General features: G+C 63.7%; 95 protein-coding genes and 5 tRNA genes (2 of these 100 only partly in view). 40 read left to right on the top strand and 60 right to left on the bottom strand.

Features of this window, described 5'->3' with window-relative positions; all coding sequences use genetic code 11:
* Positions 1-3,569 carry the 5' portion of a phosphoribosylformylglycinamidine synthase gene (gene purL / locus LMJ30_RS16375; RefSeq protein ID WP_229433415.1) on the bottom strand. 448 nt of this gene lie to the left of the window's left edge, so the window shows 3,569 of its 4,017 coding nt (coding positions 1-3,569); the start codon lies at positions 3,567-3,569; the stop codon falls past the left edge of the window.
* Between the two features lie 267 nt (positions 3,570-3,836).
* On the opposite strand from purL, the gene LMJ30_RS16370 reads away from it, so the two are divergent.
* Positions 3,837-5,468, top strand: a complete 1,632-nt coding sequence (locus LMJ30_RS16370; RefSeq protein WP_229433413.1) for a tetratricopeptide repeat-containing response regulator — start codon at positions 3,837-3,839, stop codon at positions 5,466-5,468.
* 400 nt (positions 5,469-5,868) lie between these two features.
* Positions 5,869-6,453 (top strand): hypothetical protein, encoded by a 585-nt coding sequence (locus tag LMJ30_RS16365; protein ID WP_229433411.1) that lies wholly within the window; start codon positions 5,869-5,871, stop codon positions 6,451-6,453.
* A gap of 9 nt (positions 6,454-6,462) precedes the next feature.
* Here LMJ30_RS16365 and LMJ30_RS16360 read toward each other — a convergent pair whose 3' ends face one another.
* Together LMJ30_RS16360 and LMJ30_RS16355 are read right to left on the bottom strand one after the other, a co-directional pair.
* Positions 6,463-7,803, bottom strand: coding sequence for a sensor domain-containing protein (locus LMJ30_RS16360; protein WP_229433409.1), 1,341 nt, complete (start codon positions 7,801-7,803; stop codon positions 6,463-6,465).
* A 41-nt stretch (positions 7,804-7,844) separates the two neighbouring features.
* Complete coding sequence (locus LMJ30_RS16355) at positions 7,845-11,453, bottom strand: hydantoinase B/oxoprolinase family protein (protein ID WP_229433401.1); 3,609 nt, start codon at positions 11,451-11,453, stop codon at positions 7,845-7,847.
* A 101-nt stretch (positions 11,454-11,554) separates the two neighbouring features.
* On the opposite strand from LMJ30_RS16355, the gene LMJ30_RS16350 reads away from it, so the two are divergent.
* Positions 11,555-13,069: an NAD(P)H-hydrate dehydratase gene (locus LMJ30_RS16350; RefSeq protein ID WP_229433399.1), complete on the top strand. Its 1,515-nt coding sequence runs from the start codon at positions 11,555-11,557 to the stop codon at positions 13,067-13,069.
* Here LMJ30_RS16350 and LMJ30_RS16345 read toward each other — a convergent pair.
* Entirely contained in the window at positions 13,041-13,757 is a 717-nt protein-coding gene (locus tag LMJ30_RS16345) for an ABC transporter ATP-binding protein (RefSeq protein ID WP_229433398.1), read from the bottom strand. The two genes, LMJ30_RS16350 and LMJ30_RS16345, sit on opposite strands and share 29 nt — an antisense overlap.
* On the opposite strand from LMJ30_RS16345, the gene LMJ30_RS16340 reads away from it, so the two are divergent.
* Together LMJ30_RS16340 and mnmH are read left to right on the top strand one after the other, a co-directional pair.
* Positions 13,756-14,385 (top strand): arylesterase, encoded by a 630-nt coding sequence (locus LMJ30_RS16340; protein ID WP_307729354.1) that lies wholly within the window; start codon positions 13,756-13,758, stop codon positions 14,383-14,385. The genes LMJ30_RS16345 and LMJ30_RS16340 overlap by 2 nt on opposite strands.
* Entirely contained in the window at positions 14,382-15,434 is a 1,053-nt protein-coding gene (mnmH, locus tag LMJ30_RS16335; protein WP_229433396.1) for a tRNA 2-selenouridine(34) synthase MnmH, read from the top strand. The genes LMJ30_RS16340 and mnmH overlap by 4 nt, the downstream gene beginning before the upstream one ends.
* 106 nt (positions 15,435-15,540) lie before the next feature.
* Here mnmH and LMJ30_RS16330 read toward each other — a convergent pair whose 3' ends face one another.
* From LMJ30_RS16330 to LMJ30_RS16275, 12 genes are all read right to left on the bottom strand, one after another.
* A complete protein-coding gene (locus LMJ30_RS16330) occupies positions 15,541-17,454 on the bottom strand; it encodes a SurA N-terminal domain-containing protein (protein WP_229433394.1) in 1,914 nt (637 codons plus the stop codon).
* A gap of 83 nt (positions 17,455-17,537) precedes the next feature.
* Positions 17,538-17,614: transfer RNA gene (locus LMJ30_RS16325), tRNA-Asp, on the bottom strand.
* Between the two features lie 18 nt (positions 17,615-17,632).
* Positions 17,633-17,709, bottom strand: a tRNA-Asp gene (locus LMJ30_RS16320).
* Positions 17,710-17,737: 28 nt separating this feature from the next.
* Positions 17,738-17,813, bottom strand: a tRNA-Val gene (locus LMJ30_RS16315).
* A 46-nt stretch (positions 17,814-17,859) separates the two neighbouring features.
* Positions 17,860-18,132, bottom strand: coding sequence for an HU family DNA-binding protein (locus LMJ30_RS16310; RefSeq protein WP_229433392.1), 273 nt, complete (start codon positions 18,130-18,132; stop codon positions 17,860-17,862).
* A 132-nt stretch (positions 18,133-18,264) separates the two neighbouring features.
* Entirely contained in the window at positions 18,265-20,670 is a 2,406-nt protein-coding gene (gene lon, locus LMJ30_RS16305; protein WP_229433387.1) for an endopeptidase La, read from the bottom strand.
* 289 nt (positions 20,671-20,959) lie between these two features.
* Positions 20,960-22,228, bottom strand: coding sequence for an ATP-dependent Clp protease ATP-binding subunit ClpX (gene clpX, locus LMJ30_RS16300; RefSeq protein WP_229433386.1), 1,269 nt, complete (start codon positions 22,226-22,228; stop codon positions 20,960-20,962).
* Between the two features lie 158 nt (positions 22,229-22,386).
* Positions 22,387-23,004: an ATP-dependent Clp endopeptidase proteolytic subunit ClpP gene (gene clpP, locus LMJ30_RS16295; protein ID WP_229433385.1), complete on the bottom strand. Its 618-nt coding sequence runs from the start codon at positions 23,002-23,004 to the stop codon at positions 22,387-22,389.
* Between the two features lie 41 nt (positions 23,005-23,045).
* A complete protein-coding gene (gene tig, locus LMJ30_RS16290) occupies positions 23,046-24,386 on the bottom strand; it encodes a trigger factor (protein WP_229433384.1) in 1,341 nt (446 codons plus the stop codon).
* 32 nt (positions 24,387-24,418) lie between these two features.
* Positions 24,419-24,505, bottom strand: a tRNA-Leu gene (locus LMJ30_RS16285).
* 220 nt (positions 24,506-24,725) lie between these two features.
* Positions 24,726-27,818 (bottom strand): efflux RND transporter permease subunit, encoded by a 3,093-nt coding sequence (locus LMJ30_RS16280; protein WP_229433383.1) that lies wholly within the window; start codon positions 27,816-27,818, stop codon positions 24,726-24,728.
* Positions 27,815-28,948 carry an efflux RND transporter periplasmic adaptor subunit gene (locus LMJ30_RS16275; protein ID WP_371873026.1) on the bottom strand — a complete coding sequence of 378 codons (1,134 nt, stop codon included), beginning with the start codon at positions 28,946-28,948 and terminating at the stop codon, positions 27,815-27,817. The genes LMJ30_RS16280 and LMJ30_RS16275 overlap by 4 nt, the downstream gene beginning before the upstream one ends.
* A 157-nt stretch (positions 28,949-29,105) precedes the next feature.
* Between LMJ30_RS16275 and hpnC the strand changes: the two genes are divergently transcribed.
* The 6 genes from hpnC (at position 29,106) to LMJ30_RS16245 (ending at position 34,052) form a co-directional block, all read left to right on the top strand.
* Entirely contained in the window at positions 29,106-29,915 is an 810-nt protein-coding gene (hpnC, locus tag LMJ30_RS16270) for a squalene synthase HpnC (protein WP_229433382.1), read from the top strand.
* Positions 29,916-29,999: 84 nt separating this feature from the next.
* Positions 30,000-30,833 carry a presqualene diphosphate synthase HpnD gene (gene hpnD, locus LMJ30_RS16265; protein WP_229433381.1) on the top strand — a complete coding sequence of 278 codons (834 nt, stop codon included), beginning with the start codon at positions 30,000-30,002 and terminating at the stop codon, positions 30,831-30,833.
* Positions 30,820-32,151, top strand: a complete 1,332-nt coding sequence (gene hpnE, locus LMJ30_RS16260) for a hydroxysqualene dehydroxylase HpnE (protein ID WP_229433380.1) — start codon at positions 30,820-30,822, stop codon at positions 32,149-32,151. Before hpnD ends, hpnE begins: the two co-directional genes overlap by 14 nt.
* A gap of 111 nt (positions 32,152-32,262) precedes the next feature.
* Positions 32,263-32,406 carry a hypothetical protein gene (locus LMJ30_RS16255; protein ID WP_229433379.1) on the top strand — a complete coding sequence of 48 codons (144 nt, stop codon included), beginning with the start codon at positions 32,263-32,265 and terminating at the stop codon, positions 32,404-32,406.
* A gap of 22 nt (positions 32,407-32,428) precedes the next feature.
* Positions 32,429-33,229 carry a DUF1700 domain-containing protein gene (locus LMJ30_RS16250; RefSeq protein WP_229433378.1) on the top strand — a complete coding sequence of 267 codons (801 nt, stop codon included), beginning with the start codon at positions 32,429-32,431 and terminating at the stop codon, positions 33,227-33,229.
* A 16-nt stretch (positions 33,230-33,245) separates the two neighbouring features.
* Positions 33,246-34,052 (top strand): GIN domain-containing protein, encoded by an 807-nt coding sequence (locus LMJ30_RS16245; protein ID WP_229433377.1) that lies wholly within the window; start codon positions 33,246-33,248, stop codon positions 34,050-34,052.
* Here LMJ30_RS16245 and LMJ30_RS16240 read toward each other — a convergent pair.
* Positions 34,039-35,289, bottom strand: coding sequence for a TIGR03862 family flavoprotein (locus LMJ30_RS16240; RefSeq protein ID WP_229433376.1), 1,251 nt, complete (start codon positions 35,287-35,289; stop codon positions 34,039-34,041). The genes LMJ30_RS16245 and LMJ30_RS16240 overlap by 14 nt on opposite strands.
* Positions 35,290-35,420: 131 nt before the next feature.
* Here LMJ30_RS16240 and LMJ30_RS16235 point away from each other — a divergent pair, with 131 nt between their 5' ends.
* The 4 genes from LMJ30_RS16235 to LMJ30_RS16220 are packed head-to-tail and all read left to right on the top strand — an operon-like array spanning position 35,421 to position 37,162.
* Complete coding sequence (locus tag LMJ30_RS16235; protein ID WP_229433375.1) at positions 35,421-35,807, top strand: hypothetical protein; 387 nt, start codon at positions 35,421-35,423, stop codon at positions 35,805-35,807.
* Positions 35,804-36,007 carry a helix-turn-helix transcriptional regulator gene (locus tag LMJ30_RS16230; protein WP_229433374.1) on the top strand — a complete coding sequence of 68 codons (204 nt, stop codon included), beginning with the start codon at positions 35,804-35,806 and terminating at the stop codon, positions 36,005-36,007. Before LMJ30_RS16235 ends, LMJ30_RS16230 begins: the two co-directional genes overlap by 4 nt.
* On the top strand, positions 36,004-36,927 hold the full coding sequence (locus LMJ30_RS16225) for an alpha/beta fold hydrolase (protein WP_229433373.1): 924 nt from the start codon (positions 36,004-36,006) through the stop codon (positions 36,925-36,927). The genes LMJ30_RS16230 and LMJ30_RS16225 overlap by 4 nt, the downstream gene beginning before the upstream one ends.
* A gap of 10 nt (positions 36,928-36,937) precedes the next feature.
* The gene (locus LMJ30_RS16220) at positions 36,938-37,162 is read left to right on the top strand and encodes a hypothetical protein (protein WP_229433372.1); all 225 of its coding nucleotides are present in this window, start codon (positions 36,938-36,940) and stop codon (positions 37,160-37,162) included.
* On the opposite strand, the gene moaD is transcribed toward LMJ30_RS16220, so the two are convergent.
* The 6 genes from moaD to kbl all read right to left on the bottom strand — a co-directional run bounded on the left by moaD (position 37,159) and on the right by kbl (position 43,965).
* Positions 37,159-37,416: a molybdopterin converting factor subunit 1 gene (moaD, locus tag LMJ30_RS16215; RefSeq protein ID WP_229433371.1), complete on the bottom strand. Its 258-nt coding sequence runs from the start codon at positions 37,414-37,416 to the stop codon at positions 37,159-37,161. The genes LMJ30_RS16220 and moaD overlap by 4 nt on opposite strands.
* Positions 37,417-37,424: 8 nt before the next feature.
* Complete coding sequence (locus LMJ30_RS16210) at positions 37,425-38,657, bottom strand: molybdopterin molybdotransferase MoeA (RefSeq protein WP_229433370.1); 1,233 nt, start codon at positions 38,655-38,657, stop codon at positions 37,425-37,427.
* A 2-nt stretch (positions 38,658-38,659) separates the two neighbouring features.
* Complete coding sequence (gene thrC, locus LMJ30_RS16205) at positions 38,660-40,135, bottom strand: threonine synthase (RefSeq protein WP_229433369.1); 1,476 nt, start codon at positions 40,133-40,135, stop codon at positions 38,660-38,662.
* 209 nt (positions 40,136-40,344) lie between these two features.
* On the bottom strand, positions 40,345-41,733 hold the full coding sequence (locus tag LMJ30_RS16200) for an L-serine ammonia-lyase (protein WP_229433368.1): 1,389 nt from the start codon (positions 41,731-41,733) through the stop codon (positions 40,345-40,347).
* A 41-nt stretch (positions 41,734-41,774) separates the two neighbouring features.
* The gene (locus LMJ30_RS16195) at positions 41,775-42,737 is read right to left on the bottom strand and encodes an NAD-dependent epimerase/dehydratase family protein (RefSeq protein WP_229433367.1); all 963 of its coding nucleotides are present in this window, start codon (positions 42,735-42,737) and stop codon (positions 41,775-41,777) included.
* 16 nt (positions 42,738-42,753) lie between these two features.
* Complete coding sequence (gene kbl / locus LMJ30_RS16190) at positions 42,754-43,965, bottom strand: glycine C-acetyltransferase (RefSeq protein ID WP_229433366.1); 1,212 nt, start codon at positions 43,963-43,965, stop codon at positions 42,754-42,756.
* A gap of 209 nt (positions 43,966-44,174) precedes the next feature.
* Between kbl and LMJ30_RS16185 the strand changes: the two genes are divergently transcribed.
* A complete protein-coding gene (locus tag LMJ30_RS16185) occupies positions 44,175-44,750 on the top strand; it encodes a helix-turn-helix domain-containing protein (RefSeq protein WP_229433365.1) in 576 nt (191 codons plus the stop codon).
* A 146-nt stretch (positions 44,751-44,896) separates the two neighbouring features.
* On the opposite strand, the gene LMJ30_RS16180 is transcribed toward LMJ30_RS16185, so the two are convergent.
* The 7 genes from LMJ30_RS16180 to LMJ30_RS16150 form a co-directional block, all read right to left on the bottom strand.
* Positions 44,897-46,183 carry a M28 family metallopeptidase gene (locus tag LMJ30_RS16180; protein WP_229433364.1) on the bottom strand — a complete coding sequence of 429 codons (1,287 nt, stop codon included), beginning with the start codon at positions 46,181-46,183 and terminating at the stop codon, positions 44,897-44,899.
* 167 nt (positions 46,184-46,350) lie between these two features.
* Positions 46,351-48,513, bottom strand: a complete 2,163-nt coding sequence (locus tag LMJ30_RS16175) for a prolyl oligopeptidase family serine peptidase (RefSeq protein WP_229433363.1) — start codon at positions 48,511-48,513, stop codon at positions 46,351-46,353.
* 131 nt (positions 48,514-48,644) lie between these two features.
* Entirely contained in the window at positions 48,645-50,039 is a 1,395-nt protein-coding gene (locus LMJ30_RS16170) for a tetratricopeptide repeat protein (protein ID WP_229433362.1), read from the bottom strand.
* Positions 50,040-50,277: 238 nt separating this feature from the next.
* Entirely contained in the window at positions 50,278-52,272 is a 1,995-nt protein-coding gene (locus LMJ30_RS16165) for a TonB-dependent receptor (protein WP_229433361.1), read from the bottom strand.
* Positions 52,273-52,355: 83 nt separating this feature from the next.
* Positions 52,356-52,697 carry a hypothetical protein gene (locus tag LMJ30_RS16160; RefSeq protein ID WP_229433360.1) on the bottom strand — a complete coding sequence of 114 codons (342 nt, stop codon included), beginning with the start codon at positions 52,695-52,697 and terminating at the stop codon, positions 52,356-52,358.
* A gap of 23 nt (positions 52,698-52,720) precedes the next feature.
* Positions 52,721-53,362, bottom strand: a complete 642-nt coding sequence (locus LMJ30_RS16155; protein ID WP_229433359.1) for a 3'-5' exonuclease — start codon at positions 53,360-53,362, stop codon at positions 52,721-52,723.
* A gap of 15 nt (positions 53,363-53,377) precedes the next feature.
* A complete protein-coding gene (locus tag LMJ30_RS16150) occupies positions 53,378-54,652 on the bottom strand; it encodes an Hsp70 family protein (RefSeq protein ID WP_229433358.1) in 1,275 nt (424 codons plus the stop codon).
* Positions 54,653-54,813: 161 nt separating this feature from the next.
* On the opposite strand from LMJ30_RS16150, the gene LMJ30_RS16145 reads away from it, so the two are divergent.
* The 3 genes from LMJ30_RS16145 (at position 54,814) to LMJ30_RS16135 (ending at position 58,506) form a co-directional block, all read left to right on the top strand.
* Positions 54,814-56,775 carry an Ig-like domain-containing protein gene (locus tag LMJ30_RS16145; RefSeq protein ID WP_229433357.1) on the top strand — a complete coding sequence of 654 codons (1,962 nt, stop codon included), beginning with the start codon at positions 54,814-54,816 and terminating at the stop codon, positions 56,773-56,775.
* 103 nt (positions 56,776-56,878) lie between these two features.
* Entirely contained in the window at positions 56,879-57,949 is a 1,071-nt protein-coding gene (locus LMJ30_RS16140) for a LacI family DNA-binding transcriptional regulator (RefSeq protein WP_229433356.1), read from the top strand.
* 116 nt (positions 57,950-58,065) lie between these two features.
* The gene (locus tag LMJ30_RS16135; RefSeq protein ID WP_229433355.1) at positions 58,066-58,506 is read left to right on the top strand and encodes a DUF2244 domain-containing protein; all 441 of its coding nucleotides are present in this window, start codon (positions 58,066-58,068) and stop codon (positions 58,504-58,506) included.
* Here LMJ30_RS16135 and LMJ30_RS16130 read toward each other — a convergent pair.
* From LMJ30_RS16130 to tssE, 12 genes are all read right to left on the bottom strand, one after another.
* Positions 58,503-60,029 (bottom strand): CYTH and CHAD domain-containing protein, encoded by a 1,527-nt coding sequence (locus LMJ30_RS16130; protein ID WP_229433354.1) that lies wholly within the window; start codon positions 60,027-60,029, stop codon positions 58,503-58,505. The genes LMJ30_RS16135 and LMJ30_RS16130 overlap by 4 nt on opposite strands.
* Positions 60,030-60,091: 62 nt before the next feature.
* Entirely contained in the window at positions 60,092-60,538 is a 447-nt protein-coding gene (locus LMJ30_RS16125) for a MarR family winged helix-turn-helix transcriptional regulator (RefSeq protein ID WP_229433353.1), read from the bottom strand.
* The gene (locus LMJ30_RS16120) at positions 60,535-61,656 is read right to left on the bottom strand and encodes an HPP family protein (RefSeq protein WP_229433352.1); all 1,122 of its coding nucleotides are present in this window, start codon (positions 61,654-61,656) and stop codon (positions 60,535-60,537) included. Before LMJ30_RS16120 ends, LMJ30_RS16125 begins: the two co-directional genes overlap by 4 nt.
* 119 nt (positions 61,657-61,775) lie before the next feature.
* Positions 61,776-62,894, bottom strand: a complete 1,119-nt coding sequence (locus LMJ30_RS16115) for a 6-phosphofructokinase (protein ID WP_229433351.1) — start codon at positions 62,892-62,894, stop codon at positions 61,776-61,778.
* Positions 62,895-62,913: 19 nt separating this feature from the next.
* A complete protein-coding gene (ppsA, locus tag LMJ30_RS16110; protein ID WP_229433350.1) occupies positions 62,914-65,340 on the bottom strand; it encodes a phosphoenolpyruvate synthase in 2,427 nt (808 codons plus the stop codon).
* Positions 65,337-66,302, bottom strand: coding sequence for a DUF5996 family protein (locus tag LMJ30_RS16105; protein ID WP_229433349.1), 966 nt, complete (start codon positions 66,300-66,302; stop codon positions 65,337-65,339). The genes ppsA and LMJ30_RS16105 overlap by 4 nt, the downstream gene beginning before the upstream one ends.
* 104 nt (positions 66,303-66,406) lie before the next feature.
* A complete protein-coding gene (locus tag LMJ30_RS16100) occupies positions 66,407-67,168 on the bottom strand; it encodes a type 1 glutamine amidotransferase domain-containing protein (RefSeq protein ID WP_229433348.1) in 762 nt (253 codons plus the stop codon).
* 78 nt (positions 67,169-67,246) lie between these two features.
* On the bottom strand, positions 67,247-68,644 hold the full coding sequence (bcaP, locus tag LMJ30_RS16095) for a branched-chain amino acid transporter BcaP (RefSeq protein ID WP_371873025.1): 1,398 nt from the start codon (positions 68,642-68,644) through the stop codon (positions 67,247-67,249).
* A gap of 141 nt (positions 68,645-68,785) precedes the next feature.
* A tRNA-Val gene (locus LMJ30_RS16090) sits at positions 68,786-68,860 on the bottom strand.
* Positions 68,861-68,913: 53 nt separating this feature from the next.
* The gene (gene tssG, locus LMJ30_RS16085) at positions 68,914-69,999 is read right to left on the bottom strand and encodes a type VI secretion system baseplate subunit TssG (RefSeq protein ID WP_229433347.1); all 1,086 of its coding nucleotides are present in this window, start codon (positions 69,997-69,999) and stop codon (positions 68,914-68,916) included.
* Positions 69,963-71,807, bottom strand: coding sequence for a type VI secretion system baseplate subunit TssF (gene tssF / locus LMJ30_RS16080; RefSeq protein ID WP_229433346.1), 1,845 nt, complete (start codon positions 71,805-71,807; stop codon positions 69,963-69,965). The genes tssG and tssF overlap by 37 nt, the downstream gene beginning before the upstream one ends.
* A 2-nt stretch (positions 71,808-71,809) precedes the next feature.
* Positions 71,810-72,304 carry a type VI secretion system baseplate subunit TssE gene (gene tssE / locus LMJ30_RS16075; protein ID WP_229433345.1) on the bottom strand — a complete coding sequence of 165 codons (495 nt, stop codon included), beginning with the start codon at positions 72,302-72,304 and terminating at the stop codon, positions 71,810-71,812.
* A gap of 178 nt (positions 72,305-72,482) precedes the next feature.
* On the opposite strand from tssE, the gene tssK reads away from it, so the two are divergent.
* Positions 72,483-73,823 (top strand): type VI secretion system baseplate subunit TssK, encoded by a 1,341-nt coding sequence (gene tssK, locus LMJ30_RS16070; RefSeq protein ID WP_229433344.1) that lies wholly within the window; start codon positions 72,483-72,485, stop codon positions 73,821-73,823.
* An 18-nt stretch (positions 73,824-73,841) separates the two neighbouring features.
* On the opposite strand, the gene dnaQ is transcribed toward tssK, so the two are convergent.
* The 3 genes from dnaQ to LMJ30_RS16055 are packed head-to-tail and all read right to left on the bottom strand — an operon-like array spanning position 73,842 to position 75,816.
* A complete protein-coding gene (gene dnaQ, locus LMJ30_RS16065; RefSeq protein WP_229433343.1) occupies positions 73,842-74,546 on the bottom strand; it encodes a DNA polymerase III subunit epsilon in 705 nt (234 codons plus the stop codon).
* A gap of 50 nt (positions 74,547-74,596) precedes the next feature.
* Positions 74,597-75,034 carry a ribonuclease HI gene (rnhA, locus tag LMJ30_RS16060; RefSeq protein WP_229433342.1) on the bottom strand — a complete coding sequence of 146 codons (438 nt, stop codon included), beginning with the start codon at positions 75,032-75,034 and terminating at the stop codon, positions 74,597-74,599.
* 8 nt (positions 75,035-75,042) lie between these two features.
* Complete coding sequence (locus LMJ30_RS16055; protein ID WP_229433341.1) at positions 75,043-75,816, bottom strand: class I SAM-dependent methyltransferase; 774 nt, start codon at positions 75,814-75,816, stop codon at positions 75,043-75,045.
* Between the two features lie 27 nt (positions 75,817-75,843).
* On the opposite strand from LMJ30_RS16055, the gene gloB reads away from it, so the two are divergent.
* Positions 75,844-76,644: a hydroxyacylglutathione hydrolase gene (gloB, locus tag LMJ30_RS16050; protein WP_229433340.1), complete on the top strand. Its 801-nt coding sequence runs from the start codon at positions 75,844-75,846 to the stop codon at positions 76,642-76,644.
* 9 nt (positions 76,645-76,653) lie between these two features.
* Here gloB and aceB read toward each other — a convergent pair whose 3' ends face one another.
* Entirely contained in the window at positions 76,654-78,243 is a 1,590-nt protein-coding gene (gene aceB, locus LMJ30_RS16045) for a malate synthase A (RefSeq protein ID WP_229433339.1), read from the bottom strand.
* A 137-nt stretch (positions 78,244-78,380) separates the two neighbouring features.
* On the opposite strand from aceB, the gene LMJ30_RS16040 reads away from it, so the two are divergent.
* Positions 78,381-79,286: a LysR family transcriptional regulator gene (locus tag LMJ30_RS16040; protein ID WP_229433338.1), complete on the top strand. Its 906-nt coding sequence runs from the start codon at positions 78,381-78,383 to the stop codon at positions 79,284-79,286.
* Between the two features lie 95 nt (positions 79,287-79,381).
* On the opposite strand, the gene LMJ30_RS16035 is transcribed toward LMJ30_RS16040, so the two are convergent.
* The 4 genes from LMJ30_RS16035 to LMJ30_RS16020 all read right to left on the bottom strand — a co-directional run bounded on the left by LMJ30_RS16035 (position 79,382) and on the right by LMJ30_RS16020 (position 82,777).
* Positions 79,382-79,585 carry a cold-shock protein gene (locus tag LMJ30_RS16035; RefSeq protein WP_020703630.1) on the bottom strand — a complete coding sequence of 68 codons (204 nt, stop codon included), beginning with the start codon at positions 79,583-79,585 and terminating at the stop codon, positions 79,382-79,384.
* A 335-nt stretch (positions 79,586-79,920) separates the two neighbouring features.
* Positions 79,921-80,280, bottom strand: coding sequence for an Hpt domain-containing protein (locus LMJ30_RS16030; RefSeq protein ID WP_229433337.1), 360 nt, complete (start codon positions 80,278-80,280; stop codon positions 79,921-79,923).
* Between the two features lie 5 nt (positions 80,281-80,285).
* On the bottom strand, positions 80,286-80,936 hold the full coding sequence (upp, locus tag LMJ30_RS16025) for a uracil phosphoribosyltransferase (RefSeq protein ID WP_229433336.1): 651 nt from the start codon (positions 80,934-80,936) through the stop codon (positions 80,286-80,288).
* Positions 80,937-81,100: 164 nt separating this feature from the next.
* Entirely contained in the window at positions 81,101-82,777 is a 1,677-nt protein-coding gene (locus LMJ30_RS16020) for an isovaleryl-CoA dehydrogenase (protein ID WP_229433335.1), read from the bottom strand.
* A 363-nt stretch (positions 82,778-83,140) separates the two neighbouring features.
* Between LMJ30_RS16020 and LMJ30_RS16015 the strand changes: the two genes are divergently transcribed.
* Together LMJ30_RS16015 and LMJ30_RS16010 are read left to right on the top strand one after the other, a co-directional pair.
* Complete coding sequence (locus LMJ30_RS16015; RefSeq protein ID WP_229433334.1) at positions 83,141-84,901, top strand: putative bifunctional diguanylate cyclase/phosphodiesterase; 1,761 nt, start codon at positions 83,141-83,143, stop codon at positions 84,899-84,901.
* Entirely contained in the window at positions 84,898-86,397 is a 1,500-nt protein-coding gene (locus LMJ30_RS16010; RefSeq protein WP_229433333.1) for an HDOD domain-containing protein, read from the top strand. The genes LMJ30_RS16015 and LMJ30_RS16010 overlap by 4 nt, the downstream gene beginning before the upstream one ends.
* Before the next feature lie 27 nt (positions 86,398-86,424).
* Here LMJ30_RS16010 and aroC read toward each other — a convergent pair whose 3' ends face one another.
* From aroC to LMJ30_RS15995, 3 genes are all read right to left on the bottom strand, one after another.
* On the bottom strand, positions 86,425-87,519 hold the full coding sequence (aroC, locus tag LMJ30_RS16005; RefSeq protein ID WP_229433332.1) for a chorismate synthase: 1,095 nt from the start codon (positions 87,517-87,519) through the stop codon (positions 86,425-86,427).
* Positions 87,520-87,616: 97 nt separating this feature from the next.
* Positions 87,617-88,447: a hypothetical protein gene (locus tag LMJ30_RS16000; protein WP_229433331.1), complete on the bottom strand. Its 831-nt coding sequence runs from the start codon at positions 88,445-88,447 to the stop codon at positions 87,617-87,619.
* Positions 88,448-88,579: 132 nt separating this feature from the next.
* The gene (locus tag LMJ30_RS15995; RefSeq protein ID WP_229433330.1) at positions 88,580-89,032 is read right to left on the bottom strand and encodes a CBS domain-containing protein; all 453 of its coding nucleotides are present in this window, start codon (positions 89,030-89,032) and stop codon (positions 88,580-88,582) included.
* Between the two features lie 165 nt (positions 89,033-89,197).
* On the opposite strand from LMJ30_RS15995, the gene LMJ30_RS15990 reads away from it, so the two are divergent.
* From LMJ30_RS15990 to LMJ30_RS15980, 3 genes are read left to right on the top strand one after another with little or no spacing between them, the layout of a single operon-like run.
* Positions 89,198-90,508, top strand: coding sequence for an O-acetylhomoserine aminocarboxypropyltransferase (locus tag LMJ30_RS15990; RefSeq protein ID WP_229433329.1), 1,311 nt, complete (start codon positions 89,198-89,200; stop codon positions 90,506-90,508).
* A 2-nt stretch (positions 90,509-90,510) separates the two neighbouring features.
* On the top strand, positions 90,511-91,320 hold the full coding sequence (locus tag LMJ30_RS15985; RefSeq protein WP_229433328.1) for an alpha/beta fold hydrolase: 810 nt from the start codon (positions 90,511-90,513) through the stop codon (positions 91,318-91,320).
* Positions 91,321-91,335: 15 nt separating this feature from the next.
* Positions 91,336-91,641, top strand: a complete 306-nt coding sequence (locus tag LMJ30_RS15980; RefSeq protein ID WP_229433327.1) for an Mpo1-like protein — start codon at positions 91,336-91,338, stop codon at positions 91,639-91,641.
* On the opposite strand, the gene LMJ30_RS15975 is transcribed toward LMJ30_RS15980, so the two are convergent.
* Positions 91,631-93,016: a YihY family inner membrane protein gene (locus tag LMJ30_RS15975; RefSeq protein WP_229433326.1), complete on the bottom strand. Its 1,386-nt coding sequence runs from the start codon at positions 93,014-93,016 to the stop codon at positions 91,631-91,633. The two genes, LMJ30_RS15980 and LMJ30_RS15975, sit on opposite strands and share 11 nt — an antisense overlap.
* A 64-nt stretch (positions 93,017-93,080) precedes the next feature.
* Here LMJ30_RS15975 and wrbA point away from each other — a divergent pair, with 64 nt between their 5' ends.
* From wrbA to LMJ30_RS15920, 11 genes are all read left to right on the top strand, one after another.
* Positions 93,081-93,692, top strand: coding sequence for an NAD(P)H:quinone oxidoreductase (gene wrbA / locus LMJ30_RS15970; RefSeq protein ID WP_229433325.1), 612 nt, complete (start codon positions 93,081-93,083; stop codon positions 93,690-93,692).
* A complete protein-coding gene (locus tag LMJ30_RS15965) occupies positions 93,692-94,093 on the top strand; it encodes a DUF2069 domain-containing protein (protein ID WP_229433324.1) in 402 nt (133 codons plus the stop codon). Before wrbA ends, LMJ30_RS15965 begins: the two co-directional genes overlap by 1 nt.
* A complete protein-coding gene (locus tag LMJ30_RS15960) occupies positions 94,086-95,495 on the top strand; it encodes an FAD-binding oxidoreductase (protein ID WP_229433323.1) in 1,410 nt (469 codons plus the stop codon). Before LMJ30_RS15965 ends, LMJ30_RS15960 begins: the two co-directional genes overlap by 8 nt.
* Positions 95,496-95,509: 14 nt before the next feature.
* Positions 95,510-95,944 (top strand): DUF4124 domain-containing protein, encoded by a 435-nt coding sequence (locus LMJ30_RS15955; RefSeq protein ID WP_229433322.1) that lies wholly within the window; start codon positions 95,510-95,512, stop codon positions 95,942-95,944.
* The gene (locus LMJ30_RS15950; RefSeq protein WP_229433321.1) at positions 95,932-98,481 is read left to right on the top strand and encodes an FtsX-like permease family protein; all 2,550 of its coding nucleotides are present in this window, start codon (positions 95,932-95,934) and stop codon (positions 98,479-98,481) included. The genes LMJ30_RS15955 and LMJ30_RS15950 overlap by 13 nt, the downstream gene beginning before the upstream one ends.
* Positions 98,481-99,548 (top strand): lipocalin-like domain-containing protein, encoded by a 1,068-nt coding sequence (locus LMJ30_RS15945; protein ID WP_229433320.1) that lies wholly within the window; start codon positions 98,481-98,483, stop codon positions 99,546-99,548. The genes LMJ30_RS15950 and LMJ30_RS15945 overlap by 1 nt, the downstream gene beginning before the upstream one ends.
* A 29-nt stretch (positions 99,549-99,577) precedes the next feature.
* A complete protein-coding gene (locus tag LMJ30_RS15940; protein WP_229433319.1) occupies positions 99,578-101,398 on the top strand; it encodes an ABC transporter transmembrane domain-containing protein in 1,821 nt (606 codons plus the stop codon).
* A 375-nt stretch (positions 101,399-101,773) separates the two neighbouring features.
* Positions 101,774-102,865, top strand: coding sequence for a threonine aldolase family protein (locus LMJ30_RS15935; RefSeq protein WP_229433318.1), 1,092 nt, complete (start codon positions 101,774-101,776; stop codon positions 102,863-102,865).
* A gap of 34 nt (positions 102,866-102,899) precedes the next feature.
* Positions 102,900-103,694 carry a thymidylate synthase gene (locus LMJ30_RS15930; RefSeq protein WP_229433317.1) on the top strand — a complete coding sequence of 265 codons (795 nt, stop codon included), beginning with the start codon at positions 102,900-102,902 and terminating at the stop codon, positions 103,692-103,694.
* A 1-nt stretch (position 103,695) separates the two neighbouring features.
* Complete coding sequence (locus tag LMJ30_RS15925) at positions 103,696-104,178, top strand: dihydrofolate reductase (RefSeq protein ID WP_229433316.1); 483 nt, start codon at positions 103,696-103,698, stop codon at positions 104,176-104,178.
* Between the two features lie 185 nt (positions 104,179-104,363).
* Positions 104,364-106,622 (top strand): arginine/lysine/ornithine decarboxylase, encoded by a 2,259-nt coding sequence (locus LMJ30_RS15920; protein ID WP_229433315.1) that lies wholly within the window; start codon positions 104,364-104,366, stop codon positions 106,620-106,622.
* A 107-nt stretch (positions 106,623-106,729) separates the two neighbouring features.
* Here LMJ30_RS15920 and dcd read toward each other — a convergent pair whose 3' ends face one another.
* From dcd to LMJ30_RS15890, 6 genes are all read right to left on the bottom strand, one after another.
* Positions 106,730-107,296: a dCTP deaminase gene (dcd, locus tag LMJ30_RS15915; protein WP_229433314.1), complete on the bottom strand. Its 567-nt coding sequence runs from the start codon at positions 107,294-107,296 to the stop codon at positions 106,730-106,732.
* Positions 107,297-107,348: 52 nt separating this feature from the next.
* Positions 107,349-108,161: an alpha/beta fold hydrolase gene (locus LMJ30_RS15910; protein WP_229433313.1), complete on the bottom strand. Its 813-nt coding sequence runs from the start codon at positions 108,159-108,161 to the stop codon at positions 107,349-107,351.
* Between the two features lie 61 nt (positions 108,162-108,222).
* Positions 108,223-110,580 (bottom strand): DNA internalization-related competence protein ComEC/Rec2, encoded by a 2,358-nt coding sequence (locus LMJ30_RS15905; RefSeq protein ID WP_229433312.1) that lies wholly within the window; start codon positions 110,578-110,580, stop codon positions 108,223-108,225.
* A gap of 290 nt (positions 110,581-110,870) precedes the next feature.
* Complete coding sequence (locus LMJ30_RS15900) at positions 110,871-111,659, bottom strand: TatD family hydrolase (RefSeq protein WP_229433311.1); 789 nt, start codon at positions 111,657-111,659, stop codon at positions 110,871-110,873.
* A 1-nt stretch (position 111,660) separates the two neighbouring features.
* A complete protein-coding gene (gene lolD / locus LMJ30_RS15895) occupies positions 111,661-112,353 on the bottom strand; it encodes a lipoprotein-releasing ABC transporter ATP-binding protein LolD (protein ID WP_229433310.1) in 693 nt (230 codons plus the stop codon).
* Complete coding sequence (locus LMJ30_RS15890; protein ID WP_229433309.1) at positions 112,346-113,611, bottom strand: lipoprotein-releasing ABC transporter permease subunit; 1,266 nt, start codon at positions 113,609-113,611, stop codon at positions 112,346-112,348. The genes lolD and LMJ30_RS15890 overlap by 8 nt, the downstream gene beginning before the upstream one ends.
* A gap of 163 nt (positions 113,612-113,774) precedes the next feature.
* On the opposite strand from LMJ30_RS15890, the gene LMJ30_RS15885 reads away from it, so the two are divergent.
* Positions 113,775-114,962, top strand: a complete 1,188-nt coding sequence (locus LMJ30_RS15885) for a hypothetical protein (protein ID WP_229433308.1) — start codon at positions 113,775-113,777, stop codon at positions 114,960-114,962.
* 53 nt (positions 114,963-115,015) lie between these two features.
* A protein-coding gene (locus LMJ30_RS15880; protein ID WP_229433307.1) for a ferritin-like domain-containing protein crosses the window boundary here: on the top strand, positions 115,016-115,343 show its 5' end (the start). Its footprint extends 410 nt past the window's final position; only the first 328 of its 738 coding nucleotides appear in the window; its start codon is at positions 115,016-115,018; its stop codon lies beyond the right edge, outside the window.

The raw sequence follows: 115,343 nt of genomic DNA, 5'->3' as shown, positions 1-115,343 counted from the left end.
TTGCTCATCATCTGGCAGCCATTGCACACGCCCAGGCCGAAGCTGTCGCCACGCGCGAAGAAGCGCGCGAACTGGTCGGCCAGCTTGTCGTTGAACAGGATGGTCTTGGCCCAGCCTTCGCCGGCGCCCAGCACGTCGCCGTACGAGAAGCCACCCACCGCGATCATGCCCTGGAAGTCATCCAGCTTGACGCGGCCGGCAATCAGGTCGCTCATGTGCACGTCGACGGCGGCAAAGCCTGCCTGGTGCATCACCCACGCGGTTTCAATGTGCGAGTTGACGCCCTGCTCGCGCAGGATTGCCACGCGGGGACGCACGCCGGTCGCCAGGAACGGCGCAGCGACATTCTCCGTTGGGTCGAAGCTCAGGCGCGGCGAGATGCCAGGATCGGTCTCGTCGAGCAGGCGGTCGTACTCGGAGTCCGCGCATACCGGGTTGTCGCGCAGGCGCGCGATGCGCCAGCTGGTGTCGCTCCACATGCGGTGCAGCGTGCTGCGCGCCTGGCTGTAGATGATCTTGGCGTCGCGGGTGAACTCGATCACGCCGCGGTCGTTCGGCTTGCCGATGATATGGCTGCATGCGCCGAGGTTAAACTCGCGCAGTACGTTCATCACATCGCTGCGTTCGTCGGCGCGTACCTGGATCACCGCGCCCAGTTCTTCGCTGAACAATGCGCGCAGGGTCAGTTCATTGCGGCGCTCGGCCACCTGCCCTGCCCAGTTCTTGGCGTCGCCCCAGTCCGACGAGTGCTCGCCTTCGTGCGCAAGGATGTCGAGGTTGATCGACAGGCCGCTACGGCCGGCAAACGCCATCTCGCACAGCGTGGCGAACAGGCCGCCGTCTGAACGGTCGTGGTAAGCCAGCAGCTTGCCGTCGGCGTTCAGCTTCTGGATGGCGTTGAAGAAGCCCTTCAGGTCTTCCGGATTGTCGACGTCCGGCGCGTCGTTGCCGAGCTGCTGGGTTACCTGCGCCAGCGCGGAGGCGCCGAGGCGGTTCTTGCCGCGTCCGAGGTCGACCAGGATCATCGCCGTTTCGCCTGCGTCCATGCGGATCTGCGGGGTCAGCGACTTGCGTACGTCGTACACGGGTGCGAACGAGGAGACGATCAGCGACACAGGTGAGGTCACGGACTTCTGCGCATCTTCGTCGCGCCAGGTGGTGCGCATCGACAGCGAATCCTTGCCAACCGGGATGCTGATGCCAAGCGCCGGGCACAGTTCCATGCCAACCGCCTTGACGGTGTCGAACAACGCTGCGTCCTGGCCCGGCTGGCCGCAGGCCGCCATCCAGTTGGCCGACAGCTTGATGTCCGAGATATCCTTGATCGGCGCCGCGGCGATGTTGGTCACGGCCTCGCCGACAGCCATGCGGCCCGACGCGGCGGCGTCGATGACGGCCAGCGGGGTGCGCTCGCCCATCGCCATCGCTTCGCCAAGGTAGCCTTCGAAGCTCATCGCGGTGACCGCGCAATCGGATACCGGCACCTGCCAAGGGCCGACCATCTGGTCGCGCACGGTGGTGCCGCCAACGGTACGGTCGCCGATGGTGATCAGGAAGGATTTGTCCGCCACCGCAGGCAGCAGCAGCACGCGCTCGGCGACATCAGCCAGGCCAAGACCGGTGACGTCGACCGGCGGGTATTCGGTGCTGACGTGCTTCACGTCGCGCAGCATCTTTGGCGGCTTGCCGAGCAAGACGTCCATCGGCATGTCGACTGGCGAGTTGCCCAGCTCAGGGTCGATCAGCTTGAGCTGGCGTTCTTCAGTAGCGACGCCGACCGCCGCAAACGGGCAGCGCTCGCGTTCGCACATCGCTGCGAACAGCGCAAGGTTGTCCGGCGAGATCGCCAGTACATAGCGCTCCTGCGATTCGTTACTCCAGATTTCCTTCGGCGCCATGCCGCTTTCTTCGAGCGGCACTTTGCGCAGGTCGAAGATCGCGCCACGCCCGGCATCGTTGGTGATTTCAGGGAAAGCGTTTGAGAGGCCGCCCGCGCCAACGTCGTGGATCGAGATGATCGGATTGTCGGCGCCCATCTGCCAGCAGCGGTTGATGACTTCCTGCGCGCGGCGTTCCATTTCCGGGTTGCCGCGCTGGACCGAGTCGAAGTCCAGGTCGGCCGTGTTGGTGCCGGTTGCCATCGACGATGCGGCGCTGCCGCCCATACCGATGCGCATGCCCGGCCCGCCCAGCTGCACCAGCAGGCTGCCCACCGGGATGTCGTTCTTGTGCGTGTGCGCGGCCGAGATATTGCCGATGCCGCCCGCGATCATGATCGGCTTGTGGTAGCCGTACACGGCGTCGCCGACATTCTGCTCGTAGGTGCGGAAATAGCCGCCGAGGACAGGACGGCCAAACTCGTTGCTGAAGGCTGCGCCCCCGATCGGGCCTTCGATCATGATCTGCAGCGGCGATGCGATGCGGTCAGGCTTGCCATACACGCCCGCCTGCACGCGCTGCGCGAACGGCGCGGTGACGCTGGTTGCGTTTTCCCATGGACGCTCGGCGCCAGGGATCGACAGGTTCGACACCGTGAAGCCGGTCAGGCCCGCCTTCGGCTTCGCGCCGCGGCCGGTCGCACCTTCATCGCGGATCTCGCCGCCGGCGCCGGTGGAGGCGCCAGGGAACGGCGAGATCGCGGTCGGGTGGTTGTGCGTTTCGACCTTCATCAGGATGTGGGTCAGCTCAGTCGACGCCGCATATTCGTGGTTCTCGCCGCGCGGATAGAAGCGCGTGACGGTGCCGCCTTCGATGATCGACGAGTTGTCGCTGTAGGCGACGACGGTGCCGCGCGGGTTCAGCTGGTGCGTGTTTTTGATCATCTGGAACAGCGATTTCGGCTGTTTTTCGCCGTCGATGATCCAATCGGCGTTGAAGATCTTGTGGCGGCAATGCTCGCTGTTCGCCTGCGCGAACATCATCAGTTCGACGTCAGTCGGATTGCGCTGCGCCTTGGTGAAGGCATCGTGCAGGTAGTCGATTTCGTCGTCCGACATGGCCAGGCCAAGTTCGGTGTTCGCGTTCTCCAGCGCAGCCTTGCCGGCGCCAAGCACGTCGATCGATTCAAGCGGGCGCGCTTCCAGTTCGCTGAACAGGTTGGACGCCTCGTCCGCGTGACGAAGAACGGTCTCGGTCATGCGGTCGTGCAGCAGGCCGGCGACGGCGATCGCTTCGTCCGCACCCAGCTTCTTCACCGCGCCGATGCCCAGCATTCCCTGCTTCAGGTAGACGGTGTAGGCGATGCCGCGTTCGATGCGGTGCACGTGGGTCATGCCGCAGTTGTGCGCGATGTCGGTCGCTTTCGAGGCCCATGGCGAAATGGTGCCGAGGCGCGGGATCACGAAGAACTCTTCGCTCGCGCCCTCCTGCCCTGCTGCTGCCGGTTCGCCATACGTCAGCATGGCGCCGAGACGCTCAGTATCTTGCGCCGATAGCGGCGCACTGGTGTCGATGAAGTGGTAGAACCTGCCCTGGACCGCCGTGATCGCGGGCGCGACGGCTTGAAGCTGGCTCAGGAGGCGTTGGGTACGGAAGACAGACAGGGCATTGGAACCCGGCAGAATCAACATGTTTGGAAGATGGTTGATGCAGCGTGGCTGCGGGTTAAAGGTAAGTAAGACACTGGTACGTGATGCAGAATTCCTTTAGACCGCTATTATACCGCGTCGCACCATCCCCTGGCACCTTCCCCTCTGGGCGCGATTAGCAACAGTTTGCCTGCCCACGCGCAATCCCTGTTGCCCAGAACATAACAATCGCGTATCTTTCAGTTTCAAGAATTGCCATATGCGATTAACATTAGACGAGACCCTTGTACAAAGGGCGAAAGTGAGACCATGGAAGATAACAGCAACCTGACCGTATTGGTGATCGATCCCAATCCGGGTATGCGCGGCAGCCTGCAGAACATGCTGAACATGTCGAACATCAGCAAGATCGAGTTTGCGGTCAGCTCGGGCACGGCCATCCGCAACCTGTCGCGCAAGGCCTACGACATCATCCTGTGCGAATACGACCTCGATAGCGGCGGCGAACATGGCCAGGATGGCCAGCAGCTGCTCGAAGACCTGCGCCATCACAAGCTGATCGGCATGGGCGCCATTTTCATCATGCTCACTTCCGAAGGCGTCTACAGCAAGGTGGTCAGCGCCGCCGAACTGACCCCCACCGACTACATCCTCAAGCCATTCACGGTCGATGTGCTCATGCAGCGCATCAACCGTGCAGTCGAGCGCCGCAGCGTGTTCCTGCCGACCTACAAGCTGATCGAACAGGGCAACCTGCGCGACGCGATCCGCTCGGCAGCCGCGGCGGAAAGCGCGCACCCGCGCTATGCCGCCGACTTCGTGCGCCTGCGCGCCGAATTGCACGTCAGCCTGGGCGAACATCGCGAGGCCGAGCACCTGTACACCGCCATGCTCGGCGTGAAACACGTCGGCTGGGCCTCGCTTGGCCTGGCGCGCACCCTGTTCGCGCAGGGCCGCATCGACGAAGCGGAGACCGTCCTCACCCAGCTGGTGGTCGTCAATCCAAAGCTGATGGCCGCCTACGACCTGCTGGCCAAGTGCCATGAGGCCAACGGCTCGTCCGCGCGCGCGCAGCAGGTGCTGGAAGAAGCGGTAGCCATTTCGCCGCACATGGTGCGCCGCCTGCGCCACCTGGGCGAAGTTGCGCTCGACGCGGGCGACGTCAGCGCGGCCGAGAAGTCGTTCAAGCAGGTCGTCTCGAAAGCCAAGTACTCCGAATTCCGCGACCCGGAAGACCACGTCAACCTGGTCAAGACCCTGGTGCAGAAAGGCGACGCCACCCAGGCCAGCGGCGTGATCCGCGACCTGGAGCGCTCAATGCGCGGCAATCCTAACGTCGATGCGTGCAAGGCGATTTCGGTCGCGATGCTGCATGAGGCGGCTGGCAACAGCGCCGCAGCCGTCAATGAACTGAACAACGCGGTGGGTGCGGTACGCGCCAGCAGCGGCTTGTCGAGCAAGCTGCGCATCGGGCTTGCCGAAAGCTGCCTCGCACACAAGCTTGACCAGGGCGCGTCGGAAGTGATGCTGTCTGTGATGAACGACGCCAAGAGCGGCGTATCGACCCAGCAGGCGATGAGCGTGTTCGTCAAAGCCGGCCGGCCAGACCTTGCCGACGGCATGGGTGCGCAGCTCAAGGCCCAAGCGCAAATCCTGCTGGGCGTCGCGGCGGAAAAAACCAATATGGGCGACGTCAAGGGCGCGGTGCAGTCGCTGCTCGAAGCGATGCATATGTCGCCAGGGAACCTGCAAGTGATGATCGCCCTCGCCAAGGGCATCCTGCGCCAGCTTGGCGAACTGGGTTGGGACCATCCGCTGGCCGAAGTCTGCCAGGCGCAGATCGAGGCGATCCACAAGATCGACCCTGCGCATCCGCAGTTGGAGCTGCTTAATAATGAGTACAACGCGCTCAAGCGCAAGTACGGTATCGCGGCGGCCTGATCAGCCACACGTATGTCATTCTGACCTATGGCTTCCCTTTAATCCTCGATGTTTTCGAGTGGGGTTTGCGTACACTGATGTTGGTTGACGCTTCAGGATTTATCGGGCCGACGCTCGCGGCCGCCGGCCTCTCTTTTTTAGTTCCACTTGCGCGACCAAAGCGGCTTAACGCGACTGTTCCCGGCTATCCCAAGGCTGTGGTAACTTCCCCAATAGATCAACAGTTTGTCGGGTTGGTTTGGCTAATGGTCCTATCGTCTTTATTCTCGTGGTCAGCAAGTTGTTATTATTCAATCAAAGGACCTGATGCAACTGCGCTCGGATATCCGACCCACGCAGTCATCGGTGGCGTAACATATTTCATTAGCCTGATCATGACGTTCGTGAAGGAGAAGATTTGATGAATAATTTTCTCACGTCTATTGTCGGTGGCTTGGCGATCCCGCTCCTGGCGCTGTTGTTTAAGCTCGCATATGACCGTTGGCTCGTTGGACGAACAAAAGATGTAATCGCCACTCTGGACAATGGGAAAGTTGAGACTTTCACCGTGCATGCTAGCGCAAGTGACGATCAGGTTGCCGATACCGTCCGATATGGAATCACGTTTAAGCGGGATGTGTCCGCAGCATTGGAAAAACTAAGCCGGAGCTTGGACGGCTTTCGGTTGAGGGAGGCTCCGCACGTCGATTTCATTGTGGAAGTGCGCGGCAGGACGATCGCAATTGAGTGCAAAAATGATGTTGAACATATCAGCGAAGCAGCGATAGAAAAATTCCTGAGGGCCAAAGCCGGTTTGAGCAAACTTCTTCTAGTCTCGCGGCAACCCGTTCCCTCAACAGTTCTGGACCGCACCCATCGATTTATCGAGTCAGGGCAGCTTTCATACGTTGCAATCTCGGCCAACGATGACATCGCCGCGGAACTTTCGAAAGCGATGCGTCTCGAGCTGCATCCTATGAAACCGGAGATAACGAGCACCTCTTGACGCACGCGGCTAGTGCGTGCGTTGGCTCTTCTTCATCTGGTACATCGCGTCATCGGCATATCTGAGAAGCTGCTGCGGGGTGTCGCCGTGTTCTGGGTAGACCGCAATCCCGATGCTAGGCGTGATAAAGAGTTGAAGGTCACGTACGCAGATCGCGCTGCATAACTCGGCGCTGATCTTCTCCGCCACCACTTCAGCGTCACCCATCAGGCAGGCGCGGTCGAGCAGCACCACAAACTCATCTCCTCCAAGCCTTGCAACCGTATCGGAATCACGCACGCAGTGGCTGATCCTGCGCGCCACTTCCTGCAGCAGCTTGTCGCCGGTTTCGTGGCCATGCAGGTCGTTGATCGGCTTGAACTTATCGAGGTCGACGTAAAGCAGCGAAAAACCGTGAATGTCCCGCCGCGCGCGGGCGAGTGCGGTGTCAAGCCGGTCAAGCAGAAGCATCCTGTTCGGCAGCCCGGTCAGCGCATCGTGCTGCGCCATGTGGCGCAGTTGCGAGTGAAGGCGCTTGCGCTCGATTGCTGTCGCGATCTGCGTCGATACGAACTGCAGCAGTTCCTGGTCGCGCTCGGTATAGCACGGCGAATCGGACATTTCCATCACCACCAGGGCCCCGATGACGCCATTACCGGAAGCCAGCGGCAGCCCAAGCCAGCACGGGGCGACCTGTTCGGCCGCATCGCGCAGCGAGTCGGGCAGCCCGGCGGGCGATGCGCGCTTGAGCAGCAGCGGCTGGCCGGTTCTGCTGACGTGTTCGCACAAGGCATGGTGCGCCGCTGCGCTGGCGGCCGATGCGTCGTCAAGCCCAGGAACGTGGTACGGGAAGTCGAGGTGCTCGTGCGTCGCGTCGAATAGTGCGATGGTGAAGCCGGGCGCGGGAAGAAGATTGTTGATGATGCAGTGGATCTGCGGGTACAGCGAGCACAGGTCGCCGGCAGTGTGGACGGCTTCGGAAATGGCGTACAGCGCGGCCTGCAGGGCCTCGGCGCGCTTTCGCTCCGTGATGTCATGGGCGACCGCAATGCGCACCTGGTTCGGTTGCGACCAGCGCGCGGACCACAGGATATGCACCCTGCTGCCGTCCTTGCGCAGGTAGCAGTTTTCGAAATTCGGCTTGCAGTCGCCCGCCATGATCTTGCGCGCCGCGTCGAGCGTGCGCTCACGGTCCTCCGGCGCAACCATGTCGATCATCAGCGTACCGACCATCTCCTCGGGGCGGTAGCCGAATATCCTTTCGCACGCTGCGCTGACGAATAGAAACCGCCCTTCCGCGTCGACGACGCAGACCGCGTCGAGGAGAAGGTCAACAAAGCCAGCCGGCGGCGTGAATGCTCTGGTTTCCATATGAAAACTATTCTATCCCTATGCACGCCGCATGGGCTAGCTTATTCGCGGAATTTACCGTAACCTCCGCCGCCTGGGGTTTCCACCACGAACATGTCACCGGCTTGCATGTCTGTTTTACCTATGTGGCCGAGCTGTTCCACGCGGCCGTCGGCTCGCACGACCGTGTTGACGCCCTTGGCGCCCTCGCCGCCCCCAGCCATGCCAAATGGGGCATAAATGCGGTTGTTCGACAGGATGGCCGCCGTCATCGGCTCCAGGAAGCGCACTTTCCGCACGCCGCCGTTACCGCCGTGCCAGCGCCCCGCTCCGCCCGAGCCGTGGCGAATCTCGTAGCTCTCAAGCCGCACCGGGAAGCGGAATTCGAGGATTTCAGGGTCGGTCAGCCTTGAATTGGTCATGTTGGTCTGGACCACGTCCGTCCCGTCGAAGCCCTCTCCAGCCCCCGAACCGCCCGAAATGGTTTCGTAATACTGGTACTTCGCGTTCCCGAAGGTGAAGTTGTTCATGGTGCCCTGCGACGCCGCCAGCACGCCCAGTGCGCCATACAGCGCGTTGGTGATACAGGTCGAGGTTTCCACGTTGCCCGAGACGACCGATGCCGGATAGTGCGGGTTCAGCATCGAGCCTGGCGGGATGATGACGTTGAGCGGCTTGAGGCAGCCGGCGTTGAGCGGGATCTCGTCGTCCACCAGTGTGCGGAATACGTAAAGCACCGCAGCCATGCACACCGCCGACGGCGCGTTGAAGTTATTTTCCAGCTGGCCGGAGGTGCCGGTGAAATCGATTGTCGCGCTTCGGGTCGCATGGTCGACCTTGATCGACACCTGGATCTGGGCGCCGTTATCGAGCTGGTAGGTGTAGTCGCCGTCTTTGAGCGCGGTGATTACGCGCCGCACCGCTTCTTCGGCATTGTCCTGCACGTGGCCCATGTAGGCCTGGACTACATCCAGTCCGAAGTGCGCGACCATCTTGCGCAGTTCATCCACGCCCTTCTGGTTTGCTGCTACTTGCGCGCGCAAGTCGGCCATGTTCTGGTCCGGATTGCGCGCCGGGTAGCGCGCGCCAGCCAGCAAGGCGCGCGTCTCGGCGTCGCGCAGCAGTCCGTTGGCGCCGTCGACCAGCTTGAAGTTGTTGATCAAGACGCCTTCCTGGTCGATGGTCACCGAGTCCGGCGGCATCGAGCCTGGCGTGGTACCGCCGATATCGGCATGGTGGCCGCGCGAGCCGACGTAGAACAGGATGGTTTCGCCGGCCTCGTCGAACACCGGCGAGATCACCGTCACGTCAGGCAGGTGGGTGCCGCCGTGGTAAGGATCGTTCAGCATGAAGACGTCGCCGGGTCGCATCATGCCTGCGTTCTCTTGCATCACGGTCTTGATGCTCTCGCCCATCGAGCCAAGGTGCACCGGCATGTGCGGTGCGTTGGCGATCAGGTTGCCGCGTGCATCGAACAGCGCGCAGCTGAAGTCCAGCCGCTCCTTGATGTTGACCGAGTACGCCGTGTTTTGCAGGCGCAGTCCCATCTGCTCGGCAATCGACATGAACAGGTTGTTGAAAATCTCCAGCATCACCGGGTCTGCAGTCGTGCCGATGGCGCGCCGCTCGGGCAGCGCTTCGACTCGCGTCAGCACCAGGTGGTTAAAGCGCGTCACCTGCGCCTGCCAGCCGGGTTCCACAACAGTCGTCGAGTTATCCTCGGCGATGATGGCCGGGCCTCTGATGACATCACCCGGCTGCATGCCGGCCCGTTTGAACAGGCCGGTTTCGTGCCACTCGCCGCCGCCGAACATGCGGACCCGTTCATGCGGCATCAAGGGCGCGGTGCGTTCCGCGGCATCGGAGGCGAAGCTTTCGGCCGGCGCGTCGGACTTGCCGATGGCTTCCACCGATACCGCTTCCACAACCAGCGCTTTCGATGGCATCAGGAACGAGAAGCGCTTTTTGTATGCGGTTTCAAACTGCGCTTTCATACTGGCCGGTTCGTCGGACAGGACGATGATGGCCGAGTCGGTGCCCTCGTAACGCAGGTGGACGCGGTGCACAAGCGCGATGCGCTCCTGTGCCACGCCCTGCTTTACCAGTTCGCCCGTCACGCCCTGGCCAAGCTGCGCCAGCTTGTCCGCAAGGGCTGCCTGTTCGATGTCATCGAGGCGCTGCTCGACGGCCGATTCGCGCATCGAGGTCTGGTCGGCTAGCCCCATGCCATAGGCCGACATCACGCCGGCCAGCGTGTGGATGAACACCGTCTTCATGCCAAGCGCGTCGGCCACCAGGCATGCGTGCTGGCCGCCAGCGCCGCCAAAGCTGGTCAGCGCGTATTCGGTCACGTCGTGGCCGCGCTGCACCGAGATCTGCTTGATCGCGTTGGCCATGTTACCGACGGCGATCTGGATGAATCCTTCGGCCACCTGCTCCGGCGCGGGCGTGGCGCCGGTGGCCTCGCCGATGTCGCGCGCCATCGCCGAAAACGCCGAGCACACCGCCTCGACGTCGAGCGGCTCGTTGGCCTCCTTGCCAAACACGTTGGGGAAATGCCCCGGCTGGATTTTCCCGAGCATGACGTTGCAGTCGGTGACCGCAAGCGGTCCGCCGCGGCGGTAGCTTGCGGGTCCTGGATTCGCCCCCGCACTGTCTGGCCCCACGCGGTAGCGGCTGCCGTCGAAGTGCAGGATGGAGCCGCCGCCCGCGGCGACGGTATGGATACTCATCATCGGCGCGCGCATGCGCACACCCGCCACCTGGGTCTCGAACACGCGTTCGAATTCGCCGGAAAAGTGCGACACGTCCGTTGAGGTGCCGCCCATGTCGAAACCGATGACGCGATCAAAACCGGCAAGCTGGCTCGCGCGCACCATGCCGACGATGCCGCCTGCAGGACCTGACAGGATGCTGTCCTTGCCCTGGAAAGTGCGCGCATCGGTCAGGCCGCCATTGGACTGCATGAACTGCAGGTTCACGTTCGGCAGCTGGCCGGCTACCTGGTCGACGTAGCGGCGCAGGATCGGCGACAAGTAGGCGTCGACGACGGTTGTGTCGCCGCGCGCGACCAGCTTCATCATCGGGCTGACCTCGTGCGAAACGGAAACCTGGGTAAAGCCGATTTCGCGCGCAATGCGGGCCGTGATTGCTTCGTGCTCGGTAAAACGATAACCGTGCATGAAGACGATGGCAAGCGAGCGCAGGCCGCTGTCGAAGGCTGCCTGCAGTCCGGCGCGGGTGGCCTCCTCGTCGATCGGCGTGACCACGTCGCCATGCGCGCCCATGCGCTCGTCGATTTCAATGACGTGGCTGTACAAAAGTTCGGGTAGCACGATATGGCGGTCGAACAGGCGCGGGCGGTTCTGGTACGCGATGCGCAGCGCGTCACGGAAACCGCGGGTGATCGCCAGCGCAGTGCGTTCGCCTTTGCGTTCGAGCAGCGCGTTGGTGGCAACCGTGGTTCCCATCTTGACCGCTTCGATATCGGCGACGGGGACAGCTTCGCCTTCGGCTACGCCCAGCAAGTGGCGTATGCCCGCCACGGCTGCGTCGCGGTATTGTTCGGGATTCTCCGACAGCAGCTTGTGGGTCACGATGCGTCCGTCAGGCTTGCGCGCGACGATGTCCGTGAATGTTCCGCCCCGGTCGATCCAGAATTGCCAATCCATGCGAGTCCCCTGCAAATTCGTCTGAGCGCATATTGTAGTGCGCCGGGACCAAATTTTAGGGAAAATGCAGTTTTAACGCTTCAACAAGCATCGGAGACAGCATGGGAGCACTTTACAGTGTCGCGGAGATTCGCCAGGCCGAGCAGGCAGCCGCAGCGCAGCTGCCACCCGGCGCACTGATGCAGCGCGCGGGGCAAGCCGCTGCACGCATTGCGCTCGATTTGCTGGGCGGCGCGCCCGCACGGCCAGTACTGGTGCTCGCAGGCCCCGGCAACAATGGCGGCGATGCCTTTGAAGTGGCGGCCAACCTCGCGCAGGCTGGCGTCGATGTCGCCATCGTCCACATCGCCTGCGAAGGCGAGCCGTCGGCCGAAACAGCGCATGCGCTGGGCCGGGCGCGCGCCAGCACGGCGACGTTCGCCGATTCGATTCCCGACGATGGCCAGTGGTCGCTCATCGTGGACGGCCTGTTTGGCATCGGCCTGGCGCGCCCCCTTGAAGGCGCCGCGCGCGCGATGGTCGAGGCGGTCAACGCTGTCGACTGCACCGTGCTCGCGCTCGATGTCCCCAGCGGGCTCGATGCTGATTCCGGCGCTGTGCTCGGCCCTGACGGCGTCGCCGTCATCGCCACGCACACAGTCACCTTCATCGGTGACAAGCCCGGCCTGCACACCTATGCCGGCCGCGATTATGCAGGCGAGGTGATGGTCGCCAGGCTCGGCATCGATGAAGCGATGATGCCCGGCGCAAGCATCCACCTGAACGAGCCGCCGATGTTCGAGCTTGCGTTCGTACCGCGCCTGCATGCATCGCACAAGGGCAGCTTTGGTGATGTCGCGGTGGTCGGCGGCGCACATGGAATGGCGGGTGCGCCGATCCTCGCGGCGCGCGCCGCATTGTTCTCTGGTGCTGGACGTGTGTACGTGGCCTCGGTCGATCATGGGCCCGCCTACGACAACGTGCAGCCCGAACTGATGTTCCGCGACGCTGCCACGCACAACTTCGCTGGCAGCACCGTGGTGGCCGGGCCGGGCATGGGCGACTCCGCCACCGCCATCCGTATACTGGCCAAGCTGCTCGACGGCGAAAGCCCGCTGGTGCTCGACGCGGACGCCATCAACCTGGTCGCCGCCAGCCCCGACCTGCAATCACGCCTGTCGGCACGCCACGCGCCGTCGATACTGACGCCGCATCCGCTCGAAGCGGCGCGGCTGCTGGGAGTGACCGCAGGCGTGGTCCAGGGTGACCGGCTCGAAGCCGCGCGTGAGATCGCCGCCCGTTTCGATGCCTTTGTGGTGTTGAAGGGATCCGGCACCGTCATCGCAATGCCGGACGGCGAAGCTGCGATCAACCCGACTGGCAACCCCGGCCTGGCCAGCGCAGGAACTGGCGACGTGCTGGCGGGCCTGTGCGGCAGCCTGCTGGCGCAGGGATGGCCAGCGCGCGATGCGGCGCTGGCGGCAGTCTGGATGCATGGACAAGCGGCCGACCGGCTGGTGGCGCAAGGCGTCGGACCGATAGGGCTGACCGCAGGCGAGCTGCCAGCGGCGATACGAACCGTCTTGAACCGGATGGTGGCGCAGCGGCCTAAACGAGGCGGCCAGCCGCAATCGTGATGGTGCGTCCGCAACGCGCCGCAATCGACGGGTCGTGCGTGACCAGCACAAGCGTGGAGCCGCGCTCGCGGTTCAGCTCAAACATCAGCTGGATTACGGCTTCACCGGTTGCGGCGTCAAGGCTGCCAGTTGGCTCGTCGGCAAACAGCAGCGGCGGCTCGGTGACGAAGGCCCGCGCCAGCGCCACGCGCTGCTGCTCACCGCCGGACAAATACTTCGGATAATGCTTCAGGCGGCTCGACAGCCCTACCCGGCCCAGCATCGCCGTGGCCTTTTCCTTCGCGTCGGCTTCGCCGCGCAATTCCATCGGCAGCATCACGTTCTCCAGCGCATTTAAATGCGCCAGCAACTGGAAAGATTGGAACACGAACCCCAGTTTAGCCTTGCGCAGCGAGGCGCGGCCATCTTCGTCGAGGGCGAAGATGTCGCTGCCGTCGAGGATGACTTTGCCGGTGGACGGCGTATCCAGGCCCGCCAGCAGGCCCAGCAAGGTGGACTTGCCGGAACCGGAGGCGCCGACAATGGCAAGCGTCTCGGCCGGTTGCACTGTAAAATCGACGCTGTGCAAGATGGTGAGCTCGCCACTGGCGTCAGCCACCCGCTTTGATAAATTGATTACTTCAATTGCGGCCGTCGATTTGGCAACATTGTTAACGTAACTATTGGAAGCTTCTGGAATGTCACGCATGCTTGTTAGTCTCAATAAACTGTTGGTCGGCGGCCTGATGTTGCTCGCCGCGTCGGCGAGCGCCTATTCTGCACCAAAAACGGTGCTTGTGCTTGGCGACAGCCTGTCGGCCGAGTACGGACTGAACCGTGGCAGCGGCTGGGTCGCCCTGCTTGAAAAGAAGCTCAAGGCCGAGCGCATCAGCGCGAAAATCGTCAACGCCAGCATCAGCGGCGAGACCACCAGTGGCGGCCGCGCGCGCCTGCCCGCGCTGATCAAGCAGCACAAGCCAGCGGTCGTCGTGATCGAACTGGGCGCCAATGACGGCCTGCGCGGCCTGCCGGTGGCGTCCGCCGAAGACAACCTGCGCGCGATGGTGGACCTGGCCAAGAAGAACGAGGCCGAGGTACTGCTGGTCGGCATGCGCATGCCGCCAAATTACGGCCGTACATACACGGAGCAGTTCTTCAATATGTATAACAAGCTGTCGACCAAATACAAGGCGCCGCTGGTGCCGTTCATGCTCGAAGGCGTGGCGGACCAGCCGAAGCTGTTCCAGGCCGACCGCCTGCACCCGAATGCCGACGCGCACCCGATCATCCTGGCCAACATCTGGCCTAAATTTAAGCCCCTCGTGAAGGCACAATGAAGTATCCCGCCTTACTGAATTTCCGCGACATCCTGCCGCAACTCGGGCAATTCGACACCATCATCGACGCGCGCAGCGAGAGCGAGTTTACGCTCGACCATATCCCGGGCGCGATCAACTGCCCTGTGCTGAACGACGAAGAACGCGTTCGCGTCGGTACGATGTACAAGCAGGTCAACGCGTTCGAGGCAAAGAAAGTCGGTGCGGCGCTGGTCGCGAAGAACATCGCGCGCCACATCGAAGAACGCTTCGCCGACAAGCCGCGCGAATGGAAGCCGCTGGTGTACTGCTGGCGCGGCGGTAACCGCAGCGGTTCGCTGGCGCACGTGCTGGCGCGGATCGGCTGGCCGGTGATCCAGCTTGATGGCGGCTACAAGGCTTACCGCGCGCACGTCAGCGAGAAGCTGTCGGAGACGCCGCCGCACTCGTTCAAGGTGATTTGCGGGACCACGGGCAGCGGCAAAAGCCGGCTGCTGGAGGTCATGGCGGGGATCGGCGCGCAAGTACTCGACCTGGAGCAGCTGGCGGCGCACCGCGGCTCGGTGCTGGGGAACCTGCCGAGCCAGCCGCAGCCGACGCAGAAGATGTTCGAGTCGATGATCTGGAAGACGCTGCGCGACTTCGACCCTGCGCTGCCGGTATTCGTGGAGTCCGAGAGCAAGAAGGTCGGGCAGCTGCGCGTGCCGGACGCGGTGATGGAGAAGATGCGGCAATCGCCCTGCGTGTCGCTGACTTTGTCCCGGCCGAACCGGGTGCGCCTGCTGATGGAAGATTACGAGCACTTCACCCAAAGCCCCGAGACGCTCAATGCGCAGCTTGACTGCCTGGTCCAGCTGCACGGGCGCGAGAAGATCGACAGCTGGCACCAGATGGCCAACAGCGGCCACATGCCGGAGCTGGTGGACGAGCTGCTGGTCGAGCATTACGACCCGGCTTACCTCAGGTCGATTAACCGGAACTTTGTACAGTTCGACGCGGCCGAGGTGGTGCAGTTGGACGATATCTCGAAGGAAGCGTTTTTGGCCGCAGCCACGCATTTGCACGGATAGCTTGCGTAGGGCGGATAAGCCCGGAGGGCGCATCCGCCGAACTACTCCAGAAACAAAAAAGACCCGGCAGCTTTCGCTCACCGGGTCTTTTCATATGCGCAGCTGATTAGTTAGCTGCGTCGGTCTTGGCTGGCTGCTCCACCGTGATCTTCGCCTTGGCCTTTTGCTTCAGCGCTTCGATGAAGCCGTACATCTCCTGCTGGCCAACCACGCCTGCGATCTGTTCGGCTTCCGCCGCACGGCGCGCTGCATCAGGCGCTGCCGGCATCGCCACCTTGCCAATGCGGTACACGCCATAACCCATGCCCGGCACTTCAACGCCAACATAGGCCGGCAGCTTGCTCACATCGGCCTTCAGCACTGCCAGTGCAGCGGTCGGGTTAATGGTCGGCTGCTTGGTGCGCGACACCACAACCGGTGCGGCGAAACCAGCCGCATCGCCCGATGCCTTGGCGGCAGCCAGCTTCACTTCGCCAGCCTTGCGCGCCAGCTTGACTGCTTCTTCGATGGTCACGCGCTGGCGGATCGCCGCGTCGACTTCGGCCAGCGGACGCTTGGTCGCAGGCTTGAATTCAACCACGCGGCCAGCGACCAGGGTGCTCGGCGCAACTTCAATGGCTTCAGTATTGCGCTTGTTCTTCAGCGAGTCATCCGCGAACACCGCCTGCAGGAACTTGGCGTTGTTGTACGGTGCGTCAGCCAGCGCTGGCGACGGGGTGCGCGCCAGGTTGTCGACGGTCTGCACGGTCAGCTTCAGCTTGTCGGCAACCGGCTTCAGGCTGTCCGATTGCTCGTAGACGGTATCGGTGAATACTTCGGCCAGCTCCGAGAACTTCTTCGACATCTTGGCCTTCTTCAGTTCCGCCGTGATTTCGCCTTTGACTTCGTCCAGCGACTTGGTCGCAGCTGGTACAACGCTCGTGACGGTGATGATGTGGTAGCCGAACTCGGATTCCACCAGGCCGCTGATCTCGCCCTGCTTCAGCTTGGCGATCGCGTCTTCAACCGACGGTACGAACGCGCCCTTCTCCACTACGCCCAGGTCGCCGCCCAGTTCGGCCGAGCCGGGGTCCTGCGATTTCGCCTTGGCGATCGCTGCGAAGTTGGCTGGGTTGGCGCGCACTTCCGCCAGGATGGCTTCCGCCTTCTGCTTGGCCGCTGCCTTGTCGGCAGCGCTGGCGCTCTTGTTCGCGTTGATCAGGATGTGGCTTGCGGTGCGGCGCTCGGGCGCGCCAAAGCGCTGCTGGTTCTTGGTGTAGAAGTCGGCCACTTCCGCATCGCTGACGGTCACCTGACTCTCAACTGCGGCCGCGTCGAGCACCACGTATTCGACCTTCGCGCGCTCAGGCACCGCGAACAGCGCTGCGTTCTTGTCGTAGTAAGCCTTGACCATCTCGTCGGTGACTTTGACCTGCGAAACAAAATCCGACACCGGGAAGACCAGTTCCTGCACTTCGCGTTCCTGGTCGTTGACGTCGGACAGGCGCTTCGACACCGTGCGCGGCACGAAGGCGCTGGCCTGGACTGCGTTGTTCAGCTGCTGCATCGCCATGTCGCGGCGCATGCGCGCGTCGAACATCGCGGGCGACATGCCCTGTGCGGCCAGTACGGCTTTGTACTGTTCCATATCGAAGCTGCCGTCCGGCTTTTTGAAGGCGTCGATGCCGGCGATAGTCTGGGCCAGCGTCGCGTCGTTGACGGTCAGGTGGCTGCGCTTGATTTCCGCTTCGAGCGCGCGCTCGGCGACCAGGTTGTCGAGGACTGCCTGGCGTGCTTCAGGCGTGTCGAACATCTTCTGGTCGAACTGGTCGCCCATCTGCTGGCGATAGCGGTCGATCTGCTGGCGCTGCGCCTCTTCCCATTCCTGCTGGGTGATCTTCCTGCCGTCGACCATGGCCACGCCAGTGGCCGCGTCACCGCTTTGATAGCTGCTGACGCCGACCAGGACGAACGAAGGTACGATCAGCAGCATCAGGAAGATCTGCATCAAGCGTTTGTGAGTGCGGATAAATTCAAACATGGATCAGCCACTTCGAAATTAAGTTAAATGCAACGTGCACATAGAAAAAAAGGCGAACTCTCGTTCGCCTTCTTCTTTGTTCTTGGCGGAGCGGACGGGACTCGAACCCGCGACCCCCGGCGTGACAGGCCGGTATTCTAACCAACTGAACTACCGCTCCAAAACTTGAGCATCTTCCTGGCGGAGCGGACGGGACTCGAACCCGCGACCCCCGGCGTGACAGGCCGGTATTCTAACCAACTGAACTACCGCTCCAGGAAAACACGATACAACCTGTACTTGATGGTGGGCGGTGAGAGGCTCGAACTCCCGACCTAAGCCTTGTAAGGGCTCCGCTCTACCAACTGAGCTAACCGCCCGCGCACTACCAAATACATCCGGCGTTTGTCACAACGCCGAAGGCCATTAGTTTACTGCATCTTTCAGCGCTTTGCCAGCTTTAAATTTAGGAACGCGCTGCGCCTCGATTTTGATGGCTTCCTTGGTGCGTGGATTGCGCCCGGTGCGCGCTGCGCGCTCGCCTACCGAGAAGGTGCCGAAGCCAACCAGGGTGACGGTGTCGTTCTTCTGCAGGCTGGTGGTGACTGCTTCAATCATTGCATCGAGTGCACGTGTAGCCGAGGCCTTGGTGATGTCCGCGGACTTGGCGATTTCTTCAATCAGTTCTGTTTTGTTCACATGTGCCTCATTACTTGATAGGTGCGCCAAAAATTGCGCAGCGCGTATTAAACAAGCTGGCCCTTCGCTGTGTCAAGCCAAAATGAAACAAGCGCCACGAGGGCGCTTGCTTTGGCCAGCCTTGCTACCGGCTTAGTGCTTGACCACTTCCGCCTGTCCATCGGCCGTCGGGGTCGCGGTCACCGCGACTGGCGCTACTTCCACGATCGCCTGCGGCTGGCGTTCCAGCGCTACTTCAAGCACCTTGTCGATCCAGCGAACCGGAACGATTTCGAGCTTGTTCTTGACGTTGTCAGGAATCTCGGCCAGGTCCTTCACGTTCTGCTCAGGAATGATCACGGTCTTGATGCCACCGCGATGCGCTGCCAGCAGTTTTTCCTTCAGGCCACCGATTGGCAGCACTTCGCCACGCAGGGTAATCTCGCCGGTCATGGCCACGTCGGCGCGCACTGGAATGCCGGTAAATACCGATACCAGTGCGGTCGTCATCGCGATACCTGCGGAAGGACCGTCCTTCGGCGTCGCGCCTTCCGGCACGTGGATGTGGATGTCGCTCTTTTCAAACACGTCGTTCTTGATGCCCAGACGGTTCGAACGCGAACGCACCACGGTGCGCGCCGCTTCGATCGATTCCTTCATCACGTCGCCCAGGGTGCCGGTGCGGACCACAACGCCCTTGCCCGGCATCGTCACGGCTTCGATGGTCAGCAGGTCGCCGCCCACTTCGGTCCATGCGAGGCCGACCACCTGGCCGATCTGGTTTTCTTTCTCGGCCACGCCGAAGTCGTAGCGGCGCACGCCCAGGAACTTGTCGAGGTTCTTGGAGGTGACCAGCACCTTCTTCTCCGACGCCTTCAGCAGCAGCATCTTGACGACCTTGCGGCAGATCTTCGAGATCTCGCGCTCGAGCGAACGGACACCGGCCTCACGGGTGTAGTAACGGATGATGTCGCGCACCGCCGACTCATCGACCTTGATCTCTTCCTCGCGCAGGCCGTTGGCCTTGATCTGCTTCGGCAGCAGGTAGCGCTGGGCGATGCTGGTCTTCTCGTCCTCGGTATAACCCGACAGGCGGATCACTTCCATACGGTCGAGCAGCGCCGGCGGAATGTTGAACGAGTTCGAGGTCGCCACGAACATCACGTCCGACAGGTCGAAGTCGACTTCGATGTAGTGGTCCGAGAACGTGTGGTTCTGTTCCGGGTCCAGCACCTCGAGCAGCGCCGACGACGGGTCGCCGCGGAAGTCCGCGCCCATCTTGTCGATCTCGTCGAGCAGGAACAGCGGGTTGCGCACACCGACCTTCGACAGCGACTGCAGCACCTTGCCCGGCATCGAGCCGATATAGGTACGGCGGTGGCCGCGGATCTCGGCTTCGTCGCGCACGCCGCCGAGCGCCATGCGCACGAACTTGCGGTTCGTCGCCTTGGCGATCGACTGGCCCAGCGAGGTCTTACCCACGCCCGGAGGACCCACGAAGCACAGGATCGGGGCCTTCAGCTTGTCGACGCGCTGTTGGACCGCGAGATATTCCAGGATGCGTTCTTTAACCTTGTCGAGGCCGTAGTGGTCGCCTTCGAGCACTTTCTCGGCGTTGACCAGGTCGTTGTTGACCTTGGACTTTTTCTTCCACGGCAGGTTGACCAGGGTGTCGATGTAGTTGCGCACGACAGTCGCTTCAGCGGACATCGGCGACATCAGCTTGAGCTTCTTGATCTCGTTGGTGGCCTTGTCCATTGCCTCTTTCGGCATCTTGGCGGCAATCACCTTCTTCTCGAGTTCGTCGATATCGGCGCCGTCTTCGCCCTCGCCCAGTTCTTTCTGGATGGCTTTGACCTGTTCGTTCAGGTAGTACTCGCGCTGCGACTTTTCCATCTGGCGCTTGACGCGGCCACGGATGCGCTTTTCGACCTGGAGGATGTCGAGCTCGCCTTCAAGCTGGCCGAGCAGGTGCTCGAGGCGCTTGGCGACGTTGAAGATCTCGAGGATGACCTGCTTTTGCTCAAGCTTGAGCGGCAGGTGGGCGGCCACGGTGTCGGCCAGGCGGCCGGCGTCGTCGATGCCTGCCAGCGAAGCGAGGATCTCAGGAGGAATCTTTTTGTTCAGTTTGACGTACTGGTCGAACTGCTGGACGATCGCGCGGCGCATCGCTTCGACTTCGGAGTCGTCGCCGACTTCGGAAGAAAGCGGGGTCAGGTCCGCGATAAAGTGCGTCGGCGCATCGCTGACGTGATTGATGCGCGCACGCTGGGAGCCCTCGACCAGGACCTTGACGGTGCCGTCGGGAAGCTTAAGCATTTGCAGAATATTTGCCACGCAACCGATTTCATAGATGTCGGACGCGGATGGCTCATCCTTGGCGGCAGCCTTTTGGGCGGCGAGCATGATGCTCTTGCCCTGCTCCATCGCGGCTTCCAGCGCCTTGATGGACTTCGGCCGGCCGACGAACAGCGGGATCACCATGTGCGGGAACACGACTACATCACGCAACGGCAACAGGGGCAGCGTCGTTTGCTCGGTTAGTTTGGAAGTTGTCATGGCATACCTTATAAAAAGCGTCTAACACAATATTGGCACAGTGTCGCCAAAACACAAGACCGGACGATTAACATTCCCAAAAAATTGATTTGATTAATTCATCAACTTATTTGAATACCGCCAGTAATGCCATAAAAGAATTTATCGGTTCATTAAATAAAAAAGCCACCGCGCAGCGCGTTCGCTGCGAGTGGCTTTTCGATTGAAGCCTGCTTCTTTTATTGAGGTAAATTGTACCGCCAAGAATTAGAAGATCAAACCCTTTTTGTTGCGTGCAGGCCCTGTTTTATCAGTTTTCGCCCGATGCTTTAGGCGTTTCGCTGTAAATCAGTAAAGGTTTCGCGCCGTTCGTGATCGTATTTTCATCAATTACGACCTTCACGACATTTTGCTGATTTGGCAGGTCATACATAACATCCAACAAAGCGTGTTCGAGAATGGAACGCAATCCGCGCGCACCGGTTTTACGCGCCAGTGCCTTACGTGCAATAGCATGCAAAGCAGCCGGGCGGATTTCCAGTTCCGCGCCTTCCATTTCCAGCAACTTGGTGTATTGCTTGATAAGCGCATTCTTTGGCTCGATCAGGATCTGGATCAGCGCCTCTTCGGTCAGCTCGGACAAGGTCGCCACCACCGGCAGGCGACCGACCAGTTCCGGGATCAGGCCGAACTTGATCAGGTCTTCCGGCTCCGCTTCCAGCAGCACTTCGCTGTTGGCGCGCTGGGTCTGACTCTTGACGCTGGCCGAGAAGCCGATGCCGCTCTTTTCCGAACGGTTCTGGATGATCTTGACCAGGCCGTCGAACGCGCCGCCGCAGATGAACATGATGTTGGTCGTGTCGATCTGGACGAAGTCCTGGTTCGGGTGCTTGCGCCCGCCTTGCGGCGGCACCGATGCCATGGTGCCTTCGATCAGCTTGAGCAGCGCCTGCTGCACGCCCTCGCCTGATACGTCGCGGGTGATCGACGGATTGTCCGACTTGCGCGAGATCTTGTCGATTTCATCGATATAGACAATGCCGCGCTGGGCCTTGTCGACTTCGTAGTTGCAGCTCTGCAGCAGCTTCTGGATGATGTTCTCGACGTCTTCGCCCACGTAGCCGGCTTCGGTCAGGGTGGTCGCATCGGCGATCACGAACGGCACATTGAGCATGCGCGCCAGGGTCTGGGCCAGCAGGGTCTTGCCCGAACCGGTAGGACCAACCAGCAAGATGTTGCTCTTGGCCAGTTCGACGTCGTCTTTCTTGCCCAGGTGCTTGAGGCGCTTGTAGTGGTTGTACACCGCCACCGACAGGATGCGCTTGGCCGTTTGCTGGCCAATGACGTACTGGTCCAGCAACTCGGCGATCTCGTGCGGGGTCGGCAGGTCGCTCTTGGCGCCCGCTACCGTCTCCACATTCGACGTCTCGTCGCGGATGATGTCATTGCACAGGTCGATGCACTCGTCGCAGATGAACACGGAGGGACCCGCGATGAGTTTCTTCACCTCGTGCTGGCTCTTGCCACAGAACGAGCAGTAGAGGAGTTTTTCGCCGCTGGAGGATTTTTTGTCTGACATGGGGCAGATTTCTATTCGATTGCTAAAATATAACGCTAATACGAGTGCGCAACAAGTACGCTCATAACTGCCATGCTACCCGAAATAAAAACAAAACGCCCGAACGATGCAGCGCCCGGGCGTTTTTCAGCAACAGCGTGGCTGGATTACTTCCCGCATCACGCTCGGCTGGTCAACACTTTGTCGATCAGGCCATACTCGGCTGCCTCGTCGCCCGACATGAAGCGGTCGCGGTCGGTGTCCTTGTGGATTTGCTCCATGGACTGGCCGGTGCGCTCCGCCAGGATGCGGTTCAGGCGCTCGCGCAGGTACAGGATTTCCTTGGCCTGGATCTCGATGTCCGAAGCCTGCCCTTGCGAGCCGCCCGACGGCTGGTGAATCATGATGCGCGAGTTAGGCAGCGAGAAACGCTTGCCCTTGGTGCCCGCCGCCAGCAGGAAGGCGCCCATCGACGCCGCCAGGCCGGTGCACAGCGTGGAGACGTCCGGCTTGATGAAGTTCATCGTGTCGAAAATCGCCAGGCCGGCCGAGACCGAGCCGCCAGGTGAGTTGATGTAGAGCGAAATATCCTTGTCCGGATTCTCGCTCTCCAGGAACAGCATCTGGGCCACGATCAGGTTGGCCATCTGGTCGTTGACAGGCCCGACCAGGAAGATCACGCGCTCCTTCAGCAGGCGCGAGTAGATATCGTAAGCGCGCTCGCCGCGGCCGCTCTGTTCCACCACCATCGGTACGAGACCGAGTGCTTGTGTGTCCAATGCCGGATTATGGTTCATACCTGTCTTTTCCTCTGTGTAAGGGGAGCTTAAAACGATCTTTAAGCTTGTGCGTTGCTTCCCATCAATTCATCGAAGGCAACATCCTTGGTAACGACTTTTGCCTTGTCGAGCACATAGTTAACGACGTTTTCTTCCAATACAAGAGCTTCGATGTCGGCCAGGCGGCGACGGTCGCTGTAGTAGTACTTCAGCACTTCCTTCGGATCTTCGTAGCTCTGTGCGAAGTCTTCGATCTGCGCCTTGACCTGTTCAGGCTTGGCCTGCAGGTTGTTGTCGCCTACCAGCTGCGACAGGATCAGGCCCAGCTTGACGCGGCGCTCTGCCTTTTCAGCGAACAGCTCGGTCGGGAAAGGCATGTTCTTGACGTCCATGCCGCGCTGCGCCATGTCGTTGCGGGTCATTTCGGCCAAGCGCTCGGAGTCCTGCTGGATCATCACGGTCGGCACGTCCAGTTCGGTCACCTTCAGCAGCGCGTCCATCACGGCTTCCTTGTTGCGCGCCTTGATACGGCCGGCAACTTCACGCTCCAGGTTGACCTTGATGTCCGAACGCATCTTTTCCAGGTCGCCATCTTCCATGCCCAGCGACTTCGCGAATTCCGCGTCAACTGCTGGCAGGTGCGCCCATTCGAGCTTCTTCAGGGTGATCGTGAACTCGGCGGTTTTGCCGGCCACGTCCTTGCCGTGGTAGTCCTCTGGGAAAGCCAGTGGGAAGGTCTTGCTTTCGCCAGCCTTCAGGCCGATCGTCGCCGCTTCGAATTCCGGCAGCATGCGGCCTTCGCCGAGCACGAAGGTGTAGTCGTCAGCTTTGCCGCCTGGGAACTCAACGTCGTCGATCTTGCCGACGAAGTCGACGGTCACGCGGTCGCCGTTTTCAGCAACTGGCGTGCCGCCGTCGCCGTGCGGGCCAGCTTCGCCCTTGGTGTGGTAGTGCACGCGCTGCTTGCGCAGGATGTCGATGGTCTTGTCGATTTCGGCATCGGTCACGTCGGACTTGATGGTTTCGACTTCAACGCCGGCCAGGTCGCCCACGACGACTTCTGGATAGACTTCGAAGGTTGCGTCGAAGGTCAGCACGCCTTCCGGGCTATCTTCTTTTGGTTCGATTTTCGGGAAGCCGGCGACACGCAGCTGGTTCTCGTTGGCAGCTTCGTTGAAAGCGCGGCCGACTTTGTCGTTCAGCACGTCCGACTCGATCTGGTAACCGTACTGGGCGGCGACCATCTTCATCGGAACCTTACCTGGACGGAAGCCAGGGGCTTTGGCCGTCTTGGCCTGCTTCTTCAAGCGCTTTTCAACTTCCGTACGGACGTCAGTCAGCGGAAAAGAGATCGTCATGCGACGTTCGAGTTTACCCAGGGTTTCGACTGCAGTTGCCATTGTTAAAATCGTCCAAAAAATAATTATTCGTGTGGTGCGAGGAGGGGGACTCGAACCCCCACACCATTGCTGGCGTCAGGACCTAAACCTGGTGCGTCTACCAATTTCGCCATCCTCGCGGGATCGTTGGCCGCACCGACAAAAACAAAGGGCGTCCGAAGGTCAAACCGGCCGCCCTGCCCTGCCTTTGTTAGGGGCTACAACATCAACCCGGTATTTTACTGGATTTTCTGACACCACAGGGCGAATTTTCGATTGCGCGAGGAAACACCGAAATGCGCCCTGCCAGATATATGAGAACAGTAGGGCGGAAGAGCGAAGCGTCATCCGCCGCTTCCGCTAGGCACCCACAGGCTTCTTGACACGGAACCAGGCCGCATACAGCGCCGGCAGGAACAGCAATGTCAGCGCCGTGGCCACCACCAGGCCGCCCATGATCGCCACCGCCATCGGGCCCCAGAACACGGAGCGCGACAAAGGAATCATCGCCAGCGCGGCAGCCGCCGCGGTCAGCACGATCGGACGCGCGCGGCGCACCGCCGCATCGATCACGGCATTCCAGGCTTCCGCCCCGTTGGCGATATCACGCTCGATCTGGTCCACCAGGATCACCGAGTTCCGGATGATCATGCCGAACAGCGCGATCACGCCCAGGTTCGCGACGAAGCCGAACGGACGTCCAAGCAGCAGCAGCGCCATCGCCGCGCCAGCCACGCCCAGGGGCCCGGTCAGGAACACCATCACCGAACGCGAGAAGCTATGCAGCTGCAGCATCAGCAAGGTGAACACGATGAAAAGCACCAGCGGCACATTGGCCGCGATAGACGCTTCCGCCGCCGCGCTGTCGGCCGCCGCACCGGCAACCGCAATCGTATAACCCGGCGGCAGCTTGGAGCGGACATCCGCCAGCGACTTGAGCACCTGGTCCGACACAGTCGGCCCCTGGATGCCGTCGACCACATCCGACTGCACGGTAATGGCCCACTCGCGCCCTTCGCGCCAGACCACGCCCGGCTCCCACACAAAGGCGACGCGCGCCACCTGCGAGATCGTCACCGACCGTCCCGACGCCGTCGGCACATTGGTTTCATTGAGCGCCGACAGCGTGGCGCGCTCCTCGACAGGCTGGCGGATCACGATGTCGATCAGCTTGTTATCTTCCCTGAACTGCCCGACCGGCGTGCCGGACAAAATGGTATTCGCCACCCGCATCACCGCTTGCGACGTCACGCCCAGCGCACGCATCTTGGCCTGGTCGAGGTCCAGGCGCAGCACCTTGACCGACTCATTCCAGTTGTCGTTCACGCCCAGCGCGTTCGGGTTGGCGCGCATGACTTCCTTGACCTGGTCGGCCAGCGCGCGGGTCGTGGCGATGTCAGGGCCGCCCACGCGGAACTGCACCGGATACGGCACCGGCGGCCCGTTCGGCAGCAGCCGCACGCGCCCGCGCACTTCCGGGAAGTCGTTTTCGAACACTTCGACGATCTTCAGACGCAGCTCCTCGCGCGCCTTCAGGCTGGTGGGCAGCACCACCAGCTGGGCCACGTTCGACTGCGGGAAGATCTGGTCAAGCGGCAGGTAGAAGCGCGGGCTGCCGGTGCCGACATAGCTGGTCACGCTTTCCACATTCTCCTGCTTGCCGATGAAGGCCTCAAACTTCTTCACCTGCGCCTCGGTGGCGCTGAACGCCGTCCCTTCCGGCATCCACATCTCGACCATCAGCTCCGGCCGGCTCGAATCGGGGAAGAACTGCTTTTCGATGAACTTGAAGCCAAACACGCCAAGCCCGAACACCGCCAGGGTCATCACGATGGTCGCATAGCGCCACTCGACGCACCATGCGACCACCCTGCGGAAGCGCAGGTAGGCAGGCGTGTTGAACACATCATGCTCGCTTTCGCCCGGCGTTGCCGCGTGCGGTTTCACCTTCAGCAGCAGGAAGCCGATGTACGGCGTGAAAACAACCGCCACCAGCCACGACACCAGCAGCGCAATCGCGTTCACCGAGAACATCGAGAACGTGTACTCGCCGGCCGCCGACTTGGCCAGGCCGATCGGCAGGAAGCCCGCCGCGGTGATCAGGGTGCCGGTCAGCATCGGCATCGCGGTCGATGTGTAGGCGAAGGTGGCCGCGTCAAAGCGCGACATGCCCTCCTCCATCTTCCGCACCATCATTTCAACGGCGATGATCGCGTCGTCCACCAGCAGGCCGAGCGCGATGATCAGCGCGCCGAGCGAGATCTTGTGCAGGTCGATCTTGAACACGCTCATCAACAGGAAGGTAATCGCCAGCACCAGCGGAATCGTCAGCGCCACCACCAGGCCCGGGCGCGGGTCGATGCGCAGGGGCTTGGTGTGCAGGCCAAGCGCGATGAAGCTCACGGCGAGCACGATCAGCACCGCCTCGATCAGCACCTTGATGAACTCGCCGACCGACGCAGTCACCGCGCGCGGCTGGTCCGATACGCGCTCAAGCTCGATACCGACCGGCAGCTGCGATTTTATCCGGGCGACAGTCGCTTCCAGCCCCTTGCCCATATTGATGATATTGCCGCCCTTTTCCATCGACACGCCAAGGCCAATGACTTCCTGGCCGTTGAAGCGCATCTTGTCCTGCGGCGGATCCTTGTACTCGCGCCTGATCCTGGCAAAGTCGCCAAGGCGGAAGGTGGCGCCGTTGGCGCGCAGCTGCAGCGCTTCCAGGTCCTTCACGCTTTGCAGCGCACCAGTCACCCGCACCTGCAGGTTGTCGGTCGGCGTCACCATCACGCCGCTTGCCTCGATCGCGTTCTGGGTGGCGATCTGGTTGACGATCACCTCGAACGGCACGCCAAGTTGCGAGAACTTCTTGTGCGAGAACTCGATGGTGATCTTCTCGTCCTGCACGCCGAACTGTTCGACCTTTGCCACCAGCGGCACGCGCAGCAGCTGCTGGCGCACGAAGTCCGCGTAATCCTTCATCTCCGCGTAGCTGAAGCCATCGCCGCTCAATGCAAAGATCGAACCATAGGTATCGCCGAATTCGTCGTTGAAGAACGGGCCGATCACGCCCGCCGGCAAGGTGCCGCGGATGTCGCCGATCTTCTTGCGCACCTGGTACCACGATGCCGACGTCTCCGAAGGCGGCGTCGATTCGCGTAGCTGCACGATGATGAAGGTCTCGCCGGGCTTCGAATAGCTCTTGATCTTGTCGATGTAGGGCGTCTCCTGCAGCTTGCGTTCCAGCTTGTCGGTGACCTGCTCGGCCATCTGGACGGCGGTTGCGCCGGGCCAGATCGCCCGCACCACCATCACGCGGAAGGTAAACGGCGGATCCTCGTCCTGCCCGAGATTGCTGTAGCTGAGGATGCCGCCGATCAGCAGCGCGCCGATCAGGTAGCGGATCAGTGGAATATGTTCCAGCGCCCAGCGTGAAAGATTAAAACCCCTCATTTCGCCGCCCCGGCAGCAGCCACCGGTGCCATCTGCTCGGACAGCAGCTTGACCTTCTGGCCGTTCTTCAGCTTGTTCACGCCGGCGGTGACGACGGTCTGCCCCGGCGTGACGCCGCTGGCGATCACCACGTCATTGCCCGATGTGCCGCCTACCTGAACAGGCACCAGCCTGACTGCGCCCTTTTCGACCACCCACACGGCGGTCGACGACTTTTCATGGAACAGGGCCGTCAACGGCACCCGCATCTGCGGCGTGGCCGATTTCGACGCGAACTGCACGCGCGCAGTCATGCCCAGCTTGACGTCGCTGCCAGCGCCCGGAATCGACACGCGTACAGGATAGGTGCGGGTGGCAGGATCGGCCACCGGCGACACCTCGCGTATCTTCCCGCGCATGGCGACAGCCGGGTTGGCCCACATGCGCACGGTGACGTCCTGCATCTTGCGCATCGCATCGACCTTGTCTTCCGGGAGCGAGATCACGATCTCTTTATCGCTGGTGTTGGCGACGCTGACAACCGGCGTGCCAGGCGATACCACCTGCCCTACTTCGGCGCTGATTGCGGTCACCACGCCGTCGATGTCGGACGCCAGGGTTGAATACTGCGCCTGGTTCGACTGCGCCGAATAACCCGCCCTGGCCGCATCGACGTTCGCCTGCGCCGACGAGAACGCCGACTTGCGCGCATCGAGCACGGCCTGGCTGACGAAGTTCTGCTTGCGCAGCTCTTCATAGCGCTTTAGCTCTGCGCGCGCGAGGTCGCGCTGGGTTTCGGCGGCGCGCAGCGCGGCGCGCGCCTGCGTTTGCGACAGCTGCAGGTCCTGCGGGTCCAGCTGCATCAGCACCTGGCCGCGTTTGACGACGCTCCCCACATCCACCTTGCGCGCAACGATCTTGCCGCCGACGCGAAAGCCCAGGCGCGACTCGACGCGCGGGCGCACTTCGCCGGCAAACTCCGCGTTGACATCGATATCGCTGCTGCCCACCACAATCGCCCTGACCGGACGCACATCCTCTTGTTTCGGCGCGTCCTTCGAACATGCCGCCAGCAGGACCAGCAAAAAGGTGGGGAGCAGGGTCTTGATCGCGGCGGGGGCCGCCGCGCGCAGGTTTTTCAGGGCGAACACGTTGTTTTCCTTTACTATGCGGTGGCGTTCGGCCACCCAATTGCTGAAGCGACAAGATAGTACTACTTTTATACATATTCCACTACTGACTTTCTGGTTAGTAATTATAACTGTGCAAGTATTTATTTCCTAATGACTTTTGCGTCATTTATTTTTCATGCCTGTCGACCACTACGAAAACTTCCCCGTTGCCTCTGTATTGATGCCGAAAAGGCTGGTCCCTGCGGTGGAAGCAATCTACGCTTTCGCGCGCAGCGCCGACGACCTCGCTGACGAGGGCGATGCGGCTCCGGCCAAGCGCCTGGCCGCGCTGGCAGCATATGAAGAGGCGCTCGACAGCATAGAAAGCGGCGAACTGCAAACCGACCCGATGTTCGAGAGGCTCGCCAGGGTGATCGCGCAATACAAGCTGCCGCTGCAGCCCTTCCGCGACTTGCTGTCGGCCTTCCGGCAGGACATCGTCACCACCCGCTATGCCGGCTTCGACGCCCTGCTCGACTACTGCCGTCGCTCGGCCAATCCGGTCGGCCTGCTGATGCTGTCGCTGTACGGCGCGGCCAGCGCGCGCAACGTGCGCGATTCGGACGCCATCTGCTCGGCGCTCCAGCTGATCAACTTCCTGCAGGACGTGGCCATCGACCGCAAAAAAGACCGCATCTATATACCGCTCGATGACCTCGAAGCCCATGGTGTGGCGCCCGCCCAGCTCGACCAGGGGCTGGCCGACCAGCGCTGGCGCGCGCTGATGGCCTTCGAGGTGGCGCGTGCGCGCGCGCTGATGCAGGGCGGCGCCCCGCTGGCGAAGCGCCTGCCCGGCCGCATCGGCTGGGAGCTGCGCCTGGTTGTCCAGGGCGGCCTGCGCATCCTCGACAAGATCGAAGGGGTAGGCTACGACGTGTTCACGCGCCGCCCGCAGTTGAGGCCAGCGGACTGGGCCGTAATGCTGTGGCGCGCCCTCCGTATGTAACGAAATATCAACGCACAGGCGGTTTCGGCAACACCCATCGGCTAGAATAGCGGCTTCCTGTTGTGCACCCTTGCATTTTTAACCATGTCTCCCGACGAATACTGCCACCAGAAAACCGTTCAAAGCGGTTCGAGTTTTTACTACAGCTTCCTGTTCCTGCCGCAGGATCGCCGCCGCGCGATCACTGCGCTGTACGCGTTTTGCCGCGAAGTGGACGACACGGTCGATGAATGCACCGACCAGTCGGTCGCCCGCATCAAGCTGGCCTGGTGGCGCACCGAAGTGTCGAAGATGTACGAGGGGTCGCCGACCCATCCGGTGATGCAGGCGCTGCAGCCGCACCTGGCCGTCTACAACCTCGAGCAAAAGCACCTGCTGGCGATCGTCGACGGCATGGAGATGGACCTCGACCAGAGCCGCTATCTCGACTTCACTGGCCTGCAGCGCTATTGCTGGCACGTGGCGAGCGTGGTGGGCATCCTGTCGGCCAGCATTTTCGGCGTGACCAATCCGCGCACGCTCGAATACGCGGAAAAGCTGGGCCTTGCGTTCCAGCTCACGAACATCATCCGCGACGTCGGCGAAGACGCGCGCAAAGGCCGCATCTACCTGCCCGTCAATGAGCTGCAGCAGTTCGGCGTCACCGCGGCGGATCTGCTTAACGCACGCCACAGCGACAAGTTTGAAGCGCTGATGCGCTTCCAGGTCGCGCGCGCATACAAGGTATACGACGAAGCGATGGCGCTGCTGCCGAAAGAAGACCGCAGGGCGCAGCGCCCCGGCCTGATGATGGCGGCGATCTACCGCACCGTGCTCGATGAGATCGAACGCGACAACTACCACGTGCTGAACCAGCGGATCTCGCTCACGCCCATCCGGAAGCTCTGGCTGGCGTGGAAGACCTATGTCCGCAGCTAGCGTACGCGCCAGTGTCGCCGTCATCGGCGGCGGCTGGGCGGGCTGCACGGCTGCCGTCGAACTGGCGCATGCCGGCTGCAAGGTCACCCTGTACGAAGCCGCTCGCTCGCTGGGCGGACGCGCCCGCAGTGTCGAGGTGCACGGCAAGCTGCTCGACAACGGCCAACACATCATGCTTGGCGCCTACGCCGACACCCTGCGCCTGCTGCGCCGGGTCGGCATCAAGCCCGCCGACGCCCTGCTCCACCTGCCCCTGCAAATGCGCTACCCGCCCGGATCGGGCATGGACTTTGTGGCGCCGCGCCTGCCCGCGCCGCTCCACCTGGCCATCGCGCTGCTGCGGGCCAAGGGCCTCGCGCGCGAAGACAAGATGGCGCTGGCCCGCTTCTCGACCAGCGCGCGCTGGATGGACTGGACCTTGTACAACGACTGCAGCGTCATCGAACTGCTTGAGCGCTTCGACCAGACGCCGCGCCTGACCGCGCTGATGTGGCGGCCCCTGTGCCTGGCGGCGCTGAACACGCCGCCGGAACGGGCCTCGGCGCAGGTTTTCCTGAACGTCCTGCGCGACAGCCTGGGCGCGCACCGGGCGGCGTCGGACATGCTGGTGCCACGCCTCGCGCTCAGCGCGCTGTTCCCGGCTGCGGCGGCGCAGTACATCGAATCGCGCGGCGGGCATGTGCGCATCGGCGCGCGCGTCGAGTCGCTGCAGGCAGTCGGGGGCCAGTGGCAGGTCCGCAGCGGCGCCGGGGCGCAGGACGTCGACGCCGTCATCATCGCCACCCCGCCACCCGCGGCCGCATCGCTGCTCGAAGGGCTGGGGGCACCGCCGATACCGTCGTTTGACTACGAACCGATTACCACCTGCTATCTCCAGTACGACCCGGCGCTACGCCTCGACCTGCCGTTTTACGCCCTGGAAGAACATCCCGAATCGGGCGAATGGGGCCAGTTCGTGTTCGACCGCGGGCAACTGGACGCGCACCAGGCCGGGCTGATGGCAGTTGTCATCAGTGCATCGGGCCAGGCCAACGACCTCGCGCAGGATGCGCTTGGCGCCGCAGTGGCGCAACAGCTGGGGCGGGCGCTGGGCCGGCCGGGGTTTGCCGAGCCATTGTGGACCAAGGTCATCACGGAAAAGCGCGCCACCTTCGCCTGCACGCCGGGCCTGGTACGCCCAGGCATTGACACCGGCTTGCCCGGGCTCTGCCTGGCGGGCGACTACACCGCCGGCGACTACCCGGCGACGCTGGAAGGGGCCGTACGCAGCGGCACGGCGGCCGCGCGCGCCGTGCTGCAGCGCACAGCCATCCCCTGATATGGCCTCCTGCCCCGCGAAATGTGCAGCCTGTCGCACGGCGGTGGCGGGTGATGGCACGTTTGCGTAAAGTCACATCATCGAAACAGGTATCTGATGATGGATTTACAAATGAACATCACCCTTGTCCTTCGCGCACTGGCCTTGCTGGCATTTGTTGCTGCAAGCACAGCCGTGATTGTCAAACCGGAACTAATTGGCGGCGCCCGCGCGTCGCAGATGCACCACGCCGTCGTGGCCCTTGCCCACGGCTGACGGCAACAGATTGGAGCAACACATGGGCAAACTTGAATATCTCGACGCTTTAAAGCGTGCCATGGCGGGCCTGCCGGTCGAGGCGCAAGCCAAGACGCTGGCTTATTACGAACAGCGCTTCGTTGACGGCGTCGCTGCCGGTCTCTCGGAAGAAGAAGTGGCCAAGGGCCTGGACGATCCGAAAAAGATCGCCATGACGCTGCGCGCCAACACGCACATGCGCGCTTTCGAAGAAAAGAAGAACCCGGCCAACTTCGTGCGCCTGATGGTCGCGGTGCTCGGGCTGGCCATCTTCAACCTGTTCATGGTGGTGCCGGCGATCGTGTATGCATCGCTGCTGGCGACGCTGTACGCCTGCGGCCTGGCGCTCTACCTCGGCGGCGTCGCCGTCACGGCCAGCGGCCTGGCCGGCGCGAGTGAGCTGGTTCTCGACGGGCCCCTGAAGCACTTCGTGATCAACGGCCGCGATGACGACGGCGAACCGCGCCAGGCCAAGGTCACCATCGACGCAATGGGCGTCCATGTGGACGAGAACTACAGGGGCGAAGCAGGCGACGTGCCAGCCAGCGTCGATGTCGACGTCTCCGAGGACACCAACCGCTCCGAACGCGTAATCCGCGGCGCCGAATCGGTGGCTGAACGCGGCATCAAGGTGTACACCGACATGGATGCCGACTCGCGCGCAACCCAGACCGCGGTCGGCCTGGCCATGGTGGTCGGCGGGATCGTGCTGTTCCTGCTCAGCCTCGTCGTCACCCGCTACACCATCGTCGGCATCCGGCGCTACATTGACATGAACCTGTCCCTGCTCAAGGGCGCCTGATCGGATCGGAGTCGCAATGCGAACATTATTAAAAGTTGGCTTCGGCATGCTGGTACTGGCGTTCGCGCTGATCGCCGTGTCCTACAGTATGCTGCGCGCCGAAGGCACCGCCGGATCATCGAACCCCGAAGGCCGCATGGTCGACACTGAAACGCGCACCGTGGATGCGCGCATCACCAGCGTCGACCTGACCGGCCCGATCGACCTGACCCTGCGCCAGGGCGCGGTGCCGTCGCTGACGGTACGCGGCGAGAAGCGCCTGCTGGGCAATGTGGAAACCGTGCAGTCGGGCGATACGCTGGAAATCGCGACCAAGGGCATGCTGCTGCATCACCGTAATCCGCTGCAGGTCGTGCTGGTGCTAAATTCGCTAGAGAGCGTCAGCATCAACGGCAGCGGCGCCAGCACCGTCAACGGTTTCATCGGCGACAAGGCCAACGTGGAGCTGCATGGATCGGGCAACCTCAAGTTCAACGGCCGATACCGCGAAGTGGTGGCGGGCGTGCATGGCAGCGGCGAAGTTGAGGTCAATGGCGGCGCCAGCGAAAAGGTCGCCGTCGAAGTGGTTGGCTCCGGGCAGATGACGGTCGTCGGCTCGACCGAGCAATTCAAGGTAGAACAGACCGGGTCGGGCGACCTGAACGCCCGCCACCTGTCGGCACGGGAAGTCGACGTCGAGCTGATGGGTTCCGGCACATCGATCGTCCAGGCGCGCGAGGCAGCGGCAGTAAGCCTGCGCGGCAGCGGCGACGTGACCGTCCACGGCAACCCGAGCCAGCGCAGCGTCAGCCGCACCGGTTCAGGCGACGTCAGTTTCCGCTAGTGCCCAGCCATGCCAGCGCGCCGTTCGCAGCAGCGCGGGCGCTGGCAAAACACGCTGTCAGCAGGTACCCCCCGGTGGGCGCTTCCCAGTCGACCATCTCCCCCGCGACAAACACGCCCGGCATCGCGCGCAGCATGCCAGATTCCTGGTCGATGGCATCCAAACGCACCCCGCCAGCACTGCTGATCGCCTCGTCGATCGGGCGCGGACGGCGTAGCGTGACTGGCAGGTGCTTGAGCGCGGCGGCGAGTCTGGCCGGATCGGCGAATTCCTGCTTCGACAGGCACTCGTGCAGCAAGCCCGATTTGACACCCTTGATACCGAGCCGGCTTTGCAGGTGGCTCGACACCGAGCGCGCGCCACGTGGGCGCGACACTTCATCCAATACCCGTTCTGCGCCCAGGTCGGGCAGCAGGTCGAGCCAGATGGTCGTGCTGCCCTCGGCCTCGATCTGGTCGCGCAGCGGCGCGGACAGCGCGTAGATCAGGCTGCCCTCGACGCCGGTTTGCGTCACGACGAACTGTCCCTGCTTGCGCGTTATCCGGCCAGCCGCGTCGCGCGCGCTGACCGCCACGGTAATCAAGGGCTCGCCCGCGTGGCGGCTGCTGAAATGCTCGCTCCAGTCCACATCGAAGCCGCAGTTGGCTGGCCGCAGCGGCGCCACATCCACCGACCTGGCCTGCAGGATCGGCACCCAGGCGCCGTCGGAGCCAAGCCGCGCCCAGCTGCCGCCCCCCAGCGCGAGGACCACGGCATCCGCCTCGACTTCAAGCTCGCCTGCGGGCGCCGCAAACAGCAGCTTGCTGCCGCGCCAGCCCAGCCAGCGGTGCCGCATGTGGAACTCGACGCCGGACTCGCGCAGCCGATGCAGCCACGCCCGCAGCAGCGGGGCCGCCTTCATATCGGTCGGGAACACGCGCCCCGAGCTGCCGACAAAGGTCTCGACGCCGAGTCCGTGAATCCAGTCGCGCACGGCGGACGCGTCGAAACGCTCCAGCCAGCGCGCCACCTGCTCCTCGCAGCCGCTGTAGCGCGACACGAAGGCGTCAAAGGATTCCGAGTGCGTGATGTTCATGCCGCCCTTCCCCGCCAGCAGGAACTTGCGGCCCACCGACGGCATCGCGTCGTACAGGTCGACCTTTACGCCTCCAGCGCCGAGGACTTCGGCCGCCATCAGGCCGGCAGGTCCGCCACCGATGATGGCAACTGTTCGTGTACGGGTTGGGCTAAATGGCATCGGGATGGCGCGTGCGATTGGAGGAGCGACATTTTAGTCCAGATCGAAGCGGCAAAGTGGATGTAAAGGACGCTTGACAATGGAAAAATCCCGTCCTAATATGTAAAGCATACTTGACAAGGAGCGATGCCATGCACGAGAAGAAGATCAACCGCACCTACCTCCGCGAGTTCTTTGCCGCGATGTTCGTCTATATGATGCTGCTGGTGGCGGCCAACAAACTGGGTCGCCCGATGGCCGATGGCCTGGCGCGTACCGTTACGCTGGCCAGCCCGATGATCGGCGTGCTGCTGGTGATCTGGGCGATCGCCCGCCACTTCCGCCGCGTCGACGAATTCATACGCCTTCACACGCTCGAGAACATGGCTATCGCGGCCGCCGTCACTGGCGGACTGACGTTTACCTACGGCTTCCTCGAGAACGCAGGCTTCCCCCTGCTGTCGATGTTCATCGTCATGCCGATGATGTTCGGCGTATGGGGCATCGTCACCTGCGCGCGGGCGATGGTCAACAAATGAACAACGCAATACGCGCACTGCGCGCCGAGAACGGGTGGAGCCAGGCAGACCTGGCCGACCTGCTGAAGGTGTCGCGCCAGACCATCAACGCCATCGAAACGGGCCGCTACGATCCCAGCCTGCCGCTGGCGTTTGCCATTGCAAAGCTGTTCTCCAAACCGATTGAAGCGATCTTCACCCCAGACCAGGAGCCAACATGAAACAAGCCGCCCTACTTATCGCACTGATGTTCGCAGCTGGCGCGCCGGCGTATGCGCAGGAAGCGCCGCGCAACCGCTTCGCAGCAACCGAAGTCGCGTCCGAACGCTTTGAAGCCGGCGCCCTCGCGGTAGAACGCCACGGCAAGCGCGGCACGCCGCTGATCCTGATCCCTGGCCTGGCGAGTGGAAGCTGGGTGTGGCAGGACGCGATCCGCACCTTCCGCGACGACCATGTACTGTATGTGGTGACGCTGCCCGGCTTCGATGGCCGCGCCCCAATCCCGGGCAACATGCTTGGGGAGGTGCAGCGGTCGCTGCACCAGTTGATCTCGTCACGCAAACTGGTCAAGCCGGTGCTGGTCGGGCATAGCCTGGGGGGCACGCTGTCGCTGGCGCTCGCGCAGCAGCACCCCGACATGATCGGCGGCGTCGTCAGCATCGACGGACTGCCGGTCTTCCCGGGCACCGAGGACATGCAGCCGGAGCAGCGCCCGCAGCTTGCCGAGGGCATCATGCGGCGCATGGCGGGCCTGACGCCAGCAGCATTCGCCAGCCAGCAGCAGCAATACATGCGCAGCATAGGCGTGGTCGACATGGCGCGCGCCGACGAACTGGCGAAGCTGACGGCTCGCAGCGACCCGGCAGCGACGGTCCAGTACATGGCCGCGGTAATGGGGCAAGATCTTCGCCCGGGGCTGCCGCAGGTGAAGGCGCCGGTGCTGGTGCTGGCCCCGTTCCTGCAACTGGACGCCAACGACCCGAACGCGGGCATGGCCAGCAAAGTTGGCTATTACACCGAGCTGATGTCCGGCACGCCGCGGGTGAACGTGGTCGGCATTCCCGGAGCCCGCCACTTCGCCATGATCGACCAGCCGCAGCGAGTCACCGACGCAATCCGCGCCTTTTTAAAGTCACTGTAAGGAGATGGCCATGAAAAGCACAGGGTTTTGGGTGCGGCGTTACTTCGTTGTCGCCGGCGGCGCCCTCGTCCTGTTGGTGGCGGTCGGCTTGCTGAAGGGCCGCGAGCCGGAGCGCGTGCTGGCCGAGTCGTTATTGTGGGCAGTGGTGACGGCGGCGGTGTTCACCGCTTTCCGCTACCGCAGCGCGCGCAAGGGCGAGGCCTGCGCGCTGTGCCGCGACACGGTCGAGGATTAACCCCCGGTCACCGGCGGGAAGAATGCCACTTCGCCGCCTGCCTCGACGGGCGTATCGGCCGGACACATGACATGGTTGAAGGCGGTGCGCAGCGGGCGGTCGGCGGCAAGCGCGGTCTCCCATTCGCCACCGCGCGCCATCAGGTGCTGGCGCACCGCGCCGACGGTCGTGACGCCTGGCGGCAGCGTCAGGGTTTCTTGTGCGGTTCCGAGCGCTTCGCGCACGCTGGCAAAAAATCGCAGCGTAATTTCCATAGTGTTTCCTAGTGCAGTAGTTCGCTGAATGGGATGAAGCGGACCGTGTCGCCGCCTGTGATGGCGTTCGACGGCGGATTGTCGATCAGCCCATCACCCCAGACCGTAGAGGTGAGTACGCCGGAGCCCTGGTTCGGGAACAAGTCAAGTCCGCCGCTGGCATTGACGCGCGCGCGCAGGAACTCGTTGCGGCGGTCGGCCTTCGGCCAGTTGAAATCGGCGCGCATGCTGAACGCACGCGGGCTGACATCGCCCTGCACGCCTTGGAGGCGCAGGATGAAAGGACGCACGAACAGCAGGAAGGTGATGAAGCTAGACACCGGATTGCCTGGCAGGCCAAGGAAGAATGCCGTGCCCTGGTCGCGTCGCACTTCGCCAAACGCCAGCGGCTTGCCGGGTTTGACGGCGATCTGCCACATGTTCAGGCGCCCTTCTGCCTCCACGGCCGGCTTGATATGGTCCTCTTCGCCGACTGACACGCCGCCCGAGGTGATGATCAGGTCGTGTTCACGCGCGGCGCTGCGCAGCGTATCGCGAGTCGCTTCGAGGGTATCGGGCACGATGCCAAAATCGGTAATTGCGCAGCCGAGGTTCTCCAGCAGCGCGCGCAGGGTGAAGCGGTTCGAATTGTAGATCGCGCCTGGCGCAAGCGGCTCGCCCGGCATCGCAAGCTCGTCGCCGGTGAAGAATACGGCCACGCGCAGCTTGCGCAATACCGGAACAGTCGCCAGGCCGACCGAAGCCGCGAGCCCGAGTTCCTGGCTGCGCAGGCGGGTGCCGGCTGGCAGGATCACGGAACCGGCCGTAATGTCTTCACCTGCGCGGCGGATCCATTCGCCGCTTTTTGGCGCGTGGCGGATGATCACCTGGTCGGGCGCCACGGCTTCGCACTGCTCCTGCATTACCACGGCATCGGCGCCGGCCGGAATCATCGCGCCGGTGAAGATGCGCGCTGCCTGCCCGGGGCCGAGATGCTCGCCAACGTGGCCAGCCGGGATTCGCTGGCTGACAGCCAGGGTGGCGCCGCCGCTGGCGCAATCGGCCGCACGCACGGCGTAACCGTCCATCTGCGTGTTGTCCGCCGAGGGTACATTGAGCGTCGATACCTGCGCGGCCGCGAGAACGCGTCCGTTCGCTTCCAGCGTCGGCACCAGCTCGGTATCGGTGACAGGGCGGGCGGCGCCCATCAGGAAGTCGAGCGCCTCGCTTACCGCAAGCATCGGTTTCTGTGCAGGCTTCATGGTCACAGCCCCGTGTGCTCCGCGATGTAGCCTTTCATCTTCGCTACATCTGGCGGCATGACGATGAACTTTTGCGGCAGCGATTCGATGTCCTCGAAACCGGCTGGGCGTTCGACGTCCATGCCAACAGCTTCCAGGATGGTCTCGTTGAACTTGGCCGCCAGCGCGGTCTCCAGCACGATCATCGGCACGCCAGGCGCGATGTGCTCGCGCGCGACCTTGATGCCGTCCGCCGTATGGGTATCGATGGTGATGCCATAGTCGTCGAGCACTTCGCGAATCGTGTCCAGGCGGTTGGCATGATTGGAGCAACCCGACACGAAACCGTAATTGGCCACGAGGCGGAACTCGTCGCCGTCGCTGCCAGGCTTGCCCGACAGGTCGAAGCCGCCGTCGGTTTCCACTTTCTGGAACAGCGCGCGCACCCGGTTGGCGTCGCGGCCGACGAGGTCATAGACAAAGCGTTCGAAGTTCGACGCTTTGGAGATGTCCATCGACGGGCTGCTGGTGTGATAGGTCTCGGAGGCCTTGCGCACGCGGTAGACGCCAGTGCGGAAGAATTCGTCGAGCACGTTGTTTTCGTTGGTGGCCACGACCAGCTTGTCGATCGGCAGTCCCATCATGCGCGCGATGTGGCCGGCGCAGATGTTCCCGAAATTCCCCGACGGGACGGTGAACGACACCTTCTGGTCGTTGCTGGTGGTGGCTGCGAGGTAGCCGCGGAAGTAGTACACAACCTGCGCGACGACGCGCGCCCAGTTGATCGAATTGACGGTGCCGATTTTCTGGCGCGCCTTGAAATCGAGGTCGTTGGAGACTGCCTTGACCATGTCCTGGCAGTCGTCGAACACGCCTTCGACGGCGATGTTAAAGATGTTCGGGTCCTGGAGGCTGAACATCTGCGCGGTCTGGAAGGCGCTCATTTTCTTGTGCGGCGACAGCATGAAGACGCGGATGCCCTTCTTGCCGCGCATGGCGTATTCCGCAGCGCTGCCGGTGTCGCCGGAGGTGGCGCCGAAGATGTTCAGCTCCGCGTTATTTTTGGCCAGCGTGTACTCGAACAGGTTACCGAGCAGCTGCATAGCCATGTCCTTGAAGGCCAAGGTCGGCCCGTTCGACAGGGCCTGCAGGATCAGGGTCTTGTCGCCATCCTGCTCAAGCACGCGCAGTGGCGTGATGTCGCTGGCCGCCTCGCCTTCGCGGGCGTTGCGGTAGACAGCAGCGGTGTAGGTTCTGGCGGTCAGCGCCTTCAGGTCGGCGTCCGGAATGTCGGTCGCGAACTTCCGGAGGATTTCAAAGGCCAGGTCCGCATACGGCAGCTTGCGCCAGGCATCGAGCTCGCTGCCGGTCACCTGCGGGTATTCGGAAGGGAGATACAGGCCACCATCCGGGGCGAGGCCGCCCAACAGGATGTCTGAGAACTGCTGCGGGGCTTGCGATTCGGCCGCTGACGCAGCGCGGGTAGACACGTAATGCATAGGTGGGGACGTCCGTTTGGGCTAACGCTGGAAAACAAAGCAATGAAATTGATTGTTTATTATAGCCCGGACAATCGTGCCTTACCGCAGTGCGTCATTTTTTCGCTTGCCACCACACTTTGCCTGGTCATTCCCGCGGATGCGGGAACCCATACAAAGCATGGATCGACTGGCTCAGTATGGGTTCCCGCTTACGCGGGAACGACCTGTCAGCAGGCCGGGTGGTTGACGGTCACAACGTGGATGGCCAGCCCGCCCAGCGAGGTTTCCTTGTACTTGTCCTGCATGTCCGCGCCGGTCTGGCGCATCGTTTCGATCACCGAGTCGAGGCTCACGAAGTGGGTGCCGTCACCCTTCAATGCGAGCGACGCTGCCGTGATGGCCTTGATGGCTCCCATGCCGTTTCGCTCGATGCACGGGATCTGAACCAGTCCGCCGATCGGGTCGCAGGTCATGCCGAGGTGGTGTTCGATGCCGATTTCGGCAGCGTTCTCGATCTGCTCGTTGGTCCCGCCCAGTGCGGCGACCAGTCCGGCCGCAGCCATCGCGCACGCGACGCCCACTTCGCCCTGGCAGCCCACTTCGGCGCCGGAGATCGATGCGTTTTTCTTGCACAGCATGCCGATTGCGGCCGACGTCAGCATGAAGTCGCGTACGCCCTTGACCGGGTCGCTCGGGCGGCAGTCCTCCGCGTAGTAACGCAGTACGGCCGGGATGATGCCCGCCGCGCCGTTGGTAGGCGCGGTGACTACTCGGCCGCCAGCCGCGTTTTCCTCATTCACCGCCATCGCGTACAAGCTGACGCAGTGCAGCGCATCATGCGGCAGGTCGTTGGTGCGGTCGCCGCCCTTGTCCTCGGACTGCTTCCACAAGGTCGCAGCGCGGCGCTTCACATTCAGGCCGCCAGGCAGCTGGCCGCCGGTGACGAGACCGTGGGCGATACAGTCGCGCATCACGTGCCAGATCTTGTCGATGCCGGCGTTAAGTTCATCTTCGGTCATGCGCACGCGCTCGTTCGCGCGCAGCATCTGCGGAATCGACAGGCCGGAGGTTTTACCCTGCGCCAGCAACTGTTCCATCGTATCGAACGGGAATGGAACCGGGGTCGATGGCGCGGCGTCGGGACGTCCTTCCGCTTCACCGGCGGCATGAATAAAACCGCCGCCGACCGAATAGAACACCTTCTCCATCACGCTGCCATCGGCCATTTTGAGCGTAAAGCGCATGCCGTTTGGATGTTCGGGCAGGCTGGTACGCTTGTGGAACACCAGGTCGGTGCTGCGGTTGAACGGCACTTCATGCGTGCCGAGCAAGCGCAGTTTGCCATCGAGCTCCACTTCGGCCAGCTGGTCTTCGACCGCGTCCGGGTCCACGTCCTGCGGCGTTTCGCCCATCAGGCCAAGGATGACTGCCTTGTCGGTTGCGTGCCCTACCCCGGTCAGGGCCAGCGAGCCATACAGGGCCGCCTCGACGCCAACGGCATTGTCCAGCGAACCGCATTCGACCAGGAAGCGGCGCGCGGCCACCATCGGTCCCACGGTATGGGAACTCGATGGCCCTATGCCGATTTTAAACAGGTCGAATACGCTCATGTCCATTGGTTTGTCTCTTTATGTTTTATCTTTTTGGGTGCTGCAGGTCAGGCGGCTTTGGTCAGGCCGACGTCGATATTCTCGAGCATGTCGGTGACCATCTGATCGAGGCCGATGCGGGCCTTCCAGCCCCAGTCTGCCGTTGCACAGCTGTCGTCCAGGCTCTTTGGCCAGGTATCGGCGATCGCCTGGCGGCTGTCCGGCGCATAGGCGATCTTGAATTCAGGGACCGAGCGCGTGATCGCGGCGGCCAGCTCGGCCGGGTTGAACGACAGGCCGGCCACGTTATACGACGAGCGGATCTGGACCTTCTCCGCGGGCGCGTCCATCAGCTCGATGGTAGCGCGGATCGCATCGGGCATGTAGATCATCGGCAGCGTGGTTTCAGGGCCGAGGAAGCAATCATAACGCTCGCCGCGCAGCGCCGAGTGGAAGATGGCGATCGCGTAATCGGTGGTGCCGCCGCCCGGTGGCGACTTGAAGCTGATGATGCCAGGGTAGCGGATGCTGCGTACATCGACGCCGTACTTGGTGAAGTAGTACTCGCACAGGCGCTCGCCGGCCAGCTTGCTGATGCCGTAGATCGTGGTCGGGTCCATCACGGTGTACTGCGGCGTATTGACCGCTGGCGTGTTCGGGCCGAAGGCCGCGATCGACGAAGGCCAGAAGATCCGCAATGGCTTGCCCGCCGCGCCGCGCTCGCGCGCCACCTCTAGGATGTTGAGCAGGCCGTCCATGTTCAGGGTCCACGCCTTCAGCGGGGCCTGTTCGCCAGTGGCCGACAGCAGCGCGGCCAGCTGGTACACCTGGGTGATCCCCTCGTCGGCGACAAACTTCGCCAGGCCTGCTTTATCGAGCACGTCGAGCTGGGTGTAGCGCGCGGCCTTGTAGACATTGGTAGCGCCGATGTCCGATGCGATGACGTTCTGCGCGCCGTGCTGCAGGGCCAGCGCCTCTACCAGTTCACTGCCGATCTGGCCGTTGGCGCCGATGATGAGAATGCGTTCCATGATGATCCTGTTGTTCTTAGTTCTTGAGAATGCCCAGCTCGCGCCCGGCCTGTTCGAATGCCTTGAGTACCGTTTCCAGCTGCTCGCGGGTATGCGCCGCCGACAGCTGGACGCGCACGCGCGCCTGGCCCATCGGTACTACCGGATAGAAGAAGCCCGACAGCAGCACGCCCAGCTCATACATTCGTGCGGCGAATTTCTGCGCCACCGGCGCCTCGAACAGCATCACCGGCACCACCGGATGGGTACCCGGCTTGATGGTGAAGCCGATGCGCTCGATCTCGGCGCGGAAGAAGGCGGTGTTCTCGTGCAGGCGGTCGCGCAGCTCGGTCGACTTCGACAGGCGCTCCAGCACCGACAGCGAAGCGCCGGCGATCGAAGGCGCAAGGGTATTCGAGAACAGGTAAGGACGCGACTTCTGGCGCAGCGTGTCGACGACTTCCTTGCGCGCCGAGGTAAAGCCGCCCATCGCGCCGCCCAGTGCCTTGCCCAGGGTGCCGGTGATGATGTCGATACGGCCCATGACGTTGTGGTGCTCGTGCGTGCCGCGGCCGGTCTTGCCCATGAAGCCCGAAGCGTGGCACTCGTCGATCATGGTCAGCGCGCCGTACTTGTCGGCCAGGTCGCAGATCTTGTCCAACTGGGCGATGGTGCCGTCCATCGAGAACACGCCATCGGTCACGATGATCTTGTGGCGCTTGCCCGCGGCGGTTGCTGCCTGCAGTTGCGCTTCGAGGTCGGCCATGTCGTTGTGGGCGTAGCGGTAGCGGCCAGCTTTGCACAGGCGGATGCCGTCGATGATGGACGCGTGGTTCAGCGCGTCGGAGATGATCGCATCATTCTCGTCGAACAGCGGCTCGAACACGCCGCCGTTGGCGTCGAAGGCGGCCGCGTACAAGATGGTGTCTTCGGTACCGAGGAACTCGGACAGCGCTTTTTCAAGCTGCTTGTGGACGGTCTGGGTGCCGCAGATGAAGCGCACCGACGACAGCCCGTAGCCGTACTTCTCGGTCGCCTCGATCGACGCCTGCTGCGTCTGCAGGTCGCCCGACAGGCCGAGGTAATTATTGGCGCACATATTAATCAGCTTGCGGCCATCTTCGGCCACCACTTCGGCGCCCTGGCGCGATGCGATCACACGCTCAGGCTTATACAGGCCCTGCTCGCGCAGCGTGTCCAGGTTCTGCTGCAGGCCGCTGAAAAACGCGTTTTTGGCTTGGTCGCTCATCTTTATCCTCGTGGTGGTGGCGCCGGTTGCTTGACCGACTGTTGCACAATGCTGTACCGTAGTTCCAGATTTCGTACCTGTTCGATCATCTCGCGTTAATCCGATATGTCGAACTCGAATTCAATATAATGGATATTACCCAAGGCCAGTGAAGTTGGCAAGCAACAGTTTGGGTAATCCAACAACTTGCAAATTACATAAGCGTGCTGATGAACACACCCCTGTCGACCAATTCCCCACCTGAAGTCGGGGCCACGCTGCAGCGGCTGCGCCTTGCGCGCGGCCTGACGCTGGAGGACCTGTCGCGTATCGCGGGCGTATCGAAGTCGATGTTATCGCAGATTGAACGTGAAAAAGCGAATCCGACCATTGCCATCACGTGGCGGCTGGCCAACGCTTTGGGCGTGCCAATTGGGGATTTATTGGCCTCGGACACGCGCGAGGTCGAAACGATCCGGGTGCTGGACGCCCACGAGACGCCCACCCTGCCCGGCGCGCACGCCGGCTACATCCTACGCATCCTCGGCCCGATGGAAATGGCCGGCAAGTATGAATGGTACGAACTGACGCTGGCGCCCGGTGGCGAGCTGGCCTCGCAGGCGCATGATCCCGGCACCAGCGAGCACCTGACGGTGACGCACGGCTCGGTGGAAGTAGAAGTCGGCGCCAGCAAGCGCAAGCTCAAGCTCGGCGGCACGGCCCGCTATCCAGCGGACCAGGACCACGTTATCCGCAACACCGGCAAATCCGAAGCCAAGGCCCTGCTGGTCGTAGTCCACCGCTAACTATTGCCCAAATCGGGGTCAGACCACACGTTTTCTGGAACATTTCAGACGATATTGCCCAAATCGGGGTCAGACCACACGTTTTTTGGAACATTTCAGGCGATGCCGCCTCTTTCCGCGCGGCATCGGCCGATTCTGCAAGGACCTTACGGAGTGACCGTCGCGCCGCTCAGTTGCGCCACACCGGCCAGCGTGGTTTGGGCGGCATTCAGGCCCAGCATGAAGTCCTTGTCCGAGTATGTGCTGAAGACGTCGCTCGGCTGGTGCCAGTTGGGATTCCATCCCGCGCCGATGTGCATGCCGCGTTCGTTCTCGCGCAGCGAGACCGCCGGTACCAGGTCCATGAACGGCACCGAATCGGTATTGGTCATGTGCGGCCCCACCATGGCCGGATACGCGCTGGCGTACTTGCCGTTGGCCGCGTGCAGTACCCATGCCAGTTTCGAGGACGCCTCGGCCTGTTTCGACGCCGACTGGAATTCGATGTTGACGTCCGCTTCGGCACGCTGCTCCTTGGGCGACACGTAAATCGGCTGGCCCTTGTCGTCCAGCACCGCCTTGCCTTTGGCGTCGAGCTTGGGGATCGGCATGCCGTGATCCCACAGCATCATGTCATGCTGGATCACGCCCAACCAGGTCGGCTCGGGAAACTTGCCCGACCCTTTCGGCGATTCGATCCCCTGCAAGCCTTTGCGCTGCTCGACATAAGCGCGCGCGCCGTTCAGGCCCGTTTCCTCGTTATTCCAGATTGCAAAGCGAATCGAGCGCGCCGTCTGCACGCCCGGGGCGTTGAGGATGCGCGCCAGCTCCATCACCAGCGCCGTGCCCGACCCATCATCATTCGCCGCTTCACCAAAGCCGATGCCATCCATGTGGGCGCTGACGATATACATTTCGTGCGGATGGGTGGTGCCGACCTTGGTGCAGTAGATGTTCTCGCGCCGCGATGTGCCTACAGGCGTCTGCTCGGCATTGAGCGCGCGCAGGCGTGCGTCGGCCTGCAGCATCGGATCGTTGTTCACACCGATCGGAGCGCGATTGCCGAACAGCGTGCTGCCGCCCTGGCCCGGAGGACCGCCACGGCCGCCGCCCGTTTTTGGCACCGGACGCGGCGGCGCCGGCGTGCCTGCCGGCCGCGGCGCCGGTTCGGTGTAGTCGTATTGCAGGCGTTCGGTCTTGCAGCCGTACGCATTGAGCTGCGCCTCGATCCAGTCCAGCGCCTTGCGGTTGCGCTCGGTCCCCTGGCGGCGGTCGCCGAACCGGGTCAGGCCCTTGATCGTGGCCTTGTATTTTTCCAGGTCGAGCTGGCCCACCAGTGCGGCGACCGGATCGGCCGCAGGCGGGGCAACGGTTGCAGGCGCCTGCGCCCACGCCGAGCTTGCAGCCAGCGCGAGCGACAGGCCGAAAACGGCCAGGGATGATGTCGGTGTCATTCAGGTCCTCTAAACGGTAAGCCGGCGCGCCCCGTACGTACAGCCTTCGCCGTACGCGGACAATCGCCGCGGGACCATGAATATACACTGGCCCTGCCCAGAATTTCAGTAAATAAAAAAGCGCACGGGCCGGGCCGCGTGCGCTTTTTCATGTGGTGCGTTGCTAATTACTTCGCAGCGACTTTCGCCGGTTCGCTGATCTTCAGCGCGCGCGACAGGAAGCCCCAGCGGTCCGCGACTTCTTCAATCACTTTCGCCGTCGGCTTGCCTGCGCCGTGGCCGGCTTTGGTGTCGATGCGGATCAGGATCGGTGCGCCGCCAGCTTGCGCAGCCTGGGCGGCAGCAGCAAACTTGAAGCTGTGCGCAGGCACAACGCGGTCGTCGTGGTCAGCGGTGGTGACCATCGTCGCCGGGTAGCAGCTGCCCGCCTTCAGGTTATGCAGCGGCGAGTACTTGACCAGCGCCTTGAACTCGTCCGGGTTTTCCGATGAGCCGTAGTCCGAGGTCCAGGCCCAGCCGATCGTGAACTTGTGGAAGCGCAGCATGTCCATCACGCCGACCTGCGGGATCGCCGCGCCGAACAGTTCGGGACGCTGCGTCATCGCCGCGCCAACCAGCAGGCCGCCGTTGCTGCCGCCGCCAATCGCCAGCTTCGATGGCGAGGTGACTTTGTTGGCGATCAGCCATTCAGCCGCGCCGATGAAGTCGTCAAACACGTTCTGCTTTTGCAGCTTGGTGCCCGCCACGTGCCATTGCTCGCCGTATTCACCACCGCCGCGCAGGTTGGCAACCACATACACGCCGCCCATTTCCATCCAGGCCAGGTTGGCTGGAGAGAAGGTCGGGGTCAGCGAGATGTTGAAGCCGCCGTAGCCGTACAGGTAGGTCGGGTTGCTGCCGTCCATCTTCAGGCCCTTCTTGGACACGATGAACATCGGCACCTTGGTGCCGTCGCGGCTGGTGTAGAACTGCTGGCGCGTTTCGTACTGGCTTGGGTCGAAGTCGACTTTCGGCTGGCGGAATACCGTGCTCTTGCCGTTCTTCAGGTCGAGGCGGTAGATGGTGGTCGGGTTGGTGAAGCCGGTGAACGAGTAGAAGGTCTCGCTGTCCTTGCGCTTGCCGTTGAAGCCCGATACCGAGCCGATGCCTGGCAGCGCGATCTCGCGCACGGCCTTGCCCTTGAGGTCGAAGACCTTGACCATGCTGCGCGCGTCGGCCAGGTATTCGGTCACCAGCTGGTTGTTCAGCAGGCTGGCGCCCATCAAGGTTTCTTTCGATTCCGGAACGATCTGCTTCCAGTTCGCTTCAGCCGGCTTGCGTACATCGATCGCGACGATGCGCTTGCGCGGCGCGTTCTTGTCGGTGGCGAAGTACATCACCGGACCGTCGTTGTCGATGAAGTCGTACGATGCTTCGAACTCATCGACCAGTGCGACCACCTTCGCGTCGGCGCGGCTCAGGTCCTTGTAGAACACGCGGTACTTCGGCGCGGTGCCCTTGGTCGCGGTGATCAAGAGGTATTTGCCGTCATCGGTGACTTCCGCGCGGAAGCCCCATTCCTTCTGGTCAGGGCGGTCGTACACCAGGGTGTCGGCGCTCTGCGGCGTGCCAACCTTGTGGTAGTACAGCTTCTGGAAGTAGTTGACGTCAGCCAGCTTGGTCGCTTCTTTCGGCTCGTCGTAGCGGCTGTAGAAGAAGCCCTTGCCGTCCTTGGTCCATGCGGTGGCAGAGAACTTGACCCACTTGAGGTGGTCCGTCAAATCCTTGCCGGTCTCGATGTCGCGCACTTTCCATTCGTTCCAGTCGGAACCGGACGCGGCGGTGCCATAGGCGAGCAGCTTGCCGTCAGGGCTGACCGCGGCGCCTGCCAGCGCGACGGTGCCGTCGGCCGCGAGGGTGTTCGGGTCGAGCAGCACGCGTGGCGTGTCGCCCAGGGTTTTCATGGTGTAGAGCACCGACTGCGGCTGCAGGCCGTCGTTGCGGGTGTAGAAGTAGCGGCCGCCTTCCTTGTACGGCACGCTGAAGCGTTCGTAATTCCACAGCTTGGTCAGGCGCTGGCGGATGTTTTCGCGCTCGGGGATCTGGCCGAGGTAGGCTTGGGTGACCTTGTTTTGCGCATCGACCCACTCCTTGGTCTCGGCGCTGTTGGCATCTTCCAGCCAGCGGTACGGGTCGGCAATCGTGGTGCCGTGGTAGTTGTCCTGCTGGTCGACCTTTTTGCTGGCCGGGTAGGCGATGGTAGCGCCTGCAGGGGCGCATACTTGCGCCATGGCCGGTGCGCCGAGTGTGGCGAGCAGGCCGACGAGAATGGATGCATGTCTCATTTGCATAGGTATTGGCATCTTTCGGTGAAGAGTCGTGAGGCTGGGAATTGCCGACAAGATGATAACGCGAAATGATGCTGCTGGCGACCTCCGGGCTTGCACCGGCGGCGGATGTGGAAATGATGCGTGCCGCGTACTTACAAGCCCCGTTCGACGTGGGTCAGGCGGCCGTGTTCCATCACCCAACGGCGCGACATGTCGAGGGCGGAGCCGATCTCGGCGGGAGTGAGGCGGCGCGCCACGATGCTTTTGTTGGCGCTGGCGGTCTGGTCGCCGGCGTCCGCGGCAAGCAGCATCCACATGTACTGGCGCACCGCGTCGCGCGCCACCCCGCGGCCGCTGCCGTACATGCCGCCAAGGTTGTACTGGGCCAGCGCATGGCCTTGCTCTGCCGCCTGGCCGTACCAGAACACGGCCATGTGGTCGTCCTGCGGGACGCCCTGGCCGTTGGCGTACATGACGCCGAGATTGTTCTGCGCGCTGGGGTCGCCCTGCTCGGCGGCGATGCGGTACCACTGGGCGGCCTGCACTTCGTCCTTGGGCACGCCCTGCCCGGTCGCGTAAATGACGCCGAGGTTGAACTGCGCGTTGGGCGCCCCCTGCTCGGCGGCGCGGCGGTACCATTCCAGCGCCTTGCTTTCGTCGCGTTCGGTGCCGCGGCCGTTGGCGTACATGCTGCCGAGGTTGTACTGGGCCATCACATGGCCGTGCTCGGCCGCGCGCTGGTACCAGACCAGCGCCCTCGCCTCGTCGCGCTCGACGCCTTGTCCGCTGGCGAGCATCGTGCCCAGCTTGTATTGCGATTCCTTGTCGCCCTGGTCGCCCGCGCGTTGCAGCCAGGCGCAGGCGCGCAGCGGGTCGGCGCGCACGCCCAGGCCGTCGGCGTAGGCGAGGCCCAGTTCGCGCTGGGCGCCGGCGTTGCCTTGGGCGGCGGCCTGGCGGAACCAGCACAGGGCTTGCGCGGCGCTCGCCTCCACCCCCAGCCCGCGCTTGTACATCATGCCCAGGTGAAGCTGGGCAATCGCGTCGCCTTGCACCGCGGCCTTGCGGAACCATGCCATTGCCAGCGGGTAGTTGACGGCGGCGCCGCGCCCGTACAGGTAGCACTCGGCCAGCAGGCTCTGGGCGCTGGCCACGCCCTGCTCGGCGGCGCGGTAGAACCATGCCAGCGCCAGTTCGTGGCTTTGCTCGACGCCGCGCCCTTTTTTATACATTTGCCCCAGGTTCTGCTGGGCCGAGGCGTCGCCTTGTTCGGCGGCATGGCGGAACCAGTAGACTGCCTCGACATCGCTTTTTTGCACCCCGCGCCCGTTGTAGTACAGGGCCCCCAGGTGGTTCTGCGCGAACGCCAGCCCTTGCAGCGCGGCCTGGCGCAGCCAGCGGAAGGCGCGCGCGTAGTCGCGCTCGATGCCGTCGCCTTTTTTGTACATGAGCCCCAGGTTGAACTGCGCATAGGCGTTGCCGGCCTCGGCGGCGTGCCTGAACCACACGTAGGTCTGATAGTTCTCGCGGGAGATATTCTGGCGATTCATTCGCATCCTCCGGCTCGCGGGCCGTGAACTTGCAGGATCGGGCGGCGGCGGGCGCCAGGAAAGACAGATAACTATTGATAAAATCTTAATTCGTGAAGGATGCGCCGGTTTGACTGTGCACAAGCGTGCTATCGGCGTGGCGCGATATGGGGGCGCAAAAAAACCCCGGAATGATCTCTCACAACGGGGTTGATTTCAGCAGGAAACGCTTCGGCGCGTTTCCTGCCATTGCACCGGCTTAGAAGCGGGTGCGTACGCCGAACACGAAATTGCGGCCCGGGAGGGGCGACACGTCCTTCAGCAGCGAGGTCGACATGCGGATGTCTTCGTCCAGCAGGTTCTTCGCCAGCAGGAACCAGGTCAGGTCGTGGTTGCGGTATTTCTGCGTGTACGACAGGTTGGCGCCGACCTGGGTGTAGGCCGGGGTTTCCGTTTCCTCGAAGCTGGCCAGGCGATCCTGTTCCAGCGCGCGCATCACCGACAGGCCGCTGCGGATCGCGCCCTTGCGGTAGCCGATGTCGAAGCCGACCCGCGTTGCAGGCTGCAGCGGCAGGTTGTCGCCACGCTCGAGCTTGCCGCGCGAGGTGTCGGCAAAGGCGCGCGCCGACAGGCCCTGGCCCTGCTGGTTGTAGCCGATTTCCGCTTCGGCGCCGCGGATGCGGGCGTCGGCCTGTTCGAAGATGCGTTCGCGCAGTTCTTCACCTTCTTCCTCGACCAGTACGCCGGTGACGTGGCCGTAGACGAAGTCCTTGACCTTGTTCTCGAACAGGTTGGCCTTCCAGCGCAGCAGGCCGGTGGTCTTCTGCAGGGTCAGCTCGATGTTGTGCGAGGTTTCTTTCTTGAAGTTCGGATTGCCGATGTCGAAAGTTTCGGTAGCGTGGTGCGGGCCTTCCGAATACAGCTCCTCGGTGGCCGGCGCGCGCTGGGCCACCGACAAGGTCAGGCCGGCGCTGTAGCCCGGCATGACCGGATACATGCCGCCGATCGAGTACGAGGTCAGGTCGAACTCGCGCTTTTGCATGCCGTCCGGACGGCGCTTGACGGTTTCCAAACGCACGCCCGCGTTCATGCGCAGCTTGCCGAAGTCACGCTCTTCCACCAAAAAGCCCGCCACCGAGGTCGAATGGGTAGCCGGCACCGTGGTGTGTTCTTCGTGTTCGCTCAGTGCCGCAAAGTGGGTGTTCTCGGTCTGCATGCCCAGCGTACCGTGCCAGCCAGCGACCGGCTTGTGGGCCAGTTCCCAGCGCGATTCGAGCGAGCGGTTGGTGAACCTGGTTTCCGGCTCGTTGTCGGCATCCAGTTCCGTGTGCTCGTAGTCGGTGTAACCGAGCTTGAACTTGAAGCTTTCGAAGCCCTGCAACGGCGTGTTGACCAGGCTGTCGATGTCGTAGCGGGTCTGCGACTGGTCGATGCGCGCGCCCTCGCCGCTTGGAATGCCGTAGAGGCTGTCCAGCAGCGACACCGAAGCGCCCACATGGCCCCACTTGCCGATCAGCGATGCGCCGGCGCCGCCGGTTTCCTGGCGGGTGAACGAATCGCCCAGGCGGGCACGCCCGGAAGCCTCGTCGCCCAGCACGCGCGGGCCAGGAATTTCATAGTCATGCGCGCGGCGGATGTTGCCGTCGACGTGGAAGCCAATCGCCCCAGCCGATCCATCGACCGAGCCGGATGCGTTGCGCGACTCGTCGACCGTGCCGTAGCGAACTTCCGCCTGGCCGACCGGCTTTTCTTCGAGGTGCGTTGGAATGCGTTCGTTGACAACGTTGACCAGGCCGCCGATCGCGCCCGAGCCGTACAGCAGCGCAGCCGGGCCGCGCAGGATTTCAATCTGGCGCGCGACCGCGCCCTCGGCGGCGACCGCGTGGTCGTTCGACAAGCCGGACACGTCGGAAACGGCCATGCCGTTTTCCATCATCTTGACACGCGAACCTTCGAGGCCGCGGATGATCGGCCGCGATGCGCCCGGGCCGAAGCCTGAGGCGGACACGCCAAGCTCCTGCGACAGCGTTTCGCCCAGCGAGCTGCCGACCTTGTCGCGCAACTCGTCGCCGGACAGGATCTTTGCCGGGGTCAGGATCTGGTCGCCTTCGCCGGCACGGAACGGGGTGGCGGTAACGACAACTTTCGGGATCGCCGCCTCCGGGGACTGGCCTTGCGGCGCGGACTGGGCGTGGGACAGCGTGGACAATGCGGACAAGACCGCAGCGGCGGCCAGCTTACGTTGGAATTTCATTGATAACCTCAAGCAAAACAATAGGACAGGCGAACGCCAAGCGGGCCATTACGGCCGCGAGGAGCTTGGAAAAGGCGGTGCTGTCAGGCTTGGGGCGGTGCGCGGGGATTGAACCCGCAGGCGACCCGGGCGCAATGCGTGCCGGTGTCGGTGGAGATGAAGGCGGTGGCGGCGTTATCGCCGGCGCAGAAGGTGCGATGCGTCGAGCCCAGCGGCGCAACCAGCTGGGCCAGGGCCAGGCAGTGGTCGCACGTCTGGTCCTGGGCAACGGCTGACGACAGGCTGCTGTCGTCATAATCGTGTGGCTCGGCACTTGCGCTGTGCAAGGTGCCGGTCCAGTGCGACAAGGCATGCGCGAACGCCATCTGCTGCGACAGCAGCAGTAACAGCGACAGCAGGATGCGATTGACAACTTGACGGCTCATAATTGCCGCCATTGTAATGCGACTCAGGCTACTTGGGGAACCGTATTCTCCTGCGCGTATTTATGCAGGTAGGCTGGGACCTTGGCGGCGGCAAGCTTGTTGACCGACACCAGCAGCTGCGGTTCGACCGACGGCAGGCGGTAAGTGGCGCCGAGATGGCTGCCAATGTGGCTCAGCACTTCGGCCGCCACTTCGGCATCGGACTCGGCGCGGTGGGCGGCGCTGCGGAAGCGGATGCCGAGCTGGCCCGACAGCTGGCCAAGCTTGTAGCTCGGCATGCCGGGGAAGATGCGGCGCGACAGCTTCAGCGAGCAGACCAGCCCGGCGTGCGCGGTGGCCAGCCCCAGCCGTTCACTTTCCGCCTTCAGGAATTTTTCGTCGAAACTGGCGTTATGCGCCGACAGCATGTCGGTGCCGATGAAATCGAGGAGCTCGGGAATGATGCGCGAGACCGGCGGCGCACTGTCCACCATGTCCTGGCTGATCCCGGTGAGCGCGGTGATGAACGATGGAATGCGCGCGCCGCAGTTGATCAGGGACACGTAACGCTCGGTAACCCGGCCGCCGACGATGCGCAGGGCCGCCACTTCGGTCACCCGGTCGCCCATGGCCGGCGACAGCCCGGTGGTCTCGAAGTCGATCATGACGATCGGTTTTTGTATCATCGCGTATCCAAACGTTTAGCCAAACTTGCGTACTGCATCCAGGGCCAGTCCGGCGCCGATGCTGCCGAACAGGTCGCCTTCGACCTTGCGCGCTTTTGGCAGCAACGCGCCAAGCCGCTCGCGCAGCATCGGCACACCGCTCGATCCACCCGTGAAGAAGACGGTGTCGACCGATTCCGGCGCGACGCCCGCGTCGTTCAGCATGCGCGTGACGGCCTGCTCGCAAGACAATACCAGATGTCCGGTGGCGGCTTCAAAACGGTCGCGCTGCAAGGTCAACATGTCCGGGGGAGACAGGCGGTCAAGGTCGAGGGTGGCGGTGGCGGCGTCGGACAGCGCGATCTTGCCCTCCTCCATCTTCATCGCCAGCCAGTGGCCGGAACGGTCTTCGATCAGGTTCTGCAGGCGAGCCAGCCGGGCCGGTTCTTGCGCGTCGCGCACCAGGTCTTCCAGCTGGGCGGCGGCCTTGCGCGTGTAGGCCTGGTTGATCGTGTGCCAGGTTGCCAGGTTGAAGTAGTAGCTGGACGGGATTTCGCTGTTGTTCCTGAGCAGGCTCTTATAGCCCAGCAGCGGCATCGCCGAATCCAGGCTCAGGTACTTGTCGAAGTCGGTGCCGCCGATGTGCACGCCGCCGGTGGCCAGGATGTCGTCGCGGCGGTCGGCCTTGAGCGCGCGCTGCGGCGACAGCCGGACCAGCGAGAAGTCCGAGGTACCGCCGCCAATGTCGGCGATCAGCACCAGTTCTTCCTGGCTGATCTGCGATTCATAATCGAAAGCGGCGGCGATTGGCTCGTACTGGAAAGCAATGTGCTGGAAGCCCACCGAACGCGCCACCTCGGCCAGCGTGTCTTCGGCCAACTGGTCGGCGGCGGTGTTGTCATCGATGAAATACACCGGGCGACCGAACACGGCGCAGGTGAATTCGCGGCCTGCCGCCTGCTCGGCGCGGCGCTTGACCTCGCCGATGAACTGGGCCAGCAGCAAGCGGAACGGCAGCGAGCGCCCCGCCACTTCGGTCTGGCCGTCGATCAGGCTGGTGCCGAGCAGGCTCTTGAGCGAGCGCATCAGGCGGCCTTCATAACCTGCCAGGTAGCCGGCCAGCGCGGCGCGGCCGTAGCTGACCTCTTCGTCCTCGGCGTTAAAAAAGACCACCGACGGCAAGGTTGGCTTGCCGTCTTCCAGGGTCAGCAGCGCCGACGCCAGTCCGGCAGGCTGCGCGCCCGCACGCTCGCCAATCCAGCCGACGGTGGAGTTGGAGGTGCCGAAGTCGACTCCGCAAGCAATTGCCATGTGACCCTTCCTGTTCAAGAGGGGCGGTATGTTACCAGATTTGTTGCGCAGCGGCCCGGTCAATTTGATGCCCGTCGCGAAGATTGCTGCTGATCAAAAAGTTTCCACGTTTAAAAAGATACGCTTCCAGACTGGTAGCCACCATTGAACAGGGGAACATTGTGAGGACACTACATATCAGCGCCTGGATCCTGCTCGCCGGACTCGTGCTCTCCGGCTGCGGCGGCGGCAGCGCCGCCGGCCCGAATACTTGCTCCCTTACCAATCCGGCCGGTTGCGGCGGCACCGCCCAGCCGAACCCGGCGCCAACGCCGCCGCCGCCATCGGACCCGGCCGCCAGCGCCGCCTCGATCAGCCTGGTCTTCAGCAGCAGCGAGCTGGGCTCGGCCGGCTTGCCCGATGACGAGGTCAGGATCACCGCGCTGGTCAAGAGCACCGACAACACGGCCGTGGCCAATGCCCCGATCACGTTCGCGGCCGACTCGGGCTTTTTGGCGGTGGGCGCTACCAGGACCGATGCCAGCGGCAAGGCCACGGCCGTGCTGGGAACCGGCGGTTCGCGCCTGAACCGGCCGATCAAGATCACCGCCAAGGTCGGCGCCAAGGCGGCGTCCGCGGTGGTCGCCGTGGTGGGCACCCGCCTGTCGGTCAGCGGCCCGAGCAACCTGAACCTGGGCGAGTCGGCCGACCTGGTGGCCACCCTGGTCGATTCGGCCGGTCGCCCGATCAGCGGCGAAACGGTGAGCGCCAGCGTCAAGAACGGCAATGTGCTGGCCACGGTCAACACCGTCAGCGACAGCCAGGGGCAGATCAGGATGAAGCTGCAAGGCGCGCAGCGCGGTGACGAACAAGTGACGGTGTCGGCGCTGGGAGCGACCGCCGCCAAGCCGGTGCGCGTGTCGGGCAGCGAACTGGTGCTGTTGCCATCGGTAACGGTTGCCGACGGCGGCGTCGAAACGCTCAAGGAAATCACGGTCGGCGCCTGCTCCCCGGTGGACGGCCGCTACACGACCGCGCAGACCGGCATCGTGACCCTGACCGCCTCGCGCGGCGCCTTGTTCCGCGACGCCGCCTGCACCCAGCCGTTGGTGGGCTCGCTGGCGATTGCCAGCGGCAGCGTGCCACGCACGTATATCCGCTCCGACAATTCCGGCATCAGCACGGTGGACGCCGTCATCTCGGGCGGCCCGGCCGCATCGACCCGGCTGGAGTTCGTCGCTCCCCTGACCGCCTCTGCGAAGATCAACCTGCAGACCGACCTCGCCGTGGTGGGCAGCGGCGAGCGCAGCAACCTGATCGCCGTGGTGCGCGACGGTACCCCCGCCAACAACCTGGTCAAGGGCGCGCTGGTGCAATTTTCGATCCTGGCCGATCCGAGCGGCGGCAACCTGGTCTCGCCGTTCACGGCAGTCACCGGCAGCGATGGCGTCGCCCGCGGCGTGTTCGTGGCGGGCCCGGCGGACGGCGGCAAGGAAGGCACGGTGCTGCAGGCGCGCCTGGCCGCCCTGCCCGCCGCCACCGCGTCGACAGCCGTGACCGTCAACCGGAAAGCCTTGTCGATCCAGTTCGGCACCGGCAACCTGCTGTTTGAATACTCGCCGTCGGTGCTGCAGAAGGATTTCACGGTGTTCGTCGCCGACAGCGCCGGCAGCCCGGTCAAGGATGTGGCGATTTCGGTGGCGGCCTGGCCGACCATGTACCGCAAAGGCAGCTACGACTGGCAATCGTTCTCCCCGCCGTTGCTGGAACCTGGCATGTACGTCCAGGCCACCCCGATCACCACCTGCGACAACGAGGACGTTGCGCGGCGCGGGCTGTATGACCGGGCCCTCGACCGCAACGGCAACGGCACCCTGGAGCCCGGCCTGCCGATGTCCGTCGTCAGCGGCGGCAAGACCGACGCCTTCGGCATGACCACGGTGTCGCTGCGCTATCCGCGCGACCGCGCCGGATGGGTACGGGTCGAATTGACCGTGTCCGGCACGGTGGCGGGCACCGAATCGCGCGCACGCAACGCGTTCTGGCTGCCGGCCCTTGCCGATGACCTGACCAAGTACACGGTCAAGCCGCCCGGTTTCGAGAGCCCGTATGGCGTGTCTACCTCCTGCAGCAACAGCCAGTGAACATGGATTGTCACGTCATTACGGGAAGGTGTTGCCATACGGCAATGTGATGCGCTACACTGGGCCACCCGGTCCTCCGGGTTGTCCCCGAAGCCAGCCCGTAATGACGAATCCGACCCCAACGCTCAGCCACACCATTGCCGACATCAAGGCCATCATCCACCGCGAAGCGCGGCGGGTGACGTCCTATGACGTCGCCAGCCTGGCCGGGGTGTCGCAGTCGGCAGTGTCGCGCTGCTTCAAACCGGGCGCCAGCGTGTCGAAAGCCACCTACGCGCGGGTGATGCAGGCGGCCCAGGATCTCGACTACATCCCCAACGCGGCGGCGCGCAGCCTGATCACCCGGCGCAGCAACCTGGTGGCGGTCATCGTCGCCGGCGCCGTCTCGCAGCACTATTCCGACGTGCTGTCCGAGCTTAGCTGCCAATTCAGCCGGCGCGGCATGCATATCATCCTGTTCAACCTGCCTTCAGAGAGCGCGATGGACCGCACCCTGGCCGAAGTGTGGCAGCACCAGGTGGACGGGGCTGTCGTCGCGGCGCGCCTGTCGGGCGACCAGGTGGCGGAGTTCGAACGCCGCCAGGTGCCTCTCGTGCTGTTTAACCGCAATGTTGCCGGAAGGGCCGTCAGCGCGGTCGTCTGCAACCAGGAAGAAGCGGCGCGGGCGATGGTGACCCGGCTCGCCGCAGGCGGGCACAAGCGCTTCGCGATGATCGACGGGCCAGCGCAGTCCCCGATCGCGCAGCAGCGCAAGCGCGGCATGGCCGGGCGGCTGGCCGAACTTGGCCTTCCGGCGCCGCTGGCGGTGGCCGGCGGCTTCGACTACGCCAGCGGCGCCCGTGGCCTGCGCGAAATTATCGACCGCTTCGGCGGGGTACCGGACGTGATCGTCTGCGGCAATGACCTGATGGCCATCGGCTGCCTCGACACCGCGCGCCACGATTTCAACATCGACGTGCCGGACCGCCTGTCGGTGACCGGCTTCGACGGCATCGCCGCGTCAAGCTGGATCAGCTACAACCTGACCACGATGCGCCAGCCGCTGCTCAGCATGGCGCAGGCGGCGGCCGAGATGCTGGTGGGACTGGTCGGCGGGACCGGCAGCGGCCACGAGCAGCGCAGCTACTCGGCCACCTTCGTCGACGGCGCCACTGCCCGGCTCGGCCCGGCCTGATCCTCGGGCACCGAACACCGGTGTGCGCCGGGTTCCGGCCCGCGCGTCTATACTGGTTCCAGGTCATCATCTGCGCGGCACGACGTCCCATGGCTTGCTCCCAGCACGAGTGGTTCTTGAAGCGAAACTGTTCGATGTCGCCGCGCCAGGTGGCCATCGCCTACGGTGTGCTGTGCCTGTTCACCTTTTCCATCGCCAGCGTGTTCGCCCTGCGCGGCATGTGGCTGGTGCTTGCCTATGCATTGCTTGAGACGGGCGGCCTGGCCCTCGCCCTGCTCCACTACGCGCGCCACGCCACCGACCAGGAGCATATCGCGCTCAGCGAAGGCTGCCTGCTGGTCGAGCGCATCGAGGCCGGCGAACGCGCGCAGGTGCGGCTCGATCCCTACTGGACACGGGTCGGCCCGCCGACGCGGCGCCACCGGCTGATCCAGATCGAATCGCGCGGGCTCAAGCTGGAGGTTGGCGGCTTTGTGTCGGAAGAAATGCGCAAGCAGGTGGCGGACGAATTACGCGCCGAGCTGCGGGCCGCGTCATACGAGACGCACTGGCGCTAGCGCGGCGGCTTGACGGCGCTGTAGCGCTTCCAGAGCTTGCGCGCCCTGCCGCCGCTGCCCGCGGCGCGTTCGGCCAGCGCCGCGCGCACCGGGGCGATTGCGCCAGCCAGGTCATGGCGAACGTTTTCCAGCTGCCCCAGCAGGCGCCCAGCCACTGCCGCATCGTTGGCCCGGCCCAGTTCGTCCTGCAAGGCAGCGAGCGCCTTGACGACAGGCCGCACCTGCTTGCCGCGGTATAGCGAGGCGAAGAATTCGGTGGCGTAACGCGCCTTCTTGGCTGCGATGCGGGCCCGGTGCAAGGTGTCGGGACTGGCGCCAGGCAAGGCGCGGCCGCGCTTCTTCATCCGCTTGTGGGCGCGCCGCAGCACTTTGCCGGCAAATGCGGGGAGCGGCGCATCGAGGCGGCTCTTGCCGTTGCCCTGTTCACGCCAGCCGTTCCCGAACATCCAGCGCCCCAGCGACAGCATCAGGCGCGTGTAGCGCGGCGAGTTGATGGCGGCCGCGGCGGCAAGGTGGGCGTCGCGGCCGCTGTCGAGCGCGGCGTGGTTCACATCCAGCAAGGGACCGCCCGCAGGCATGTCGCTGGCCAGCAGCGGCAAGGTTGAACCGGCCAGCACGTCCCAGTCGCGCGCGTTGCCCAGCTCATTGGCGAGCCAGTCGACGTCCTGCTGCAGGTCCGCCGGCAACTGGACGACATCCTTGAACACGTCCAGCGCCGAGCGCAGACGCCGCAGCCCGACCCGCATCTGGTGCAGGCTTTCGCTGTCGTAATCGTGGACCACGCCCGCCGCGTTTGCCTGCACCTGGGCCAGGCAACTGGCCGCGATCGTCTTGAACGCCTGCTCGACATTGCCGCGCTTTGCCAGCTGCACCGGCGCGCTGCCGGTCGCCGCCCGCGGGCGCGGCCGGCACAACGAATAACCGCGTTCGGCCTTGCTCATCGTGCCGATCTGCATCGGCACTTTTTCATGCAGGGCGAGCGCCAGGTCGAACAGGTGGATGGCGTTGCCCGACTTGAGTTCCAGCTCGATCTCGCTGACCGGCACCGCTTCATCGCCGCATTCCAGCTTGCCGATGTCGAGCGCAAACTCGATGCGGTCCCCATCTGGCAGGCGCAGGTCCCACAGCGTGCGGGTGACCTTGCTCTGGAAGATCGGGGCCAGCGTGTTCTCGATTGCTGGGGCGCGCAGCAGCTTGCTCCACGGCGCCTTGCGGTCGACCAGGGTGCGCAGGGCCGGAAGGTCAGGCTGCGGACCCGGTACCTTCGACTCCCACTCGTAACGGCGATGAAGGCCGGCATTGGCGTCCCCGCCGGCCTTGAGGGTCTGGATGTAGTCGTCGCCGACACGGCGCACGCGCAGCCCGGCGCCAGCCTCCTTGAGCTGGTGGCGCGCCGTGTCGAAATACGTATCGGCCATCTGCAACTCGCGTGCCGGCGCCGCCGCGTATTGCTGCAGCAAAGGGAGCTCGCGCAAGGTGGCCGCATCTTGCGGCCTGACCAGCAACTTCAGTTCGATTTCCATAAAGGGCCCTGGTGGAGGTGCCCAGCCATTTTATAGCGGCGCGACGAACCCATGCGCCACGCTTAATCCTTGCCGTCTTCCATGAAGATGGCTGCGTTCGGCACCAGCAGTTCATCGCCCAGGTTCAGCAGCTGTTCGCGGTGCAGCAGTGCGAGGCGCGCCACCAGTTGCTCGCCTTTGGGCAGCAAGACCACCTCGACCACGCGCTTGTCCCCCTGCCCCTTGCGCCGCTCGACCAGGCCGGCTTCCTCGCAGCGTGTCACCAGTGTGACGACGCCGTGGTGATGCGACTGCAGCCGTTCGGCCAGTTCAGCGATCGTGGCCCACTCGCGGCCCGGATAGCCTTTCAGCTGCAACAACAGCAGGTACTGCAGCACGGTAATGCCGTGTTCCTGGCTGATGGTTTCGGAAAAGCGCAGGTAGCGCCGGATCTGGTAGCGGAAATCGGCCAGGGCTTCAAAGTCGCCTTTGCGCAGGGAATCAGGCAGCGTTGGCTTCTGGTCGCTCATGCCGGACGAACTCCTTCATCAAGCTTGTTATGGAACAGTGCGGCGACCAGGTCGGTCTGGGTGACCATCCCGACCACGCGCCTGAGGTCGTCGACGACCGGCAGGTGGTGGAATCCTTCATCCGAAAACATCGGTATCAGGTCGGCGATGGTCTGTTCCGGGTGCGCAACCTTGACGTCGCGGCTCATCAGGTCGGAGACGAACTGCTGCGCATGCAGGCGCGGCGCCTTGTCGTCCGGCTGGGCAATCAGGTCGCGCAAGGTGATAAAGCCCACCAGCACCTTCAGGTCGTTCACCACCGGCAGCGCGCGCAGCTCATGCTCGTTAAGCAGCTGCCATGCCTCCCCCGGGGCCATTTCCGGATGCGCCAGCACCAGGTCGCGCGACATGATGTCGGCGCAACGCACACCGCCGGTGCGCCGGCGGAAGGCGCGCAGCTCCACGTCATGGAAAAGTTCTTCGAGGTCGCCCTCGCTGACGTCGAGCAGCTCATCGTAGGCCTTGATGGCGCCTTCCAGGTCGGCGCGGGTGAAGCCAAGCCGGTCGGTCGGGCTGGGGTCGCGCGTGCCGTGACGATTTCCCTGTGGCTGGGCATGATGGGGATAGCGGTGATGGCGCAACAGGTTGTTGAACACCAGGGCCGCCAGCACAAGGAACAGGGAATTGACCGCAACCGGGGAAAGCGCGAAGCCGTAGCCCAGCGCAGTGACGGCCGGGCCGCCGAGCACGGCGGTAAAAGCCACTGCCCCGCCGGGAGGATGCAGGCAACGCAGCAAAAACATCGCGCCGATTGCCAGCGCAACGGCCAGCGCCGCGGCGGCCGCAGGATCGGGAATGAGCATGGCGCAGGTGACGCCGACCAGCGCCGACACAAGATTACCCCCAAAGATGGACCAGGGCTGCGCCAGCGGACTGGCCGGGACGGCGAACAGCAGCACCGCGGACGCCCCCATGGGCGCGATAAACCAGGGATTCACATCGCCGAACGCGAGTCGGCTGAACCAGGCGGTCACCAGCAATCCTATTGCCGCACCCGCGCAGGCGACCAGGCGTTCACGCCACGGCGCGAGGATGGGCTGCGGTATAAACCCCCGCAACCAGGGCAATAACTCGTTCATTATCCGGTTCTTACATTAAAGCAACCCGAGAATATATCACGGCATGATGCTTTATGCAGCACTGGGATGGTGCACATGCGCCGGCGCGGTGCGCCAGGCACCACGATGATGCGCTGGATTCAGGCGTCCTTATCGCCAAAGCAAATGCCCAGCTCGCGGGCGGTGGCAACGGTGTCGCCGTCCACCGGCACCCGTTTGCTGCGGCCGACAACATCGGCCAGGGCCACCAGGTTGATGGCCGGGTAGCCGAGCGACACCATCACGCCGTGGCGCCCATCGGCAATGGCGCGCACCGCGGCGGCGCCGAAGCGCGAGGCGCACACGCGGTCGAAGGCCGACGGGCTGCCTCCGCGCAGCAAGTGCCCAAGCACGAGCGAACGGCATTCCTTGCCGGTGCGCTGCTCAAGCAGGGCAGCCACCTGCGCGCCGATACCGCCCAGCCGCTCGGCATGGCCGTCCGCCGCCGGGGCAAGCAGCGCGCGCCCGCCGCCAAGCTGTTGCGCGCCTTCGGCCACCACGACAATCGAATGGCGCCTCCCCGCGCCGTCGCGCACCAGGATGGCGTCCGCCACCGCATCGATCTCGAAGGGAATTTCAGGGATCAGGATCGCGTGCGCGCCCGCCGCCATGCCGGCGTGCAGGGCAATCCAGCCGGCGTAGCGCCCCATCACTTCCACCACCATCACGCGGTGATGGCTTTGCGCGGTGCTGTGGAGCCGGTCGATGCATTCGGTGGCAAAGGCGACCGCGGTGTCGAAGCCGAAGGTCGAGAAGGTGCGGTCGAGGTCATTGTCGATGGTCTTCGGCACGCCGACCACGCGCAAGCCCTTTTGGTGGAGCTGGTTGGCGATGCCCATCGACCCATCCCCGCCGACGATCACGAGGGCGTCCAGCTGATGCTGTTTGCACAGGTCCACAACCTCGCTTGAACGGTCGCGCTCGGTCATGACGCCATCTTCGCCCCGTACCGGGAAACGCAGCGGGTTGCCGCGGTTGGTGCTGCCCAGGATGGTGCCGCCGAGGTGGGCGATGCCGTGCACGTCGTCCGCCGTCAGCCGCCGTATCGGCTGCCCGCTGCAATGCGCAGGCTCCAGCAGGCCATTGAAACCATCGCGGATGCCATGGCATTCCCAGCCACGCCGCTCCGCCGACAAGACCACCGCCCTGATGACCGCATTCAGGCCGGGTGCGTCTCCGCCGCCCGTCAATAGTCCGATACGCTTTACCACGTTCTCCATGCGCCCCCCTTTGCCGGCATTATGCCCCACGCGCAGGGATGCCCAGCCTGGCCTCGACCGCGAGTACTTCGCGGATCGTCCTGATCATCGAATCTGGATTCAGGCTGATCGAGTCTATGCCCTGCTCTACCAGGAAGCGCGCCACCTCGGGATAATCGGAAGGCGCCTGGCCGCATATGCCCACGTGCCTGCCATTTCGCTTGCCGCCTTCGATCGTCATGCGGATCATATCGAGCACGCCCTGGTCGCGCTCATCGAAATCGAAGGCGACGATGTCGGAATCGCGGTCGACGCCGAGCACCAGCTGGGTCAGGTCGTTCGAGCCAATCGAAAAGCCGTCGAACAGCTTGGCGAACGCATCGATCTGGATGACGTTATTCGGTATCTCGCACATCACGTACACCTCCAGCCCGGCGTCGCCGCGCGCCAGGCCATGCGCGGCCATCGCGCGAAGCACATCTTCCGCTTCGCTGGTACGGCGGCAGAACGGGATCATCAGCCTGACGTTGGTGAGGCCCATCTGCTCGCGCACGCGCTTCATCGCGCGGCATTCAAGTGCAAAGCCCTCGGCGTACGCCGGATGCGAATAGCGCGCGGCGCCGCGAAAGCCGAGCATGGGGTTCTCCTCTTTTGGTTCGAACCAGGCGCCGCCGACCAGGCTCGCATATTCATTGGTTTTAAAGTCGGACATGCGCACGATTACCGGCTTGGGAAAGAACGCCGCGGCGATCGTGCCTACGCCTTCCGACAACTGCTGCACGAAATAGTCGCCGGCGGCGGCGAAGCCGCGGCCGTACGCTTCGACCTCGCTACGCACCGCGGGGTCGTCGATTTTCTCGGGATGGACCAGCGCCATCGGGTGGACCTTGATATATTCGGCGACGATAAACTCCATCCGCGCCAGCCCGACACCGTCGTTGGGAAGAAACCGGGTCTGGAATGCGGTTTCGGGATTGCCGATATTGATCATCATGTGCGTCGCGGGCATGGGCAGCGCAGACAGGTCGACCGAGGTTGTCGTGAACGGAATTCGGCCGCCATAGACCCGGCCGACATCGCCCTCCGCACATGAAACGGTGATCTCGTCGCCGGTGCGGATCCGCTCCGTGGCGGTGCCGCTGCCGACGATGGCCGGCACGCCGATCTCGCGCGCCACGATGGCGGCATGGCAGGTGCGTCCGCCGCGATTGGTCACCACCGCGGCGGCGGTTTTCATCACCGTTCCCCAATCCGGCATGGTGGTATCGGCCACGAGTATTTCGCCGGGCCGGAACTGGTTAAGCTGGCTCACGTCGGTGATTACGCGCGCTATGCCCGCAGCCACCTTGCCCCCCACGGCGCGGCCCGACACCAGGGTCGTTGGCGGCCGCTCCAGATGGTATTCATCGAGCATGGCCGCCGATTTCTGCGACGCCACGGTTTCCGGGCGCGCCTGCACGATATACAGCTGCCCATCGAGGCCGTCCTTGGCCCATTCCACATCCATCGGCACCGGATGGCCCGCCTTTTCGCTGTAATGTTCTTCGATACGCATCGCCGCATCGGCCAGTTGCAGGACCTCGCCGTCATCCAGGCAAAAGCGCTTGCGCTCGTCCAGCAAGGTGGGCTCGTTACGCGTGGTGTCGCCGGTGGCGTCGCCCGAATACACCATCCTGATTTCCTTGGCGCCCAATGTGCGCCGCAAGACGGTGCGGAAACCGCTGCGGCAGGTCGGCTTGAAGACATAGAACTCGTCCGGGTCCACCGTCCCCTGGACCACGTTTTCGCCAAGCCCGTAAGCGCCGGTAATGAAAACGACATCGCGAAAGCCCGTCTCGGTATCGAGCGAAAAGGTGACGCCGCTGCACGCGAGGTCGGAACGCACCATTTTCATGATGCCGACCGAAAGGAAGACCTTGAAGTGATCGAAACCGTTTTCAATGCGATAGATGATCGCCCGGTCCTTGAACAGGCTGGCGAAGCAGCGGCGTACGCTGTCCAGCAGGCGCTCCTCGCCTGAGATGTTCAGGTAGGTTTCATGCTGCCCGGCAAAGCTGGCAGTGGGCAGGTCTTCGGCGGTGGCCGAGCTGCGCACGGCGACGGTCAGGTCGTCGCCATATTCGCGCACCAGTCCGCGGTAAGCATGAAGGACCTGGTCGGCTATGTCTGGCGGCAACGGCGCGTTGTAGACCAGCTCGCGCGCGATGCGTGCGCGGCGCGCCAGGTCATCGACGTCGGCCGGGTTGAGGCCTTCCAGCGCGTAGTGCAGCCGCGACCATGCACTGGCGCGGTCCAGCGTGGCGCGGTAAGCCTCGGCGGTGACCGCGAATCCATTCGGCACCCGCACGCCCTGCGACGTGAGCTGGCGGTACATTTCGCCAAGCGAGGCGTTCTTTCCACCGACCAAGGGCACGTCGGCAATGCCAAGTTCGGAAAACTTGCGAATGTAGCTGGGGTCGCCGTTCATAGGGCCGCCGGCTTCGCTTGTGGACCGCGGTATTCGAGTTCCTCGCGCCGCCAATGCCCCAGCCCGGCGGCGGCCTCATAGGTGCTCTGGAAGAAGTCGAGTAATACGGTATCTGGCTGCGCCGCGGTACGCACCGCGTCATATGGCAGCGTGAACTCGCCGAAAGCGCTGGCATAGGATGCCATGCCAGGACGCACCGGCGCCGTTTTAAAGCCCTCGGGTTCGGGATACGCGTAGGCGTAGAACACTGGTGTGGGCAGCGCGTCGCCGCCGGGCCAGAAGCCGCAGCTGTACACCTCATGCGAGTAAGCGTCGCGGGTTACCCAGTCGGGACAGTTGGGCACGCCGCCTGGATGGGCAGGTGCAGGCGCGCCGGAAAAGCGGCTGACGGCCAGGTCAAAGCTGCCCCAGAAGAAATGAACCGGGCTGCATTTGCCGAGGAAACGGGCCCGGAACTGCTTCATCACCCGGTCCGCTTGCAGCAGGGCGAGCCAGAACCGGTTTGCCGCCGGCGCATCATAGGATGCGTGCCGCTCGTCCTGGTCGAAGGGAATGGCGCCGTCGATTTCGTTCGGCACCAGGTGAATGCGGGTGTCCAGCCCCAGCGCGGCGAGGCAGGCGAAGAATTCGCGGTAGAAGCGCGCAACCGACATGGGCTGGAGGCCGATGGCTTTGGCCAACCCGTCGCTGGTGCTGATGCGCAGCAGATGGTCGATGAAATCGAACTCTACCTCGAAGGTGCGCTCGCCGTCGGGTATTGGCGAGGTCGTCAGGCCGCGCGAGGTGAGGTAGAACGGCACGTGCCACGAATGGTTGAGCCACGGCGTGCGAACGAGCCGGACCTTGCCCACGACCTGGCTCCATAGGTGAAGCGTGGCGCAGGTTTCCTTCCACTTATCAAATGGCAAGGCCGGCCATGATTGCTTGCCGGGCTGTACGCTTGCTGATGTCGAGAGAAGCATCGATCCTCCTGCCCGCTGGTCCGCCATTCATTATGCGACAGGCGCAACGGATTGGACAGCGCGCGCCGCGAATAATTGCGCGGCGTGCAAATGCACCACAGCCGCTATGTCTCGGGGCGGTCCGGCCCGGCTATCTGCTCCTGCTTCTTGCGGCGCCCCCGGTTGGCGGCCACGACGCCCACCCCCAGCAAGGCCAGCCCGAGCATCGCTCCGACGGAAGGCGTCGACAACCAGTGAAGCGATTGCCCAGGCGTGCCGGACGGTTCCTCCAGCTGGGGATCGGACAAGGCTTTATCGGGTGCGGCGCCGTGCGCCTGTTCACCGGCAAAAAATGGAATCAGGTCGCGGATGAACGGCGCCAGGTCCTGGGCGCCGCGGCTCGACAGCCAGTTGCCGTCACGGACGACTTCTTGGTTGAGCCAGATCGCGCCGGCGTTGACCAGGTCGTCCCTTGTGCCGGGCCACGATGTCAGCCTGCGGCTGGCGGCAAGGCCCGCCGACGTCAGTATCGCGGCGGCCTGCGACATCAACGCAACCGGCTTGCCCAGTTCGTTCATTGCTCGGACGAAAGCACGGGCCAGCGCCGACTGGCGCAGCAAGTCAGGACTGATGTAGCCGCCGGGAATAAGGAGACCGTCGAAGTCAGCCGCGCTGACTTCGTTGACGGTCTTGTCCACCGGGACCAGGTCCGATGGCTGGTGGACGTTCATGCCGCGGATGCGGCCAGGATGCAGCGCGACAACAGCGACCTTGGCGCCGGCATCCCGCAGCGCCGCGACGGGTGCGGTGAGTTCAACCTTTTCGAACCCGTCCGCTGCCAGCACAGCTATCCGCTTGCCATCGAGTGTGCGGGGGCCGTTCATCATCAACTCCGGTAGATACGCATTACCTGACAGAGTTGGACGGCCTGCTTATAGTTCCGCACCGGCCCTCTTGCGCTGTGCTTACTCGCTACCGTGCAGCAAGGAACGCTTGCGCGCGTAGCCGAAGTAAATGACCAGGCCGATCAGCAGCCAGATGCCAAACGCGATCCAGGTCGTCACGCTGAGGAAAGCCATCAACACGATGCAGAACGCAATGGCCAGCAGCGGGATCGTCGGCACCCAAGGGCAGCGGAAGGAGCGGTGCAGCTCCGGGCGCTTTACGCGCAGTACGATCACGGCGATCGACACCAGGCTGAACGCTGCCAGCGTGCCGATATTGATCAGCTCTGCGAGCACGCCGAGCGGCACCAGCGCCGCAATCAGGCCGAACACGATGCCCACCACCCAGGTGGCGAAGAACGGCGTACCGTATTTCGGGTGCAAGGTCGACAGCTTCTTTGGCAGCAGGCCATCGCGCGACATGGCAAACAGCACGCGGGTCTGGCCGTAGGCCATCACCAGGATCACCGTGGTCATGCCCAGGATGGCGCCCATGTCGACGAAGCCGGCAACCCAGTTTTCGCCGGCGTATTGCAGCGCGAGCGACACAGGATGGTCAATGCCGAGGAACTTCTGGTAAGGAACGATGCCCGTCATGATGGCGGAGACAACCACGTACAGGATCGCGCAGGTAGCGAGGGAGCCGATAATGCCGATCGGCAGGTCGCGTTCCGGACGCTTGACTTCTTCCGCAGCGGACGTCACCGCGTCGAAACCGATAAACGCGAAGAACACCAGTGCGGCCGCGCTCATCACGCCATTCATACCAAAGGGCATGAACGGCTGCCAGTTGGCCGGCTGCACGTGGCGCGCGCCGACGAGGATAAACAGGAGCACGACGCCAACCTTGATCAGCACCATGATGTTGTTCAGGCGCGCCGACTCGCGCACGCCCCACGACAGCATGGTCGTCAGCACCAGCATGATCAAGAGCGCAGGCAGGTTGAACCAGGTTTCCACGCCTGGCAGCGCGCCAGGCGCCGCGGTCAGCACGGTCGGCAGGCCGATCCCGAAGCCCGACAACAGCGACTGGAAATAGCCGGACCAGCCGACCGATACCGCCGAAGTGGCCAGGCCGTATTCCAGCAGCAGGTCCCAGCCGATCATCCAGGCGACGATCTCGCCCATGGTGGCGTAGCTGTAGGTGTAAATCGAGCCGGCCACCGGGACCGTCGATGCGAATTCGGCATAGCAGAGCGCGGCGAAGGTGCAAGCGAGGGCCGCAATGACAAACGATACGGTCAGGGCCGGGCCGGCAGTCACGGCGCCGGTGCCGGTCAGCACGAAAATGCCGGTGCCCACAATGGCGCCAATGCCCATCAGCACCAGGTCGAAGGGACCGAGCACTTTTTTGAGGCCGCCGGGCACGCGGCTTGCCGCGACCATCTTGTCAAGATTCTTTGTTCTGAAAATACTCACTACGTTGTCTCCAAATTTAAATCGTTTGTTTCTGCGTGCTGCCTATGCTGGCAACTTCGTATTGTCCCACGGAGGGCCAAATGCTTGCCGAAAATAAAAAAGGCCTGCGATCCGGAGATGGCAAGCCTTTCATCAAAAACCTGGTGGGAAGTACAAGTTTCGAACTTGTGACCCCTGCAGTGTGAATGCAGTGCTCTACCCCTGAGCTAACCTCCCGAAGTGGCCCGTATTATGGCACATCCTTAACGAATCGTCACGCATGAGCTCAATCACAGCGCGTCGATTTCATAACGGACGTCGCGGCGGTCGGTGGTTTGCGGCCCCGCGACCAGATACGTGTCCCATCCCAGGCGGCGCGCTGCCTGGCCGCCGCCTAACGTGACGCCCTGCACATGCGAAGCGAGCAGGACCAGTTCCACCTCATATTCAAGCGAGATGCCGGTAAACATGTTGACCATGCTTTTCAAGGCCCGCGCCGCCATTCCGCCGGGCAGGAAGTCGCTGAATCTGGCGCCGTCCAGCGGCCCGACGACCAGCCGCAGCCGCAGGTCGCGCTGCCAGACGCGCGCGCCCGCCATCGCGCCAGCGCCCAACCCGGCGTTGGCGCCGCCCAGCACCGTTTGCTGCGCGGCCGGCACGTCGTACCAGCAACCGATGTACTGCTCTGCCTTGACCTGCTGGCCAAAATAGGCCGACAACACCCGCGCAATCTGGACTGCCGACGCGGGCCGGTGCCGCATCGCGGCGGCAAAGTAGCCGATCGACTCATCCAGCACGGCGCCGCCCATCTCATTGGCGAAACGCTGGCGCAGGGAGCTGCTGCCCAGCCCGGCCAGCGAAAGCAGCAGCGGCAGGAAGCCGTCGCTGCCGTCGAGCTGGTATTTCAGTTCCAGCCGGTACTTGCGCCACGCTTCGTAAAACAAGGCCAACGACCGGTTCGAGAAGGTATCGAGGAAGGCGCGCGGGCCGTCGTCTTTCTGGTAGAGCAGATGGGCGGCGATCTGTTCGGTGTAGTGGGCAGGGAGCACGCCGCCACTACCTGCCAGCCCCATGAAGGCTGGCGTGATACGGACATATTTCAGCGTGCCAGATGCCAGCGCGGCGCCAAGCGCGCTGGCATCGCTGGCGAGGCCGCGCGGTTCGGTATCGACGGCTTCGAGCTGGCTGGCCGGGAATGCGAGCGAGGTCGAGTTCTGGAAGCGCAGGAAGTGGGCAACGGCGCCCTGCGCAGGTTCGCCGCGCCGCTTGAGCCAGAGTTCGAGCAGGCGCACCGCCTGGAAGTATTCGAAGCGGTACGGTTCCTGGAACAGGCGCTCGATTACAGCAGGCTCAAATCGCCGCTTCGGGGTGGACATCTCAATAGCTCTTCTCCGGTTTTATTCGACGCCACGATCAGTTGGGTGAAGCTGTTGGCGTGCACATACAGGCCAAGGAAGCGTTCAATGATGTGGGCGAATGCGTGGATGCCGCTGCCCACGAAAGCCTCCTCGTGGATGGACAGGCGCACTTCGACCCCGCGTACAAGGCAGGCAAAGGGATTCCCTGGCAGCCAGGTGTTGGCCGCCTTGTAGGCGACGGCAGCGATGCCGCCGATCTGCCGCTGCGAGGACGGTGAACGCTGCAGGTCGTAGAGCGTCAGCATCTCGCGGAAGGCCTCGAGGCCGCCGCCAGCCAGCGACAGGTGGTTCAGCGACAGGTGCGAAATCAGCCGCCAGTGGGCGCCCTGCCCGCGCTCGAACCGGGTCGATGGCGTCGGCTTGCGCAGGAAGCAGAGCGCGCTCACGCCAGCGCCGCCATCGAGGAACAGGTCGCCGCCGCGCTGTCCGTACGCGAGCAAGGACGGCAGGTCGCGGTTGGTGCAGGTCAGTTCAACACTGAGCGTGTCGCTTTCGACCGCGGACGGATCGAAGTCGATATCGACGATGGATATCTGCGTTTCATGGCCGGGGCTATTGTCGGCCAGCGTATCGTCGCGCCGCATCACATAGTAATGCCCGCGCTCCCCGGGCGTCTGGCCGTGCTGCAGCGAATAGAAAGGCCTGAACTGCACGACTGATTCGCCCTGCGGCGTCTGCCGCACCAGGCTGACCGCGTCGATCGAGTGGACGTCGAAGGCAAAGGCGCGGCGCGCATCGGCCAGCACCGGATAGCTTGCCGAGGCATGGGTAAGGCGGATCGGTTCGCCGTGCTGGCGAAACAGGTTGACCACCGGCGTGCAGCCAAGCAGCACGTTATTGGTCGTCAAAATGCCAAGCATGCGCGCAATGTTCGAATCGGCCCGCATTCCCGACAGCGCGAGGTGCAGGGAGACCGACCGGGCGCCGGCCGGCGCCGCGCCGCATAACGCCGCCAAGTCGATATCGAAGAAATTGAATTTTTCCGGGAAACTGAAGTATTCGGTGAGCAGACGGTAGGCATCGTGCGAGCGCGCAGGGAACTCGATCAGCGATTCGTCTTCATTGAAGCCGGCAGCCGTGATGGGGCTCTCCGCCAGCGCAAGCCATCGCCCGCTGCCCTCCGCCTCCACGTAGGCGGCGACGGTGCGCATGAACAAGGCGTCGCGCAGCGCGGCGCAGAACGAGGACTCGCCATCAATGAACACGCGCAGCTTGCCAAGGCCGAGCTGCCCGATCGGGACTTGTTCGGCCGTGCTGGAAATCGTCAGGCTCACGCTCGATGTGGCGCCAGCCGGAGGCCGGGACGCTTCGGGCGCCTTGATGATCGCCGCGAACGAGGCGGCGGTAAGCGCAACCGGGGCCACCGTCAGCGGATACACGGTGCGGAAGATGCACGCCGCGCCGCGCACCGGCCGGGTTTTGAGCTCAGTGCCGCGCGCGATCACGCTGGCGCTGGTCATCTGCGCGGCCGCTGCGACGACGTCCAGGCGCGCGATGGAGCATGAGGGGAATGGCCGCAGGTAATGCGGGTACAGCACCTCGAACAGGGCCTCGGTGAATTCCGGGTAGTCATCGTCAAGCCGCTTGGCGATACGCGAATTGAGCAGCGCGAACGATTCGATCATCCGTTCGATGTGCGGGTCTTCGCACACCGCGCCGCCGATCAGCAGGCGGCCGGCGATCTTCGGATAGCGTTCGGCAAACTCGCGCGAATAGCGGCGCAGGAAACCGAGCTCCCGCTCGTAGTAAGGCAGCAGTTGTTCCACCGTCAGGCTCCTGCCGGCGCGGCCGCGCGGCGCGCTTTGCTGATGCTGTAATGGAGTGTCGATGGCTGCAGCTGCGCGTCGAAGTTGACCGGTTCCTGGGACGTGCTGACGACCATCAGCGCGCTGATCGAGAAGTTAAGGCTGTTGATGGCGCCCTCGCGCGCTTCCAGCGAGGCTTTCACATTGCGCAGGCGCGGCTCATGGCGGGCGATCGTCATTTCGAGGCAAGTGCAGATGTGGGCCCGGTCGTCGGGGCTCGACAGCGAACGGCCTGCGAAGTCCGCCAGGCCGTAAGTGACGACCGAGCGCGCGCATTCCGGGAAGCCTTTCACCAGCTCTTCGGAGATGGCGGTGCGGGTGTTGAGCAGCGCCTCCAGGTCGCGCGCGACCGAATCCTTGAGGTCCTCGACGGACATGCGCGACACGGTCGCGCTGGTGGCGCCGCGGACCGGCACATCCATCAAGCGGTCGAACAGGCCAGGCGTAAAACCCTTCATGGTCACCCCCATCGAGCAGAGTGGAATATTTGCACAGAACGAAAGCAAAAAACAGTGCCAATGGGCAGGACCTTCGCTGACTTTGAGCAAGCGCAAGCGAGCACATCATTAGGCTACAAATGCCTGGAGGAAGGGTTATGTTTGCCAACTTAACGGCTGGCAAACGAGGGGCAGCGAGATGACCGGTAAAGTTCTCTGGGGCGAGGGCCTGTTCCTGCGCCCCCAGCATTTCCAGCAGCAAGACCAGTACCACGAACAGCGGCTGCACGAGAGCGTCAAGGCGCTCCATCCCTACGCATGGGGCGTGAGCCACCTGCAGGTCGACCGCGATGCGCTGGCCAGCAACGGCCTTCGCATCCTTGAACTGTCGCTGCGCTTCCAGGACGGCGAGCTGTACGACGCACCCGGCGCCGACGAGCTTCCCGAGCCGGTGGACCTCGGCCAGCTGCTCCAGTCCCAGCAGGCGGTCACGTACTACGCCGCCCTGCCCTCCTTCAAGCCTTTCGGCGGCAATTTCAGCCAGCCCGGCCAGGCCAGGGAAGCGGCGCGCTTCGTCCAGGTTAACCAGGACACGCCCGACCTCTACACCCAGGCCGCCCAGGCCCAACTGTCGTACCTGAGGAAAAAGCTTCGGCTGGTCTCCGAATTCGAACCGCGCGACTCTTACACCCACTTCCCGCTGCTGCGCCTGCGCCGCGCATCGGCCGGCGGCTTTGAAATCGACCCGGCCCTCGTGCCGCCAAGCCTGTCGGTGGCGGCCGCACCTGTCGTGTTCATGCAACTGCGGCGCCTGCTCGACGCGCTCCAGGCCAAGGTCAGCGCCCTCTACGGCCATCACCGCGAACCCAGCCGCAACGTGGTCGAATTCCGTTCCGGCGACATGTCCTCGTTCTGGCTGCTGCACACCGCCAGCGCGGCGTTCGCGGCGCTGACCCACCACTTCAACCATCCGTCGCTGCATCCGGAACGGCTGTACGAACAACTGCTGGGCATCGCCGGCGGCCTGATGACCTTTTCCAAGAGCTGGACCCTTGCCGACCTTCCCGCCTACCAGCACAACGATCCCGGCCCCGCCTTCGAGAAGCTGTACCAGATCATTCGCGAACTGGTCGACACGGTGATCTCGTCGAAGTATTTTGCGATCGCGCTGAACCAGGTCAGGCCGTCGTACTACAGCGGCATGCTCGACTCGGGCAAGATCGACGACAAGACGGCGTTTTACGTGGCTGTGTCGGCCAACATGCCGCTGGTCGAACTGGTGGATGTGGTGCCGCTGCGGTTCAAGGTGGGCGCGCCGGATGACGTGGAAAAATTCGTGCTGTCGGCCTTGCCCGGCGTGCGGCTGCAGCATGCGCCGCAAGTACCGGCGGCGGTGCCGGTGCGGCCGGACACCTGCTATTTCACGGTGGAAGCGAAAGGCCAGATGTACGAGCGCATGCTGCAGGCGCAGTCGATCTCGATCTACGTGCCGTCCGGCATGCAGGAATTGAAACTGGAACTGGTGGCGGTCACGTCGTGACGCCGCGCGAATGCGCGCTTACGCGTCGGCGTAGATGCGCCAGACGCAGGTGCCCTTGACTTGCTTGTCGAGGCCATCGAGCAGGCTGGTGTGCGCGGCGAGCTCGTCGTCGCTGGCGCGCAGGACAATGATCTCGGCCAGGGCAACCGCCTCGAGCGCAACGCCCGAACCCTGCGTTTCCACCTCGTCGTACATCGACAGCGTGTTCTGACCGCGCGTCATCGACAGGTACACGTCCGCCAGCAACTCGGCATCGAGCAGCGCGCCGTGCAGCTTGCGGTGCGAATTCGACACGCCGTAACGGTCGCACAAGGCATCCAGCGAATTGCGCTTACCCGGATGCATTTCCTTGGCGTTCACCAGCGTGTCGATCACGCCGCTGGCGTGGCTCACGAACGGCGGCAGGCCAAGCAGTTTGAACTCGTGGTTAAGGAACCCAAGGTCAAACGGCGCGTTATGGATGATGAGTTCGGCGCCCGCGATATATTCACGCAACTCAGCCGCAATCTCGGCGAACTTCGGCTTATCGCGTAAAAACTCGGAGGTCAGTCCGTGCACCGCCAGCGCGCCCTCGTCGGAATCGCGTTCCGGATTGATGTAGCGGTGGAAGTTATTCCCGGTCAGCATGCGGTTCTTGATCTCGACACAACCGATTTCAATGACGCGGTCGCCTGTTCGCGGGTTCAGGCCGGTGGTTTCGGTATCGAGGACAATTTGACGCATGGAATTTAGTGATGTGGTGAAACAAGTGCCCGCAGTATAGCAGCCGGCGGTCAGCGGCGGACCGTTTCGACGCCGCGATTGGCCAGCACGTCGGCCCGCTCGTTGCCAGGATGGCCGTTGTGGCCGCGCACCCAGCGCCAGTCGACTTTGTGCTGCTGCTGGGCCAGGTCGAGGGCCTTCCAGAGGTCTTCGTTTTTCACCGGTTCCTTGGCCGAGGTCTTCCAGCCGCGCGCCTTCCAGCCGTGGATCCACTCCGAAATGCCCTTCTGCACGTACTGGCTGTCGGTATGCAGCACCACCTCGCACGGACGGTTCAGCGCGCCCAGCGCTTCGATCACTGCGCGCAATTCCATGCGGTTGTTCGTGGTGTTGAGTTCGCCACCGAAGATTTCCTTCTCGTGGCCGTCTGCGACCAGCAATGCGCCCCAGCCGCCAGTGCCTGGGTTGCCCTTGCAAGCGCCGTCCGTAAAAATTTCTACCTTGCTCATCCAGCTGTCTACTTTCTATTGGTTGCGGGCACGGCCTGTGGCGCCGATGCCGATTTTTTGCTCCATGCCGGCCCGATCAGGGTCATGCCTTTGACCCGCTTGACTGCGTGCACCATGTACACCGCACCCAGGTAAGGCCACCATCGCTTGCCGGCATTCTCCATGAAGGCAAAGCGGTTGAGCCATTGGGTGGTCCGGCAAGGCGGCGCGTAACAGCCAAAATGGCTGCGCGTTACGCCAAGATTCAACAATTTTAACCAGTCTTTCATCCGGGGCATAGAAATGAATTCCCCGGCGACAGGCAGATAAGGGCTGCGCGTGATGCGGCGCACGCTTTGGCGAAGTCCCCACAGGCTGGCCGGGTTGAAGCCGCAGATAATCACCTGCCCTTCAGGGATCAGCACGCGCTCGACCTCGCGCAGCACCTGGTGCGGCTCGGCCGCAAACTCCAGCACGTGGGGCAGCACCACCAGGTCGAGGCTTTGCGAGGCGAACGGCAGCTCGGCGAAATCAAGCGCGACCGCAATCTGCTTGTTGCCAGCCGCCAGCGCAAGTTCATCGATCTTCGACATGCGGGTGGCCGCCTGCCATTTGTTGGGCATGCGGTTCGCGGCCAGCGCATCGATTTGCGGCAAGCCTACCTGCACCGCGTTGTAGCCGAAAATATCGGCGGTCAGCTCGTCCAGGCATGCCTGTTCCCACTGGCGCACGTAAATGCCGGCGGGCGATTTCAGCCAGCCGTCGAGCGCTATAATGGATTTTTCGGATGCCGCGCTATCCATGCCTACCCTTTTGTCAAAACCAACACTATGACGTCTATTCCGCGCAGCGATTTGACCGTGCTTGCCATCCCCGCCTTTAAAGATAACTATCTCTGGCTGATTCATGACGGGGCCAACGCCGCGGTCGTCGATCCAGGCGATGCCAGGCCCGTCCTTGCTGCCCTGGCGGAAAATCAGCTCGCCCTGACTGCCATTTTACTCACCCATCACCATGCTGACCACATTGGTGGAGTGCAACAACTGTTGGAGCATGCGAGCGTGCCCGTTTTCGCCCCCCGCAATGACGGCATTTCCCTCGTGACGCATCCGCTTGCCGAGGGCGACAGCATCCGCCTGCGCGGACTCGAACTGGCATTACGGGTGCTGGAGGTGCCTGGCCACACGCTGGGACATATCGCCTACGTGCGCGAGACGCCAGGCGCGCACTGGCTGTTCTGCGGCGACACCTTGTTCGCCGGCGGCTGCGGCCGCGTGTTCGAGGGTACGCCGGCGCAGATGGCCGATTCGCTCGCCAAACTGGCGGCATTGCCCGATGATACCCAGGTGTTTTGCGCGCATGAATATACGCTCGCCAACCTCCGGTTTGCACAGGCGGTCGAGCCTGGCAATGCCGAGCTGGCGAAACGGGTTGGCGCGGAGACTGCGAAGCGGGAGCGCAACCAGCCGACGGTGCCGTCGACGATTGCGCTGGAGAAGGCAACCAACCCCTTCCTCCGCTATCGCGAGCCGGAAATTATCGGCACGCTGGTGGAGCAAGGCAGGCTGGCTGAAGGCGCGGCGCCTGTACAAGCATTCGCCGCGCTTCGGGAGTGGAAAAATACGTTCTGAACGACGCGGTCAGATCTCTTCGTACAGCGGCAGGGTCAGGAACTCGGCAAACGATTCCGACGTCGACATTTCCTCGAAGATTTCGGCCGCACGCGCATAGCTTGGGTCCGAGCCGTTCGGCGCGACGTCCTTCACTTTGGCCAGCTCTTCCGGGATCATCGCGCGCACCATCTCGGCGGTCACCTTGCGGCCGTCTTCCAGCACGCCCTTCGGCGAACGAATCCACTGCCATACCTGCGAGCGGCTGATCTCAGCAGTCGCCGCATCTTCCATCAGGTTATGGATCGGCACGCAGCCGTTGCCCGTCAGCCAGCTGCCGAGGTAATGGATGCCGACGTTGATGTTGTAACGCAGGCCCGCTTCGGTAATCGGCGCTTCCGGCTTGAAGTCGAGCAGTTCGTTGGCGGTGACTTCGACGTCCGGGCGCTGCTTCTCGATCTGGTTCGGCTTGTCGCCAAGTACCTTCTTAAACTCGGTCATCGCGAGGTCGACCAGGCCCGGGTGGGCGACCCAGCCGCCGTCGTAGCCGTCGGTCGCATCGCGCGCCTTGTCGCTGCGCACGCCGCCCATCGCCACGTCGTTCTTCTCCGGGTCGTTCTTGATCGGGATCAGGGCGGACATGCCGCCAATCGCCGGTGCGCCGCGCTTGTGGCAGGTCTTGAGCAGCAGCAAGGCGTAGGCACGCATGAATGGCGCCGTCATCGTGACCTTCGGACGGTCCGCGAGACAGAAATTTTTATCCAGCTTGAACTTCTTGATGCACGAGAAGATGTAATCCCAGCGGCCGGCATTCAGGCCGGAGCTGTGCTCGCGCAGTTCGTACAGGATTTCGTCCATTTCGAACGCGGCCAGGATGGTTTCGATCAGCACGGTTGCCTTGATCGTCCCTTGCGGCAGGCCCAGCTCGTTTTGCGTCATCACGAAGATGTCGTTCCACAGGCGAGCTTCGAGGTGCGATTCCATTTTCGGCAGGTAAAAATACGGACCCGCGCCGCGCGCCAGCTGTTCCTTGGCGTTGTGGACCATGAACAATGCGAAGTCGAAGATGCCGCCTGACACGCGCTTGCCGTCGACCAGCACGTGCTTCTCGTCCAGGTGCCAGCCGCGCGGGCGCACGACCAGGGTCGCGACCTTCTCGTTCAGCTTGTACGACTTGCCGTTCTGCTCCAGCGAGATGGTGCCGCGCACCGCGTCGCGCATGTTGAGCTGGCCGGTGATCTGGTTATCCCAGTTCGGCGTGTTCGAATCTTCGAAGTCGGTCATGTAGCTGTCGGCGCCGGAGTTCAGCGCGTTGATGACCATCTTGCGTTCGACCGGGCCGGTGATTTCGACGCGGCGGCATTCAAGGGCCTTTGGGATCGGCGCGATCTTCCAGTCGCCGGCGCGGATGTGTGCGGTCTCGGCCAGGAAATCAGGGCGTTCGCCGGCATCCAGGCGCGCGGCGCGCTCGACCCGCGCGGCAAGCAACTGCTGGCGGCGCGGCTCGAACTCGCGCGTCAGCTTCGCCACCAGCGCAAGCGCCTCCGGCGTCAGGATCTGTTCGTAACCGGGCTTGATCTCGGCGGTAATTTCCATGCCGGCGGGGGTCGTGATGCTCATGGGCTGCTGCTCCTGTAGAGTGAAGGTGGGATGCTGGGCGTTTCAGTTAAGTTAAAGTATATTCACTATCTGGTAGCTAAACGAGACAATTAATACATTCATCTGTGCGTTTTTGTCACAGATACGAGGAAACACGCATGGGCCAGTTCCGCCAGATCTCCACCTTCGTCGAAGTTGTCGCCCGCGGCAGCTTGTCCGCCGCCGCGCGCGCGGAAGGCATCGCCCCCGCCATGATCGGGCGCCGCCTCGATGCGCTTGAAACCCGGCTGGGCGTCAAGCTGCTCCAGCGCACCACGCGCAGGCTGGTGCTGACCAACGAAGGCGCGGCCTTCCTGGAAGATTGCCAGCGCATCCTGAGCGAACTGGAGGAAGCCGAGTCGGCCGTCGCCGAACGCAGCGCCAAGGCCAGCGGGCACCTGCTGGTGTCGGCGCCGGCCGGCTTCGGCCGCCAGCACGTGGCGCCCTTGCTGCCCTCCTTCCTGGCCGAGCACCGCGACGTGACCGTCAACCTTAACCTGACCGACCGCATCGTCGATGTCGTCGGCGAAGGGGTTGACGTGGCGATCCGCATTGCCAGCCTGTCCGACTCCAGCCTGGTCGGCGTGAAGCTGGTCGACAACCAGCGCGTGCTGGTCGCCTCGCCCGCCTACCTGCGGCGCAAGGGCACGCCGCGCACCCTGGCCGACCTGGCCAGGCACAACTGCCTGGCGATCAGCAGCGAAGGCAGCCAGCGTGGCTGGGCCTTCAGCGAGAACGGCAAGATCGTGACGATCAAGGTCGCGGGTAACATGGTGTGCAATGACGGCGCCGTGCTGCATGACTGGGCCTTGTCGGGCAAGGGCCTGGCGTGGCGCTCGATGTGGGAAGTGGGCAGCGATATCGAAGCGGGACGGCTGCGCACGGTGCTGGACCAGTTTGCGGCCCCCGGCAACGATATCTACGCGATGTTCGCGCAGCGCCGCCACCTGCCGCTGCGCATCCGCGCCTTCGTCGATTTTCTGCGGCACACGTATTCGGGCAAGGATTACTGGCGCAAACGATAAGGGCCGGAATGATCCGGCCCTTCGTCTACCCCGGCTGAACAGCAGGGGCGAAAAAAAATCCCCGGAAACCGAGGATTTTTATTTGGATTCAGCTATTAGATAGGCTGAATGTTCGAAGCTTGCTTGCCCTTAGGGCCTGCGGTTACTTCGAAAGAGACGCGCTGGTTCTCTTGCAGGGACTTGAAGCCTGCCGACTGGATAGCCGAGAAGTGAGCGAACAGATCTTCGCCGCCTTCATCAGGGGTGATGAAGCCGAAGCCCTTCGAATCATTGAACCATTTTACGATGCCAGTTGCCATTACAATTTCCTATTTCAGTTAAGTGGACTTGCGTCCGTTTTCGATCGTTTGAAGAACCAAGTAAGAAATGACAGACAAACTGCACTACTACCTCGAATCCAACGATCCCGTATTATACCGAATAAAACACAAAAAGCACGTCCCGCACAAAATAAAATGCTGACGGTAGAAATAATTCAGTGCGTCAACTCTTTAGCGCCCGTGTTCACTGCGGCAGTACGGTGAATATAGGGCATCGAAGCGGTACAAGTTTGCGTTATATCAAACGACCATCGCAAGATAACTTGCATTTTGTAATTGCGTCGCACAATTGACCAGCTCGCTTGATCGGGGCTTCAGGGGTATTGATCGGCTTTTGGATTGACTTCGGCCCAGGCCACATATTCATCCAGTCCCGCCATCCAGTTTTCCCAATCCGGTGGCGACACGGTTTCAAATGCCATCAGCACGCGCAGGCGCTGTTCCAGCTGGCGCGCCTGCTGGCCGAGCACGCGGAAACCGAAGGTGGCTGCGGACCCGGCAATGGTGTGCAGCATCTGGTGCAGCTCGGCGACCAGCGCATTGTCAGGCGCATGCGGCTCGAAGCGCATGCGTGCGTCGCGCAAGCGCGCCATCGTGCTCGGCACGCTGGCGGCGAACTTGTCATTGAGCGCGTTGAGCCTGGCGAAGAAATCCTGGTCGATCAGCGTAGCCATGGGGCTTACTTGGTGCCGAAGATACGGTCGCCGGCGTCGCCCAGGCCAGGCACGATGTAGGCATGGTCGTTCAGGTGCGAGTCGAGCGAGGCGACATACAGCTTGACGTTCGGGTGCGACTTCTGGAACACCTCGACGCCTTCCGGCGCGGCCACCAGGGCCAGGAAAATGATCTGCTCGTCGCTGACGCCGCGCTTTTTCAGTACGTCGACCGCGTGCACGGCCGAGTTGCCGGTCGCGACCATCGGGTCGCACAGGATGAAAATGCGGTCGCTGGTATCCGGCAGGCGCACCAGGTATTCGACCGGCATGTGGGTGTCCGGGTCGCGGAACACGCCGACGTGGCCAACCCGCGCCGATGGCACCAGTTCGAGCAGGCCGTCGCTCATGCCGATGCCTGCGCGCAGGATCGGCACGATCGCCAGCTTCTTGCCGGCGATGACGGGGGCGTCGATGGTGACCAGCGGGGTTTCGATCTTGCGGGTGGTCAGCGGCAGCTCACGGGTGATTTCGTAACCCATCAGCAGCGTGATTTCCTTGAGCAGTTCGCGGAAGGTGCGCGTGGACGTGTCGCGCTCACGCATGTGGCTCAATTTATGCTGGATCAGCGGGTGATTCAGGATAAACAGGTTGGGAAAGCGCGGATCTTGTTTCATTGTATTGTTCATTGATCGTTTAATTGAGGCTATTTCGCCATTATCCCAGCCAAGGCCTTGTTTGTCCTCATTTTGGCAAATAAATGTCCAATGGTCACGTTAAATGATGCAAATCCGTCAATATGAGCTGGACGAGGCCGCCGCGGCCTCCGATCGCGCATGGCTCAGGCGGCCAGCGCGCGCGCCAGGATCGCGTCGCAATCGATGCCGGCAGGCAGGCGTCCGTAGGCGCCGCCGACGTCCTGCGCCAGGCGCGACTGCGCGAACGCCTCGCCCACGAAGGCAGGTGCGTGGCGCAGCAGCAGCGCAGCCTGCACCGCGACCACGATCCTTTCCGCCAGCCGGCGTGCGCCGTACTCGTCCTGCGGCTGCGCAAGGTCGTCCAGCAGCTTTGCGCTGTAGGCATTGAAGGCCGCGTTGCCGGCGCCGGCGAGCGCCAGTTCCGCTGCCAGCGCATCGCGGGTCTCAGGCGCTTTGCCGAAGGCGCGCAGCACGTCCAGGCACATCACATTGCCCGAGCCTTCCCAGATCGAGTTGACCGGGAATTCGCGGTACAGCCGCGCCAGCGGGCCGTCCTCCACATAGCCGTTGCCGCCGATGACCTCCATCGCTTCGGCGCCGAAGCCCGGCCCGCGCTTGCAGATCCAGTATTTGCCGGCCGGGGTCAGTATGCGGCCCAGCAGCGCCTGCGCCGGGTCGGCTGCCTCGTCGAAGCAGCGCGCCAGCCGCAGCGCGAAGGCGGTTGCCGCTTCCGATTCCAGCGCCAGGTCGGCCAGCACGTTTTGCATCAAGGGCTGCTGGGCGAGCTTGCGGCCGAACGCTTCCCGTCCGCGCGCGTGGTGCAGCGCGTGGGTCAGAGCGGCGCGCATGATGCCGGCGCTGCCGACCACGCAGTCCAGCCGCGTGTGGCTGCCCATCTCGAGGATGGTCGGGATGCCGCGGCCGACCTTCCCCACCAGCCAGCCGGTGGCGCCGGCAAATTCGACTTCCGATGAAGCGTTCGAGCGGTTGCCCAGCTTGTCCTTCAGGCGCTGCACGCGGATCTCGTTGCGGCTGCCGTCGGGCAGGAAGCGCGGCACGAAGAAGCACGACAACCCGGCGCTGCCTTCGGCGCCGGTCTGCGCCAGCACCAGGTGGGCGTCCGACTGCGGCGCCGAGAAAAACCATTTGTGCCCGACGATGCGCCATGCGCCCTCGCCTTCGGCGCCAAAGCGCTCGCGCGCCGCGGCGGCGTCCATCGGTTCGGCGCGGGTGGTATTGGCGCGCACGTCGGTGCCGCCCTGCTTTTCGGTCATCCCCATTCCGACCAGCGCGCCGGTCTTTTGCCCGACCGGCAGCGAGCGCGGATCGTACTGGCGCGACAGGATCTTCGGCAGCCACTTGTCGGCGATCGGGCCGGCCTGGCGCAGCGCCGGAACGGACGCATAGGTCATCGTGACCGGGCACTGGCTGCCATTTTCGACCTGCCCGAACAGCAGGTACTGGGCGGCGCGCGCGACCTGCGCGCCCCGGCGCCCCGAATCCCATGGCGACGCGTGCGCCCCCGCCTCGATCAGCATCGACATCAGCTTGTGCCAGGCCGGGTGGAATTCGACTTCGTCGATACGGCGCCCGCCGCGGTCGAAGTTCAACAGGCGCGGCGCGTTGACATTGGCCTGGCGCGCCAGGTCAAGCGTTTCCGCGGCGCCGAGCCTGGCGCCCAGCTCGCGCAGCCCATCCGCTGCCCATCCCGCGCCTTCGCGCGCGAGCGCTTCCATCAGCGCAGGATCGCAGGCGAACAGGTTCACATTTTCGAAAGGCGGTGCCTGGTTGAATACCTCGTGGGTGTCGAACTCGCTCATTGGGCCGGTCTCTTCGGGTTAATTTTTCATTCATCGATGGCGTCGAACGGCGTTGCCATTTAATATACAAAGCCAGGTCCGCCCGCCTGCGGAGGCTAGCGCAAACACCACCGGGAAGCAAGCGGCAGGCCGGCCCGCGAGGGCAGCCGCAGCCCCGGAACAAACGCAAAAAAGGCTGACCGAAGTCAAATTTAACGAAATCAATAGCTTGCCAATGCATTTTTAATGCGTTTTGGCATCTTTCGATAATACTTTTGGCGCTACTTTGGTAGACTTGCAAGGGTCCAAACACAGCCGCGCCCCGACTGCCGTCGCCGCGCCGGAGATTTCCAGGCTAAATGATAAGAAAGTCGCACTTGCCAGATGCTTTCCAGCCCACCCCCAGTGCCTGAGCGCGCGCTGCCCATCCGGCCGCAGGCCGCCACCGCCTCCGAGGCGCTTGGCCCGCTGCTGGAAGCGGCCGGCGACATCGTGTTCGCGCTCGATCCGGCCGGAGCGATCCGGCAGGCGAGCAAGCGTGCAGGGGCGCTGACAGGACGCGCCGGGGAACTGCCCGGCATGGCGCTCGCCGCCTTGGTGGCAGACGCCGACCAGCCGGTCATGCGCAACGCGATCGCCGACGCCGCAGGCGCCACGGACGCTGTCCGCATCGAAGCACGCCTGAAAACCCCGGAAAAAGAAATCTGGTTCGAATTCCGCCTTGCCGCGCTGGCGATGCCCGATGGCGCTTGCGCCCTGCTGGCGGTCGGGCGCGACATGTCGGCCCAGCGCGCGACCGAAGAACGCCTGCGCCACATGGCGACCCACGACGGCCTGACCGAACTGCCCAACCGCCTGCTGCTGTCGGACCGCATCCGCATGGTGATCGCGCAGTCGCGCCGATCGGGCCAGGGCTTCGTGGTGGCGACCATCGGCCTCGATGGCTTCAAAAAAGTGAACGATGGCCTTGGCCATCCGGTTGGCGACGCCGTCCTGCGCATGGCCGCGGCGCGCCTGCGCAAGACGCTGCGCGACAGCGATACGCTGGCGCGCATCGGCGGCGACGAGTTCGTGGCGGTCTTGCCGGGCACGCATACCGAAGCCCAGATCAAGCTGGTGACCGGCCGCCTGCTGGCTACCCTGCAGTCGCCGTTTGAAATCGACAAGCACACGGTCTACCTGGGCGCATCGGTCGGCGTGTCGATCTATCCGCAGCACGCCGAAGACGAAGTGCGCCTGGTGGCGCTGGCCGACGCCGCCATGTCGCGCGCCAAGGAAACCGGCAAGGCGCGCTGCGTGGTCTACAGCGCGCGCCACAGCGGCCCGCCGGAGCACGACATCTCGCTGGAAGCGGCGATGTTCGAGGCGGTGCGCGAAGGCGAGTTTTTGCTGTACTACCAGCCGATCGTCGACGCGCGTACGCGCCAGATCCAGGGCTTCGAGACCCTGATGCGCTGGAAGCATCCGACCCTGGGCATGGTGCCGCCGGTGCGCTTCATCCCGATCGCCGAAACCAATGGCCTGATCAACCTGCTCGGCGCCTGGGCCCTGAAGGCCGCCTGCGTGCAGCTCAAGCAGTTCGAGGAAGCGGCGCGCCGCAAGCTGTACATCTCTGTCAACATCAGCCCGCGCCAGTTCCGCAACGATAAATTCCTCAACGTGCTCGACGACGCCCTTGCCTTCTCGGGCCTTGGCGGCGACCAGCTGGTCCTCGAAATCACCGAAGGCACGCTGATGGTCGACCCGGCCCACGCCGAGGCGCTGCTGAACCGCATGGCCGAACGGCGCGCGCGCATCGCCATCGACGACTTCGGCACCGGCTATTCTTCGCTGGCCTACCTCAAGCGCTTCCCGATCTCGGTGCTCAAGGTCGACCGCGCCTTCGTCAAGGACCTGCCGGACGCGCCCAAGGATGGCGCGATCTGCAACGCGGTGCTCGACCTGGCCAAGCACCTTGGCCTGTCCGTCGTCGCCGAAGGGGTGGAGACCGAAGAACAGCTGCATTACCTCGAACAGCGCGGCTGCGAATTCGTCCAGGGCTACCTGACCGGCAAGCCGATGCCTGCCCACGTTGCCATGGCGGCCCTGACCGAAGACCTGTACACAGCCCTGTTGCCCACCGACCTGAGGGCAGGAAACCAATGACGACGACTGCCAATCCGCTGGCCGCCATGAGCGCCGAGACCACCCTGGCCCTGCTGTGGGAACGTACCCGCCGCCAGGGCGACATGCCGGGCTTCACCAAGGCGATCAGCGCCATCCTCGGCGCCATGCGCGGCGAGGACGAGCAGGAATTCAACATGACGCAGACGGTGCTGACCGACCCTGTGCTTACCCAGAAAGTGCTGCGGCTTGCAAACAGCGGCATGTATTCAGCCTTCGGCCAGCGCGTCAACACGGTATCGAAAGCGGTGCTGGTGCTGGGGACCGAGGCAATCGGCCACCTGGCCCTTGGCCTGAAGCTGATCGAGGAACTGTCCAAATCGCTGCCCGACTCCGAAGTCGCGCATATCGAAATGGAGAAGGCTGTGCTGGCGGGGATGGTCGCGCAGCAGGTAACGGCGGGCTGCACGCCAAAGGTAGCCGAGGAAGCAGTGGTCTGCTCGATCCTGCACACGCTCGGCCGCATGATGGTGTCGTTCTATATGCCCGAACGCTGGCAGCAGCTGCGCCAGCGCGCAGCCGGCGGCAATGACGACGAGGCTGCGGAACAGGTGCTTGGCCTGTCGCTTGAGCGGGTCGGCCTGGCGGCGGCGCGCCACTGGGGCCTGCCGGCGAACCTGATCAGCGGCATGCGCCGCGTGGCGCCGGGCCAACGCGGCGACACCTTCGGGCACGGCGACTGGCTGGCCGCGGTATCGACCATGTCGTCGCAGTGCGCCGACGCCTTGTGGGGCGACGAGCCGGGGAGCTTTGACGCAGTCAGCGCGCTTGCCGCGGATTTTTCAGCGATGCTCGGGATCGCGCCGGACACCCTGGTGGCCGCCATCGAGAAGGCCAAGGTGGCCGCGGCCGCGGACCTGTCGATCGCGCCGCTGGCCAAGCCGGCTGAGAAGCGCGCGCTGGAAGCGGCCTCGACCCGCATGCGCGCCGAGGGCAACCGGGTGCTGGTCAGCGGGGTGTCCGACATGCGCGACGTCGCCGCCAGCGCGAGCCCCGGCCAGATGACGTCGATGGCGCTGGAAACCCTGTACCAGGGCCTGTCGTTCACGCACGCGATGGCGTTCATGCGCAATCGCCGCGACAAGGAGTACACCTGCAAAATGGGCTTCGGCGACGGCGTCCAGGCCATGATGCCCGACATGCGCTTCAACGATTCGTATGAGCCGAACGTGTTCCACGCGGCGCTCAACAGCGACCGCGTGATCTTCATCGAGAATGCGCGCGACTCCAAGTTCGCCGCCAAGCTGCCAGGCTGGTGGAAAAAGACCTTGTCCGGCGCGCGCAGCTTCGTCATCCTGCCGCTGTGCGCCAACGGCCAGGCGGTCGGCTTCATGTACGGCGACTGGGACGCAAGCTTCCCCGCGATCCAGCTAAGCCCGGCGGAATTCGGCCTGATGAACGACCTGCGCGCCCTCGTGATGAAGGCGGTGGAACGGCGCCGCCTGGGCGAGATAGCGGCCCTCGGCCGCGTCAGCTGACGCGGCGCGCAGTCCGGGCCTGCGAAATCAGGCGATACGGGGAGTGTGGACGCGCACGTCGCCGCACTGCGCGCGGTGCATCAGCGCGTGATCGATCAGCACCAGTGCCAGCATCGCCTCGGCGATCGGGGTCGCGCGGATGCCGACGCAGGGATCGTGGCGGCCAAAGGTTTCGACCGTCACCGGCTTGCCATCCTTGTCGATTGAACGGCGCGGTGTGCGGATCGACGAGGTCGGCTTGATCGCGATGGACACCGCAATATCCTGCCCGGTCGAGATCCCGCCCAGCACGCCGCCTGCGTTATTGCCGATGAAGCCGTCCGGCGTCAGTTCGTCGCCATGTTCGGAGCCTTTTTGCTCCACGCTCCTGAAGCCCGCGCCAATTTCCACGCCCTTGACCGCGTTAATGCCCATCATGGCAAACGCGATGTCGGCGTCGAGCTTGTCGTAGATCGGCTGGCCGAGGCCTACCGGCACGTTCTGGGCCACAACGTCGATGCGCGCGCCGATCGAGTCGCCGGCGCGGCGCAGTTCGTCCATTGCATCTTCCATGCGCGCGATCAGCGCAGCGTCGGCGCTGGCGGCAAAGAACGGGTTGTTGTGCACGTGCTCCCAGCTTTCAAACGGCACCGCGATGTCGCCCAGCTGGCTCATGCAGCCCTTGAACACCGTACCGTACTGCTGCAGCAGCCACTTTTTGGCGATGGCGCCGGCGCCGACCACGGGCGCGGTCAGGCGCGCCGACGAACGGCCGCCGCCGCGCGGGTCGCGCACGCCGTACTTGTGCCAGTAGGTGTAGTCGGCATGGCCGGGACGGAAGCTGTCGGCGATATTGCCGTAGTCCTTGCTACGCTGGTCTTCATTGCGGATCAGCAGCGCGATCGGGGTACCGGTGGTGACGCCTTCGTACACGCCCGACAGGATCTCGACACGGTCCGGCTCCTGGCGCTGGGTGACATGGCGCGAGGTGCCTGGACGGCGGCGGTCAAGCTCGGGCTGGATGTCGGCTTCCGAAAGCGGCAGTCCGGGTGGGCAGCCGTCGATGACGCAGCCGATGGCCGGGCCATGCGATTCGCCGAAGGTTGAGACGGAAAACAGCTTGCCAAATGAATTGCCGGACATGATAGGGAGAGAGGAAAGGCGGAAAAGCCAATTCTACCGTACGCCGGGCGATGCTGCTGCCCTGCCCTTCGGCCTTGCCGCCATTCCCCGCTGCGCGTCACTCAGGGCAAGGGCCAGGGGCGCCCGGATACACGCCGTTGTTGTACGCGTCGAGTATCGCCGCCAGCGCGATCTGCTCCTCGCATTCGCCGGGGCCGCAGCTGGCGGGCGTGGTACCGCCGGAGAAGAAGGCCGAGGCCTGGTTGATGGCGTCGATGACGCTCGGCGGGGCCGATGCGCCCGAAGCGTAATTGAGCACCGCGGCGATGTACTGCTTGGCCAGGATCAGGTAGCCGCTGCCTTGCACCGGCGCGTCGAGGACCTGCTGCAGGGTCAGGCCGCTGGAGAAGAATAGCGCGGTGCGGCTGTACGGCGCCGGCCAGGTCACGCCCGGCTTGTTGCCCCAGTAGCCCTGGGTGCGCACGCACCCTTTGACCGGCTCGCAGCCGCACACCGCTTCGGGGGCCACCACCTCAAACGTGCTGATGCGGGCAGGGTTGGCGGGATCGACCAGCTGCACCGTCGCGGCGCCACGCATGGTGCCCAGGGTCAGCGCGGGCGCCTCGATACTGAAGCCGTACACCGGCGCTCCGTTGCTGGCCAGGGGTAGCGCGGCGGACCGGTAGCTCGTCTTGTAGTCGGTTCCATAGACACGGTTCTGGACCATGTACTCGACCCTGGCGACGCTGCCGCGCACGCTTGCGCCCGCCAGCGAGACGACGCCCGAGTAGACCCACTTGCCGGTGGCCGCGTTTTCGCACACGTCGAGCGTGGCCGCGGATTTGGCAGTGGTTTGCGCGTGGGCGGGGGCGGACAACGCGCCCGCGACGACGGTCGCGGCGGCAAGGAAGCGCAGCAAGGCGCTGGCGGAAACAGTGTGAGCACGCATATCGTTTCTCCTCGATGGTTACAGTCGGCCGTCAGGGCAGCCGTACTGAAGCCATACTGTTCTCGATATGCCGCGCTCGCTTGCGTTAGCTCACCTGCAAGCTTGTTTGAATTTCAACGCGGGAATGAATGCTCAATCTTCTTGCGCTGTCTCGGCTGGCCAGTCGCGGATGTAGGCTTTGAGCATGCGGTTCTCGAAGTTCTGGGCTTCGAGCATGGCGCGCGCAACGTCATAAAACGAGATGACGCCAAGCAGTGTCTTGGCATTCATCACCGGCAGGTAGCGCGCGTGCTTCTCCAGCATCATGCGGCGCACTTCGTTGACTTCGGTGTCAGGCGTGACGGTGATCGGGTGGTCGTCCATATATTTGCGCACAGTCCCGGCGCCGATCGAACCATTGTTCGCGTGCAGGGTCTTAATCACTTCGCGGAAGGTCAGCATGCCGACCAGGTCGCCGAATTCCATCACGACCAGCGAGCCGATATCCTTTTCCGCCATGATGTTGACCGCATCGACCAGCGGCATTTCGGGGGTGGCGGTATACAGGATGTTGCCTTTAACCTGGAGGATTTCAGAGACTTTCATGGTGGTCACCCTGTGGGAAGGTTTATCTGCGCTTGCACGGCTGTAAGCTTTATCCGAATGTAGCCTAAGCGTAGCAAAAAATCCAGCATTGCGAAAAATCAAAGCCTTCTGGCGTGCGTTGGCATGCTACGATGCGGGCCATTCAATTTCTTGGATGAACCCACCATGAGCGGTCCCCAGTACCCAGGCTTCGACACGCTGTCGCTGCACGCCGGCGCCACCCCGGATCCTGCCACCGGCGCGCGCGCCACGCCTGTCTATTTCACCTCCTCGTTTGCGTTCAAGGACTCCGACCACGCCGCGGCCCTGTTCAACATGGAGCGCGCGGGCCATGTGTACTCGCGCATCTCGAACCCCACCAACGCGGTGCTCGAAGAACGCATCGCCGCCCTTGAAGGCGGCGTCGCGGGCATCGCCACCGCCAGCGGCCAGGCCGCGATGCACCTGGGCCTGGCGACCATCGCCGGCGCCGGTTCGCACATTGTCGCCTCGCGCGCGCTGTACGGCGGCTCGCAGAACCTCTTGGCCTACACGATGAAGCGCTTCGGCATCGACACCACCTTCGTCGACCCGCGCGACCCCGACGCATGGCGCGCCGCGATCCGCCCGGAGACCAAGGCACTGTTTGCCGAGACGCTCGGCAACCCTGGCCTCGACGTGCTGGACATCCCGAATGTGGCCGCCATCGCGCATGAAAACCACCTGCCGCTGATGATGGATTCGACCTTCACCACGCCCTACCTGCTGCGCCCATTCGACCACGGCGCCGACCTGGTCTTCCATTCCGCCACCAAGTTCCTGTGCGGGCATGGCACCGCGATCGGCGGCCTGCTGGTCGACGGCGGCACCTTCGACTGGCAGGCGGCATACGACAAGACCGGCCGCTTCGCCGAACTGTGCGAGCCGTACGACGGCTTCCACGGCATGGTATTCACCGAGGAGTCCACGGTGGCGCCGTTCGCGCTGCGCGCGCGCCGCGAAGGCCTGCGCGATTTCGGCGCCGTCATGAGCCCGCATAACGCCTTCGCCGTCCTGCAAGGCATCGAGACCCTGGGCCTGCGCATGGACCGCCACGTCGCCAACACGCGCAAGGTGGTCGAGTTCCTGCTGTCGAATCCCGCGGTGGAATCGGTCTCCTACCCGGAACTGGAGTCCCACCCCGACTACGAACTGGCCAAGCGCCTGCTGCCAAAGGGCTGCGGCGCGGTGTTCTCGTTCACGCTCAAGGGCGACCGCGCGGCGGGCCGCCGTTTTGTCGACGGGCTCAAGATCTTCTCGCACCTGGCCAATGTCGGCGACGCCAAGTCGCTGGTGATCCACCCTGCTTCGACCACGCACTTCCGCGTGCCGGCCGAGCAGCTGGCCGCGTCGGGCATCCGCGAAGGCACGATGCGCCTGTCGGTCGGCCTCGAAAACGTCGAGGACCTGGTCGAGGACCTGGCGCGCGGCCTGAAACTGTCGCAGAAGGGAGCCTGAGCATGATCCTCGACGTCCACGGCAAACAGGCTTACTGCTACACCGGCGGCAAGGCCTTCGACGCCTCGCGCCCGACCGTCGCCTTCATCCACGGCGCCCAGAACGACCACTCGGTGTTCGCGCTGCAGACCCGCTATTTTGCCCACCACGGCTTCAACGTGCTGGCGGTCGACATGCCGGGCCATGGCCGCAGCGCAGGGCCGGCGCTGGCCAGCGTTCCCGAAATGGCCGACTGGCTGCTGGCGGTGCTGGATGCGGCGGGCGTCGGCCAGGCCATGCTGGTCGGCCACAGCATGGGATCGCTGATCGCGCTGGAAGCCTCGCACAAGGCCCCGGCAAAGGTCGGCAAGCTGGCGCTGCTGGGCACCACCTACCCGATGAAGGTGGCTGACGCACTTCTGGAAACGGCAAAGAACAACGAACCTGTCGCGATCGATATGGTCAACATCTGGTCGCATTCGTCGATGGCGCAAAAGCCGTCGTGCCCCGGGCCGGGCTTCTACACGATGGGCGTAGCGCAACGGCTGATGCAGCGCATGTCGGCCATCAATCCCGGGCAGCTGTTCCATACCGATTTCACCGCCTGTAACGCCTACGCCAACGGCCAGGCGGCGGCGGAAGCGGTGCGCTGCCCGGTGCTGATGGTGTTCGGCAGCAAGGACATGATGACCCCGCCGCGCTCGACAAAATTGCTGACCGCGTCCATGCCTCATGCCAAAATCGTGCAGGTCGATGCGGGCCACAGCATGATGCAGGAGCAGCCCGACGCCGTGCTCGACGCCTTGTTTGCGTTCGCGACCGCCGCCAGCTAGAGACAGGAGAGTGCAATGACGACCCGATACACGAGTTTCGCCGAGTTCTACCCCTACTACCTGACCCAGCATGCCAACCGCATGTGCAGGCGGGCGCATTTCCTCGGGTCGTCGTCGGCGATTGCCGCCATCGTGCAGTACATCGACAGCATGAACCCGTGGTGGATCCTGGTGGCGGTGGTGACGGGTTACGGCGGCGCGTGGATCGGGCACTTCATGTATGAGAAGAACCGCCCGGCCTCGTTCGACCAGCCGCTGTATTCGTTCCGGGCCGACTGGAAGATGTACTGGCAGATGCTGACCGGGAAACTCAGCTGGTAGGCTTGGCCGCCAGCTGTCCCCGCTCAAAATGCTCGGCCAGGCTCTGGCCCAGCTGGACCTCGACGGCGCCTTCCACCTGGCGCGCCAGCGAGCTGATATCGAGGGTCATCGGCGAATCGGGATTCAGGTCGTAGGCGGCGCCAGCATCCAGGGTCAGGCCGCCGAAGACGAACAAGCGGTAGACTTCCGATATCTTCAGTTTGCCCAGGTTCACCAGGAGCACCCAGTTGTCGGCGCCTTCGCGCCCGCGCCTGCGCCACTTCGAGCGCTTGACCACATCGGTCTGCACCCGGCCGACCCAGCCCACGGCCACCATCTTCCCCATCAGCGCCGTCATCTCCTCGTAGCCGATGCGCGTATGCGCGCGGATTTCCTCGCTCGACACCAGCGCCGTATCGCCCTGCTGGGCGCGGCCATGCATCACCTTCAGGATCGCCATCGCGTCGACGAATGCGCCGCCGGGCACCGGCTCGTACCACCATCGCTCGTACTTCACCACCGGCAGCGCGGCAGTCAGCACGGCGCCGGCCAGCGTGATCATCCACGACAGGTAAAGCCAGAGCAGGAACAGCGGCAGCGCGGCGAGCGCGCCGTAGATGATGGCGTAGGTTGGGAACTGGCGGATAAACAGCGCGAACAGGCGCTTGGCGATTTCGAAGGCGATGGCGGCCACCAGCCCGCCCCAGACGGCGTCGCGCCAGTCGACGAAGCGGTTCGGCACAGTCACGTACAGCAGCGTGTAGGCGCCAGTGGTCAGCGCGACCGACACCAGCGTGTAGAACACCGTGGCGGCCAGCGGCGCGCTCTTGGCCAGGCCCGTGGTGGCGCCGAACAGCTGCGAGGTGGCGGTGATCGACAGGCCCATTAACAAGGGCCCAAGGGTCACCAGCGCCCAGTAGATGGTGATGCGCTGCGCCAGCGGGCGCGCCTGGCGCACGCGCCAGACCTGGTTGAAGGCGCGCTCGATCATGCCCATCATCGCGGCCGAGGTCAGGATCAGCGCCACCGCGCCAACCGCGGACAGGCTCTTGGCCTTGCTGGCAAACTGGGTCAGGTTGCCGATGATGGTGTTGGCGATCCCCTTGGGCATCAGGCTCTGCACGAAGTAGGCGTCCAGCGCGCTGCGGAAGCTGCCGAAGATCGGGAAGGTGGTGAAGATGGCCAGCACGATGGTCAGCAGCGGCACCAGCGCGAGCGTGGTGGTAAAGGTCAGGCTACCGGCCAGCTGCGGCAGGCGCTCCTCGTTCAGGCGGCGCCGGGCAAACTGGAACAGGTCGCGCATCTGGCTCCAGGTCAGGCCGCGCATTGCGGCGGCGCCGACATCGATCATGTCGCTGGTGGACCTGGAGAGGGAACGGACTGTTTTTGAAAGCATGAACTGGTGAAAATCAGGCCCGGCGGCGGCGTGACATAATGTAAAGCGCCCTATAATACCAACGATGAACCAAACTAATCCGATAATTCTCGTTTTATACTACTCGCGCCACGGCGCCACCCGCAAACTCGCAGAACTGATCGCCCGGGGCGTGGAAAGCGTCCCCGGCGCCGAAGCGCGGCTGCGCACGGTGCCGGCGGTATCCACCGTCACCGAGGCGACCGAACCGGACATCCCTGCCAGCGGCGCACCGTATGTGGAACTGCAGGACCTGGCCGACTGCGCCGGCCTGGCCATGGGTTCGCCTACCCGCTTCGGCAACATGGCGGCGGCAATGAAATATTTTTTGGACGGTACCTCGGCAGACTGGCTTGCAGGTACACTGGCGGGCAAACCGGCAGCGGTGTTTACCTCGACCGGCAGCCTGCATGGCGGCCAGGAGTCGACCCTGCTGTCGATGATGATCCCGTTGCTGCACCACGGGATGCTGGTCATGGGCCTGCCGTACACGCAGCCCGAACTGATGACAACCGCCACCGGCGGCAGCCCGTACGGGCCGACCCACTGGTCGGGACTCGACGGCGACAAGCCGGTCAGCGAAGACGAAAAACGGCTCGCCATCGAAGCCGGGCGCAGGCTCGCCGAAACGGCGGCGCGCCTCTGGAGGACACGGTAATGGAAACATCGAAGGTTTATCACATCGGCGCGGCGGCCAGCCTGATGGTGCTGATCGCATGGCTGCTGGCGTGGGAGATGGTGGTGGCGCCGCTCAAGCCGGGCGGCTCGCTGCTGGCGCTGAAGGTCGTCCCGCTGCTGCTGCCCCTGCGCGGCGTGCTCAAACGCGACGTCTACACCCTGCAATGGTCGTCGATGCTGATCCTGCTGTACTTCGCCGAGGGCGTGGTGCGCGGCTACAGCGACCGCGACGAGATCTCGCGCATGATGGGTTACGGCGAAGTCGCGCTGGTCTGCATCTACTTCGCGTGCGCCCTGCTCTTCCTGCATCCCTACAAAAAGGCCGCCAGGAAGCTGGCGCGCGAACTCCTCGACAAGGTCAACCGCGCAACCCATGAGTGAGGAATTCCTCTCGCACTGCCGCCACATCGTGGGCGAGCCCTTCGTCCTGGTGGCGGCGGCCGACATGGCGCCCTTCCTCGACGACTGGCGCGGCCGCTACACCGGCAAGGCGCTGGCCGTGCTGCGCCCCGCCGACACCGAACAGGTCGCGCAACTGGTCAAGGCGTGCGCCCACTGGCGCATCCCGCTGGTGCCGCAGGGAGGCCGCACCGGGCTGGTACTTGGCAGCGTGCCCGATGAAAGCGGCACCGCCGTCGTGCTCTCGCTCTCGCGCATGAACCGGGTGCGTTCGATCGATGCGGTCAACCGCACCATGACGGTGGACGCCGGCTGCATCCTGCAGCACGTGCAGGACGCAGCCGCCCTGCACGACTGCCTGTACCCGCTCTCGCTCGCCTCGGAAGGCAGCTGCACCGTGGGCGGCAACCTGTCGACCAATGCCGGCGGCACGGCCGTACTCCGTTACGGCAACGCGCGTGAACTGTGCCTCGGCCTCGAAGTGGTGACGCCGCAGGGCGAGGTCTGGAACGGCCTGCGGGGCCTGCGCAAGGACAATACCGGCTACGACCTGCGCGACCTGTTCATCGGCGCCGAAGGCACGCTGGGCGTCATCACCGCCGCGGTGCTCAAGCTGCATCCGCTGCCGAAAGCATCGGCTACTGCGCTGGTGGCCCTCGCCACCCCGCGCGACGCGCTCGACCTGCTGACGCTGGCGCAGGACCGCTGCGGCGCCTGCCTGACCGCCTTCGAGCTGATGTCCGACGTCTGCCTCGACCTGGTCGCCACCCATTTCCCCGACCTGCCCAAGCCCTTCTCCAGGCCGCACGGACAGTACGTGCTGCTGGAGCTGTCCAGCTGCGAGTCCGGCGAACATGCATCCGGCATGCTGGAGCAGGCAGTCGCCGTTGCGCTTGACCGCGGCGTCGCCCGCGACGCGGTGGTGGCGATGTCGGCGGCGCAGTCGCGCGGCTTGTGGGACCTGCGCGAGCATATATCGATGGCGCAGGCGAAGGCAGGCAAAAACATCAAGCACGACATCTCGCTGCCGATTTCGCGCATCGCCCGCTTTATCGCCGCCACCGACGCCAAACTGCGCGACGCCTTCCCCGGCGTGGTGCTGGTAACGTTCGGCCACCTCGGCGACGGCAACCTGCATTACAACGTCGCGCCGCCCGCAGGCGTGGCCCATGACGAATTCCTGCGCAACCAGGAGGCGGTCAACCGCATCGTGCACGACCAGGTCGACTCCTTCGGCGGTTCGATCTCCGCCGAACATGGCATCGGCGCGCTCAAACGAGACGAGCTCAACCGGTACAAATCCCCGGTCGAGCTGGGCATGATGCGTGCGATCAAAGCGGCGCTCGACCCCCTCGGCATCATGAACCCTGGCAAAGTCCTCTGAACAAAGGAGCGGTCATGGTGCGTACGATGGTGGTCCTGGCAAGCCTAGTGCTGTGCGCCGCGGCGAAGGCGCAAACCGTCTACAAATGCAGCAGCAAGGGCAAGGTCACCTATGGCGGGCAGCCTTGCGACGCAGGCGTCCAGGCCACGCTCGACGTGCCGCCGCCGCCGCCGCCCGACCCCGAACTGAAGGAACGCCTGGCGCGCCAGAAGGCGCTGGCCGAGTCGTTCGACAAGGAGCGGCGCGTGGCCGCCGCACAAGCGGCGAAGGCCGCGCGCCCTGCCGCCGCCGCGCGCGTCTCGCCGCAGCAGGCGCGCTGCGAGAAGCTGCGCCTGCAGCTGAAGTGGGCCGAGGAAGACCTGCGCAAAGCCGCCGGTCCCGGCACCGAAGCGCTGCGGCTCAAGGCGCAACGCCAGGCCGAAGCGATGGCTGTTGAATGCCAGCGTTAGGCGCCCTGTCACGCTGGCTGCTGGTTGGCGAATGGCGCGCCCATCCGCTGCGCGCGATCATCGCGATCATCGCCATCGCGGTCGGCGTGGCGATGGGATTTGCCGTCCACCTGATCAACGCCGCCGCGTTCAATGAATTTTCCGCCGCCGTCAAAAGCATCGCTGGCCAGGCCGACGTCCAGGTCAGCGGGCGCGAAGCGTGGTTCGACGAGTCGGTCTACCCGCGGCTCGCTGCCCACCCGGACGTCGCGGTCGCCTCGCCGGTACTTGAATTCCAGGCCGGCGCTTCCGGCAAGGAGGGACCGCTCAGGGTGATTGGCATCGACATCTTCCGCGCGGTGCAGGTCACGCCAGGCCTGATTGGCGCCGCCGAAAGCGGAAAGCTGATGGATACGCTGGCCGACGACGCGCTCTTCCTCTCTCCTGCCGCGCGCGAATGGCTAGCCGTGAAGGCTGGTTCGACGGTGCCGCTGCGCGCCGGCACGTCATCGATCACGCTGCGCTTCGCAGGCGGCATGCTGCAGGCGCCCCCGGGCCAGCGCATCGGCGTCATGGACATTGGCGCGGCCCAGTGGCGCTTCAATAAGCTCGGCCAGTTGTCGCGGGTCGACCTGAAGCTGCGCAATGGCGTCAGCCGCGACGCCTTCGAACGCGAGCTGGCGCGCGATCTTGAGCGCGACTTCCCGGGCCGTTTCCTGGTCGGGCAGCCAGGCGACGATGAACAGGAAAGCCGCACCAACAGCATGAGCCGCGCGTACCGTGTCAACCTGACCGTGCTGGCGCTGGTGGCGCTGTTCACCGGCGCCTTCCTGGTGTTCTCGACCCAGGCGCTGGCAGTCATCCGCCGCCGCGGCCAGTTTGCGCTGTTGCGGGTGCTCGGACTGGAGCGCCGCGAACTGCTGCGCCAGGTGCTGATCGAGGGTGCCAGCCTAGGCGTCATCGGCGCGCTGCTCGGCATCGTCGGCGGTTACGCGCTGGCCGCAGCGGCGCTGCACTTCTTTGGCGGCGACCTTGGCGCCGGCTACTTCGCGGGCGTCAATCCCGAAGTGCAGTTCACGCCGGTGGCCGCCGCCGTGTTCTTCGCGCTGGGGTTTGGCGTGGCGCTGCTAGGCTGCCTGGCGCCGGCATGGGAGGCGGCGCGCGCCGCGCCCGCGGCGGCGCTCAAGTCCGGCGCCGATGAAACGGCGCTGTCGCGGCTGGACCGCATCTGGCCCTCGCTGCTGTGCATCGCGCTGGCGGCGGCCCTGTCGCAAGCGCCGCCGCTGTTCGAACTGCCGATCCTCGGCTACCTGTCGATTGCCCTGCTGCTGGTGGGCGGCATCGGCCTGATGCCGCGCCTGGCGCGCAGCCTGTTCGGCGCGGCCAGCCGGCGCTACCAGCGCAATAGCGCGGCCGCGCCGGTTCCGGCGCTCGCCCTCGCACGGCTTGGCAACGCCTCCGGCCAGGCCGCCATCGCCCTGGGTGGGGTGCTGGCCAGCTTCAGCCTGATGGTCGCGATGGCGATCATGGTCTCGAGTTTCCGCGTGTCGCTCGATGAATGGCTGGTGCAGCTGCTACCGGCCAACCTGTACGTGCAAGTCGGATCCAGCAACGGCGCCGGCACGCTGGGCCTGTCCGAACAGGCAGCCATCCGGTCCGTGCCCGGCATTTCCCGCATCGAGTTCCAGCGTACGCGCCAGGTATTGCTCGACCCTGCCCGCCCGCCGGTGCGGCTGATGGCGCGGCCGATCGACCCGGTCGAACCTGGCAAGACCATGGTCATGACAGGGCTGTCGCTGCCCGTTCCGCAGGGCGCGATGCCGGTCTGGGTGTCGGAAGCGATGCTCGACCTGTACCGGGTCAAGGCAGGCGGCACGCTCGCGCTCCCGGTTGGCGGGCGCATGCACGACTTTTTTGTCGCCGGCGTGTGGCGTGATTATTCAAGCCAGGCCGGCGCCGTACAAATGCAGCTTGCCGATTACCGGGCGCTGACCCAGGACACCAGCGTCAACGCCTTCGCAATCTGGACGGCGCAAGGGGTGCCCGCCGCACGCATCGAGGAGCAGGTCCGCGCGCTGCCGTTCGGCCCTTCGCTCGACTATGCGCAGCCCGAAGACATCCGGCTCATGAGCCTGACGATCTTCGACCGCAGCTTTGCCGTTACCTACCTGCTGGAAGCCATCGCCATCGCCATCGGCCTGTCCGGCGTCGCCGCCACCTTTTCGGCGCAAACCCTGGCGCGGGCAAAGGAATTTGGCATGCTGCGCCACGTCGGCGTCACGCGCGCCCAGGTGCTGCGCATCCTGGCGCTGGAAGGCGGCGCGCTGACGGCGCTCGGCATCGCATGCGGTTTTTTACTGGGGCTCGTCATCAGCCTGATCCTCGTCTACGTGGTCAATCCCCAGTCATTCCACTGGTCGATGCAGCTTCATGTGCCCTGGCCGCTCATCACAATCGTCGCATCGGTGCTGCTGGCCGCATCGGTGCTCACGGCACTGGTGTCGGGCCGCTACGCGCTGTCCGGTGGCCCCATTCGCGCGGTCAGGGAGGACTGGTAATGCGCATTTTGTTAGCCCTGATACTGTTCGCGGCGCAGCTCTGCCATGCCGCACCGCCGGCATTCGCACCGGTCACCGCGGGCGCCAGGCTGGCGTTCCCTCATGATTTCGGCGCGCATCCGGATTTTCGTACCGAGTGGTGGTACGTCACTGGCTGGCTGAAAACGGCCGACGGCAAGCCGCTCGGCTTCCAGGTGACCTTCTTCCGCAGCCGCACCGAGCATGACCCGGCCAATCCCAGTGCGTTCGCGCCGAAGCAGCTGATCATCGCCCATGCGGCCGTATCCGACCCGTCGCTCGGCAAGCTACTCCACGACCAGCGCAGCGCGCGCGAGGGCTTCGGGCTGGCCTACGCCAAAACCGGCACCACCGACCTCAAACTCGACGACTGGCGCATGCGCCGCAACGGCGACGGCAGCTATACCGTCACCATCAAGGCCTCGCAAGTGGCGATGGACCTTCGCCTCGCGCCCACCCAGCCGGTGCTGCTGCAGGGCGCAGGCGGCTATTCGCGCAAAGGCGCCGACCCGCGCAACGCCAGCTACTACTACAGCGAACCGCAACTGAAAGTAAGCGGCACTGTGGCCCACGCCAAGGGCGGCGGAGGTAAGGTCGAAGGGACGGCATGGCTCGATCACGAGTGGTCCAGCGAAGCGCTCGACCCCGAAGCCAGCGGGTGGGACTGGATCGGCGCCAACCTCGACGACGGCTCGGCCCTGATGGCTTTCCAGATCAGGAGCAAGCAAGGTGGTAAACTATGGGGTCATGCGATGCTGCGCGACGCCTCCGGGAAGGTTACGCAGTATGCGCCGGATCAGGTCAGCTTCATTCCGCAGGCGCGGTGGAAATCGCCGCGCACCAATGCCGTGTACCCGGTGGCGACGACGATCGTCACGGGCGGCACGCGCTGGCAGGTAAAGCCGTTGCAGGAAGACCAGGAACTCGATTCACGGCAATCGACTGGCGCCATCTATTGGGAAGGCGCGGTGACGATCAGCCGCGACGGTGCCGCTGCGGGACGCGGATACCTCGAGATGACTGGCTACGACCGGCCGATGAAACTTTAAAAACAACAGAAAACGACAGCATTAACACGATGAGCAAGAGCACCACAAGCACCACCCAGCCCGATCCGCGCGCGGAAAAAGGCAGCCTCGCCGCGTTCAAGGGTCTGCTGCCCTTCCTTCGCCCATACCGCCGCCAGTTCATTTTGGCCGCCATCGCCCTGGTGTTCGCCGCGGGCGCCACGCTCGCCATTCCCTACGCGTTCAAGCAGATGATCGACCACGGGTTCGCACCCGCGACCGGCCAGCGCAATATCGAGAACGTCAACGATACCTTCCTCGCGCTGTTCGCCGTCGCCAGCGTGCTGGCGGTGGCTACGGCCGCGCGCTTCTACACCGTGTCGTGGCTGGGCGAGCGGGTTACCGCCGACATCCGCAGCGCCGTCTACCGCCACGTTGTCACGCAGAGCCCCGAATTTTTCGAGACCACCCAGACTGGCGAAGTCCTGTCGCGCATCACCACCGACACCACCCTGATCCAGGCGGTGGTGGGCACCAGCATCTCTGTCGCCCTGCGCAACATGCTGCTGTTCCTGGGCGGCCTGGTGATGCTGTTTGTGACCAGCGTGAAGCTGTCGTCCATCATTCTCGGCCTGCTGGTGCTGGTGGTCGTGCCCATCGTGCTGTTCGGCCGCCGCGTACGCACGCTGTCGCGCGCCTCGCAGGACCGTATCGCGGATGCCTCGGCGATGGCAGGCGAAATCCTCAACGCCATGCCGACGGTCCAGTCGTTCACGCACGAGAACATCGAATCGGCGCGCTTCGGCAAATCGGTCGAAGGCGCGTTTTCCACCGCAATGAAACGCATCCGCGCCCGTTCGCTGCTGACGATGATCGCCATCGTACTGGTGTTCGGCACCATCGTCTTCGTGCTGTGGCTTGGCGCGCATGCGGTGCTCGAAGGGGCGATGACGGGCGGCGACCTCGGCCAGTTCATCCTGTACGCCTCCATCGTGGCCGGCTCGATCGGCGCGCTGTCCGAAGTGATGGGCGAAGCCCAGCGCGCCGCTGGCGCCACCGAGCGCCTGCTCGAGCTGCTGTCGGTGAAGTCGCCGATCCAGAACCCGCCGAAACCGGTGGCGCTGCCTGCGCGCACCGCCAACGGCGCCGCGCTGTCCCTCAACGACGTCACCTTCTCCTACCCATCGCGCCCTGAAACGGCGGCGCTGGCGCACCTGACGCTGCAGATCAAACCAGGTGAAACGGTGGCAGTAGTCGGCCCATCCGGTGCCGGCAAGACCACGCTGTTCCAGCTGTTCCTGCGCTTCTACGACCCGCAGGCTGGCTCGATCACGCTTGACGGTGTCGATATCCGCCAGCTTGATTTGCACGCGCTGCGTGACGCGATTGGCATCGTCCCGCAGGACACGGTGATCTTCTCGGCCGACGCGATGGAAAACATCCGCTACGGCCGTGCGGGTGCGACGGACGACGAAGTGATTGCGGCCGCGAAGATGGCGGCGGCCCACGAATTCATCGAGCGCCTGCCGCAGGGTTACAAGTCCTTCCTCGGCGAGCGCGGCGTGCGGCTGTCGGGCGGCCAGCGTCAGCGCATCGCAATTGCGCGCGCGCTGCTGAAGAATCCCCCGCTGCTGCTGCTCGACGAAGCGACCAGCGCCCTCGACGCCGAATCCGAACGCCTGGTGCAAAGCGCGCTGGAAGCGGCGATGGTTGGCCGCACGACGGTGATCATCGCGCACCGCCTCGCGACGGTGCAGCGCGCCGACCGCATCATCGTCATGGAAGACGGCAAGATCGTCGAAACTGGCACGCACGCCTCGCTGGTCGCGCTCGGCGGCGTCTACGCCAACCTGGCCGCCTTACAATTTCACAGCGTACACGTAACCCATTAATTTCCAAAATCGGGGTCAGACCACCGATTTTTTGAAAGATTTCCCGTTGGCGGTGGTCTGACCCCGATTTTGGCAATGTTGCTCCAGTTCGGGGTCCGTCCCCGGGGACAGAGCCCGATTGTCCAAGAGGATTTTGCGTGACCGATACTGAATTGTTGAAAATTTCCAAAACCGGGGTCAGACCACCGATTTTTTGAAAGATTTCCCGTTGGCGGTGGTCTGACCCCGATTTTGGCAATGTCCCGTTGGCGGTGGTCTGACCCCGATTTTGGCAATGTTCCGTTGGCGGTGGTCTGACCCCGATTTTGGCAATGTTGCTCCAGTTCGGGGTCCGTCCCCCCGGGGACAGACTCCGATTTTCCTAGAGGATTTTGCGTGACCGATGCTGAATTGTTGAAACAATGTCATACGGTATTGCCGGGGCACCGCGCGCGAACGCCTGCGGAGATGTTTTCGGCGATGGCCGCCTGGTGCGAGGCTAACGATGTCGCGCACGATGTGTATGGCAGCGGCGAACTGATCCAGCAGTTCGAGCAGAAGGTCGCCAGCCTGCTTGGCTTTGAGGCGGCGGTGTTCTGCATCAGCGGGACCATGGCCCAGGTCACCGCACTGCGCCTGGCTTGCGAGGATCGCGCCAGCCGCCTGGTTGCCTTGCATCCGACCTCGCATATCTTTGTCCACGAAAAATCCAACTACCAGCTGCTCGGGCATTTCGATGCGCTCCATGTGGGCGACCGTCACCGGCCCTTTACCGCCGCGGACCTCGCCACGATTCCCGACCGGCTCGGCGCCGTCGGCCTTGAACTGCCGATGCGCGAAATCGGCGGACAGGCGCCGTCATGGGACGAGCTGGAGGCGATCAAGGCCCACTGCCGCAACCGCAACGTCCACCTGCACATGGACGGCGCCCGCCTGTGGGAGGCCGCTGCCGGCTACAACCGGCCGGCACAGGAGATCGCGGCGGGTTTCGATTCGTGCTACGTCTCCCTGTATAAAGGCATCGGCGGCCTCGGTGGCGCCATGCTCGCCGGTAGCGCGAGCTTTGTCGCGCGCGCGGCGGAGTGGTTCCGCCGCCAGGGCGGCAACGTGATCCACCGCTCGCCCTACGTCGTCGCCGCCGCGATGCAGTTCGAGCAGCGGCTGGCGCAGATGCCGCTGTACTTCCGCCGCACCGAGCGCCTGTACGAGACGCTGCGCGATTACCCCTCGATCAAGGTGAATCCGGCCTCGCCGCAGGCGAACATGCTTCACCTGCACCTGCCGGTGTCGCGCGAGCGCGCGCTGGCAATCCGCAACGACATCGCGCGCGACCACAAGGTTTGGCTGTTCGGCCGCGCCGCCCATGGCGCCCTGCCTGGCACCAGCGTCGTCGAGCTCTATGTGGGCGACAACCTGACTGGCATGCCCGACCATGCGGTCCGCACGGCCCTGGACTTGCTGTGCGCCGCCATCGAAAAGACCGCCTGAGTTACAATCACGCCTTCACCATAAGAGCCCCTCGATGCGCCAATACCTTGATTTCATGCGCCATGTCCGCGACCATGGCACCGAGAAGACCGACCGCACCGGCACCGGCACGCGTTCAGTCTTCGGCCACCAGATGCGCTTCAATCTGCAGGAGGGTTTCCCCCTGCTGACGACCAAGAAGGTGCACCTCAAATCCATCATCCATGAACTGATCTGGTTCCTTGCCGGTTCGACCAATATCGCCTACCTGAAGGAAAACGGCGTCTCGATCTGGGACGAGTGGGCAGACGCGGAAGGCAACCTGGGCCCCATCTACGGTTACCAGTGGCGCAACTGGCCGGCACCCGACGGCGGCCACATCGACCAGATCTCGCAGGTGCTCGACCAGATCAGGAACAACCCGGACTCGCGCCGCATGATGGTCTCGGCCTGGAACGTGGCCGACATCCCGCAGATGAAGCTGCCGCCTTGCCACGCCTTGTTCCAGTTCTATGTCGCCGACGGCAAGCTGTCGTGCCAGCTGTACCAGCGCAGCGCCGACATCTTCCTCGGCGTGCCGTTCAATATCGCGTCCTACGCGCTGCTGACCCACATGATGGCGCAGCAGGCGGGCCTCGAGGTCGGCGACTTCGTCTGGACCGGCGGCGACTGCCACCTTTACGCGAACCACATGGAGCAGGTCGACCTGCAGCTCTCGCGCACCCCTGGCCCGCTGCCGCAGCTGGTCATCAAGCGCAAGCCTGATTCGCTGTTCGACTACAAATTCGAGGACTTCGAAGTCACCGGCTACGAGCCGCAAGCGGCGATCAAAGCGCCAGTGGCGGTGTAACATGACCCAGCTGACCATCGTCGTCGCCATCGACGCCAAACGCGGCATCGGCGTCAATAACACCCTGCCCTGGCACCTGCCCGAGGACCTCGCGCACTTCAAGCGCGTGACCCTCGGCCATCCGATCATCATGGGCCGCAAGACCTTCGATTCGATCGGACGCCCGCTGCCCGGCCGCCGCAACATCGTCGTCACGCGCAATCCCGACTGGCGCCATGAAGGCGTGGAAGCCGTCACGTCGCTGCCCGCGGCCATCGCCATCGTTGGCGACGAGCCGGCGTCCATCATCGGCGGCGCGCAGATCTTCAACGAGTCGCTGCCGCTGGCCGACCGCATGATCGTCACCGAGATCGAGCACACCTTCGAGTGCGACACCTTCTTCCCGGAGCTCGCCCCGGGCGCGTGGCGGGAAACGGCGCGGGTAACCCAGCATTCGGACGCCAACGGTTTCGATTTTTCCTACGTGACGTACGAGCGGAATTGAGCGTTTTATTTACAGATTTGCAAGAGTGCGCCAAACCCGGCAAGTAGTGGTTACTCTTACAAAAGTTTTTCACCGGATTGCGGACATTTCTGCGAAAATCCGCTTCTTATTTTTTTCGGTGCCGTGAGCGACGTCCTGCATTTTGCCAGTGACAGCCCTCGCGGCGCTTCGCTTTGGAGCTGTCCATGAAATTTCGTTTCCCAATCGTCATTATCGACGAGGATTTTCGTTCCGAGAACACATCCGGCCTCGGCATTCGCGCACTCGCGGCCGCGATGGAAAAGGAAGGCATGGAAGTGCTTGGCCTGACCAGCTACGGCGACCTGTCGCAGTTCGCGCAGCAGCAGTCGCGCGCGTCGGCCTTCGTGCTGTCGATCGACGATGAGGAATTTGGCGAGGGCTCGATTGAAGAGACCAACTTCGCCCTGACCGCCCTGCGCGCCTTCGTGCAGGAGATCCGCCACAAGAATGCGGACATCCCTATCTACATCTACGGCGAAACGCGCACCTCGCGCCACATCCCGAACGACGTGCTCAAGGAGCTGCACGGCTTCATCCACATGTTCGAGGACACGCCGGAGTTCGTGGCACGCCACATCATCCGCGAAGCGAAGTCCTACCTGGACGGCCTCGCCCCGCCGTTCTTCCGCGCGCTGGTCAACTACGCCAACGACGGTTCGTATTCCTGGCACTGCCCTGGCCACTCGGGCGGCGTGGCCTTCCTGAAGTCGCCGATCGGCCAGATGTTCCACCAGTTCTTCGGCGAGAACATGCTGCGCGCCGACGTCTGCAACGCGGTCGAAGAACTGGGCCAGCTGCTCGACCACACCGGCCCGGTCGCCAAGTCCGAGCGCAATGCGGCGCGCATCTTCAACGCCGACCACTGCTACTTCGTCACCAACGGCACCTCGACTTCGAACAAGATGGTCTGGCACTCGACCGTCGCGCCTGGCGACATCGTGGTCGTCGACCGCAACTGCCACAAGTCGATCCTCCACTCGATCATCATGTGCGGCGCGATCCCTGTGTTCCTGATGCCGACCCGGAACCACCTCGGCATCATCGGCCCGATCCCGCTCGAAGAGTTCACGCCTGAATCGATCGCCCGCAAGATCGAGGCCAACCCGTTCGCGCGCGAGGCCGTCAACAAGAAGCCGCGCATCCTGACCATCACCCAGTCGACCTACGACGGCGTGGTATACAACGTCGAGACCCTGCGCGAGATGTTGGACGGTAAGATCGACACCCTGCACTTCGACGAAGCGTGGCTGCCGCATGCGACCTTCCACGACTTCTACAAGAACATGCACGCAATCGGCAAGGACCGTCCGCGCGCCAAGGAGTCGATGATCTTCTCGACCCAGTCGACCCACAAGCTGCTCGCCGGCCTGTCGCAGGCGTCGCAAGTGCTGGTGCGCGAATCTGAATCGGTCAAGCTGGACCAGGACGCGTTCAACGAGGCCTACCTGATGCACACCTCGACCTCGCCGCAGTATTCGATCATCGCCTCGTGCGACGTCGCCGCTGCGATGATGGAAGCGCCAGGCGGCACCGCGCTGGTGGAAGAGTCGATCTTCGAAGCGCTGGACTTCCGCCGCGCGATGAAGAAGGTCGACGCCGAATTCGGCAACGACTGGTGGTTCAAGGTCTGGGGCCCGGACACCTTCTGCGAAGAAGGCATCGGCACCCAGGACGACTGGATGATCCGCGCCGAAGACACCTGGCACGGCTTCGGCAAGCTGGCGCCGGGCTTCAATATGCTCGACCCGATCAAGGCGACCGTGGTCACGCCTGGCCTGTCGCTGGACGGCCAGTTCGGCGACTCCGGCATTCCTGCGTCGATCGTGACCAAGTACCTCGCCGAGCACGGCGTCATCATCGAGAAGTGCGGCCTATACTCGTTCTTCATCATGTTCACAATCGGTATCACCAAGGGCCGCTGGAACACGCTGGTCACTGCGCTGCAGCAGTTCAAGGACGACTACGACAAGAACCAGCCGATGTGGCGCATCCTGCCGGAGTTTGCGGCAGCGAACCCGCGCTACGAATCCTGGGGCCTGCGCGACCTGTGCCAGTCGATCCACGACTTCTACAAGAACTATGACGTGGCGCGCCTGACCACCGAGATGTACCTGTCGGACATGGTCCCTGCGATGAAGCCGTCGGACGCGTTTGCCAAGATGGCGCACCGCGAAATCGAGCGCGTGTCCATCGAGGAGCTGGAAGGCCGCATTACGGCGATCCTGCTGACGCCTTACCCGCCGGGCATTCCGCTGCTGATCCCGGGCGAGCGCTTCAACAAGACCATCGTCGACTACCTGCGCTTCGCACGCGACTTCAACGAGCGCTTCCCGGGCTTCGAGACCGACGTGCACGGCCTGGTCAAGCGCGAAGTGGACGGCAAGATGGGCTACTTCGTCGACTGCGTGAAGCAGGACGCATAAAAGCGGCGGCCGGTTGCACGCAACCGTAGGGCGGATAAGCGCGCAGCGCGCATCCGCCGAACTCGCCCGCTGCAGGCAAAAAAAAGGAACCTCGCGGTTCCTTTTTTTTACGCCTTTGGCAGCGTCACGCCATGCTGGCCCTGGTACTTCCCGCCGCGGTCCTTGTACGAGGTTTCGCACACTTCATCGCTTTCGAAGAACAGAACCTGCGCGCAGCCTTCGCCCGCGTAGATCTTTGCCGGCAGCGGCGTGGTGTTGGAGAACTCCAGCGTCACGTAGCCTTCCCACTCAGGCTCGAACGGCGTCACGTTGACGATAATGCCGCAGCGCGCGTAGGTCGATTTGCCGAGGCAGACGGTCAGCACATTGCGCGGGATGCGGAAGTATTCGATGGTACGCGCCAGCGCGAACGAATTTGGCGGAATGATGCAAACGTCGCTCTTGATGTCGACGAACGAATTCGAGTCGAAATTCTTCGGGTCGACGATGGTGCTGTTAATGTTGGTGAACACCTTGAATTCGTCGGCGCAGCGGATGTCGTAGCCGTACGAGGAGGTGCCGTAGGAGATGATGCGCCGCCCTTCTTCTTCACGCACCTGGTTAGGTGAGAACGGTTCGATCATGCCGGTGGATTCGGCCATGCGGCGGATCCATTTGTCGCTCTTGATAGTCATCGCTGGAGTCTTCGGGTAAAAAAGGAATCCAGCGATTTTACGCGAAAAAAATTCAGGCAGGTTGATCGGCCTGGCGCAGCAGCCGTTCGATCATGTCGCGGGTCAGTTTTGCGGTCAGTTCGGGCGACTCCATCGGGAACAGGTGTCCGCCCTCGATTTCGACGAAGTTATTCCCTACCAGCTGGCGCGTGGCGCCGCGCCCCGCCTGCCGCAGCTCGACCGAATTGGTCCCCGCGATAAAGCCGATCGGCACCGGGAAGCGCTTACCCGTTACGCTGCCCATGTGGTGCGGGAGCGCGTTGTAAATCTCTGTTTCGACCTCGCGAGAAAAACGCAGCTCGACGCCGCCGTCCGGATGGGGCTTCAGGCCATGCTCAAGATAGGCATCGAGCACGCCCGGGGCCCAGGCCGCAAACATATCCTTGGAGTTGAAGTGTTCGTAGGCGGCGGCCCGGTCTGGCCAGATGTTACGCCGCCGGCGCGAGAATTTTGCAGGCGAAAAGCGGTCGGCGTGGCCGAGCCACTTCACAATGCGCCACAGCCAGGCGCGCCAGCCAGCCACTACCGGCGAGTCCAGCATCACCACGCAGCGCACCAGCTCCGGGCGCTGCTTCGCCGCCATCATGCTTAGCATGCCGCCGAGCGAATGGCCGACCAGGATCGCTGGCTGTCCATAGCTTTCCAGCTGTTCGATCAGCTCGGCGACCAGTTCGGGCCAGCCGTCGGTGACAGGGTAGCGCGGGTCGTGGCCGTGCATGTCGACGCATCGGATATCGTAGTCGGCACGCAGGTAATCGAAGAAGCGGCTGTAGGCGCCAGCCGGGTAGCTGTTGCCGTGACTGAAGTGCAGCAGGGGTTTTGTCATGGCGTGAATTGTAATGCGATTGCCCAAACCCGGTTAGAAGGATTAATCTAGTAGCGGCGCTCTAGCGCATGTGCCAGTAGCGCGCGTGCTCGCGGCGGTACGCTGTCGCCGCGATGCGCTCGCCAAAGGTGAACCTTACCGCCCCGGTTTCATCGGTGCGCAGGCGGTCGATACCCATCTTTGCGTACCGCTCAATCACCTCTGTTTTCGGATGCCGGTACCGGTTGCGGTAACCGACCTGGAACAGCGCAATCCCGGGACTCACGCCCGCGAGGAAAGCGGGCGTTGACGACGTGCCGCTACCGTGGTGCGGCGCGAGCAGAACGTGCGATCGCAGGTGGCCGGCACTTCTCGCCAGGAGCTCTGCCTCCTGGGCCGCTTCAATGTCGCCAGCAAGCAGGATCGAATGCCTGCCCGATGTGATCCGCAAGGTGCAACTGCGTGCGTTTGCCTTGAGGCTGGTGTCGACGTAGCTTGCGGCCGTCGGATGCAGCATCTCGAAGCGAATCCCATCCCATGACCAGCTTTGGCCAGCGACGCAGCGCCGGTGTGACACCGCAGCCTTGACGATTGGATGATCATGCCAGAGCGACGACGCCACCCAGCCAGTTTTCACGGCGTCGAGGACGGCAAGGGCGCCTCCCGCGTGATCGACGTCGCTATGCGACACGATCACGGCATCGAGCCTTTCAATCCCGCGGGCCCGCAAGTACGGCAGGATGACCCGGTCGCCACCGTTCGATTCGCTCGAATACAGGGGACCGGTGTCGTAGAGCAGGCGATGGCTGGTGGTCTCCACCAGCAAAGCGGTCCCCTGCCCCACGTCGAATGCGGTGACGTGCATCTCGCCTTCAGGCGGGTATGCGGGGAGGTTGGCCAGGAGCGGCAGCCACCCGGCGGCGCCAATCCAGCGCACAGGCCAGCCGCGTGGGGCCAGCATCCACACGGTCCCCGCGAGCGCAAAGGCAAACATCCATGGATCGGGTACCGGCGCGCTCCATACCGCAAAGCGCATCTCCCCCATCCAGGCGAGAATCACTGCAAGCCCTTCCATCACCAGGTGGGCGGCGCCAAGCAGGATATTGGACAGCGGTATTGGCAGCAGGCTTCCGGCAAGTGACAGCGGTGTGACGATGAAGCTCACCAGCGGAATCGCCAGCGCGTTCGCGAGCGGGCTGACCAGCGACACTTGGGAGAATAGCAGCATCGTCAGCGGCACCAGGCCGATCGTCACCACGTACTGCGTGTGCGCTCCAGCGCGCAACGCGCCCGCCAGGCGGCTTCCGCGCGGCCTGGTACGGCCGCTACCCGCGTACAGGATGAATGCGACGGCGCCGAAGGACAGCCAGAAGCCGGGCGACAGGACGGCCCATGGATCAAGCAGCACAACCACGCCAAGGGCCGCACACAGCACATGCGAGACGTTGGTGATCCGTCCGGACCAGAGCGCGGCGGCGACGACGGCCAGCATGTACAGCGTGCGTTGCGCGGGTATGCCAAACCCGGCGAGCAGCACATACAGAAGCGCGACCCCGGCACCGGCCAGCGCGGCGACTTTCTGTGCGGGGATCAGCAAAGGCAGCTGCGCTTGCGTGAAGAAAGAACGGCGCCACAGGCTGGACGCGACGAACGCGAACAGTCCTGCGACCATGGTGATATGGAGTCCGGAGATCGATACGAGATGGCTGATGCCGGTTCGGTTGAACACCTTCCAGTCCGACTGCCCGATGGCGCGCTGGTCGCCGACGACGAGGGCAACGATCACGCCGGCATAGGGCTTGCCGTCGAGTGCGCGGCGGATTCGGTCGCGCAGCACGGCACGGCAATGCTGAACGAGGTTCGACAGGCTGAAGGCGAAGCTGTCCAGGCGCTTGTTCGTGCCGCTGTCGGCGCGCACGTATCCGGTTGCGCGTAAGCCCTGCTGCAGCAGCCAGGCCTCGTAATCGAAACCGTGAGGGTTGGCGTTGCCATGCGGGCGTTGCAGGCGCACCTTGAGCTGCCAGCGCTCGCCCGGCCGGACCGCCCCGACTTGCCGGGTTGCGCCGCGAAAGCCCGTGTACCACGCAAGCGCGACGCGCGGAGGTACTGGAAAGCGCGCGCCGCGCGCCTGTTCTACGGCGAAGTTAAAGCGTACACCCTGGTCGAATTCGTATGGAAGGCTGTCGATGGTGCCGATCACCGTGATATCGGCGCCTTCGTCAGCCCTATTCAGCTGTGGCGCCAGGGCCAGTGCAGCCAGCATCGCGGCCCAGCAATACCCCAGCAACGCGCCTGCCGCTGCGGCATGCAGCGCACCCCGCCAATACGACAACAGCACTGCAATCGCCGCAGCACCAGCCAGCGTCGTGCTCTCGGGCAGCGAGGGACGAGTCTGCAGCAGCGCTATGCCGAAAGCAAAACCAAGGATCGCACAACGCATAACAACTCGCTGGGGAGAAACATGGCAGTTTGCGGTGATTCCTGGATGCTGATTTGCGGCTAATCTAGGTATTGCGAGTTCATCGCCGGCCCGGACAAGAAACCGGCGAACTGATGCCTGGTTCGAAAATATATCCTGCTCAATTTATACTCGAAACCACCGTCGTTACCTTATTTGCCGCTCTACGTTTGTTCGACGCCGGCGCCGAGGGGCTCAAGTACCGCTATACCGGGCAGGCCACGGACATGGACCCGGGCTGATCGAAGGCCGCAAGGTGCATTGAATTTTCATTACCCTAGTCGGGGCAGCGCGGCGAGAGCGTTTGCAGTGGTCGCCGCCTTGACATCCACCAGCGGCATTCCCCGCAGCTCTCCAAGCACAGCCCCAATCGCTGGCAAATACTCAGGGCTGTTACGGGCGGGGTGAACCCACGCCGGCGAAATGTCCGGCGCATCGGTTTCCAACACAATCGATTCAATCGGCAGCGTTGCCGCGAGCCGTCGAATCTGCAGCGCGCGCGTGAAGGTCATCGCGCCGCCAAAGCCAAGCTTGAAGCCGAGGTCGACGAAGGCCTGCGCTTGCTGGAAGCTGCCGTTGAACGCATGGGCGATCCCCCCTGCCGGCCGCACCTGGCGCACATGCTTTAGCACCTGGTCTTGCGCACGGCGCACGTGCATCAGCACCGGCAAATCAAAGTCGCGCGCGACCCGCAGCTGCTCGCGGAAGAAGTATTCCTGTTTCTCCCGCATCGCGCTCTCGCATAGCATGGGGATGAAGTAATCGAGGCCGATTTCGCCGACCGCCACAAAGCGCGGGTCTGCCAGCGCGGCTTCCACGGCCTTGCGCATGGCGGCAAGGTCGTCCTCGCTCGCCTGGGGAACGTAGATAGGATGGATGCCGAGCGCATAGCTGGCGTTGGGGGCCTCGCTGGCCAGCCCGGCGACGACCTCGAAGTTATGGCGGTCGACAGCGGGGATGACGATCATCCCCACGCCGGCGTCCCCTGCCCGGCCAGCCACCGCCAAAGACTCGCCGCCAAATTCGTGCGCGTCCAGGTGGCAGTGGGTGTCGATCCACATCTCAGGCTTCCTGCAGCCCGTTCTCGGTCAGGCGCAGCACGCGGTCGCAGCGGCGCGCCAGTTCGATGTCGTGGGTGACGATGACGAACGCGGTGCCCAGGGACTTCGACAGCTCCAGCATCAGGTCGAACACGTGTTCCGCCGTGGCGTGGTCGAGGTTACCGGTAGGCTCGTCGGCCAGCACGCAGCCTGGCTGGGTGACCAGTGCGCGCGCCAGTGCCACGCGCTGGCGCTCGCCGCCCGACAGTTCGCCTGGCACGTGGATCACGCGCTTGGCCAGGTTGACCCGCGCGAGGATTTCTTCGGCCTTGGCCACCGCCACGGCGCGCTTCTCGCGGCGGATCATCAGCGGCATGGCGACGTTGTCGAGCGCCGAGAATTCAGGCAGCAGGTGATGGAACTGGTAGACGAAACCGAGCATGTTGTTGCGCAGTTCGCCGCGGCGCGTCTCCGACAGGTTGGCGAAGTCTTCGCCCATGAGGGTGACCGATCCGGTGGTCGGCGTATCGAGCCCTCCCAGCAGGTGCAGCAAGGTCGACTTGCCGGAACCGGACGCGCCCACGATGGCGACGCGCTCGCCGCGATAGATCGCAAAATCGATGTTATTCAGGACCGGGACGGAGTAGCTGCCCTGGGTGAAGGTCTTGCCCAGGCCCTTGCATGCAAGGACCGGCGTGTTGTTCGTATTATTCATAGCGCAGGGCCTCCGCTGGTTTTACGCGAGCCGCCGAGTAGCTTGGATACAGCGTGGCGACAAAGGCCAGCACCACCGACATGCCGCCGATTTTTGCGACATCGAGCCAGCGCAGGTCGGACGGCAAGGCGCTGATCAGGTAGATGTCCTTGGACAGGAACTGGACGCCCAGCAGCCGCTCGATGAACGGCACGATGACGTCGATGTTCAGCGCCACCAGCACGCCGAAACCGACACCAAGCGCGGTGCCCATGATGCCGACCAGCGCGCCCTGGATCATGAAGATCTTCATGATCGAACGCGGCGACGAACCGAGCGTGCGCAGGATGGCGATATCGGCCTGCTTGTCGGTCACTGTCATCACCAGGGTCGAGACGAGGTTGAAGGCGGCGACGGCGATGATCAGCGTCAGGATAATGAACATCATCTTCTTCTCGGTCTGCACCGCCGCGAACCAGTTGGCGTTTTGCTTGGACCAGTCACGGATCAAGAGGTCGCCCGACATCGACTTGGCCAGCTCATTGGCCACGAAAGGCGCGCGGTGCATGTCCTCGATGCGAAGGCGCACGCCGGACGGTGCTTCCAGGCGCTCCATCTTCTGTGCGTCGTCGATATTGATGAAGGCAAGGCCCGAATCGAACTCAAAGTGGCCTGCCTCGAAAATGCCGGACACGGTAAACGAGCGGGTACGCGGCAGCACGCCGGCCGGCGTGGTCTGGGCCTGCGCCAGCATCATGGTGACCTTGTCGCCCATGTCCACGTTGAGCGATCGCGCCAGCGCATAGCCCATCACGATATTGAATGATCCAGGCTGCAGCGAATCGAGGCTGCCGCGCTTGACGTTCTTGGCCACGTCCGACACCTTGTGCTCTTCCGACGGCAGGATGCCGCGGATGACCGAAGGACGCATCACGCCGTCCTGCAGTAGCATGCCCTGGGTTTCGACAAACGGGGCCGCGCCTTTGACCGCCGGGTTGGCGAAGGCTTCCTTCGAAGCCTGCTGCCAGTTCGGCATCGCGCCGCGGGCATCGAACACTTCAATATGGGCCAGCACCGACAGCATGCGGTCGGTGACCTCCTTCTGGAAGCCGTTCATCACGGACAGCACGACGATCAGGGCGGCGACGCCAAGCGCAATGCCGGCCACCGAAATGAGCGAGATAAACGATATAAAACTGTTGCGGCCGCTGCGGCGGCCAGCGCGCGTGTAGCGCAGCCCGACCAGCCATTCATACGGCAATTTGTGGATGATGCTCATGGAGTCCGAAGTTTATATAAGAGCACGAAGTGTGCCACACAAAGCTCATCCATGAATAGGACTTGCACAATTGAATCGCCCCCCGCATGCGAAAAATTGATTGAACTTGGCCCACCTCCGGCAAATCGAAAGAAGGCGGCTTCCGTCCGCAAAGGAGCAGACCATGGCTTTTAGTTTATTCGACTCCAAGGGAATCCATGTCGATAACCAGCACTTTAGCTGGCGCGACATGGTCCAGAAACCCATTAGCAAACTTGACGATGACGCCTTTACGCGCATCCGCGTCATCCTGATCAACGGGCTCGAGAACGAAGCCCTGCGTTTCGGCCACATGGCCGCCCGCAATAACCTGGCCCTACGCCAGCCGATGGCCAAGGTGCGCCGCATTGAGCAGCACCAGGCAACCCTGGTCAACTGGCTGATCGCGGCCGACCATTCGCCGCTCGAGACCACCATCGCGTACGAACAGACCGCCATCGAGGTCACCGCCGCCGTCGCCCAGCGCGAACCGGACAATTACCTGGCCCAGGTCTACCGCTTCGGCCTGCTGGAAGACTTTGACCACCTGTACCGCTACTCGGCCCTGCTCGACCGGCTGGAGGGCAAGGACCCCAATAACATCCTGCAAAGCTACACGGACATCATGCACGGGCGGGCCACGAGCGAACACCACCGTGCTCCGGAAGACGACCTGCGGCGTCCGTACGTATCCAAAACCGCCGACCTGCTTACCAAGCTGCACGCGCTGACCATCGTCGCCGGCGAATACCAGACCCACGACTACTATATGAATATCGGCCCGCTGTTCTCGGACCCGCTGGCGCGCCAGCTCTACGCCGAGATCGCCTCGGTGGAAGAACAGCACGTCACGCAGTACTCGTCCATCCTCGACCCCAGCGAAACCTGGCTGGAGCAATGGGTGCTGCACGAGGCCAATGAATGCTACCTGTACTACAGCTGCGTCGAGCAGGAGTCCAATCACCACGTGCGCAAGATCTGGGAGCGCTTCCTCGACTACGAGCTGGGGCATTTCCACATGGCGTGCGACGCGCTCAAGCAGTTCGAAAACCGCGATCCCGGCGAAATCATTACCGCTAACTTCGACAGCCCGCTCGAATTCCGCAGCCAGCGCGACTACGTCCGCAAAGTATTGGCCAGCGAGATCGACGTGCGGACCAGCGGCACCCAGTTTGTCGACAAGGCCAACGAGAGCGCGCTGTCGCAACGCTACCGCTCGCTGGTCAATGCCGAGGGCTCGCCAAGCGACACCGTCGCGTCCGGCTATGTCTGGGCGCCGGGCACGGAACTCAACCGGAAGAAATGGACGACGCCAGGCGTGCGCATACAGTGAGTTGACGCGCCGGCCAGGGAGGAATGATGAGCACACATACTGAACATATTGGAATGAACCGGACCGGGATCCAGATGTCGCCGATCGACAGCAAGGCCATGACCGACGTTGACCCGGACCTCATGCAAGGCAACGAAGGCGACGATTCGCCCATGGCGGACCTGCGCAGTCCCTATATCGCCGCTGCCGATTCGCTGGGCTCGGTACCGCTTCCCGGCACCGTGACCGGCATGGTGAGCATCGGCATGGACATGCTCAAGGGCCAAAGCCCGCAGATCTTGCTCGACAAACTGGGCGAGCGCCTGGCGTTCGAACGGACCGGCACCCGGCTTTATGACGCCCTGATCACCAAATGCGCGGTCATGCTGGACGATACCGAAA

The organism is Massilia agrisoli (assembly GCF_020831365.1).
GTDB classification, from domain to species: domain Bacteria; phylum Pseudomonadota; class Gammaproteobacteria; order Burkholderiales; family Burkholderiaceae_D; genus Telluria_A; species Telluria_A agrisoli.
This window is presented reverse-complemented; position numbering and strand designations above follow the sequence as displayed.

Bases quoted from the DNA above. Each gene is read 5' to 3' on its own strand.
- LMJ30_RS16160 (WP_229433360.1), bottom strand. From the start codon at position 52,697: ATGAGCCGTCAAGTTGTCAATCGCATCCTGCTGTCGCTGTTACTGCTG.
- moaD (WP_229433371.1), bottom strand. From the start codon at position 37,416: ATGGAAATTACGCTGCGATTTTTTGCCAGCGTGCGCGAAGCGCTCGGA.
- LMJ30_RS16340 (WP_307729354.1), top strand. From the start codon at position 13,756: ATGCTTGTTAGTCTCAATAAACTGTTGGTCGGCGGCCTGATGTTGCTC.
- LMJ30_RS16245 (WP_229433377.1), top strand. From the start codon at position 33,246: ATGCGAACATTATTAAAAGTTGGCTTCGGCATGCTGGTACTGGCGTTC.
- clpP (WP_229433385.1), bottom strand. From the start codon at position 23,004: ATGAACCATAATCCGGCATTGGACACACAAGCACTCGGTCTCGTACCG.
- LMJ30_RS16155 (WP_229433359.1), bottom strand. From the start codon at position 53,362: ATGATACAAAAACCGATCGTCATGATCGACTTCGAGACCACCGGGCTG.
- thrC (WP_229433369.1), bottom strand. From the start codon at position 40,135: ATGCATTACGTGTCTACCCGCGCTGCGTCAGCGGCCGAATCGCAAGCC.
- tig (WP_229433384.1), bottom strand. From the start codon at position 24,386: ATGGCAACTGCAGTCGAAACCCTGGGTAAACTCGAACGTCGCATGACG.
- LMJ30_RS15985 (WP_229433328.1), top strand. From the start codon at position 90,511: ATGATCCTCGACGTCCACGGCAAACAGGCTTACTGCTACACCGGCGGC.
- LMJ30_RS16170 (WP_229433362.1), bottom strand. From the start codon at position 50,039: ATGAATCGCCAGAATATCTCCCGCGAGAACTATCAGACCTACGTGTGG.
- LMJ30_RS15910 (WP_229433313.1), bottom strand. From the start codon at position 108,161: ATGACAAAACCCCTGCTGCACTTCAGTCACGGCAACAGCTACCCGGCT.
- LMJ30_RS16210 (WP_229433370.1), bottom strand. From the start codon at position 38,657: ATGAAGCCTGCACAGAAACCGATGCTTGCGGTAAGCGAGGCGCTCGAC.
- tssG (WP_229433347.1), bottom strand. From the start codon at position 69,999: ATGTCCACCCCGAAGCGGCGATTTGAGCCTGCTGTAATCGAGCGCCTG.
- LMJ30_RS15950 (WP_229433321.1), top strand. From the start codon at position 95,932: ATGCCAGCGTTAGGCGCCCTGTCACGCTGGCTGCTGGTTGGCGAATGG.
- LMJ30_RS15925 (WP_229433316.1), top strand. From the start codon at position 103,696: ATGACCCAGCTGACCATCGTCGTCGCCATCGACGCCAAACGCGGCATC.
- LMJ30_RS16280 (WP_229433383.1), bottom strand. From the start codon at position 27,818: ATGAGGGGTTTTAATCTTTCACGCTGGGCGCTGGAACATATTCCACTG.
- LMJ30_RS16230 (WP_229433374.1), top strand. From the start codon at position 35,804: ATGAACAACGCAATACGCGCACTGCGCGCCGAGAACGGGTGGAGCCAG.
- LMJ30_RS16360 (WP_229433409.1), bottom strand. From the start codon at position 7,803: ATGGAAACCAGAGCATTCACGCCGCCGGCTGGCTTTGTTGACCTTCTC.
- LMJ30_RS16035 (WP_020703630.1), bottom strand. From the start codon at position 79,585: ATGGCAACTGGCATCGTAAAATGGTTCAATGATTCGAAGGGCTTCGGC.
- LMJ30_RS16185 (WP_229433365.1), top strand. From the start codon at position 44,175: ATGAACACACCCCTGTCGACCAATTCCCCACCTGAAGTCGGGGCCACG.
- LMJ30_RS15900 (WP_229433311.1), bottom strand. From the start codon at position 111,659: ATGTGGATCGACACCCACTGCCACCTGGACGCGCACGAATTTGGCGGC.
- LMJ30_RS16195 (WP_229433367.1), bottom strand. From the start codon at position 42,737: ATGGAACGCATTCTCATCATCGGCGCCAACGGCCAGATCGGCAGTGAA.
- LMJ30_RS16120 (WP_229433352.1), bottom strand. From the start codon at position 61,656: ATGAACGAGTTATTGCCCTGGTTGCGGGGGTTTATACCGCAGCCCATC.
- LMJ30_RS16165 (WP_229433361.1), bottom strand. From the start codon at position 52,272: ATGAAATTCCAACGTAAGCTGGCCGCCGCTGCGGTCTTGTCCGCATTG.
- LMJ30_RS15965 (WP_229433324.1), top strand. From the start codon at position 93,692: ATGGAAACATCGAAGGTTTATCACATCGGCGCGGCGGCCAGCCTGATG.
- LMJ30_RS15990 (WP_229433329.1), top strand. From the start codon at position 89,198: ATGAGCGGTCCCCAGTACCCAGGCTTCGACACGCTGTCGCTGCACGCC.
- LMJ30_RS15885 (WP_229433308.1), top strand. From the start codon at position 113,775: ATGGCTTTTAGTTTATTCGACTCCAAGGGAATCCATGTCGATAACCAG.
- LMJ30_RS16130 (WP_229433354.1), bottom strand. From the start codon at position 60,029: ATGGAAATCGAACTGAAGTTGCTGGTCAGGCCGCAAGATGCGGCCACC.
- rnhA (WP_229433342.1), bottom strand. From the start codon at position 75,034: ATGAGCAAGGTAGAAATTTTTACGGACGGCGCTTGCAAGGGCAACCCA.
- LMJ30_RS15955 (WP_229433322.1), top strand. From the start codon at position 95,510: ATGGTGCGTACGATGGTGGTCCTGGCAAGCCTAGTGCTGTGCGCCGCG.
- LMJ30_RS15975 (WP_229433326.1), bottom strand. From the start codon at position 93,016: ATGCTTTCAAAAACAGTCCGTTCCCTCTCCAGGTCCACCAGCGACATG.
- lon (WP_229433387.1), bottom strand. From the start codon at position 20,670: ATGACAACTTCCAAACTAACCGAGCAAACGACGCTGCCCCTGTTGCCG.
- hpnE (WP_229433380.1), top strand. From the start codon at position 30,820: ATGTCCGCAGCTAGCGTACGCGCCAGTGTCGCCGTCATCGGCGGCGGC.
- LMJ30_RS16125 (WP_229433353.1), bottom strand. From the start codon at position 60,538: ATGAGCGACCAGAAGCCAACGCTGCCTGATTCCCTGCGCAAAGGCGAC.
- gloB (WP_229433340.1), top strand. From the start codon at position 75,844: ATGACGTCTATTCCGCGCAGCGATTTGACCGTGCTTGCCATCCCCGCC.
- tssK (WP_229433344.1), top strand. From the start codon at position 72,483: ATGACCGGTAAAGTTCTCTGGGGCGAGGGCCTGTTCCTGCGCCCCCAG.
- clpX (WP_229433386.1), bottom strand. From the start codon at position 22,228: ATGTCAGACAAAAAATCCTCCAGCGGCGAAAAACTCCTCTACTGCTCG.
- LMJ30_RS15945 (WP_229433320.1), top strand. From the start codon at position 98,481: ATGCGCATTTTGTTAGCCCTGATACTGTTCGCGGCGCAGCTCTGCCAT.
- LMJ30_RS16355 (WP_229433401.1), bottom strand. From the start codon at position 11,453: ATGGATTGGCAATTCTGGATCGACCGGGGCGGAACATTCACGGACATC.
- mnmH (WP_229433396.1), top strand. From the start codon at position 14,382: ATGAAGTATCCCGCCTTACTGAATTTCCGCGACATCCTGCCGCAACTC.
- LMJ30_RS16150 (WP_229433358.1), bottom strand. From the start codon at position 54,652: ATGGCAATTGCTTGCGGAGTCGACTTCGGCACCTCCAACTCCACCGTC.
- LMJ30_RS16200 (WP_229433368.1), bottom strand. From the start codon at position 41,733: ATGGACATGAGCGTATTCGACCTGTTTAAAATCGGCATAGGGCCATCG.
- aceB (WP_229433339.1), bottom strand. From the start codon at position 78,243: ATGAGCATCACGACCCCCGCCGGCATGGAAATTACCGCCGAGATCAAG.
- wrbA (WP_229433325.1), top strand. From the start codon at position 93,081: ATGAACCAAACTAATCCGATAATTCTCGTTTTATACTACTCGCGCCAC.
- LMJ30_RS15890 (WP_229433309.1), bottom strand. From the start codon at position 113,611: ATGAGCATCATCCACAAATTGCCGTATGAATGGCTGGTCGGGCTGCGC.
- lolD (WP_229433310.1), bottom strand. From the start codon at position 112,353: ATGAATAATACGAACAACACGCCGGTCCTTGCATGCAAGGGCCTGGGC.
- LMJ30_RS16345 (WP_229433398.1), bottom strand. From the start codon at position 13,757: ATGCGTGACATTCCAGAAGCTTCCAATAGTTACGTTAACAATGTTGCC.
- LMJ30_RS15905 (WP_229433312.1), bottom strand. From the start codon at position 110,580: ATGCGTTGTGCGATCCTTGGTTTTGCTTTCGGCATAGCGCTGCTGCAG.
- LMJ30_RS16000 (WP_229433331.1), bottom strand. From the start codon at position 88,447: ATGCGTGCTCACACTGTTTCCGCCAGCGCCTTGCTGCGCTTCCTTGCC.
- LMJ30_RS16010 (WP_229433333.1), top strand. From the start codon at position 84,898: ATGACGACGACTGCCAATCCGCTGGCCGCCATGAGCGCCGAGACCACC.
- hpnD (WP_229433381.1), top strand. From the start codon at position 30,000: ATGTCTCCCGACGAATACTGCCACCAGAAAACCGTTCAAAGCGGTTCG.
- tssE (WP_229433345.1), bottom strand. From the start codon at position 72,304: ATGAAGGGTTTTACGCCTGGCCTGTTCGACCGCTTGATGGATGTGCCG.
- LMJ30_RS16100 (WP_229433348.1), bottom strand. From the start codon at position 67,168: ATGATGAACGGCCCCCGCACACTCGATGGCAAGCGGATAGCTGTGCTG.
- LMJ30_RS16140 (WP_229433356.1), top strand. From the start codon at position 56,879: ATGACGAATCCGACCCCAACGCTCAGCCACACCATTGCCGACATCAAG.
- LMJ30_RS16365 (WP_229433411.1), top strand. From the start codon at position 5,869: ATGAATAATTTTCTCACGTCTATTGTCGGTGGCTTGGCGATCCCGCTC.
- LMJ30_RS16015 (WP_229433334.1), top strand. From the start codon at position 83,141: ATGCTTTCCAGCCCACCCCCAGTGCCTGAGCGCGCGCTGCCCATCCGG.
- LMJ30_RS16105 (WP_229433349.1), bottom strand. From the start codon at position 66,302: ATGCTTCTCTCGACATCAGCAAGCGTACAGCCCGGCAAGCAATCATGG.
- kbl (WP_229433366.1), bottom strand. From the start codon at position 43,965: ATGAGCGACCAAGCCAAAAACGCGTTTTTCAGCGGCCTGCAGCAGAAC.
- aroC (WP_229433332.1), bottom strand. From the start codon at position 87,519: ATGTCCGGCAATTCATTTGGCAAGCTGTTTTCCGTCTCAACCTTCGGC.
- LMJ30_RS16175 (WP_229433363.1), bottom strand. From the start codon at position 48,513: ATGCAAATGAGACATGCATCCATTCTCGTCGGCCTGCTCGCCACACTC.
- LMJ30_RS16240 (WP_229433376.1), bottom strand. From the start codon at position 35,289: ATGCCATTTAGCCCAACCCGTACACGAACAGTTGCCATCATCGGTGGC.
- LMJ30_RS16115 (WP_229433351.1), bottom strand. From the start codon at position 62,894: ATGGAGAACGTGGTAAAGCGTATCGGACTATTGACGGGCGGCGGAGAC.
- LMJ30_RS16235 (WP_229433375.1), top strand. From the start codon at position 35,421: ATGCACGAGAAGAAGATCAACCGCACCTACCTCCGCGAGTTCTTTGCC.
- LMJ30_RS16225 (WP_229433373.1), top strand. From the start codon at position 36,004: ATGAAACAAGCCGCCCTACTTATCGCACTGATGTTCGCAGCTGGCGCG.
- LMJ30_RS16255 (WP_229433379.1), top strand. From the start codon at position 32,263: ATGAACATCACCCTTGTCCTTCGCGCACTGGCCTTGCTGGCATTTGTT.
- LMJ30_RS15980 (WP_229433327.1), top strand. From the start codon at position 91,336: ATGACGACCCGATACACGAGTTTCGCCGAGTTCTACCCCTACTACCTG.
- LMJ30_RS16055 (WP_229433341.1), bottom strand. From the start codon at position 75,816: ATGGATAGCGCGGCATCCGAAAAATCCATTATAGCGCTCGACGGCTGG.
- dnaQ (WP_229433343.1), bottom strand. From the start codon at position 74,546: ATGCGTCAAATTGTCCTCGATACCGAAACCACCGGCCTGAACCCGCGA.
- LMJ30_RS16370 (WP_229433413.1), top strand. From the start codon at position 3,837: ATGGAAGATAACAGCAACCTGACCGTATTGGTGATCGATCCCAATCCG.
- LMJ30_RS16020 (WP_229433335.1), bottom strand. From the start codon at position 82,777: ATGAGCGAGTTCGACACCCACGAGGTATTCAACCAGGCACCGCCTTTC.
- LMJ30_RS16180 (WP_229433364.1), bottom strand. From the start codon at position 46,183: ATGACACCGACATCATCCCTGGCCGTTTTCGGCCTGTCGCTCGCGCTG.
- LMJ30_RS16250 (WP_229433378.1), top strand. From the start codon at position 32,429: ATGGGCAAACTTGAATATCTCGACGCTTTAAAGCGTGCCATGGCGGGC.
- LMJ30_RS16220 (WP_229433372.1), top strand. From the start codon at position 36,938: ATGAAAAGCACAGGGTTTTGGGTGCGGCGTTACTTCGTTGTCGCCGGC.
- ppsA (WP_229433350.1), bottom strand. From the start codon at position 65,340: ATGAACGGCGACCCCAGCTACATTCGCAAGTTTTCCGAACTTGGCATT.
- dcd (WP_229433314.1), bottom strand. From the start codon at position 107,296: ATGACTATCAAGAGCGACAAATGGATCCGCCGCATGGCCGAATCCACC.
- LMJ30_RS15960 (WP_229433323.1), top strand. From the start codon at position 94,086: ATGAGTGAGGAATTCCTCTCGCACTGCCGCCACATCGTGGGCGAGCCC.
- LMJ30_RS15930 (WP_229433317.1), top strand. From the start codon at position 102,900: ATGCGCCAATACCTTGATTTCATGCGCCATGTCCGCGACCATGGCACC.
- LMJ30_RS16030 (WP_229433337.1), bottom strand. From the start codon at position 80,280: ATGGCTACGCTGATCGACCAGGATTTCTTCGCCAGGCTCAACGCGCTC.
- LMJ30_RS16330 (WP_229433394.1), bottom strand. From the start codon at position 17,454: ATGTTTGAATTTATCCGCACTCACAAACGCTTGATGCAGATCTTCCTG.
- hpnC (WP_229433382.1), top strand. From the start codon at position 29,106: ATGCCTGTCGACCACTACGAAAACTTCCCCGTTGCCTCTGTATTGATG.
- upp (WP_229433336.1), bottom strand. From the start codon at position 80,936: ATGAAACAAGATCCGCGCTTTCCCAACCTGTTTATCCTGAATCACCCG.
- LMJ30_RS15995 (WP_229433330.1), bottom strand. From the start codon at position 89,032: ATGAAAGTCTCTGAAATCCTCCAGGTTAAAGGCAACATCCTGTATACC.
- LMJ30_RS16040 (WP_229433338.1), top strand. From the start codon at position 78,381: ATGGGCCAGTTCCGCCAGATCTCCACCTTCGTCGAAGTTGTCGCCCGC.
- LMJ30_RS15940 (WP_229433319.1), top strand. From the start codon at position 99,578: ATGAGCAAGAGCACCACAAGCACCACCCAGCCCGATCCGCGCGCGGAA.
- LMJ30_RS15920 (WP_229433315.1), top strand. From the start codon at position 104,364: ATGAAATTTCGTTTCCCAATCGTCATTATCGACGAGGATTTTCGTTCC.
- LMJ30_RS16350 (WP_229433399.1), top strand. From the start codon at position 11,555: ATGGGAGCACTTTACAGTGTCGCGGAGATTCGCCAGGCCGAGCAGGCA.